Annotated in this window: 97 protein-coding genes and 2 pseudogenes (2 of these 99 cut by a window edge); 73 read left to right on the top strand and 26 right to left on the bottom strand. The window is 46.0% G+C overall.

Going from position 1 to position 115343, the window contains the following annotated elements; translation table 11 throughout:
• The 3 genes from D829_RS33925 to D829_RS0119880 all read left to right on the top strand — a co-directional run.
• Window positions 1-173, top strand: partial view of a hypothetical protein gene (locus D829_RS33925; RefSeq protein ID WP_017690683.1) — the 3' portion only. 55 nt of this gene lie to the left of the window's left edge; 173 of the gene's 228 nt are visible here — the last part of the coding sequence; its start codon lies beyond the left edge, outside the window; the stop codon is at window positions 171-173.
• A gap of 352 nt (window positions 174-525) precedes the next feature.
• Entirely contained in the window at window positions 526-1818 is a 1293-nt protein-coding gene (gene ilvA, locus D829_RS0119885; RefSeq protein ID WP_017690682.1) for a threonine ammonia-lyase IlvA, read from the top strand.
• 14 nt (window positions 1819-1832) lie between these two features.
• The gene (locus tag D829_RS0119880) at window positions 1833-2420 is read left to right on the top strand and encodes a GNAT family N-acetyltransferase (RefSeq protein WP_017690681.1); all 588 of its coding nucleotides are present in this window, start codon (window positions 1833-1835) and stop codon (window positions 2418-2420) included.
• Window positions 2421-2574: 154 nt separating this feature from the next.
• Here the strand turns inward: D829_RS0119880 and D829_RS32605 are convergent, their stop codons facing one another.
• Window positions 2575-3543 (bottom strand): hypothetical protein, encoded by a 969-nt coding sequence (locus D829_RS32605; RefSeq protein WP_017690680.1) that lies wholly within the window; start codon window positions 3541-3543, stop codon window positions 2575-2577.
• 316 nt (window positions 3544-3859) lie between these two features.
• Between D829_RS32605 and D829_RS31590 the strand changes: the two genes are divergently transcribed.
• The gene (locus tag D829_RS31590) at window positions 3860-7024 is read left to right on the top strand and encodes a copper amine oxidase N-terminal domain-containing protein (RefSeq protein ID WP_193748490.1); all 3165 of its coding nucleotides are present in this window, start codon (window positions 3860-3862) and stop codon (window positions 7022-7024) included.
• A gap of 287 nt (window positions 7025-7311) precedes the next feature.
• Window positions 7312-8217 carry an AraC family transcriptional regulator gene (locus D829_RS32600; protein WP_017690678.1) on the top strand — a complete coding sequence of 302 codons (906 nt, stop codon included), beginning with the start codon at window positions 7312-7314 and terminating at the stop codon, window positions 8215-8217.
• Between the two features lie 26 nt (window positions 8218-8243).
• Here D829_RS32600 and D829_RS32595 read toward each other — a convergent pair whose 3' ends face one another.
• The gene (locus D829_RS32595) at window positions 8244-9056 is read right to left on the bottom strand and encodes a DUF1129 family protein (RefSeq protein ID WP_017690677.1); all 813 of its coding nucleotides are present in this window, start codon (window positions 9054-9056) and stop codon (window positions 8244-8246) included.
• Between the two features lie 413 nt (window positions 9057-9469).
• On the opposite strand from D829_RS32595, the gene D829_RS31580 reads away from it, so the two are divergent.
• The 3 genes from D829_RS31580 to D829_RS0119845 all read left to right on the top strand — a co-directional run bounded on the left by D829_RS31580 (window position 9470) and on the right by D829_RS0119845 (window position 11677).
• The gene (locus D829_RS31580; RefSeq protein ID WP_017690676.1) at window positions 9470-9703 is read left to right on the top strand and encodes a hypothetical protein; all 234 of its coding nucleotides are present in this window, start codon (window positions 9470-9472) and stop codon (window positions 9701-9703) included.
• Between the two features lie 254 nt (window positions 9704-9957).
• The gene (locus D829_RS0119850; protein ID WP_017690675.1) at window positions 9958-10788 is read left to right on the top strand and encodes an alpha/beta fold hydrolase; all 831 of its coding nucleotides are present in this window, start codon (window positions 9958-9960) and stop codon (window positions 10786-10788) included.
• A gap of 103 nt (window positions 10789-10891) precedes the next feature.
• Window positions 10892-11677 (top strand): class III extradiol ring-cleavage dioxygenase, encoded by a 786-nt coding sequence (locus D829_RS0119845; RefSeq protein WP_017690674.1) that lies wholly within the window; start codon window positions 10892-10894, stop codon window positions 11675-11677.
• A 177-nt stretch (window positions 11678-11854) separates the two neighbouring features.
• Here the strand turns inward: D829_RS0119845 and D829_RS0119840 are convergent, their stop codons facing one another.
• Both D829_RS0119840 and D829_RS31575 read right to left on the bottom strand, forming a co-directional pair.
• Complete coding sequence (locus D829_RS0119840) at window positions 11855-12067, bottom strand: hypothetical protein (RefSeq protein ID WP_017690673.1); 213 nt, start codon at window positions 12065-12067, stop codon at window positions 11855-11857.
• Window positions 12068-12223: 156 nt separating this feature from the next.
• Window positions 12224-12766, bottom strand: coding sequence for a DoxX family protein (locus tag D829_RS31575; protein ID WP_017690672.1), 543 nt, complete (start codon window positions 12764-12766; stop codon window positions 12224-12226).
• Window positions 12767-13104: 338 nt separating this feature from the next.
• Between D829_RS31575 and D829_RS0119830 the strand changes: the two genes are divergently transcribed.
• The 4 genes from D829_RS0119830 to corA all read left to right on the top strand — a co-directional run bounded on the left by D829_RS0119830 (window position 13105) and on the right by corA (window position 17386).
• Window positions 13105-14178, top strand: coding sequence for a DUF3048 domain-containing protein (locus D829_RS0119830; protein ID WP_017690671.1), 1074 nt, complete (start codon window positions 13105-13107; stop codon window positions 14176-14178).
• Between the two features lie 317 nt (window positions 14179-14495).
• Entirely contained in the window at window positions 14496-15116 is a 621-nt protein-coding gene (locus tag D829_RS0119825) for a DUF47 family protein (RefSeq protein WP_017690670.1), read from the top strand.
• Window positions 15117-15130: 14 nt separating this feature from the next.
• Window positions 15131-16120 carry an inorganic phosphate transporter gene (locus D829_RS0119820; RefSeq protein ID WP_017690669.1) on the top strand — a complete coding sequence of 330 codons (990 nt, stop codon included), beginning with the start codon at window positions 15131-15133 and terminating at the stop codon, window positions 16118-16120.
• Between the two features lie 306 nt (window positions 16121-16426).
• On the top strand, window positions 16427-17386 hold the full coding sequence (gene corA, locus D829_RS0119815) for a magnesium/cobalt transporter CorA (RefSeq protein ID WP_017690668.1): 960 nt from the start codon (window positions 16427-16429) through the stop codon (window positions 17384-17386).
• 241 nt (window positions 17387-17627) lie between these two features.
• Here the strand turns inward: corA and D829_RS0119810 are convergent, their stop codons facing one another.
• A complete protein-coding gene (locus D829_RS0119810) occupies window positions 17628-18716 on the bottom strand; it encodes a DNA alkylation repair protein (RefSeq protein WP_017690667.1) in 1089 nt (362 codons plus the stop codon).
• 133 nt (window positions 18717-18849) lie between these two features.
• On the bottom strand, window positions 18850-19485 hold the full coding sequence (locus tag D829_RS0119805; protein WP_017690666.1) for a hypothetical protein: 636 nt from the start codon (window positions 19483-19485) through the stop codon (window positions 18850-18852).
• 454 nt (window positions 19486-19939) lie between these two features.
• Here D829_RS0119805 and D829_RS0119800 point away from each other — a divergent pair, with 454 nt between their 5' ends.
• Window positions 19940-20230, top strand: coding sequence for a YerC/YecD family TrpR-related protein (locus tag D829_RS0119800; RefSeq protein ID WP_017690665.1), 291 nt, complete (start codon window positions 19940-19942; stop codon window positions 20228-20230).
• A gap of 1 nt (window position 20231) precedes the next feature.
• A complete protein-coding gene (locus D829_RS0119795) occupies window positions 20232-21017 on the top strand; it encodes a CbiX/SirB N-terminal domain-containing protein (RefSeq protein WP_017690664.1) in 786 nt (261 codons plus the stop codon).
• A gap of 145 nt (window positions 21018-21162) precedes the next feature.
• Here the strand turns inward: D829_RS0119795 and D829_RS0119790 are convergent, their stop codons facing one another.
• The gene (locus tag D829_RS0119790) at window positions 21163-21732 is read right to left on the bottom strand and encodes a TetR/AcrR family transcriptional regulator (RefSeq protein WP_017690663.1); all 570 of its coding nucleotides are present in this window, start codon (window positions 21730-21732) and stop codon (window positions 21163-21165) included.
• Between the two features lie 168 nt (window positions 21733-21900).
• On the opposite strand from D829_RS0119790, the gene D829_RS0119785 reads away from it, so the two are divergent.
• A complete protein-coding gene (locus tag D829_RS0119785; protein ID WP_017690662.1) occupies window positions 21901-22827 on the top strand; it encodes a 2-dehydropantoate 2-reductase N-terminal domain-containing protein in 927 nt (308 codons plus the stop codon).
• Between the two features lie 71 nt (window positions 22828-22898).
• Window positions 22899-23315 carry a DUF4395 domain-containing protein gene (locus D829_RS0119780; RefSeq protein WP_017690661.1) on the top strand — a complete coding sequence of 139 codons (417 nt, stop codon included), beginning with the start codon at window positions 22899-22901 and terminating at the stop codon, window positions 23313-23315.
• A 94-nt stretch (window positions 23316-23409) separates the two neighbouring features.
• On the opposite strand, the gene D829_RS0119775 is transcribed toward D829_RS0119780, so the two are convergent.
• Window positions 23410-24126, bottom strand: a complete 717-nt coding sequence (locus D829_RS0119775) for an NPP1 family protein (RefSeq protein ID WP_017690660.1) — start codon at window positions 24124-24126, stop codon at window positions 23410-23412.
• Window positions 24127-24651: 525 nt separating this feature from the next.
• Here D829_RS0119775 and D829_RS0119770 point away from each other — a divergent pair.
• The 19 genes and pseudogenes from D829_RS0119770 to D829_RS33025 form a co-directional block, all read left to right on the top strand.
• A complete protein-coding gene (locus D829_RS0119770) occupies window positions 24652-25533 on the top strand; it encodes a diacylglycerol kinase (RefSeq protein WP_017690659.1) in 882 nt (293 codons plus the stop codon).
• Window positions 25534-26150: 617 nt separating this feature from the next.
• Entirely contained in the window at window positions 26151-27929 is a 1779-nt protein-coding gene (gene rlmD / locus D829_RS0119765) for a 23S rRNA (uracil(1939)-C(5))-methyltransferase RlmD (RefSeq protein ID WP_017690658.1), read from the top strand.
• 1394 nt (window positions 27930-29323) lie between these two features.
• Window positions 29324-29563, top strand: a complete 240-nt coding sequence (locus tag D829_RS0119755) for a phosphopantetheine-binding protein (protein WP_017690656.1) — start codon at window positions 29324-29326, stop codon at window positions 29561-29563.
• Window positions 29560-31053, top strand: a complete 1494-nt coding sequence (locus D829_RS0119750; RefSeq protein ID WP_081595052.1) for a class I adenylate-forming enzyme family protein — start codon at window positions 29560-29562, stop codon at window positions 31051-31053. The genes D829_RS0119755 and D829_RS0119750 overlap by 4 nt, the downstream gene beginning before the upstream one ends.
• A 49-nt stretch (window positions 31054-31102) precedes the next feature.
• A complete protein-coding gene (locus D829_RS0119745; RefSeq protein ID WP_017690654.1) occupies window positions 31103-32158 on the top strand; it encodes a hypothetical protein in 1056 nt (351 codons plus the stop codon).
• 377 nt (window positions 32159-32535) lie between these two features.
• Entirely contained in the window at window positions 32536-33477 is a 942-nt protein-coding gene (locus D829_RS0119740; RefSeq protein ID WP_206537065.1) for an NAD-dependent epimerase/dehydratase family protein, read from the top strand.
• A gap of 13 nt (window positions 33478-33490) precedes the next feature.
• Window positions 33491-33742 (top strand): acyl carrier protein, encoded by a 252-nt coding sequence (locus D829_RS0119735; RefSeq protein ID WP_017690652.1) that lies wholly within the window; start codon window positions 33491-33493, stop codon window positions 33740-33742.
• Window positions 33739-35097 carry a hypothetical protein gene (locus D829_RS0119730; RefSeq protein WP_017690651.1) on the top strand — a complete coding sequence of 453 codons (1359 nt, stop codon included), beginning with the start codon at window positions 33739-33741 and terminating at the stop codon, window positions 35095-35097. Before D829_RS0119735 ends, D829_RS0119730 begins: the two co-directional genes overlap by 4 nt.
• 44 nt (window positions 35098-35141) lie before the next feature.
• Window positions 35142-36257, top strand: a complete 1116-nt coding sequence (locus D829_RS0119725; protein ID WP_017690650.1) for a hypothetical protein — start codon at window positions 35142-35144, stop codon at window positions 36255-36257.
• A 27-nt stretch (window positions 36258-36284) separates the two neighbouring features.
• Window positions 36285-37379: a radical SAM protein gene (locus D829_RS0119720; protein WP_017690649.1), complete on the top strand. Its 1095-nt coding sequence runs from the start codon at window positions 36285-36287 to the stop codon at window positions 37377-37379.
• Between the two features lie 42 nt (window positions 37380-37421).
• Window positions 37422-38600, top strand: a complete 1179-nt coding sequence (locus tag D829_RS0119715) for a radical SAM protein (protein WP_017690648.1) — start codon at window positions 37422-37424, stop codon at window positions 38598-38600.
• A gap of 32 nt (window positions 38601-38632) precedes the next feature.
• Entirely contained in the window at window positions 38633-39637 is a 1005-nt protein-coding gene (locus D829_RS0119710) for an ATP-binding cassette domain-containing protein (RefSeq protein ID WP_017690647.1), read from the top strand.
• The gene (locus D829_RS0119705; protein ID WP_017690646.1) at window positions 39615-40424 is read left to right on the top strand and encodes an ABC-2 family transporter protein; all 810 of its coding nucleotides are present in this window, start codon (window positions 39615-39617) and stop codon (window positions 40422-40424) included. Before D829_RS0119710 ends, D829_RS0119705 begins: the two co-directional genes overlap by 23 nt.
• A gap of 4 nt (window positions 40425-40428) precedes the next feature.
• The gene (locus D829_RS0119700) at window positions 40429-41241 is read left to right on the top strand and encodes an ABC-2 family transporter protein (protein ID WP_017690645.1); all 813 of its coding nucleotides are present in this window, start codon (window positions 40429-40431) and stop codon (window positions 41239-41241) included.
• A 40-nt stretch (window positions 41242-41281) separates the two neighbouring features.
• Window positions 41282-42130, top strand: a complete 849-nt coding sequence (locus D829_RS0119695) for an FkbM family methyltransferase (RefSeq protein WP_017690644.1) — start codon at window positions 41282-41284, stop codon at window positions 42128-42130.
• 5 nt (window positions 42131-42135) lie between these two features.
• Window positions 42136-43089 (top strand): class I SAM-dependent methyltransferase, encoded by a 954-nt coding sequence (locus tag D829_RS32590; protein WP_017690643.1) that lies wholly within the window; start codon window positions 42136-42138, stop codon window positions 43087-43089.
• A 46-nt stretch (window positions 43090-43135) separates the two neighbouring features.
• Window positions 43136-44170, top strand: coding sequence for a hypothetical protein (locus D829_RS0119685; protein WP_017690642.1), 1035 nt, complete (start codon window positions 43136-43138; stop codon window positions 44168-44170).
• Window positions 44171-44604: 434 nt separating this feature from the next.
• Window positions 44605-45291 (top strand): annotated as a pseudogene (locus D829_RS33030) (AIPR family protein).
• Window positions 45218-45628, top strand: a pseudogene (locus tag D829_RS33025) (methyltransferase domain-containing protein); the annotation flags it as partial. The pseudogenes D829_RS33030 and D829_RS33025, both read left to right, overlap by 74 nt.
• Window positions 45629-45753: 125 nt before the next feature.
• Here the strand turns inward: D829_RS33025 and D829_RS0119665 are convergent.
• On the bottom strand, window positions 45754-46695 hold the full coding sequence (locus tag D829_RS0119665; protein WP_017690638.1) for a 2-dehydropantoate 2-reductase N-terminal domain-containing protein: 942 nt from the start codon (window positions 46693-46695) through the stop codon (window positions 45754-45756).
• A gap of 149 nt (window positions 46696-46844) precedes the next feature.
• Between D829_RS0119665 and D829_RS0119660 the strand changes: the two genes are divergently transcribed.
• Window positions 46845-47426: a TetR/AcrR family transcriptional regulator gene (locus tag D829_RS0119660; RefSeq protein ID WP_017690637.1), complete on the top strand. Its 582-nt coding sequence runs from the start codon at window positions 46845-46847 to the stop codon at window positions 47424-47426.
• Between the two features lie 75 nt (window positions 47427-47501).
• Here the strand turns inward: D829_RS0119660 and D829_RS0119655 are convergent, their stop codons facing one another.
• The 3 genes from D829_RS0119655 to D829_RS0119645 form a co-directional block, all read right to left on the bottom strand.
• Window positions 47502-49157: a leucine-rich repeat domain-containing protein gene (locus D829_RS0119655; RefSeq protein WP_241230798.1), complete on the bottom strand. Its 1656-nt coding sequence runs from the start codon at window positions 49155-49157 to the stop codon at window positions 47502-47504.
• Between the two features lie 395 nt (window positions 49158-49552).
• Window positions 49553-50434 carry a GNAT family N-acetyltransferase gene (locus D829_RS0119650; protein ID WP_017690635.1) on the bottom strand — a complete coding sequence of 294 codons (882 nt, stop codon included), beginning with the start codon at window positions 50432-50434 and terminating at the stop codon, window positions 49553-49555.
• Between the two features lie 284 nt (window positions 50435-50718).
• Complete coding sequence (locus D829_RS0119645) at window positions 50719-50925, bottom strand: DUF2536 family protein (RefSeq protein WP_017690634.1); 207 nt, start codon at window positions 50923-50925, stop codon at window positions 50719-50721.
• 384 nt (window positions 50926-51309) lie between these two features.
• On the opposite strand from D829_RS0119645, the gene D829_RS0119640 reads away from it, so the two are divergent.
• Window positions 51310-52284 (top strand): tRNA-dihydrouridine synthase, encoded by a 975-nt coding sequence (locus tag D829_RS0119640; protein ID WP_017690633.1) that lies wholly within the window; start codon window positions 51310-51312, stop codon window positions 52282-52284.
• A gap of 95 nt (window positions 52285-52379) precedes the next feature.
• On the opposite strand, the gene D829_RS0119635 is transcribed toward D829_RS0119640, so the two are convergent.
• Window positions 52380-53435, bottom strand: a complete 1056-nt coding sequence (locus D829_RS0119635; RefSeq protein ID WP_017690632.1) for an ankyrin repeat domain-containing protein — start codon at window positions 53433-53435, stop codon at window positions 52380-52382.
• A 253-nt stretch (window positions 53436-53688) separates the two neighbouring features.
• On the opposite strand from D829_RS0119635, the gene D829_RS0119630 reads away from it, so the two are divergent.
• Together D829_RS0119630 and D829_RS0119625 are read left to right on the top strand one after the other, a co-directional pair.
• The gene (locus tag D829_RS0119630; RefSeq protein WP_017690631.1) at window positions 53689-54258 is read left to right on the top strand and encodes a hypothetical protein; all 570 of its coding nucleotides are present in this window, start codon (window positions 53689-53691) and stop codon (window positions 54256-54258) included.
• 114 nt (window positions 54259-54372) lie between these two features.
• Window positions 54373-55539 (top strand): cobalamin-independent methionine synthase II family protein, encoded by a 1167-nt coding sequence (locus D829_RS0119625; protein ID WP_017690630.1) that lies wholly within the window; start codon window positions 54373-54375, stop codon window positions 55537-55539.
• Between the two features lie 188 nt (window positions 55540-55727).
• On the opposite strand, the gene D829_RS0119620 is transcribed toward D829_RS0119625, so the two are convergent.
• Both D829_RS0119620 and D829_RS0119615 read right to left on the bottom strand, forming a co-directional pair.
• Window positions 55728-56282, bottom strand: coding sequence for a GNAT family N-acetyltransferase (locus D829_RS0119620; RefSeq protein WP_017690629.1), 555 nt, complete (start codon window positions 56280-56282; stop codon window positions 55728-55730).
• Window positions 56283-56323: 41 nt separating this feature from the next.
• Entirely contained in the window at window positions 56324-57085 is a 762-nt protein-coding gene (locus tag D829_RS0119615; RefSeq protein WP_017690628.1) for a TVP38/TMEM64 family protein, read from the bottom strand.
• Between the two features lie 159 nt (window positions 57086-57244).
• Here D829_RS0119615 and D829_RS0119610 point away from each other — a divergent pair, with 159 nt between their 5' ends.
• Both D829_RS0119610 and D829_RS0119605 read left to right on the top strand, forming a co-directional pair.
• The gene (locus tag D829_RS0119610; protein ID WP_017690627.1) at window positions 57245-57937 is read left to right on the top strand and encodes a response regulator transcription factor; all 693 of its coding nucleotides are present in this window, start codon (window positions 57245-57247) and stop codon (window positions 57935-57937) included.
• Window positions 57930-59273, top strand: a complete 1344-nt coding sequence (locus tag D829_RS0119605) for a HAMP domain-containing sensor histidine kinase (protein WP_017690626.1) — start codon at window positions 57930-57932, stop codon at window positions 59271-59273. Before D829_RS0119610 ends, D829_RS0119605 begins: the two co-directional genes overlap by 8 nt.
• A gap of 129 nt (window positions 59274-59402) precedes the next feature.
• Here D829_RS0119605 and D829_RS0119600 read toward each other — a convergent pair whose 3' ends face one another.
• Window positions 59403-60938: a carboxylesterase family protein gene (locus tag D829_RS0119600; RefSeq protein ID WP_017690625.1), complete on the bottom strand. Its 1536-nt coding sequence runs from the start codon at window positions 60936-60938 to the stop codon at window positions 59403-59405.
• 81 nt (window positions 60939-61019) lie between these two features.
• Between D829_RS0119600 and D829_RS0119595 the strand changes: the two genes are divergently transcribed.
• Window positions 61020-61829, top strand: a complete 810-nt coding sequence (locus tag D829_RS0119595) for an AraC family transcriptional regulator (RefSeq protein ID WP_017690624.1) — start codon at window positions 61020-61022, stop codon at window positions 61827-61829.
• A gap of 2 nt (window positions 61830-61831) precedes the next feature.
• Here D829_RS0119595 and D829_RS33020 read toward each other — a convergent pair whose 3' ends face one another.
• Window positions 61832-62035: a hypothetical protein gene (locus tag D829_RS33020; protein ID WP_074093540.1), complete on the bottom strand. Its 204-nt coding sequence runs from the start codon at window positions 62033-62035 to the stop codon at window positions 61832-61834.
• Window positions 62036-63199 carry a glycoside hydrolase family 27 protein gene (locus D829_RS0119590; protein ID WP_017690623.1) on the bottom strand — a complete coding sequence of 388 codons (1164 nt, stop codon included), beginning with the start codon at window positions 63197-63199 and terminating at the stop codon, window positions 62036-62038. It abuts the gene before it with no gap.
• A gap of 383 nt (window positions 63200-63582) precedes the next feature.
• On the opposite strand from D829_RS0119590, the gene D829_RS0119585 reads away from it, so the two are divergent.
• Window positions 63583-64290, top strand: coding sequence for a DNA alkylation repair protein (locus D829_RS0119585; protein ID WP_017690622.1), 708 nt, complete (start codon window positions 63583-63585; stop codon window positions 64288-64290).
• Window positions 64291-64866: 576 nt separating this feature from the next.
• Here D829_RS0119585 and D829_RS0119575 read toward each other — a convergent pair.
• Window positions 64867-65442, bottom strand: a complete 576-nt coding sequence (locus D829_RS0119575) for a TetR/AcrR family transcriptional regulator (RefSeq protein ID WP_017690621.1) — start codon at window positions 65440-65442, stop codon at window positions 64867-64869.
• A 201-nt stretch (window positions 65443-65643) separates the two neighbouring features.
• Between D829_RS0119575 and lpdA the strand changes: the two genes are divergently transcribed.
• The 4 genes from lpdA (at window position 65644) to D829_RS0119555 (ending at window position 70312) form a co-directional block, all read left to right on the top strand.
• Entirely contained in the window at window positions 65644-67029 is a 1386-nt protein-coding gene (gene lpdA / locus D829_RS0119570; protein ID WP_017690620.1) for a dihydrolipoyl dehydrogenase, read from the top strand.
• A gap of 49 nt (window positions 67030-67078) precedes the next feature.
• The gene (locus D829_RS0119565) at window positions 67079-67711 is read left to right on the top strand and encodes an HlyD family efflux transporter periplasmic adaptor subunit (protein ID WP_017690619.1); all 633 of its coding nucleotides are present in this window, start codon (window positions 67079-67081) and stop codon (window positions 67709-67711) included.
• Complete coding sequence (locus tag D829_RS0119560; protein WP_017690618.1) at window positions 67695-68867, top strand: ABC transporter permease; 1173 nt, start codon at window positions 67695-67697, stop codon at window positions 68865-68867. The genes D829_RS0119565 and D829_RS0119560 overlap by 17 nt, the downstream gene beginning before the upstream one ends.
• Window positions 68868-69130: 263 nt before the next feature.
• Window positions 69131-70312 carry a DUF4317 domain-containing protein gene (locus D829_RS0119555; RefSeq protein ID WP_017690617.1) on the top strand — a complete coding sequence of 394 codons (1182 nt, stop codon included), beginning with the start codon at window positions 69131-69133 and terminating at the stop codon, window positions 70310-70312.
• A gap of 171 nt (window positions 70313-70483) precedes the next feature.
• Here D829_RS0119555 and D829_RS0119550 read toward each other — a convergent pair whose 3' ends face one another.
• The 3 genes from D829_RS0119550 to D829_RS0119540 form a co-directional block, all read right to left on the bottom strand.
• Window positions 70484-71602: a response regulator gene (locus D829_RS0119550; protein ID WP_017690616.1), complete on the bottom strand. Its 1119-nt coding sequence runs from the start codon at window positions 71600-71602 to the stop codon at window positions 70484-70486.
• Window positions 71599-74730, bottom strand: a complete 3132-nt coding sequence (locus D829_RS0119545) for an ATP-binding protein (protein ID WP_017690615.1) — start codon at window positions 74728-74730, stop codon at window positions 71599-71601. The genes D829_RS0119550 and D829_RS0119545 overlap by 4 nt, the downstream gene beginning before the upstream one ends.
• 120 nt (window positions 74731-74850) lie before the next feature.
• The gene (locus D829_RS0119540) at window positions 74851-75798 is read right to left on the bottom strand and encodes an AraC family transcriptional regulator (protein ID WP_017690614.1); all 948 of its coding nucleotides are present in this window, start codon (window positions 75796-75798) and stop codon (window positions 74851-74853) included.
• Between the two features lie 171 nt (window positions 75799-75969).
• Here D829_RS0119540 and D829_RS0119535 point away from each other — a divergent pair, with 171 nt between their 5' ends.
• The 9 genes from D829_RS0119535 to D829_RS0119495 all read left to right on the top strand — a co-directional run bounded on the left by D829_RS0119535 (window position 75970) and on the right by D829_RS0119495 (window position 89240).
• Window positions 75970-76989: a glycoside hydrolase family 88 protein gene (locus D829_RS0119535; RefSeq protein WP_017690613.1), complete on the top strand. Its 1020-nt coding sequence runs from the start codon at window positions 75970-75972 to the stop codon at window positions 76987-76989.
• A 12-nt stretch (window positions 76990-77001) separates the two neighbouring features.
• Entirely contained in the window at window positions 77002-79188 is a 2187-nt protein-coding gene (gnpA, locus tag D829_RS0119530; RefSeq protein WP_017690612.1) for a 1,3-beta-galactosyl-N-acetylhexosamine phosphorylase, read from the top strand.
• Between the two features lie 210 nt (window positions 79189-79398).
• On the top strand, window positions 79399-80247 hold the full coding sequence (locus D829_RS0119525; protein ID WP_017690611.1) for a GNAT family N-acetyltransferase: 849 nt from the start codon (window positions 79399-79401) through the stop codon (window positions 80245-80247).
• Window positions 80248-80400: 153 nt separating this feature from the next.
• The gene (locus D829_RS0119520) at window positions 80401-82203 is read left to right on the top strand and encodes a sensor histidine kinase (protein WP_017690610.1); all 1803 of its coding nucleotides are present in this window, start codon (window positions 80401-80403) and stop codon (window positions 82201-82203) included.
• Between the two features lie 11 nt (window positions 82204-82214).
• Window positions 82215-83789 carry a response regulator transcription factor gene (locus D829_RS0119515; RefSeq protein WP_017690609.1) on the top strand — a complete coding sequence of 525 codons (1575 nt, stop codon included), beginning with the start codon at window positions 82215-82217 and terminating at the stop codon, window positions 83787-83789.
• Window positions 83790-83963: 174 nt separating this feature from the next.
• Window positions 83964-85637: an extracellular solute-binding protein gene (locus tag D829_RS0119510; RefSeq protein ID WP_206537064.1), complete on the top strand. Its 1674-nt coding sequence runs from the start codon at window positions 83964-83966 to the stop codon at window positions 85635-85637.
• Window positions 85638-85773: 136 nt separating this feature from the next.
• Complete coding sequence (locus D829_RS0119505) at window positions 85774-86748, top strand: ABC transporter permease subunit (RefSeq protein WP_017690607.1); 975 nt, start codon at window positions 85774-85776, stop codon at window positions 86746-86748.
• A gap of 81 nt (window positions 86749-86829) precedes the next feature.
• The gene (locus tag D829_RS0119500) at window positions 86830-87663 is read left to right on the top strand and encodes a carbohydrate ABC transporter permease (protein WP_081745822.1); all 834 of its coding nucleotides are present in this window, start codon (window positions 86830-86832) and stop codon (window positions 87661-87663) included.
• The gene (locus tag D829_RS0119495; RefSeq protein ID WP_017690605.1) at window positions 87660-89240 is read left to right on the top strand and encodes a glycoside hydrolase family 43 protein; all 1581 of its coding nucleotides are present in this window, start codon (window positions 87660-87662) and stop codon (window positions 89238-89240) included. The genes D829_RS0119500 and D829_RS0119495 overlap by 4 nt, the downstream gene beginning before the upstream one ends.
• Window positions 89241-89322: 82 nt before the next feature.
• Here D829_RS0119495 and D829_RS31560 read toward each other — a convergent pair whose 3' ends face one another.
• Window positions 89323-90288 (bottom strand): alpha/beta hydrolase, encoded by a 966-nt coding sequence (locus D829_RS31560; RefSeq protein WP_017690604.1) that lies wholly within the window; start codon window positions 90286-90288, stop codon window positions 89323-89325.
• Window positions 90289-90482: 194 nt separating this feature from the next.
• On the opposite strand from D829_RS31560, the gene D829_RS0119485 reads away from it, so the two are divergent.
• The 3 genes from D829_RS0119485 to D829_RS0119475 all read left to right on the top strand — a co-directional run bounded on the left by D829_RS0119485 (window position 90483) and on the right by D829_RS0119475 (window position 93825).
• Window positions 90483-90812 carry a metalloregulator ArsR/SmtB family transcription factor gene (locus D829_RS0119485; protein WP_017690603.1) on the top strand — a complete coding sequence of 110 codons (330 nt, stop codon included), beginning with the start codon at window positions 90483-90485 and terminating at the stop codon, window positions 90810-90812.
• Window positions 90813-90978: 166 nt separating this feature from the next.
• A complete protein-coding gene (gene sulP, locus D829_RS0119480) occupies window positions 90979-92703 on the top strand; it encodes a sulfate permease (protein ID WP_017690602.1) in 1725 nt (574 codons plus the stop codon).
• Window positions 92704-92835: 132 nt separating this feature from the next.
• A complete protein-coding gene (locus D829_RS0119475; RefSeq protein WP_017690601.1) occupies window positions 92836-93825 on the top strand; it encodes a phosphotransferase in 990 nt (329 codons plus the stop codon).
• Between the two features lie 100 nt (window positions 93826-93925).
• Here the strand turns inward: D829_RS0119475 and D829_RS0119470 are convergent, their stop codons facing one another.
• Entirely contained in the window at window positions 93926-94645 is a 720-nt protein-coding gene (locus D829_RS0119470) for a response regulator transcription factor (RefSeq protein WP_017690600.1), read from the bottom strand.
• A gap of 257 nt (window positions 94646-94902) precedes the next feature.
• Between D829_RS0119470 and D829_RS31555 the strand changes: the two genes are divergently transcribed.
• The 14 genes from D829_RS31555 (at window position 94903) to D829_RS0119400 (ending at window position 114010) form a co-directional block, all read left to right on the top strand.
• On the top strand, window positions 94903-96123 hold the full coding sequence (locus tag D829_RS31555; RefSeq protein ID WP_017690599.1) for an ABC transporter substrate-binding protein: 1221 nt from the start codon (window positions 94903-94905) through the stop codon (window positions 96121-96123).
• Window positions 96116-97075 (top strand): NHLP bacteriocin system secretion protein, encoded by a 960-nt coding sequence (locus tag D829_RS0119460; RefSeq protein WP_017690598.1) that lies wholly within the window; start codon window positions 96116-96118, stop codon window positions 97073-97075. Before D829_RS31555 ends, D829_RS0119460 begins: the two co-directional genes overlap by 8 nt.
• A gap of 43 nt (window positions 97076-97118) precedes the next feature.
• Window positions 97119-99275, top strand: coding sequence for an NHLP family bacteriocin export ABC transporter peptidase/permease/ATPase subunit (locus tag D829_RS0119455; protein WP_017690597.1), 2157 nt, complete (start codon window positions 97119-97121; stop codon window positions 99273-99275).
• A 25-nt stretch (window positions 99276-99300) separates the two neighbouring features.
• On the top strand, window positions 99301-102219 hold the full coding sequence (locus tag D829_RS0119450; RefSeq protein WP_017690596.1) for an NHLP bacteriocin export ABC transporter permease/ATPase subunit: 2919 nt from the start codon (window positions 99301-99303) through the stop codon (window positions 102217-102219).
• A gap of 101 nt (window positions 102220-102320) precedes the next feature.
• Window positions 102321-102689 carry a hypothetical protein gene (locus tag D829_RS0119445; RefSeq protein ID WP_017690595.1) on the top strand — a complete coding sequence of 123 codons (369 nt, stop codon included), beginning with the start codon at window positions 102321-102323 and terminating at the stop codon, window positions 102687-102689.
• Between the two features lie 177 nt (window positions 102690-102866).
• Window positions 102867-104168 (top strand): cation:dicarboxylase symporter family transporter, encoded by a 1302-nt coding sequence (locus D829_RS0119440; protein WP_017690594.1) that lies wholly within the window; start codon window positions 102867-102869, stop codon window positions 104166-104168.
• The gene (locus D829_RS0119435) at window positions 104122-105012 is read left to right on the top strand and encodes a GNAT family N-acetyltransferase (protein ID WP_081595048.1); all 891 of its coding nucleotides are present in this window, start codon (window positions 104122-104124) and stop codon (window positions 105010-105012) included. Before D829_RS0119440 ends, D829_RS0119435 begins: the two co-directional genes overlap by 47 nt.
• A 16-nt stretch (window positions 105013-105028) precedes the next feature.
• Window positions 105029-107488: a beta-ketoacyl-[acyl-carrier-protein] synthase family protein gene (locus D829_RS0119430; protein WP_017690592.1), complete on the top strand. Its 2460-nt coding sequence runs from the start codon at window positions 105029-105031 to the stop codon at window positions 107486-107488.
• A 39-nt stretch (window positions 107489-107527) separates the two neighbouring features.
• On the top strand, window positions 107528-107833 hold the full coding sequence (locus D829_RS0119425) for a phosphopantetheine-binding protein (protein WP_017690591.1): 306 nt from the start codon (window positions 107528-107530) through the stop codon (window positions 107831-107833).
• Window positions 107830-108573: an SDR family oxidoreductase gene (locus tag D829_RS0119420; RefSeq protein ID WP_017690590.1), complete on the top strand. Its 744-nt coding sequence runs from the start codon at window positions 107830-107832 to the stop codon at window positions 108571-108573. The genes D829_RS0119425 and D829_RS0119420 overlap by 4 nt, the downstream gene beginning before the upstream one ends.
• Before the next feature lie 37 nt (window positions 108574-108610).
• Entirely contained in the window at window positions 108611-109342 is a 732-nt protein-coding gene (locus tag D829_RS0119415) for an SDR family oxidoreductase (protein ID WP_017690589.1), read from the top strand.
• A 48-nt stretch (window positions 109343-109390) separates the two neighbouring features.
• Entirely contained in the window at window positions 109391-109606 is a 216-nt protein-coding gene (locus tag D829_RS0119410) for a hypothetical protein (RefSeq protein ID WP_017690588.1), read from the top strand.
• 2 nt (window positions 109607-109608) lie between these two features.
• A complete protein-coding gene (locus tag D829_RS32575) occupies window positions 109609-110568 on the top strand; it encodes an ABC transporter substrate-binding protein (RefSeq protein ID WP_017690587.1) in 960 nt (319 codons plus the stop codon).
• Window positions 110569-110656: 88 nt separating this feature from the next.
• A complete protein-coding gene (locus D829_RS0119400) occupies window positions 110657-114010 on the top strand; it encodes an ATP-binding protein (protein WP_017690586.1) in 3354 nt (1117 codons plus the stop codon).
• 131 nt (window positions 114011-114141) lie between these two features.
• Here the strand turns inward: D829_RS0119400 and D829_RS0119395 are convergent, their stop codons facing one another.
• Entirely contained in the window at window positions 114142-115131 is a 990-nt protein-coding gene (locus D829_RS0119395; protein WP_017690585.1) for a DUF4003 family protein, read from the bottom strand.
• A gap of 72 nt (window positions 115132-115203) precedes the next feature.
• Window positions 115204-115343, bottom strand: partial view of a DUF6713 family protein gene (locus D829_RS34380; protein WP_017690584.1) — the 3' portion only. It continues 226 nt past the right edge of the window; the window shows 140 of its 366 coding nt (coding positions 227-366); its start codon lies off the right edge, out of view; its stop codon occupies window positions 115204-115206.

The raw sequence follows: 115343 nt of genomic DNA, 5'->3' as shown, positions 1-115343 counted from the left end.
GAGCAGATTTTTCCGAATTTTCGTTCCAGGCGATGAAATATATGCCGCTGCGTGCACTGGTTGCATTTAGCAGTGGGGCCGTGACGGAACAGTTACCCGATCCGATCATGGATCGGGTTTTCTTTTTGCATAAGGAAAAAGGAGCGGGAAAGGAACGGTGGTACGGAGGATGATCCTAGCAACGTGACAGAGGTGATAGGAGTGCTGTAACTTGCTGAAGCAACATGGTTGTCGTAAAGCATGGATTATTCTATAATGAAGTAATTGATAATCATTTTCAATTAGATTCGGTGACAGATGACTATGCTTGTAATCAGGAGGGGAACATGAATCCTAATCCTAGCTCACATACGTTTGGTTCAAGTGCGTTTGTTCAGACCCGCGAGGGTAGCGGTCATTATAGATGAAATTGTACGAATGATAAATGATGTGAGCTCAGGCGCAAGAATAGATCAAAAGTGATACAATACAAAGAAAAGCAGTGCGCGACATTGCTAGACCATAAAAGCGGAGTGTGGAGACAACATGAAACCAGTTGAACAAGAACCAACGGGAACCACAAGTCCCGGTCGTGCCAGTGTTGGCATGGAAGATATCGTACGCGCACATCATGTGCTGCGTGAGGTCATTGTAAGAACGCCGTTGCAGCGGGATGCTGTATTGTCGGCCAAATATAACTGTAATGTGTATCTGAAAAGGGAAGACCTTCAAGTGGTGCGTTCGTTCAAAATTCGAGGCGCCTATAATATGATTCGCAGTCTGACACCAGCCGAGATGGAGAAGGGTATTGTCTGTGCGAGTGCGGGCAACCATGCTCAGGGTGTCGCTTTTAGCTGTAATGCGCTCGGAATTAACGGCAAAATCTTCATGCCGAGTACAACACCGAACCAGAAGGTGAAGCAGGTCAGACGTTTTGGCGGCAGCAACGTTGAAGTGGTGCTCATCGGGGATACGTATGATGACGCTTATGCTGAAGCGATGCGTGCATGTGACGAACAAGGCATGACGTTTATCCATCCTTTTGATCAACCGAAGATTATTGCAGGTAATGGTACGGTAGCGATGGAGATCATGGAAAGTCTCGATGAGAATGCCGATTATGTGTTCGTTACGATTGGTGGCGGCGGGTTGGCAGCTGGCGTGGGAACCTACATGAAGACCGTGAGTCCAGAGACACGCATCATTGGAGTTGAGCCACTTGGGGCAGCTTCCATGAGTGAGGCGATGTTCCGCAAACAGGTTGTGACGCTGGATGATATTGATAAATTCGTGGATGGCGCAGCGGTGAAACGTGTTGGCGATCTCACCTTTGATATCTGCAATAGTATACTTGATGACATTGTGAAAGTGCCAGAAGGCAAAGCCTGCACAACTATTCTGGAGTTATATAATGAAAATGCGATTGTTGTCGAGCCTGCCGGTTCCTTGGCTGTTGCGGCACTTGAGCAGTATCGTGAGCAAATCGTGGGCAAGACGGTGGTCTGCGTAATTAGTGGCGGTAACAACGATATCGACCGGATGCAGGAGATCAAGGAACGTTCCCTGATCTATGAAGGTCTGAAGTATTATTTCATGGTTAATTTCCCGCAGCGTGCAGGAGCTTTACGTGAATTCCTCGAGGAAGTTCTAGGGAAAAATGATGATATCACGCGATTTGAATATACGAAAAAGCATGATAAGGAAAATGGCCCTGCCTTGGTGGGCATCGAGCTGATGTACAAGGAAGATTACCACCCGCTCATTGAACGCATGAACCGCAAAGGTATCGCCTATACCGAACTGAACAAAAATCTAAATCTGTTCAACATGTTAATCTGATGAATGATTCCAAGATGCAATTAGATCACCAAGAAAAATCTCCTCTGATCAGACCTGCGCGCATAGAAGATGCAGATCAGGTCATCCTGTTACTGTATCAGGCGATAGGAGACATTGCATACGCGCTTGCGGGTGAGGCGGATCATGAGAAGGCGATGCAGATTTTGCAGGAGTTTTATGTACAGGAAAACAATCGGATTAGCTACCGTCATGTGACAGTGATGGAGCAGGATGGGCTGATTGCGGGGATTCTGGTAGCCTATGATGGCGGAGAAGCAGATCGTCTGGACCAGCCGATTCTGGATCGACCTGAACGAAGCCAGGAAGAGAAGTATGCTTTGGTTAAAGAAACCCGTCCGGGGGAGTATTATCTGGATACTCTCTCGGTAAGTGAAGCATATCAGGGGCAGGGTATCGGCCGGGCACTGATGGCTGCTTTTGAGCAGCAGGGCAGAGATCTGGGTCACTCACAGGTATCCCTGATTGTAGAACGAGACAACGGCCGTGCGCTAATGCTGTACGAACGGCAGGGATATGTCAAAGACGATGTGATTGTCATCGCAGGACATGAGTATAATCATATGGTCAAACCGATTCAATAGCGCAGGGAATTGACGGTTTAAGTCAGTTTTGACTATAGAAGCAAGAAGAAACCGCCACAGGAGCGAATCCTGTGGCGGTTTTTGGTATGGTGATATGTTGGATGGAACTTAGCATGAACTTGAACCAGAATTTTAACCTTGGGAACAGATTAACTCAATAATTCGCATATTCGCTGACCGGCACATTCTGTTCCAGCCATTTCTCGACAGCAGCCGTTTTCTCGAATTTAGCTTCGGTTACGATGTCCATGAACTTTTCGAGTTTCGTCAGGAAGGCACTGTCTTCGGATGAGTTACGTTGTAAGACAGCTTTGTAACCTTTCTGGGCATTGGCAGTCATTTTGTTCGTTTCATAGTCAAATAAAGGCGTATTATTCAGGCCATAAAACGTATACAAGGTATAGTTATTCATCAGGTTCTTCACTTCTTGTACCCGATTGGACTTCGGATATTCGTTCAGAAATCGTTCCTGATTCAAAGCGCGATTGAGTATCTCCTGATAGCCAATGACCAGTGCACCATCATCGGCGGCAAGGTTGCTGGTTTCGACTGCCATGATATTAATGTATTGTTTGATGTCTGGTTTCACGTAAGAGATATATTTCTGAAAAGCCATATAATTCATGATCGGATAGAGGGAACCTTCCAGCATAACCAGGCGATAACCGCTATCCCGTGCCTGTTGAAGTAGTGCACGCAGACTGGTGTCGTTGGTGCGGGACATGAGTTTGGTGAAGCTATCATTCAACTTGTAAGTCTTGATCATCTTGTCTTGAACATTAGGCACCAGTAGACGGTCCGTCATGGCTGTTAACGCCTTGTTGCGGGCATTCTCCAGTTGTAAGACCATCAGAGTTGCATGATAAGTGGTGACTTGATTGATATGAGATTCGAGATAAGTATCCGCGGCAGGTAAGCCGTTCTTTTTGTAGAGCATGGACAGAAATGTTTTATATATCGTTGTTGAACTGGCAGTTGTGACTTTGGTATCTGTACTGGAAGATGCGGCAGCAGCGACTCCGGATAAGGGAGCGACAGCCGTTTGGAGCAGCATGAGGATGGCGGTGGCTGTAATGAAGGTGCGCATGCCTTTACGTTTGGCAGATTGGAACATTGATGTCATAGATATGAACCTCCCGTAGTTGAGAAAATGATAGGCGTTGTTCACTAGTCACTATACCTTAACCCAATTGGGGAAGGATGTGGTTGCGGAATAGTGACAAATTCTTCTGTTATTTTTAACTTTTGGAGGGTGGAAGATAGAGGGAGATTTCTGAGAAAATATTTTTTGTACAACTGGAAACCTTTGAGCTGATCTGAACGTCTTAGTTGTGCATAGGTAAATACAGGAATTAATGAAAAGAACAGCGAATCTATTTCGATGTTAACTAAATGCGAGAATGGGGATATGGGATATGAGGAAAGCGGGAGGAAAACAAGTGAAGAAGGTAATGTCAGCGCTGGCTGTATCGGCCATGCTGATGTCCGCACTTCCAACGTCGGTTATGGATGCAGCTGCGAGGATCAGTATATATATTAATGATGCAGAGTTATCATCTGCTCAGGCACCTGTCATGAAAGGTGGACGCGTACTGGTTCCGCTTCGGTCGATATTTGAAGGATTGGATGCGAAGGTCCAGTACACGAACAGAACCAAAACGATTGTTGCAACGCGCGACGATCAGGAAGTTACTTTGACACTCGGTTCCAAAACGGCATACATCAACGGGGAAGCGATCTCGCTGGATGTACCTGCAAACACGATTAAGGGCAACACGATGGTTCCGATTCGTTTTGTCAGTGAAGCTTTTGGAGAGAAAGTGTTCTGGAACTCACGTAATCAACGTGTAGATATCAAGACAACGGCAACACCTCCAGTGGATGAGACACAATATGCTGCATGGAACATCTACGGGTCGGTATCTGGAAGTAATGGAGATGGTCGTGACCTGACCGTGAGCTTCACACGTCCAACTTCAGAGAAGGCGGTATCTGCTTACCGGATTATGCTGGTAAAAACTCGCGATGTGAATAGCTTCACGGAGTCCTCAGCAACTGCCGTACCTTCTGCGAACTATACATCTGTTACACCAAATGGCAGCAACCCGAAACTGACACTTAACGCGCAGACACGTGACGTAAACGGGGATCTGCTTAACAGCAATGAAACGTATCGTCTGTATGTACTGACTGTTGGTAACAGCAGCAATAATTATAAAAATGCATTGAACTGGTCTTCCCAAGCATTGAAGCTCAATAATGTGAAATCCACAGTACAGGCGGTTACAAGTCTGCGTGCCGCAGATATTAGTGACTATGGCGATGGTCGGGATCTGGAGATTAACTTCACGCAGCCGAGCACGACATCGAACATTACGTATTATCGTGCTTTTGTTGTTAAAGCGAAGGACTCTTCTGCATTCAATCTGGCTGCAGCGAACAAAGTGTCCAGTGCAAACTCCACGATCATATACAAAGGAAACAATAACGCAGTGAAAAGCCAGTTGACTTCTTCGACACGGGATACGTCTGGCGAAATGATTAAAAGCGGCACAGCGTATGTGGTCTACATCTTGTCGGTAAGCACTAATACAACAACAGACAGCAAGCTGTCCACAGCATCATCTTCACTTACGTTGTCCGTGAACACAGCAACATCTCCGGTAATTACGCAAGTGAGAGATAACTCGGATTATGGAGATGGTCGTGACATTCAGGTGAGCTTCAACCGTTCATCGGATGAGTCCAAGGTGGCAAATTATCGCGTCTTTGTGGTGCGTAACTCGGTTGCCAGCAACTTCAACCTGACGACGGCAAGCAATCTGTCCTCCAGTCTGTACTATACGGTGAACAAAACAGGCAACAACATTACAACGACATTGCCATCATCCATGAAGGACACAAGTGGTTATAACGTAACGAATCTGCAAGATTATCGCATTTTTGTGATGGCGGTGGGCAATCAGCAAAATGGATACACCAATGCACTGTCAGCTTCCTCCACTGTGCTGAGACTGACAACGACCGGTAACGCGGGAGTCATTAGCAACCTGGCTGTTGCTGATATTAGTGACTACGGTGATGGGCGTGATCTGCGGGTTTCGTTCAATAAAGCTGCGGATGAGTCCAGAATCTCTGCCTACCGAGTATATGTAGTTCGTTCCGCTAATGTGGGCAGCTTCACACTAAGCGCAGCTAATGCGTCGAACAACTATACACAAGTGAACAAAACGGGTGGTAACCTGTCAGTTACGCTTCCAAACTATGCGGTAGATACCAATGGTTATACCATTACCAATAACGTTGCTTATCGGGTATTCGTGCTGTCAGTGAATAACAACGGAAACTCCAGTCAGAATGCTTTGTCTGGTTACTCTTCCCAAATTACGTTGGCACAGAATGCAGCTGTAACGGCTCCGAGCAATGTGGTTGCAACTGATATTGGGGATACTGGAGATGGACGTGATCTGCGTGTGACGTTCACTAAATCCGCAGATGAGACAAATGTGAATCATTATCGGGTGTTTGTAGTGAAAAATGCAAATGCAGGCAGCTTCAATCTGAACGTAGCCAACACGGTGAATAGCTCGAATTATACGTATGTAAGTAGAACGGGAAATAATCAGACGATTACTTTATCTAATGGTTCGAGAACAGTGGATGGTGACTCGATCCGTAACGATGTAGGCTATCGAGTTTATGTAATGGCTGTGAATAATAATACATCTTTGGCAAATGCATTATCGTCAGCCTCCAGTGTAATCACACTGACTTCAAATTCCGCTGTAGCAGTGGCGAGTAATGTGAATGCAACCGTTAAAGATCAAGGACAGTCTGGAACGCCTTCGGATGTAACAATAACCTTCAATAAGGCAACTAACGAGACCAATATCTCCAATTATCGTATCCTGATTGTGCCTGCTAACCAAGTGAGTGGATTCAATACAAGTTCTGCTCTTGGAATTAATTCTTTTATTGAAATCAACAAAAACAATGCAGGCAGTCCGGTAGTACTAAACGGTGGACATCGAGATATTAATGGTAGTGTCCTTGTAGCTGGACAGAAATACAGAGTGTTTGTCTTGTCTGTTTCGGACAGTACGTCACGTGTTTCCAATCTGTCTTCTGCTTCCAATGAGTTTAATATCTTTGCACAAGCAAATGTGGTTCAAACTGCCACTATAACAGGCCTTCAAAATACAAGTACTGTAACCGAAGCGAGTTATAAGCTTAGCTTTACTAAACCAACTTCTGAAACTGGGATTTCTGCATACCGACTCTTTATTGTTAAAGGAACAGATAATTTGGATATTACTACAGCAAACTCTAACACTAGCTACCCAATTGGAAATCCTGCAGCCGTTGAAGTTACTTTAACTACTACAACAGCTAAAGATTCAACTGGGGCCAATCTGGTGGAAGGAAGCGAGTACAAGGTGTATATTCTTTCAGTTGCTGCAAATACAACAACGAATAAACATACACTTTCAGGCCCATCGGATACATTCAAGCTTGAAAAAGCTCAGTCTACGCCAACACAGGAGCCGACGCCTTCTACCAATCCACCAGCCTCAAGTGAGGGGCAAACACCTCCACAGGGCTGAATGTAAAAATTTACACTGAAACAAACTCGAACACCCTTTCCATCCGGAAAGGGTGTTTTTTTTCTTGAACAACGATCGTATGGCGTGAATTTCAAACTTGCTTTTTGAAAATCTTGTCGTCAAAAAGGTTCCTAAGACCATTGTTACATCGGGAATAAATAATGGATAATAAAGGGAAGTTGGCTATATAGATTGAACTAAACATTCACATGAAACGGAGCGGCTAGAGTAAATATTTTTAGTTCACCTTATGTAGAAGAAGCCTATGAGCCGAAAGGAATGATGGAATGCTTGCATTTCGTTTGACGGGCCTGCCGGATTCCCGGTTGCCGCTGTACCTGTATTGTGTGGGCACGCAGGAAGAGAAAGTTCTGCATAGACCGGATGGATTTCCGGTGTATCAGTTGTTTTTGTCACACGGTGGTGAAGGGCAGTTCAAGATAACGGGAAAAGGGACATGGACGATGGGAGCAGGGCAGTTATTCATCGTGGAACCCGAGGTTGCGCATGAGTATGTGCCTCATTCCAAATCCAAAGAAGAACTGGGTTATATTGGTATTGGCGGTGCATCGGCTGGATCGGTACTACAATCCGCGGGTTTGCTTCAGAGCGAGCCGTACCATATCTCAGGTTTTGACATCATCTGGTCGCGGTTGACCAATCTCTGGCATGCGCTGGATCAAGAAGCAACGAAGATGTGGAACACATCAACCCTCATCTACCAGCTCATTTTGGATCTAGCACAATCGAAAATTCCATCTGATGTCGGCATAGGAGGTATTGGATCATCGATGGCACAGGACGGCACTACAACACGTTCTAATCGGGAGTCCGATCCGAGCAAGGATGCACTCATCCGAGCAGTAGCATTGATGCATACGCACTACCAGGATGACCTGTTATTGAAGCACATCGCTGACGCAGTTGGTTATTCGGTGCAGCATCTCAATCGATTATTTCACCAGCATTATGGCGTGACAGGACATCAATATATGCAACGATTACGTTTGCAGAAGGCTTCAGAATGGCTGGACAAGCATCCACGAGCAAGTGTACGAGAGGCGGCAGAGACCGTAGGCATGGAAGTGAACTATTTCATCCGGATGTTCAAGCGGGAGTTTGGAGAGACACCGGGCAAAGGAATCAAACATCGGAACCAGCTCCAAATGGAAAAAGACCTCACGAGTTCGTGAAGTCCCTTAATCAATTATATAACGTGTTATGCAGTTTTCTTTTGTCCAAAGAACGGACGTAACGTTGCAAGCCCTACAACTCCGATCACCGCACTCACCCACGGAGCCAGTGCAAATACCGGAAGTTTATCACGCAATGGATACCCTACAAACAGCACAAGGACCACGATGACGATGTAGATGATGATTCCCTTAAGGTTAACTCTAGGTACGGTATTCTTGTCCGCTCCTTCATCGTCCGGTCGCTCAGCAAGGCGGCGAAGCATCTCCACCAATGCAATACCGCCAACTGCCGCAACGATCAAGGAGAACAGACTGATGTGTTGGAACGGCTCCGTATCTCCACCAGTCCAACCCACGAACAATCCCACACATCCTTGAATCAACATGACAAAAGACAAAGCCGCCCAAGCGATCATGGCATACCACTTTGGTGTCCGTTTCACAGGTTCTGGATTCTCAGTTGGCTGGGGTTCTACAGCGTTAGCATTCTTTTTCGATGAAGCTGTTGGACTATTACCACGGGTTGGGCTGGATTTACCCACCTCAACGGCAGCCGTCTTCTCCGGTGCTGTATTTGTTATCCCGAGCTGTGCATGGATGTCTTGTTCCAGATCAGGTCCGTATAACTCGCGAGCGGGTTTGTTATCCCGCTGAGCCTGTACGATTGCTTTTCCTGCGGAGAGTATCCACTCTTCCTGTGTTCTCTCGTCCGCTGGCGCATGACGCGCAATTGTGCTGATCTCGTCATACAGTTTCACATGTTCAGGTGTCATTCGACTCATCTCAGTTATTTGCCGATTCTGTATTTCTTTAAGCTTCTTATAGGAAATCCCCAATGATTGCTCCCCCTGTCTACACACGTTCTGATCTTCCAATTGTCTGAAGACCCTGACGGTATTTTAGTATACGGGAAGGGCTCTCGTTTCGCAAAGTCATTCCTTATAAAAAAGCTGCTCATGGTTGGCCCATATCCATAAACAGGCCAGTATAACACAGGTGCATAACAGCACCAGTTTACCGTGATGTTGAATCCATTCCAGTAGATGTTCCATGAATTCATTCCTTTCGGCAGAAGGATTCCGAGGCATATGCTGCCTATGTTTGTTCGTTTATTTTCCCCTGTTCATGTGAAAAAATACCCTCACGCCTCACAGATCTAACGATTGTGTGAAGGATGCATAAAGAGCAGCCGATTCCATCACAATAGTAGCATTTCCAACAGAAATCCAAGATTGGAGTGTGCTTGTTTATGGATAAACAAACAGAATTGACGCGGAAGCTGCTACTGAACAGCAACTCCCGCGGAGTCGTGGACGAGGTTGTATCCTTTGAGGAGAACCTTGAGGATGCGGAGTATGCAGAAGAACTGACAGATGGCAATCTGAAGGGAAGAAGTTTCTGGGACAATAGTGATTCGGGTCATGAGCATGAGTGGAATGGACGGGTGGAGACCCACGAGATGTTCCGTAGAAGCTACGAATAACGATCCTGCAGCACTTGGTTTGAATTCCAAATGATATCCGGGCCAGCTGTCATCAGCGTGGCTCATTTTTTTGCGCTTATTATCCGATAAAATGTAGATTGGTAGTCGACGTAGAAAGGGTTCTTGCTTACGTTGACTTGCAGGGTACGGGATGATAATATATGAATAACATCTTAATACACACTAAACTTATAGGATTATATATATTTAATGAATGAAGCTCAACAGGCTACGCGTGGAAAGGGGAAATCGGTATGGAACGTCAGATCAGTATCCGTCATGGACAGGAAGAATTAACAGCCACGATTCATTATCCGGTTGTGAAAGATATCAAGGAGGAGAAGAGTCAGCAACGCGTACCTCTGGCAGTCATCTGCCACGGCTTCGTTGGTAGTCGGATCGGCGTGGATCGTTTGTTTGTAAAAACTGCACGGGAGCTGGCTGAAGACGGTTATCTGGTCCTGCGTTTCGATTATATCGGTTGCGGAGAGAGCAGCGGGGAGTACGGAGCGGAGGGACTGGAGTCTATGGTGCTGCAGACCCGTTCGGTGCTGGACTACGCGGTGAATTGCAGTGATGTAGATCCTACGCGTGTTACGCTGATTGGTCATAGTCTGGGTGGTGCCGTTGCATTGCTAACTGCTGTACGTGACAAACGTGTCAAGAACCTGGTCATGTGGTCCTCCGTGGGTTATCCATTCAATGATATCGTGAAGATTACGGGACGGGAAGTATACGACGAAGGGGTCAAACAGGGTGCGGCTGATTATCTCGGATACAAATTCACACCGACGTTCTTCGAGTCTCTTGCTGAACAACAGCCATTCCAGGAAGCAGTCAAGTTTAGCGGTGATGTTCTCGTCGTGCATGGCACGTCAGATGAGATTATTCCTGTAGACTACGCATTCCTGTATCAAAAGGTATTCTGGATGCGCCAAGAGGGCCGTTGTGACAAGGAGATCATCTTCCAGGGCGATCACACCTTCTCTTCTGGTAAAGAGCGGGAACAGCTCATTACGCGTACCAGAGAGTGGCTGGGCGAACGTCAGAAGATCGAGCAGGATTGGCAGCACTGGATGATATAAGTGGCAGGATTACAACTGTTTGGGGATGTCAGCTTGGAAAAGCGCCTTCTTAAGGGTAAAATAGAGGAGTAAGCATTCTATCCGTGTCTGGAGGTTGGCAGCAATGACATTACCCGCACTTTTCATTGCGCATGGTTCTCCCGCTCTGGCGGTGGAGAGCAATGACTACACTCACTTCTTGAACCAGCTTGGAGACAGGCTGCCGGCTCCGAAAGCCATTGTCGTATTTACGGCGCATTGGGATTGTCCTGAACCGTCCGTGACGATGGATGATACACATCAGACCTTGCATGATTTTTACGGATTTCCTTCTACGATGTATACGATGGAATACCCTGCATCTGGGCAACCGGATTTAGCAAACGAGATATGTGCTTTGTTCACCCGCAGCAATCTGGCACATCAGCCGATTCGAGGCCGAGGGCTGGATCATGGCGTATGGGTACCGTTGCTCCATATGTATCCCGAGGCTAATATCCCTGTGATCGCGGTATCTGTAGACTCGCTGCGTACGCCGCAGGAACAGTATGATATTGGCCGAATGCTGGAACAGCTACGTCATGATGATGTGTTAATCATTGGCAGCGGTGGAACGGTTCACAATTTGCGATTGCTGGGCAATACGGATGAACCGCAAGAGTGGGCGGTGGAATTTGATAACTGGATCGGGGAGCGCTTGCAGCAGTGGAACACAAGAGAACTGTTTCAATATGAGAAAAAAGCCCCTCATGCACGCACGGCAGTTCCGTCGTATGGTACAGAACACATTGCACCTTTGTTCTACGCCATGGGTACAGCGGACATGTCCCGATCAGCGAAGCGTCTATTCCAGTCTTACCCTTATGGAACGCTCAGTTTGAACTGCTGGCAGTTTGGAGACGGCGTGTAACTTGGAACAGACAACAGCCTGATTATGGTGCTTGAAGCCAGTTTCGTACGGATAACATAACGTGTATTAATGCATACAATTACAATATATAAACAAAACAAAAGAAGGTTACTGTACACCCTTGAAGGGCTACAGTAACCTTTTTTCAATACGAGGACTTATTCATGCAATAGATCTTTATTTGCGGATTTCGAACAATTCACAGTCTGTACGCGAATGATAAGCGAGCTCACTGACACTGGATTGTACCACTACGGTGTTGCTGTCAAAACGGATAATGATGCCACCGGAGTCAATCTGGTGATTATCTTTAAAAACTCGAACCTTATACTTCATATTCATGGCTTCCTGAAAATCCGCATCAGTCTCAAGACGTCGTTGGGTCGGCATATCGTGTACTCCTTTGAAATTCAACTTTATTTCATCATAATACGATTTTCTGTGGCTGAGCAAGTCAGGCAGAGTATCCAGGCTATTTTTGAAAAGTAAAAAGCCCTGCTCTCCAGGGGGATTGGGAGCAGGGCCGAGAATTCTATGAATGATTGCTTAAGCTGTTTTTTGAGTTGGGCTAATCGTTGGTGTGTCTTTAGGAAGATTGCCTTTGTTGTTACGAGTGAACAATCCGCGAAGGTAAGGCAGTACCCAGTGATCCAGCCCAATTTTACCTGCATTTGCACCAGCAACGACAAGGAAGATTTCCATTACAACCAGTTGAGCATTCGTGCTTACTGTTCCCGAGAAGAGGAACGCGAAGTTCATGACCATAGCCATCAGTGCTGCTAATGTAGTGAAGCAACCGAGGATGAGACCCAAACCTACAAGGAATTCACCCAATGGGATAACGAAGTCGAACAGTCCTGCGTTTGGTACTGCGAATTTCTCGAGGAACGTTCCCCACCATGCTTGAACTGCTGGATGATCACCCGTTGTTTTTTCCAATGCCCCTGCAAGGAACCCGCCAGCTTCGAATCCGCCAGTCAATTTGCTCCATCCGTGAGTCATCCAATCATAACCGATATACACCCGAAGTACTGTCAAAATCCACATTGCTACTTTGTTTTCTCTAAGCCATTGGTTTGTGCTGAACATATGAACCACTCCTTCATGGAATCTAGTGTGTGTTGTTTTTGTTTTTTCTAAGTGATCACCTTTGATGTCTTTATTGTATAGTTCAAAAGTCGTTTTGTTTGTGATTAAAATCACAATCTAGTTCAAATTTTAAGTAAGGTTTGAGAAGTTCACATTTAGGACATATTTTTCTGGCTATATGCTGTTTCAAATGTAAATTTCACGCTGTATCAAGGCCTTCTGGGCGCAGACAAATCGGATAGGGTGTGATTAAATGGAAAGAAATACGTGAAATGGTTGCCCACATGAGACATATATCACAACTTAGAACCAGGCCATATCGTTCAGGAGGTCCTATATTGAAGCTTTTTAATTGGAACAAAGCAGCTTCGGCTGCATCGCTGTTTATTCTCTCATTAAGTCTTGTTGCCTGCCAAAACCAGGAGGTGGCGCAGATGCCAGTTCAGCCAGAACCGACACCTGCACCTGTACAAGAAGAATACGTGGAGGAGTCCAACACGTCTCTCTATACAGCACCTCTTACAGGTCTGCCTGTAGATGAAGCGATTACACGTCGACCACTCGCCGTAATGATTAATAATGCACCCGCAGCTCGGCCCCAATCGGGTCTAAGTTCAGCCGATATCATTCTTGAAGTTCTCGCTGAGGGAGGCATTACCCGTTTCATAGCCATCTTCCAAAGTGAAGGCGGTGCGGAGACGGTCGGACCCGTGCGCAGTATACGTCCGTATCTGATTGAGCTGGGCGAGAGTTATGATGGGGTCCTTGTTCACGCCGGAGGCAGTCCGGAGGCGTATTCCATTTTGCAAAGGCAGCAGAAACAGCATATGGATGAAATCTCGAATGGTGGACCTTACTTCTGGCGTTCCTCTGATCGTAAAGCTCCACATAATCTGTATACTTCAGCGGACAAGCTGAGAGAAGGGGCAGATATCAAGGGCTATAGCCATGACTTCAAGTCCCCGGTATACATCTATAATGAAGAAGGCGCGACATCTGCAGGAGAGACAGTGAAGCAATTCGATATCCATTATTTATTGGATAGTTATCGGGTAACGTATGATTATGATGAAGTTAGCGGACGATATATGAGAATGGTGAATGGTAAGGCAGATCAGGATCTGGATAACGGGAACCCGCTTGGCGCAGCGAACATCATTGTGGCAGGTGCAGATCACAAGGTGCTCGATAGTGTAGGTCGGTTGTCCGTTAATTTGGAACAGGGCGGGGAAGCCATGTTGTTTCAGAAGGGCAAGATGATTCGTGGGCAGTGGGTGAAGAAACAGGGGGATATTATACGGTTTGTTCAGGGTGGCAGTGAAGTTGCTCTTGTGCCGGGTAAAACCTTTATCAGCATTGTTCCCAATCAACCTGAATTTTCCAGTCATGTGAAGCTGGCTGAGCAGCAATAAAAGGATGTAATGAAAGAAAACAATGAAACATGTATTCATTTTGTCGTCGAAAAGGCATTATAATTGTCCTTAGCGTGAAAAGTAGAATCGTGTCGATTTTGAAATTTGATGTCGAATTGTAAACGCAGTGTAAAATCTTGACTTGAATTTACCATTATTCCAAATAATTAAGATTCATTTCAGATTCATGTGATAAGAATATAAAAAAGGATCACACCTTTTGTACAAACCATGAAACAAATATGATAAGATATCAAAGGTTGTCATTTCATGTTTCATCGGTTATCAGCAATTTTTCTCGTAAAGGGGATAGAGCTATGAAGCTTAAGAAGAAGAAGGATATATTTTTTGAGACACTGGAGAACATGGCAGATACGGTTGTTCAAGCGGCAGATTATTTCTCCCAGCATGTTTCCAACCTTCAGGATGTGACTCTTTTCGCTAATGAAATGAAGAAGTACGAGTCGAAATGTGATGATTACGTGCACACGATTATTACAGAACTCAACAAAACATTTATCACGCCGATCGAACGCGATGATATCATGGAGCTGACAACAACACTTGATGACGTATTGGACGGACTTGAAGCAACAGCTTCCCGTTTCTACATGTACCAACTGACAGATCCAGATGATGAGTTCGTCATACAGTTTGCTGAAATTTTGCGTCAATCTGCTTACGAAATTCAGAAGGCGATCCATTTACTGTCCCAGAAAAAATTGCTCGCGATCCGTGAGTACACCATTCGTTTGAATGATCTGGAAAACCAAGGCGACGAAGTGCTGCGTATGTGTATCAAACATCTCTTCGCTACCGTGTCTGATCCGATTGAACTGATCAAGCGTAAGGAAATTTACGAACGTCTTGAGACAACAACGGATGCTTGTGAAGACGTAGCGAACGTGCTTGAATCTATCATTATGCGTAATTCTTAAGGAGCCAGAGAATAATGGAAACAACGATTTGGGTATTGGGTATAGTCGTCTTCCTTGCACTGGCGTTTGACTTCATCAACGGATTTCACGACACGGCCAATGCCATTGCGACTTCGGTCTCAACCCGAGCGCTGACGCCACGTCGAGCTATTCTTATGGCAGCGGTGATGAACTTTGTCGGTGCGATGATGTTCACAGGCGTTGCGAAGACGATTGGGGGGAGTGTGACCGACCCCACCACGCTGGATAACGGGATAGAGGTCGTCATAGTCACTTTGATCGCAGCGATTATCTGGAACCTGGTTACATGGTGGTTTGGTATTCCGTCTTCTTCATCACATGCTCTTATCGGAGCCCTTGCAGGTGCCGTGCTTGTTGGCGCAGGTGCTGACAAAGTGAAGTGGAGCGGATTCACTGATATCGTCATAGGTTTGCTATTATCACCTCTGATCGCATTTGCCATCGGTTATGTGGTCATGACGATTCTCAAATACATCTTTGCCAAACGCAGTCCGCATAACGTGAACAAAGGTTTCCGTACGGTACAGATTTTCACAGCAGCACTGCAAGCATTCACACATGGTACGAATGATGCACAGAAAGCAATGGGTATTATTACTTTTGCTCTGGTTGCAGCAGGTGTGCAGGATAATCTGGATGTTCCGCTGTGGGTTAAAATTTCAGCGGCAACAGCGATGGCTCTGGGTACATCCATCGGTGGTTGGAAAATCATCAAAACGATGGGTACCAAAATCTTTAAAATTGAACCGATCAACGGATTTGCCGCAGATATTTCAGCCGCTTCCGTTATTTTCACAGCAACGTTGCTTCATCTCCCGGTTAGTACAACGCACGCGATCACATCGGCTATTCTGGGTGTGGGTTCCGCAAAACGTTTCTCTGCTGTGAAATGGGGACTTGCTGGACGTATCATTATTACGTGGTTCATTACGATTCCGATTTCTGCGGGACTGGCAGGATTGTTGTACTGGATTATTTTCTAAAGAGAGAAGTTATCCTGAACGATTCGGGGTTACCAGACCATCTGTTTATAACGTTGTGAATATCGGGATATGTGGACAATTATACAACCAAAATCAAGAGACGCCTGTGCATGAACGTGTGGACAGGCTGGATATGTGGATAGCCATCCGTGGAATGATAAACCAAAAGAAGATATTCCTGTGGATACAGGAAACTGTGGATAGGGAAATGAGAGAAGCCAACAGGGTTGGCTTTTTTTGTTGTCGAGATTGAAGGTAACTGTGTACAATAACGTAAAGATACAAGACAAGGACGTGGTATAATTTATGATTCGTACACTCGCCATCACTCGGGATCATCAAGTCACCGTTAACGTACCACTTACACAGCTGGATCTGAACGATTACGCCTGGGTATGGGCCGATTTTAACCAGCCAACGGAAGAGGAAAGCCGTTTGCTGGATACATATTTTCATTTTCACCCATTAGCTATTGAGGACTGTCTGCATGTGTTGCAGCGGCCCAAGCTTGATTATTATGATAATCTGCAGTTTCTCGTGTTGCATGCATTGAACCCGTCCACACTGGAAGCCGAGGAGGTTGACTTGTTTCTCGGATCAAACTTCCTGGTGTCCTTTCATCATGGTGTATTGGAGGAAGTGGATGAAGCTTGGGAACGGTTATTGCACCATGCACATGAACGTACCATCTGGGCGCGAGGTCCGGTGGCAGCAGCCTATACGGTGATGGACAAGCTGGTCGATCACTATTTTCCGTCTTTATTTGCCATTGAGGATGAACTGGCTGAACTGGAGAACCGGGGTGGACAAGAGTCGGTTGAAGACTTGATGAACCAGGTGTTTGACTTGCGTACGCGATTGCTGAAGCTCAGAAGAACGGTTGTACCGATGCGGGATCTGCTCTATCGGGTGGTCAACTCCCAGCATGTGCAGCGAACAGGGGAACATACGGCTTATTTTACCGATATCTATGACCATTTATTGAAGCTGACGGACATGATTGAAGCCGATCGGGAGATGACCGCTGACCTGCGTGACAGTTATATTTCCCTGAACTCCAACCGGATGAATCAGATTATGAAGACACTCACGGTGATTACGACTGTATTTATGCCGCTCACGCTGATTGCGGGTATTTATGGCATGAACTTTGCCTATATGCCTGAGCTTCAATGGAAGTTTGGGTATGGGGCGGTGCTGCTGTTAATGTTTGTGCTTGGCGGTAGTATGGTGGCCTGGTTTGTGAAGCGGGGATGGTTTAAGTGAATAATGGGTACACCTTACGAATTTGAATGTAGCATTCTTTTAGAAAGCTTTAGGGCAAATGCTTCGCTCCTTCATGAAAAAAGGCCACTGGACAAGGATCTCGGGCAGGGATAACTGTCGGGAGATAAAATTGTCCAGGTGGCGTTTCTGATTCTTCTGTAGATGTGCTAGAAATAATCTATCCACATGTGAATAACTTATCTGCCGGAATAAGCTGTGTATAATTTACGATGACTTTCTTTTACTCCATTTCAAGAACAAAAGAAGTCGTTGCTGCCTCTTTACCATTAACTACAATCGTTAGCGTATGGAGGCCGGCGTAATATGTTCTCGTTGTAATGATTTTGAACGATTGTTTAGTGGCTACCTTGGTTCTGCCTATCGGGTACATTTTATCGGAGCATTTGAACCGTTTGGGGGCCTGCTTGCCGTTTGCCTTCATATAACCCATCTCATACTCAATTCGCAGCATCTGTGACTCGCCGCTCTCATTAACGACATCAAACGAAAAATGAAGATCCTCGCCAATGCTAATCGTATCCTGGACAAGCTGAAGCTGCTCAATGTGAATCGAATCCTGCTCGTTATAACCAAAAAGACTGAGTGCTTTGCGATGTCCTTTCTTCAGTAATGACCTGCTGGCATGCCGGACAATCCAGTCTGTGTGTACATGTTGTCCATACCAGGTCGTGGCTAGATCCATCACCAGTTCAGGGTGGTCCTTGGAGATGTCATTCAGATGATTGGCGACACTCTTGCGAACATAGAGGGACTCGTCCTGTTTCAATGCATGCAGAATCGGAAGTACGGGTGTTGGATCAGTGATAAAGTTCTGGAGTTTGGTACCCCATGGTAAACGTGGCCGGCTGCCTTCACTGGCAAGTCTGCGGATATGCTCTTTGTTGCTCTCTGCCCACGCCATCATATGTTTCATCGTTTGGATTGGATACTGTTCAATAAACGGGCGTACCGCGAACTCAGAGCTGGAATAAGGTGTGAAGAGGGTCAGATACTTCATGGATAACTCGTAATCCTCCGGGTCAAGTCCGTTCACTTCGATAAAATCCGGTACAAACAGATATTCAACACCTCTCATCGTTGGTGCGGCTTGTTCGATAATATGTAATGCTTCCTCATAATTGTCCGGCAGTACTGCAGTCAAGGCCAGTGTGATTCGGCGAATACGCGCTTTGAATTCCAACTGTTCCCAGCCCTCAGCGAAAACCAATTCATGAAATTGCTGTGTATTCAGCTTTGGGTAGAATTGACGCAACTGTTCGCCGGTCCGATCGATTAATGCGGGAGTGTATTTGTCTTTGAAAAGTTCCATGGTCCGCCTCCTTTAGTTACTATCAAGTATACCTCAAATTACAGAAATAAGAACGTAAGTTCCTGAAATTTATTCGTATACGGATGAACGGTGTTAAGGCACCCGCCTTCTGTAAGGGGATGCCTGGATTTTTTTAACCTTTGCGACTTTTGGGACGGCGCTTCGTGGTATTGGATTTGCGGCGGACTGGAGTTGTATTGCGGCGACGTGGAACATTCGTTGTTTTGTTCCGACGTTTGTTTTTGCGTCTCCGGGACGGCTTATATTCTTCATAGTCTGCATCGGCCGCGCTGCTATCCGTTTTTCCTTTTCCAAAAGGCAGTATGCCCATAACGAGCTTCATCATCGGAGCCATCTGCTGGATACCACCGACGACCTTCTGCATTTTGCCTATTCCACTCATGATTCCATCAATACCGCCGAAGCGGTCGATCATTCCTTTTAACTCACCGATGTTGGCTAATGAAAAGCCGGAACTGCCAGTAGCAGGCGCCTGTAGCGGAACAGGGGCAACAACCTGAGCTGCACCTCCATATAAGTTCCCGCCAGCTATACCTTGCCCATAGGGTACGATTGCAGATGCTTCGACTTCACCAAAGCCCGGGTAATGGGGCTCTACTCCAGGGTACATCGGTTGAATCTGAGTTTCATTCAAAGACCGCGGAACCACACCGGGCGGCATATAGGCAGAAGTATGTGCCTGCCGATGAGCATGAGAAGACGGACGGTGCCCTTGTGCTGGCTGGCGGTGATAATAATGCTGTGGCATGAACGATCACGTTCCTTCTATGTTGGATTTCGGAATTGCGTTCCATGAGTTGCATGACAGATGTACATCATAGACCCTTGTGGAACTCCCTTTTGTTATACTGTATGTCATTCGCGGAGAGACGGCGTAGGCGGGTATCCCGGAAAACGGGATATTTGCGGATTTGGGCGCATGTATGATGGCAGGTTCCCGAAGAGTAAAATGCAGTTTGGACACAAAATTGTAACATTTAGGAGGATTGAAATCCAACATATGTAATCGGATATATACAGGTGAAAACTGGGAAATAGCACGGTAAATTCGCCCGATGTACGCGAGGGGAGGACAATAGTACCATTTGTAAGCGATAACATGTATTTTTATTCTGTAGTGCGTGAAATCGGTAACGCTTGAAATACCAACTCAGGGTGAGTACAATGTAGGTACACAGTAACCGCTAGGGGATGATGATGAAATGCAGCTGAAAAAGCTAAATGATAAAAGCATTGAACAACTATTCGAGGCTATTTTGACGCTAAAAGATATTGAAGAGTGTTATGTTTTCTTTGATGACCTCTGCACCGTAAACGAGATCCAATCCATGTCCCAGCGGCTGGAAGTGGCTCGTATGTTGGGTAAAGGCAATACGTATAACCAGATTGAAGCAGAGACAGGTGCGAGTACAGCTACAATTTCACGTGTGAAACGCTGCCTGAATTACGGCAATGATGGTTATAAAATGACGCTGGAACGCCTGGGACGCTAACATGAAGAAGCCGGGTGTACTCATCATCAGTCACGGTTCACAGGAGCAGACCTGGGTGGAATCCGTCGATGACGCGATCTCCCGGTTGAATCTGCCTATTCCATTACCGGTTGAAGCCGGTTTTCTTGAACTTGTGGAAGGACGCCTGATCCAGGACGGTATCGACCGACTGGAAGCACAAGGCGTAACCGATATTCTGGTCGTGCCTCTATTTGTTTCGTCCGGGAGTACACATGTGGATGAAATTGAATATGCCATTGGTGCAAAGGAAACACCTGATCGCGAAACGGATCTGGAACCGTTCGATGTGAAGGCTCGGGTTCACTTCGGTTATCCGGTGGATAACGATCCGGATATTGCCGTGATGGTGTGGGACAAAGTCCGATTGTTGTCTCAGCAACCAGAGAAGGAAACGATTCTGCTGGTAGGCCATGGGAGTATTCATGATGGTTTTCGCGAGCGTTGGGAAGCCGGAATTTCTTCCCTTGCAGAGCGTGTGCAGGAAGTTAGTGGTGTAGCCCATACGGATTATGCATTGCTGAATCCAGAGAGTGTGTACGACAAAGTGAAGTACTGGAGCGAAGAGCGGGGGAACCGAGTCATTGTGGCGCCGCTGTTTTTGAGTGCCGGTTATTTCACGAGGAAGGTGATTCCGGATCGGCTACAGGAACTGAACTATGTGTACAGCGGTGAGACACTGTTGCCACATCCATTGCTTGGGCAGTGGTTGGAGCATCAGATCCAGATTTTGCTGGAGAGATGTAATGAAGTTAAAGCTTCTTCTTGAAGTGATCGCTTTGGCATAGGTGTGTGATCACATCGCTCGCAGTGATGTCGCATCAATTGATTTGAACTCCATAGCTTCATAAACAATCAAACCACGTCGAAGGACGTGGTTTTGTTTGTTGTAGATCACTTGAACGAGGATTAGTTTATCCATTAATGGGTGCGTGCAATTGCAGATGTAGCTCCAGTAAACCTATTAATTGGTCAACGATCTCCTCGGCCGGATAAGGCATGGAATTCATAATCCACCACTCCAGGAGGCCCACAGCAGCGGAAGCAAGAAACTGTATGGTGATCTCTTTTTTCATACCCTCCTGGATGCCACAGGCATCCATCTGTTCCTCCACTCCCTGGACCAACAATCCCATCAACTTACTACGGAATGCCGGAATACCTTTTTTGGTTAGAAGTGTGGTATAGGTTGTGGCATGTTGTTCCAGATAGCAGAAGGTTCGGAGCAACGCATCCTTGGCCGTAACGGGTGTTGTAGTAGAGCTTTCGATCATACAGGCATCCAACAACTGCTGCAAATAGGTCTCAATGCATTGATCCAACAGGTCGAACTTGTCAGCGTAATGCAAATAGATGGTTCCTCGGTTTACATTAGCCCGATCAGCAATATCGTTTATCGTAATTTGCTCGAAATTCTGTTCCTCCAGTAACCCCACAAAAGCTTCAATTATCGCCTTTCGTGTCTTGAGTACTCGTCTGTCCATGGCCCCTCCTATGATGGTTTTCAACAATAAGGAATCATTCGTTGATTATTCAACAAAAACGGATATTTTAACGATTGAAGCACAGTAGGTGCTTTGATACTCTTATTTTATCAACAAATGTTCATAAAGCAACGAATATTGATAAAATATGAAATTGAGGGATAACCAATGAAGATATTAGTGTATGGTGCGGGGATTTTGGGCAGTCAACTGGCGCATGTTCTGGTGCGCGGCGGCAATGAAGTCACCATTCTGGCTAGAGGGAAGCGGGCAGAGGAGCTGGAGAAGGATGGAATCGTCATCCGGCATGTTTTTCAATTCAAAACGACAGTTGATCCGGTTCGGGTAGCCAGAACGTTGGAAGTGGATGACCAATATGATCTGATTTTTGTTGTCATGAAATATAATGATTTTCCTTCTGTGTTACCTATTCTGGCAGACAATCAGAGCAGCAATATTGTGATTGTGGGAAACAACGCAGATGCACGAAGCATGCAGAACTTTTTGGAGGAAAACAGCAGGGTAGCAAAACAGGTCGCGTTTGGATTTCATGTGAGTGCAGGGAAGCGGGAAAAGGACCGCATGTTATCGGTCGGTGGAGGCAGCGGACAAATGGTGATCGGTAGTCTGGACGGTGAAATAGGCTTTAAACCTTTGCTGGGTCAAGCTTTCCAACATGTGAAATACAAGTTAAATGTTCTGAGCGATATTGATGCCTGGCTGAAAAGCCATATCATCCCCATTCTGATGCTTAATGCGGTGAGCTTTAATGAGGAGCGTGAGTTGATCAAGTTGGACGGGAACAGAAAGCAAATCCAACATATGATTGGGGCGATGGATGAAGGCTTTAGCGTTCTTGAAGCTATGGGCATAACGATTATACCGGAGATTCAGGGCAGATTGATTCGCAAGCATCAACGGATGTTGTACCTTCTGTTGAAGATCTATAGCATGCTTCCGGTTCATAAGCTGGTCGCGGGTTCTTTTGGAGAGATTGAGGCGTTAAATAATGCATTTAACGATTGGAAAAAGATAACAGGCACCCCGACTCCCCATTGGGATGTGCTGAAAAGAGATTTTACTCCCCTAAAATGAAGTGTTGCTCATTAACCCAATACCGACTACAATAAAACCAACTAATAAAATGGGGATAAGGAGATATACAGATGCGGGAAGTGCCCATGCGTTATGTGAAAGCAAATCAGGTCGGTATTGTATTATTTGTTTTACTCTCGTTTGTGTTCAATCCAATTGTAGTTCTGGGAGCGCTGTGGGTCATTCAGGTGGTTGGTCTGGCTTCCAGTGGCAAGCTTAATCTGTTTGTGCAGATTGGGAAAGCTGTGTTGACTGGTAAAGGTACAGAGACGCAGGCGGTGGAGCTACAGCGATTCAACAATATTCTGGCCGTGCTCTTCCTGTCTCTGGCACTCATCTCGTTCTCGCTTGGCTGGGTAGCCGCAGGTTATGTATTCTCCGTCATGCTTCTCGCGGCTGCAAGCGCGGCGCTGCTGGGTTATTGTGTAGGCTGCACCGTCTATTTCTGGTACAAACAGCTGCGTGCAGGCAGAAAAATCGGATTTTGAGGTTGGCTGAAGAAGTGATACAGGTATCCGGGATACTACGATAACTTCATAACGAAATCCCCCTCAAGTGAGCTGCCACTTGAAGGGGATTTTTTTATCTGAACCAGGCCTTATTTAAATTGTTGGTAAAATTGTTATCGTTGAAAGGCACGTTGGCGCTACCGAAGTTTGTCGTGTTGAGTGCATTTCGTGCCGCAGAAGTCAGATCGTCCCATCCGATTAAAGGCTGAGTTCCGCCAACAGCATTAGTAACGCCAAGCTCATGGTTCAGCGGCCAGGTACTATTATAGGAAATCAACGGATGGTTACCTTGTGTATTGGTATTGCTCGGTGTGACGTTGGTGAACTGGCCGTGACCGGAATACGCAATGGAGAGAATTTGGGGATTGGCTGCTGCCGGATTATCTACCCACACGACGATTCCTTCCCAGTCATGACGATGGCCGAGTCCGGAAGAAGGAGAGTCTTTGGGGAAATACCACGAATACATGATGGCCCACACCCCATTGTGCCAGGCGGAACGGGAGTAGATCTGTCCTGTACTTGAGCTACAGTTTCCATTCGATGACCCGGATGTATTCAAGCCAGCACTGGTATTGCCCTGTTGATCCACTGCGGGAAAAGGCACACAACCATGATAGACCTTCAAAAATGGCTGAAAACGTTTGGCTGCTTGTTGCATTACGGTGACTGGTGAGACTTCCTGGAATCCGACAACCTGATCATGATTGATTTCTGCCGCTTCAACAACGGTGACCCAAGGAATACATGCCATAAGAAAGACCAGGAGCATTAACACGATTTTTTTCATTTACACTTCTCCTTCAAGGGTATGATGTGGTGCTAAGTTGAGGGTTCACTAAAACTATATTGGAAAAAGGTTTATGTTATTTATCTTTTCATCTTAAGATTTGTAAATTTGTAGCATATCTATGTCATAATCAGATGAAGATCATCGAAATTGAAGACTAATTCCTGTCCAAGCGGGCAGAATGGTTGATTAATGAGACTATTTTACATAAAAGGTAGTGGGGAAGATTCAGGAGCGGTGCGTGAGGTTTATTGGGTAATAGGCAGATTAGTGGGCACGGTTATGTTAAAATATACTTATACATTACAGGCTAGGACATCTTTACATTTGATGATATGATAGGAGTTAAAGGCTTTGGCATGAGACGGAATTCCTGATGCATAGATATAGGTAAGACGAAAGATTAGAGCAACATTAACGCAAGTTCATTATTGTGTAAAAAATATTCCCTTTTGTGGACTGATGCAACGTAAGAATATGAGGTCGTTTAGACTCATGGATAATGTGGAATAGGTGGCGTATGAGATGAAAAAAGCTCGCTTAATATATAATCCGACCTCAGGCCGGGAAGAAATGAAGAAACGTCTGGCTGATATTTTGCAGCGTTTGGATCAAGGTGGTATTGAAGCTTCATGTCACGCAACAACGGGTGAAGGAGACGCAACCCGGGAAGCTGAACTTGCGATTGAGCGCGGATATGACATGATTATTGCTGCTGGTGGCGATGGCACGTTGTACGAGGTTATTAACGGTATGGCTGAGCGGGAGAACCGTCCTCCGCTGGGTGTGTTTCCTTTGGGAACAACGAATGATTTTGCACGTGCACTCGGCATTCCGAGACAGTGGGAAGATTACGTGGATCTGGTCATTAACCAGCAGCTTCGTCCGCTCGATCTGGGCAAAGCGAATGATAAATATTTTATCAACATCGCCGGCGGCGGCTCATTAACTGAATTGACCTATGAAGTGCCGAGTCGTCTGAAAACGATGATTGGGCAACTGGCCTATTATATGAAGGGTATTGAGAAAATGGCGAGCCTGTCTCCTCAGGAGCTGATTATTCGTGCCGACGGTCAGGAAGAGATCCATGATGAATTCATGTTATTCCTCATCGCCAATACCAATTCGGTCGGTGGTTTCGAGAAGCTGGCTCCAGGTGCAACCATTGATGATGGTCTGTTCGATGTGATCGGTGTCCGCAAATGTAATCTGGCTGATATGATCCGCCTCGTAACGCTCGCGCTGCGTGGGGAGCATCTGAACGACAAAAAAGTGGTTCATTTCCAGACGAGTCATATGGAAGTTACGTCGCCAGGTTATGTGCAACTGAACCTCGATGGAGAGTTGGGCGGCACATTGCCAGCTACATTTACGAATCTGCGTCATCATCTGATGTTGTATCGTTAAACTTGGCGGAGAATGTGGTCGCTTGCGTTAAAGTTAACGATGCCTAAGTAGTGGTTGCACAGCATCGCACAAGTGGTGAGGAGAGTTGGATCCAGCTCTGCCGTAAGGCGTGATGGAAGTGTATTTTCCAGTTGCTGTGTACGGTGGGATCGCGTATAATCTCATGTGGTCACCATGCGTTGAGCTGATACAGGGCACATTGTGGTGATTGAGTGAACGTGAACAGCGAACAGTGAAGTATTGAACAGTGAAAGTTAAAAGTGTTGGTCTAGTTCGATGGCACTGCGATGTGGTACATCTTGCTGAATGTAACAGTTTGGTCGAGTGCCGGCTGGCGGCTAACGAACTCAGAAAGCCTTAATGTGGCGAAATCGCCGAAGTTGCGAATCTAACGAATCTCAGTATCGTTATTTTGGAGAAAATGACCGAAAAAGGTCGGGAAACACCATCCGAACTTGATATAACGTTTCTGAAGTTCATTAGAAATTCGGAACGTTATTTTTGATGTGAATAAGGTGTGCCAGGTTCGTTAGAATCGGGAACAAAATGAAAAATAGAGATTTCTCCCTCGCCTGCATAGGCAGGGTACTATATAAGAAGAAAGAAGTGAATGTACGTTGTCTAATACGAACCGCAGCGGTCGTGGAAAAAACCGCCGGAATTCGGCTGCCTCTCAGGGGCAAGGGAACGCTTCAGCGTCCCGTCAGCCAAGTCAATCATCTCGTCCATCTACACGTCAGCAGGGAAAAGAGGTGCGGCCACAAGGCGCATCTCTTTCTGCCGTTCGTCCAAAGGGGAGAGCGCGTGAATCTGCACCAATCGAAGGTCTGCCCGTTAGCAAAAATGAAGAGACCGTCATCGACATCATTGGCATGAATCATGACGGTGAGGGTGTAGGTCGTGCGAATGGATACACGCTCTTTGTGCAGGGTGCGCTTCCAGGTGAAACAGTACGTGTACGCGTGATGAAAACCAAGAAGCAGTATGGCTACGCCAAACTGCTGGAGATCGTGAAAGCAAGCCCGGATCGTGTGTCCGCGCCATGCCCGATCTACGATCAGTGCGGCGGTTGCCAGATCCAGCATATGAGCTATGCCGGGCAGCTTGCGTGGAAACGCCAGTTGGTCGTAGATAATTTGCAGCGGATTGGCAAGTTGAATGTGATGGTGGAGGATGCGGAGACGTTGGCATCCAATGCGCAGGATGATAAAGAGGGCGCCGAACAGCGCGTGCAGGATGACGCTTCAGTTGGTGATGCGAATCAGACGACTGAACTGGCTCCATCTGAAGTACAAATGAATGGCAGCAATCGTATTCGACTTCGTCTCGAAGGTGTCATGAACGAAGAGGATACGGAGAAGAGCATTCGTGTACTCCCTACGATGGGTATGGACGAGCCGTGGCGATATCGGAACAAGGCACAGGTGCCGATTGGAGCTACTGAGGGTGGTCTGGTAGGTGGTTTTTACGCTAAAGGAAGCCATCGCATCATCGATATGGAGAGCTGCCTCATTCAGCATGAACACAATGACGAAGTGGTCGCGAAGGTTAAGGAGATCGGCAGTCATTTTGGAATTAGCGCATATAACGAAGAGACAGGTCGTGGCTTGCTGCGTCACGTTGTCGTCAAGAAGGCATTCCGTACAGGCGAGATGATGCTTGTTCTGGTCACCAATGGTCGAGACATTCCGTACAAAGACGAATGGATTGGCAGTATCCGTGAAGCGATTCCGCATGTGGCAAGCATCTGCCAGAACGTGAACAAGAAACAGACCAACGTCATCTTTGGCGATGAGACCCGCGTCCTGTGGGGCCGTGATGTAATTTATGATTATATCGGTGATGTGCAGTTTGCGATCTCGGCGCGTTCGTTCTATCAGGTGAATCCAGTGCAGACGGAAGTGCTGTATGGGAAGACCGTAGAGTACGCAGGACTGAGCGGTAAAGAGACGGTAATTGATGCCTATTGCGGCATCGGAACGATCTCTCTTTTCCTGGCACAGCATGCAGATCAGGTGTACGGGGTAGAGATTGTGCCCGAAGCGATTGAGGATGCGCGTAGCAATGCTCTATTGAACGAGATGCGCAACGTCAAGTTCGAAGTTGGTGCCTCTGAGGACGTCATCCCGCGCTGGAAAGAACAAGGCATCGAAGCTGACGTCATCGTTGTCGACCCACCACGAAAAGGCTGCGACCCGCGTTTGCTCGATACCATCCTGGAGATGAAGCCGGAACGCGTGGTTTACGTGAGTTGTAATCCGAGTACGCTGGCACGTGATCTTCGTGTGTTGGAAGATGGCGGCTATCGCACCGTGGAGGTAACGCCGGTGGATATGTTCCCGCATACGGTGCATGTGGAATCGGTGGCGATGTTAAAATGGAAGGGGCAGGATTAATTCCTACGCCTCTCGTTGTTCCAACTTCCTTATGGATTGAGGACGGGAAATATGTAATGTATGGCTTTGATTGAACCGTCTTTAATAACTTCATTTTTTTGAATAAGTCTTTGAAGTGCCTGCTTAAAGACTTGTTGACCTTCAATTTGAAGTTCGGTGAAGCGGGATAATTGCTTTATATAGGCACGGAGTTGTTCTTCCGTGTCTTTTTTTGTACCTGTAATAATGAAGTAATTACTGATTTTGTACACACCCTAATCCTAATACAGATAGAGGTGAAATTTCTTGAACTATAGGGGCATAGATCTCATCAAGTAGAAGCTTCTTATCATCACGCTTGTAGCCAAATGTGGGTAGAGAAGCCTTGTAGGGCGGTTCGTGAAAATATCATCTTCATGTGGCTCGCCGCTGGCCAACAGCCAGACTTTCGTACCAGTAACCTCTTTCTTTCCGAACGGATGAAAGAGGTTACTGGAAACCGTGTTTACCCATGTGCTAGAGTTATAACTGATTTCGATTGGACGTCAAAGCGAGGCAAACTTCATTAACTCAGCTTTGGACGCTGATACACGTGATTCTGTATCGTGTTCATGAGCGATTCCAGTTTGAAGTCGAGCCGTTCTCCTTAAATGATTGACGTTCGTTCTTGACAGCCCCACAGCATGCGTTAAATATCTCCTTATCAATATCTCCGCTCGTCTGTTTCCTCGTAAGCTTAACAGTCCCTAGACGAAAACACTTCGACATTGTGGTTATGAAGCATTCTGACAATGTTTATTGTATTGGGCGTATTCTCCATACACATTTTGAAACAATCGCAAATGAGAGAAACAACCAGATGACGAATGGAATTCCAGAGGGCATCAACGGGCTTTTTCAAAACTGTTGACAATTGGTATATTTGTAATTATATTAAATATATCGAGCGCTTGGTGCTGTAAATCTACTGGTGTAAACGCTACCAAGCAAAACTTTACGCAATATAGTTCAATCCCGTCGAGGAAGAAAATGGAGAGTTGATGGTGTACTTAGTCCCGGTTTTGTACACGCACTGTCCATTTACGAGTGACATTCATCGTAGTTTTGTAGAGCATTTTCAGCAACGCTTCATTGCTTGGGAAAATGCTTTTTTCTTTAGGCTTTGCGATGTTGACGAGGGAACCCTCAAGTATTTCCGTCGTTGTACTCTTCGCGTCAAGCTTTTTATGTCCTGAACCGTGTCATAATCCACCTCCAGCATGAATTGCAGCATCTCTGCAAACAACTCTTTCAGTGCAAATTCACCTTGTCCATCGTTATGAACTTATTCTTCTTCAAAATCACTTTCACTTGCTCATCACGTATACTATCCTCTTTAATCAGCCTTTCTAAAGATTATCTAACGGGGGAATATGATGTCTAAATCAATAGAATCTATCTTGAGAGATGAAATTTTTGCTGAGCTGGACATCGAGTATCCGGAAGGCCACGATACCCGTTTGTTGGACCAAGGGATCGATTCAGTAGGCTTCATCAAGCTTATTGTTTTAATGGAATCGAAGTTTAACATCTCGATCCCTGATGAAGATCTGTTATTTGAGAAGTTCTCCACGGCTGGATTAATCCTTAATTATTTGACTGTGAAAACGCTATGATGACTATCATTCAGCGTCTATTTCTGGAGGCCTCTGATCGCCAAGATCATATTATCCTTGAAGATCTAAAGCAGCAATGGACTTACGCAGAAGTGATGACAGAAGCTTACTTGATTTCTTTATATATCCACAAGAATTTTGAACTTGAGTCCGGAAGTCATCTTGCATTATACACAAATAATGAGCCCTTGTTCATTATTGCGGCGCTTGGCATTCAATTCTGCGGTTATGTGTTAGTACCGGTTCCTTATTCGGCATCCAATACTGAAATTGAAAATATTTTAAATGCCAGTGACGCCAAATTGGTTATCAGCAAATATGCACAGCCTGCGCATTTAAATTGCGACATTCCTTGGGTTACCGCTCAGGATTTATCGCAAGAACCAATGCCTTCGTTCGAATCGATCTCGTTAACAAATCAGTCCGATCCCAATCAATGTGCGATTCTCCTTCCTACATCGGGCACAACCGGAAAATCTAAAATCGTTATGTTATCCCATTGGAATGTATTAACGAATGCGTTGGCACATGGCGGAAAGGTGGGGTATACGGATCAAGATTCGTTTCTTGTAACGATGCCCGTTCATTTCAGTTCTACGATTGTCACGCAATTGATTTCTTGCATGCTATATGGAACCCGAATTAAACTTATCAGCTTGCCCTTGCTGCCGCGCACAGCGTTTAAACTGTTTCAGAATAAGGCGGTCACGGCATTCTCAGCGGTGCCTACGCAATTGATGCACTTTGTTTCCGATTTCCATCAGACAAAGAACTGGAGTGCCTTTGATTCAATTGAATTTATTGTAATTAGCGGTGCGGCGATTCCCGCGAAATTAGTAGACCATCTTCAGACTGTATTTCCTCACGCGGACATTATTCAAACCTATGGATTGACTGAAGCTTCTCCGCGAGTGAGCATGATGGAACGGGGAGAGCGCTGCTTATCCTGTGGATCACCCATAAATGACGTTTCTATTCGTCTTGTTGACGAAGAAGAGAATGAGGTTGAAGGAGCAGCTATCGGAGAAATTTGGGTCAAGGGCCCGAATGTGATGCTCGGTTATTACAAAAACCCGGAGTTAACGAACGCTACCATTGTTGAGGGTTGGTTAAAGACAGGAGATTTGGGATATTGGAATGAATCAGGGTGTCTTATACTCACAGGTCGAAAGAAGAATATCATTATATCCGGCGGTATCAATATCTATCCGGAAGAAATCGAGGAATTTTTGTACGGCTTGAAAGAAGTTGAGGAGGTCATGGTTATTGGTGTACACGATGATCTGTTAGGCGAAGTTCCCATCGCATTTCTGAAAGTTTTTAATGAATGCCTTGTTGATATAGATGCACTGACACGACATTGCAACTTGCATTTGTCATCGTATAAAGTGCCTAGACAATGGAGGATTATAGATAACATTCCAAAAACAAAAACAGGAAAACTGGACAGGGCAAGTACGAAGCGCTTATTGCTAAATGAGATATACTGATTCGGAATCCTTAAGCCATTTAACCAAATAACTAGGGGTGAACGAAAGGTTGAAGAATTCAACTCAAACGTTAGGCAGAAAAATATTGCCGGTCAGTTATCCGATGATTACAACCTATACGCAACATGCTCATCTCTTGTCCATACTTACCCATTACGAGTGCGCACACCCATGGATATTTAGCAATTATATCCAATTGTTTATTAACAAAGATTATAAACATCATTGGGGAGATTTTTATTTTCCTGTGACTTATGAGCTACGGCCTTCGGATGCGTGCAAATGGATTACTACTCAAAAGATACATAGAGATACTGTAACAACTAAATGGGACTCTGTTATTCATTTTATTATAGAAAATATTAATGCTAATAACTATGTCCACACCATGATCAATTATTTCTACGTGCCCCTAAGCGATCGCTACAATAAACTTCAATTGCATCATGACATATTTGTTTACGGCTATGATTTGGATAGAGAGATGTTGTATGTTTCCGATTTCTTTAAGAACGGCGTGTATAGTCAGGCTGAGATATCATTTACTGATTTCAATCTTGCGTTCGACACGAATCATCTAACAACCAATCATGATTATCTTAGAGAAATGGTTTATCTGTATAGATTCAATGATCAATATCAGGATAAATTCAGTTCAGATACCCTAGTGAATTCTATAAGAAATTATTTCACTAAGCAAACGCCGGAGTATTGGCAGATGTTCAACTATGGGGGCGACAGGGATAATCTTGACTTCGGCATGCAAATATACACAACTCTATTAAATTATGCGAAAGAGACATTGGAACATAAGGTTATGCTTGATATAAGACCCTTTCATTTACTTTATGATCATAAGAAGATAATGACGCTAAGACTCAAGTACTTGTACGATAATCGGAATTTAATTAAATTAAATCAAGAGCATATAGATGAATTCACAGCCATTGAACTTAAGGCAAAGATCCTTGTGAATCTAGCGATTAAATATAATTTGACAAAGGATACGAGTATTTCCGAAAGCTTACAAACGCTGATAACGAATATAGAAAATGAAGAATCCATATTCCTTGAACGATGGCTGAAGAAGGTAGGCATTCAGTAATGTTGAGGGAGCAGATGATGTCAGTTGTGGATATCTCTTCTTGTACCCGAATAGAATCCTTAACCCGAAGCCGGTGGTGATCAGGGCATATTTATGGAGGGAGTGATGCCGGGATTATAATCGTTGCGATACAGCGTATTGAGTAAGCCAAACCGTTGCTCTTGTTTTAAAGATTCCGTTTGCTGACAGCCTATTGCCTTCTTGTCTTTCAACGATCCGCATTGCTTCAAGCGCTTTTTTCCGGCACAACCACAGCGAATCCACTCACCTCAAGAATCTCTCCTAGAATTTGACCCGACATCTTGTGATTCATGCATAGAACCATATCTGTTCGATTGAATTAATAGTGGTTTCACAAACCTTAAGCAAGGGGGGGGATCATAATATTCATTGTATTAACAGGAGTCGCAGGTTTCATCGGTTCCAACCTTGCCGAGAGGCTGCTGCGGGAAGGCCATACCGTTATCGGCGTCGATAATTTTCTGACCGGGTCTACTGTCAACATAGACAATCTCTTACGGTCGCCAAATTTCAAGTTTATCGAGCATGACGTCATTTATCCGCTCGCAATTGAAGGCCCTGTCGATTGGGTGATGCATTTTGCAAGTCCTGCCAGTCCGCCCAAATATTTGTCCTATCCGATCGAAACGATGAGGGTCAACAGCGAAGGGACGATGCATCTGCTGTATCTGGCCAAAGAAAAGCAGGCTGCTTTCTTCTTGGCTTCAACAAGCGAGATCTACGGTAACCCAACTGTTCACCCTCAGCCGGAGAGCTACTATGGCAACGTGAATTCGGTTGGAGCAAGAAGCTGCTACAACGAAGCGAAGCGGTATGCAGAGGCGATCACCTACTGGATGAACAGGAAATACGGTGTACCGGTAAGGGTCATTCGGATCTTCAATACATTCGGCCCGAAGATGGATTTAAATGACGGACGCGTCATTACCAATTTCATTAATGAAATCATGTCCAAGCAAAACCTTACGATTTATGGCGACGGCAGACAGACGAGAAGCTTTCAGTATATCGACGATTTGCTGGAAGGGATTGTGAGACTGCTGAGCACCACGTATGAACAGCCAGTCAATTTGGGGAATCCGGAGGAAGTCACCATACTTGAAGTCGCCCAAATATTGAAGGAGCTAATGAAGTCCAACGCGCAGTTAGAGTTTCTCCCGCTGCCGGAAGACGATCCAAGGAGAAGGAAGCCGGATATTACCATTTCAAGGACGATTATGGACTGGGAACCGGCGATCAGTTTGCATGATGCACTCGCTAGAACGATCCATTATTACCAGGGTCAATATATCCATTAAACGGGAGGTACCTATGCAAGAACAGATCATAGCGTTGATATGCGAAATCAAGGAAGACGCCCAACTGGCAAACAGTTTGAACGAGCATTCGAACATCATGGAAGACGGGGGATTGGACTCTTTACAGCTAATTACTTTTGTACTACAGGTGGAAGAGCGTTTCGGTATTGAAATCGATTTTGAACAATTCGACTTCAATCTTATGGAGTCGGTAACGACCTTCTGCAATTATATCTCGGAGCTGCAGAAAACAGCGCCTGTATGAACGATAGACGCAAGTTCGAGCTCATTATGGGGACATTTGATGCGGAACGCTTCTGGCGCGACCCTAATCTAGCCAAACTGCCGTCGTTTCACGATCCTGAAATGGAGAATATCGTGATGGCCATGGATGAGCTGCTCTTCCCATTTTGCGAGGCGCAGGATAAGCTCATTACTCGCTATCGAATGAACGTTTGCCATAAAGAGTATTTGCATGAGATCGGATTTAAATTTCTTTCCAATTCAACCGATCTCGAGAGTCCTGATGTAGGAAGCGTAGGCAGAACCGCCAATATATTCGACCTGCTCACATCAGCCGATCGAATGGGTGACATGGATCTCTACTTGCTGGACGGCGCCCGGTTGTCGCCCTTTGCCGTCATTCCGGGGGCGGATCGTACTGCAACGCGTTACGGGCTGGAACAGGATTTTCCAGCTATCGAAACGGTTCAGACTGTCAATTCGAAGCTGTATTCAACCGAATTGAACCGTCGCCTTGATCTTCGGTGTGACAGCCAGACGGTCTATTCTCCCGAAGAGCTGCTGGCAAGCGGCTTGACTTTGCTGAATCAAGGACCCTTCCTGATCAAAGATGAGTTTGGGGTATCCGGGAAAGGGAATTTGCTGATCGAGTCGGAAGCGATTTTGCAGCGAGTCACATCTTATGTCGCCGATCAGTGCAGCAAGGGAAAAACGGTTCGGTTTATTATTGAGCCGTTCCTCCGCAAGGAATTGGATTTTTCTTGCCAATTCCACATCGATTCGGACGGTACTTACCGACATATCTCAGTGCAGCAGTTGGTTAATCACAATTTCGCTTACCAAGGCTCCTATACAGCAGACGATAGGTTGCTTCATATGCTGCAGGAAGCGAAGTATTTTGATGTAATGAAACGGGCGGCTCGCGAGCTTTATCGGTCGGGTTATCACGGCGACGTATGCGTCGATTCTATGCTGTTGACAGACGGCCGCATCGTTCCGATTGTTGAGGTGAATGCAAGAAGATCGATGAGTCTGATCAAGCATTACGTTGACCGCTACCTGAAGAAGCACGACACGGCCGGGAGCATGACGCATGCGACTTTACAGTTTGCATGCGATGTATCATTCGATCAATTGCTTGAATCGCTGGACCGCGAGGGTGTTCTATATAAGCCTGATCGAGGATTCGGTATTTTACCGTTAAGCGCGAATACGCTCCTTATTAACAAAGTTGTCAGCGAGTGCAAGGGGATCCGGAATAAGCAGGTGAAAGGCAGATTATATTATTCGTTGATCCAGGGGGAATGGGATAACGAACGATTGACCGCTAAGGTTAAGGAGGTGCTGTCGTCGTTATCCTTCAAGATCGTTGGCTGATTCAGTCCGAAGCGCTTGAAGCCATGAATGGAGGAAGAAATTTTATGGGTAAGCGGATAGTGACGATTCTATGCTCGGGTTTCGGTCTGGGTTTCTATATTCCCGGTCTGTTAGCTGCAAGTGATTTCGAGAATAGGGATATCGCGACGGAAGTGCTCGTGTTCGAAAGCTATTTGGAGCAAGACAAGATGGATCATATTGTAGACAGCAGAAAGGCTTACCACAATAATTTCGCACTTGCCAATTTATCGGCCCGAATGCCGATGGATATACGCAACAGCATTGATTATGCCCAGGTCGAGCTATTGCTGGAGGCGTGGAAAGCGGAAGACCGGTACGAATTCATATCGTTATCCGGACACTGGATCTATATTCTGGATTTGTATAGGGAGAAGATGCTGCCGAATCAAATTCATGTAGACCTGCTCTACGTCGATTCAGATCTGGCCCCGTCTTGGAAGAGCTTGAAGAAGTTTCATTCTAGCTATGACGAGTATTATTACAATGCTTGTCTCTATGACACTGACAAGATGGAGATTCGATGCGAAATCCCAGTTCTTCATCGTACTGCACTGCCCTTCGACTCAAGGAAGCGGCGGCTTGTTGTTCATGGCGGCGGCTGGGGGATGGGCACTTATCAAAGTACAATTCCAGAGCTTGCCGGCCATAACTATGGGCTTGATATCGTAGCTTACGATTGGAAGGAAGCGAAGCCCGACCCCGATCACCGATATTGGATGAATGATCCGGAATGGTGTGCATGGGTGAAGAGTGCGAACGGCCTGCACGAGTTTCCGCCATACATCGAAATAACGGGAGAAGACACGAAGTCATACGCCGCTGAGGTTGATCATCATTGGTTATTCGATATCGCTTCGGAGGCGATGGCTATCGTGGCCAAGCCGGGAGCGGGCACATTAATCGACTCGCTTGCATCCGAAACCCCTCTTATTCTGCTGGAGCCGTTCGGAAGTCACGAGCTTAGCAATTTGGAATTGTGGGAATCACTGGGGTTCGGAATACGCTACGAGAAGTGGCGGGAGATGGATTTTTCCGTAGAGGTCCTTAGGGAGATGCATCAAGCGATCATGAACAGACCCGGAGAACGGACGAATTATGTGGATCATTATTGTGCGAGAGTCGCGTTAACGAAGGGGTAAGATTTCAATGGCAGAAGGGGTTATGCGATGAGTGTAAACAAATTGAGTGTCGTCCAAGATAAGACAAAGACAAGCTATCCGAGATGGATCGTCATGCAGCTGTTGGAGGAGTGTAATTTACGATGCAAGATGTGCTATGAGTGGGGACTCGAAGGGCCCTACAAAAGCAAAAAAACGTTAGCGCATCTGGATCCGGATCTCATTAAAAAGATCATCGTCGAGTGCAGCCCGGGCAAGCCGTATTACGATTTCTTCGGCGGCGAGCCGCTGATGTACCCTTGGCTGAGCGACATTCTCGCCATGATCAATCACTATGGAAGTAAAGCGGACTTCCCCACGAACGGCACATTGCTTGAGCAGCATGCCGAGATGCTTGTCGAGACTGCTCCAAATAAGATCTGGATGTCGCTCGACGGCCCTGAGGAAATCAACGATAAGCAGAGAGGCAAAGGCGTATTCAAGAAAGTAATCAAGGGGATCGAGAAGCTTTATGAGCTTCGGGAAAGCAAGGGCAAGCAATTTCCGAAAATGGGTGTATCCTTTATCATTACGCCCTTGAACTATATGTACGTTGAGGAATTTTTCTTTAAGCATATCGACTTGTCAATGTTGGACCATATCAGCATGGAAGTGCAACTCTATGCAACGGAAGAGCAGTATGCCCAATATGTGGAGGTTCTTAGTGACAAATTCGACGTTCATGAAGCTCCTTATGCCAAGGGGATGGTGTGGCGGGACACCAGTTCGTTCAGCCAGATCGATATTCCGGAATTGACGAGACAGCTCAATAATGTTAAAGCGTATTGCTTGAAAAACAGCATCCATGTGATCACCTATCCGAAGACGATAGATGAACAAAATTTGAGTAACTATTTCTCGGGGCAATTCCATCAGATGGCTGATAAACGAAATCGGTGCTCCCTTCCATGGGTTTATGCGGAGATTACGGCAAGGGGTGACGTTTCGCCCTGCCATGCCTTCTATGATTTGACCTTCGGCAACGTGAACGAAGAGAGTTTGCTGGATATCTGGAGTAGTGACAAGTACAAAGATTATCGCGCGTATATGAAAAAAAATATGCTTCCGATTTGTACGGCTTGTTCAAGGTATTATATCTATTGATTCATGTGAATGACCTAATAAGTTTAAGAAGGGTGTGTTGATATGAATCCAAAATCAGAGATTAAACATTCCCCAAAGGATTTGCAAATATTGAAACGTACTATCAAGAATACGGTGGAAACAAAGCGGAACATGGAGAAAATAGCGGGTTACGCGACACCGTTGCCAGAGTCGGTCGGGATTAAACTGACGAACCAATGCAACTTGCGCTGCAAGCATTGCTATCAATGGAACGACACCGGCTACCATCACTTTATGACACCGGAGCAGCAGCGGGAACAGCTCGACTACGGGCTGCTGGAGAAGCTGATCCTTGAGACGGAACCAGCCAAGTCGAGACTCTATATCTGGGGCGGCGAGCCGCTCGTATACAGCCATTTCGACCGTTTGGCCGATTTGCTTGAAGCCCATCCTCGCGAGACGACGATCTGCACGAACGCGATGCTGATCGAGCGAAAGCTGGACGCCTTGCTGAGAATCTCCGACAATCTGGAGCTGCTCATTGCACTTGATGGATTCGAAGAAGAGAATGATGCGCTTCGCGGCAAAGGGGTATTCAACAAGGCGATAGATGCTATTCGGATGCTAGTCGAGCTGCGCAAGGAAAACCGATTCAGGGGCAAAATTACGATCCATACCGTCGTTAACGATGCTATGACCGACAAGCTTTACGATCTGCTGGACTTTCTGGAGGACGTCGGTGTAGATATGGTCATGGTCTGCTTCCCGTGGTACATCTCGGACGAATGCACGCAGGGAATGGACGATTACTTTGACCAGAAGTTCGACTTCCTTCCGGCGAGCGAGCACAAGGGCGAACGAAGCTGGCACGCCTTTAACTACAAGCTCGATCCGGAGCGTATCCCTGCTTTGATGAGCGAGTTGGACCGGGTGAATAATCGGGTCTGGAAAATGCGTTTACGCTACCAGCCGAATCTGGATTATGACCAGATCGAAGATTTCGTGCTCGGCAAAGAGGTGAGGAGTAAAGGCACGATGAACAAGAAGTGCCTGGCTCTCTCGAACCGGATGGATATTACGCCCGATGGAACGATTGTTGCATGCAAATTTTTTAAGGAGTTCGAGATCGGCAAATTAAATGAAGCGTCCGTACAGGAATTATGGCACGGCATGACCTACAGAAGGATAAGGGAAATGATGGATGAACGACTGACACCGGCATGTTCCAAGTGCAGTGTCTTGCATTTGCACGGTGTTTAACTATTCTACATGAGCATAAATGAGGTGAACCAGTGAGCATTATCCAAGTGGAACGCTTATCCAAAAGCTTCAATTACTACGAAAAAGAATTGGGTTTCAAAAAATCGCTAAAAAATTTAGTGAAGCGGAAATCACTGATCAAAGAAGCGGTTAGCGAGATATCACTTGTAATCGAGCAAGGCGAGATGGTCGGGTTCTTAGGCCCGAACGGTTCCGGCAAAACAACTACGCTTAAGATGCTGTCCGGCATCTTGTATCCGACAAGCGGGCAAGCTACGGTATTAGGCTATGTCCCTTGGGAGCGAAAAAAAGAATTCAAGATGCAGTTCTCGATCGTGATGGGGCAGAAATCGCAGTTGTGGTGGGATTTACCGGCGAACGAATCGTTGTACCTGAACAAATGCATTTATGAGGTCGAGGATAAGCCCTACAACCTTGTCCTGGATGAGCTTACGGAGATACTTGATGTTAAAGATCTGCTCAATATTCAGGTACGTAGGCTTTCGCTGGGGGAACGGATGAAGATGGAGTTAATTGCGTCGCTCATCCACCGGCCTAAGGTGATTTTTCTGGATGAGCCTACAATCGGACTCGATCTGATTTCGCAGAAGCGCATTCGGGAGTTCCTGAAGTATTATAACCAGCAGACGAAAGCAACGGTCATTCTGACAAGCCACTATATGGCGGATATTGAGGATTTATGCAAACGAACAATCATCATCAATCAAGGGAAGATCGTATACGACGGCGATCTTCGGCGTGTGAACGAGCTGTTTCATGCAAAAAAGATCATCAAGCTGCAATTTACGGACGAAGTGCCGAGGCAAGCGCTAAGCGACTATGGCGCTATCATGCAACATGACGGCATGAATGCCGTCATGGAGATCGATAAGCATGACCTCCAGCGGCTTTCCAAGATGATGCTGGACCGGTTCCCGATCCTTGATTTCACAGTTGAAGATATACCTGTCGAGCGGGGCATCGAAAGCTTGTATCAGAAAGATGGGGTCAGACATGAAAGCCTTACAGAAGTATAAAAGGACGTACATCCTTGCGCTTCAGAATGCGATGGAGTATCGGACCGATTTCTTTATGAGTATCATCAGCGGCGGCTTCATCATTCTTGTCCAATGCTTCCTCTGGACGGCCGTGTTTCGCAGTTCGCCGCAAGAGATTATTAATGGCTATACTTATTCACAGATCATCATTTATTCCGTGTTGTCCGGCGTCGTCTCCAAGCTGGTTTCTGCCGGCTTCGAAGGGGAAATCGCGAATGATATCAAGACGGGTGGACTGAGCAAATTTATCGCTCAGCCCATTCATTATTTCAGCTATCGGATATGCAATTTTTTCGGTGGGAAAACGGTTCAGATCGGGGTCGTCCTTGTCTTATTCGTCATACTGATGATCGTTTTTACTCAGATTTGGGGGTTTCAGCTTAGAGGGGTGCAGATCGTTATGTTCCTGGTCAGCATTCTGTTCGGACTGCTCATCAACTTCCTGCTTTTTTATTCGATTAGTGCTCTCGCGTTCATCATTACCGAGGTTTGGGGCGTTTATATCGCGTTCAATCAAGGCGTCTATCTGCTAAGTGGTGCCATCTTTCCGCTTAATATTTTCGGAGATACGTTTGCCAGAATCTCCAGCTATTTACCGTTTCAATATGTCGTATTCTTCCCGGTTAACATCATCAATGGGAGCATGGCGATTCATGAAATCGTGCGCGGACTCCTCTTACAAGCGGTCTGGGTAATTGTGCTTATGATGATTTCGAAGTTGTCGTGGGATTCCGGGATGAGGAAATATGTAGCCGTTGGAGGTTAGATCTGTGAGTATCAGCTTGACGGAGTTTCGGAAGCATGTACGTATGTTCTTTATTTTCGCAAAGAACAGCTTGGTCGGTTACATGGAATACAAAGCGAATTTCTACTCCGGTTTGATCATGGAGACCGTATTTCTGTTTTCCAAGCTGATCTATATCTTGTTCGTTTTCCAGCTCGGGATCGAAATCAATGGCATTTCTCCTGACCAGATGTTGATCTTCACGGGGACCTATACGATTATGATCGCAATCTATACAGGACTGTTTATGGATAACTTTTATAGATTCGCCGGCCATATCCGCAACGGGACGCTGGACTTGTATATGACGAAGCCGCTTTCGCTGCAGTTCATGATTTCATTCCGGCACGTTAACTTCGCGTTTCCGATCCCGAACCTGATCGCCGGGATCACGATGATCGTACTGGCTTGGCGGCGTCTTGACATCGAGCCAAGCTTGATCCACGTGGCCGGATATATCGGCGTGATCTTGAGTAGCACGATCGTGACCTATTCGGTGCTTCTACTTCCGCAAATCCTTGCCTTCTGGACGGTGAAATCCGGTTCGATCTTCGAAATACTCGACAAATGTTGGGATTTGAACAATATGCCGATGTACATATACCCCAAATGGCTGCGGAGAATAGGGCTGTATGTTGTGCCGATCTTGTTCATCACCAACATGCCGTCGGTTTATTTGATCGATCGATTGGACTTGTTCCTTGGGATATGGATTTTTGTAGCTCCCGTTATATCGCTTCTAGTGGTCAGGCTGTTCTGGAAGCTGGCCGTCAAACGCTATGAAAGCGCCAGCAGTTAGAGAAATGCCCTACAAACAAATTGTTGAGAAGGTGAATTGAATGAGCAAGACGGAGCATGAGCGTCATCCATTGCAGACAGAGGCCATTACAAAGAAACGGCTGCACAACGGGATTGAAATCTATCAAAACAACGAAGGAGAGACCGAGTTTCTCTACAACGAGATTTTCCAAAAGGAGATGTATTTCAAGCACGGGATTACGCTTCCGGATCATGGCACGGTCCTGGACGTCGGGGCTAATATCGGCATGTTCAGCCTATATGTCAGCAGCAAGAGTGACTGCAGGGTGTATGCCTTTGAGCCACTGCCTCCGACGTTTAAACTCTTGAAGATGAATACGAGCTCGCTTCCTCGCGTAACGACGGTTAACGTCGGGCTTTCCAATGAGATCAAGGAAGCGGAGTTTGCCTATTTTCCTACGATGTCCACGGACTCTGTCCAGATCAAATACAGGGAGAACCACGATCAAGATCTCCGATACGGGTTAATCAACCATTACGAAGATAATTTCGCTGACCCGCGAATGCTAAACCGCTTTGTCGATCATCTTATGTCGCCGAAGCTTCTGAATGAACAAATCTATCGTTGCAAGCTAACTACGATCTCCGAAATGATCCGTTTTTATGATCTGAACCAAATTGATCTTCTCAAAATCGACGTGGAAAAAAGTGAGTTCGAGGTGCTGGAAGGAATCAAACCGGAAGATTGGGGCAAAATCAGGCAAATTGTAATGGAGGTACACGGACTGGACGGAGAGCAGATCAGCAGGCTCGAGAACATCTTCCAAACCAACGGCTTCTATGCCGTGATCGATTACTACGAAGATTTGAATATCCCAAATTACTATAATGTGTACGCGTTGAATCAAATGCATACGTCGGCTGGGTGATAGTCATGCTACAACATCTACATGCAAGGTTGGTATGCTCCAGCTGCAAGGGCGTGCTGGTCCAGTCGGAGGCATTGCTGCAATGCTGCAGCTGCGATGCGGTATATACGAACGATGACCGTTATGTATCGATGCTCGACCGGCGTGAGCAGTATGTCCACCCTTCCGAATGGAACCGGAAAGAGGCTGAAATTCGGGATTATAGCGAGATTTCGCACTCTCTTGCGCTGTCCGGTATAGGCCGATTCGCCACCTTCTTAAATTATGGTTACGTCCCGCACGGGAATGAGCAACATGCGGTGATCGAGCCCGACGATGCATGGAATAGAAACTCGGTCAAGCTGCTGCTTGAGACAGTGGGCAGGACGGCGATTCGGGAGCGGCAGGTGATCGACATCGGATGTGGCAGGGGAGGGAACATAGCAGCTCTGTCTAAATATTTCAAGCCGCTGTCTATTGTCGGTCTCGACATCTGCCCGGCGAATATTGCCTATTGCAATGCCAAATCCCGAGGGGGTGAATCTTTGTATCTCGTCGGCGATGCGGAGAATATACCGTTTGCAGACGAGAGCTTCGATGTGGTGTTAAATATAGAATCCGCACATGCCTATCCGAACCGATCACGATTCTATGAAGAGGTGTACCGGATAATGAGAGTTGGCGGCGTATTTCTGTATACGGAGCTGATGCTGGGAGATCAGGTAGCGCAGAACATCAGGCTGTTAGAGGAAGCAGGCCTGTCTGTAATCCGCAATCAGGATGTGACTTCGAATGTTCTTCTATCATGTGATGAGAGTGCGAAGCAGCGTACTGGCACACAAGGGATTGCGAGCAACGCCAAAGCGAGCACAAATATTGGAGATATCAATGAATTCATCGCATTGCCCGGCTCGAAGAAATATGAAGAGATGAAGGCTGGAACGCGGCAATACCGTATGATGAACCTTGTTAAGAGGTAATATAGCCGTAATATCAACAATAATTTTAGTATAGGAGAAATATTTTATGGAAGAAATTATTTCCCTGGACACCTTTCAGCCCTTCGACGGCATGACAAAAATGTATCCTCATCATAATTTTCCTTATTTTAATTGCGGCTACAATTTGTTGTTAACGCTTGCCAGATATTTTGAAAAAGATGAGTTGCCGATTTTGAATAATGTTATTAGTATTTATAGATTTGATAAACAAAAAATACAAACAAGAGGATATTTCAAGTTAGAGGTGTTGGATCTTGAGGAGGGAGATCAGATCCTTGAGGAAATGGGGATCTCTATTCGTAAAAAATCCCCTGAACTAGATACGTTACAAGATGAGATCATAAACTCTATTTCAAGTGGTCATCCGATTTCCATATTTATTGATTTATTTTATCAACGCGGGAGAGACTTTTACTATAACAAAAAACATGGACTGCACCCTGTTTTTGTCTATGGCTTCAATCTTACGAACGAGGAAATATATACGGTTGATGATATTACAGAATACAGACAATATTCTCTGCCATTTTCAGAATTTAAATGGTCATGTATGACTTCGGAACACGTAAAGATGCCAGACTACTTTTGGGAATATGCGCTAGTGCCCCCCGGTAATCATGAGATCTTGAACAATAAGAATTTAGCACACACAACCATCAATACATTCGTAGAAAATATGTGCAGGTATCAAAATGAAATAACGGAAAGTTTGAATAATATACTGTTGTTGGCAGAAAATTACGAGCTCATTATAAAAAATGAAACGATTATAGAAACACTGAGCAGTACTATTTATAGAAAATGTTCTGAGAAATACAGGTTAAATACTCTCTATAAGTACAACATTGATCATATCAATGCAAAACATACGCTTGACCCGTTATTGGACCAAATTATTCATGACTGGAAGACAGTAAGGATCTATTCGAATAAAGCCATCATGTCCCAAAAGTTCACTGGGGAAATCATAGACAAGTGCATTGGTTTATTTACAAAAATATATACGAATGAAGTACATTTTAATAATCAATTATTCTTAATGTTAAAGGCTTTCAGGTAAAATCACATCTAATATTGCTAGAAATGAGCCGCTTCAACAGGCATACTGTGCATGTGTCTTTTCATCGTATGAAAACCGCCGCGAACAGAGAAGCCGCCGCCGCTGTCTGCATCAACACTTTAAACACAAACGGCAGAGATGCCGTGTTTTTTTTGATTTTGTTACAGCACACTAGTCATGTGGAGTGTTACTCACTGTTGGTCAGGAAAGACTAATAGTTGAGATGTATTGGCGGAAATAGCAAAGAGGGGCAATTAACCCCTCTTTTTCTTTTTCCCTCTGAACTACCGTGTCCCGTTAGTTCAACGAGGCCGTCTTATCTTTCATTTATGACAGGTGATGATCTTGTAAAGATCTATGATTAATTCGGACAGAGGCTTTTTGAGCAAAATGTAAGGACTTTTCTTCAATTTAAAGGTGGTGTTAACAAAGGAATTCGAAATTCGATCGAATACTATGCTGAATTGTTCTTTGCTTACAACAACGGAATCACAGCTACAGCTATTGAAGTAGAGTTTGATGAGCAGGGAAACATTAGTAAAATCATAGATTTTCAAATTGTAAATGGTGCTCAAACTACATCATCAATTTATGCAGCTAAGAAAAATTCTAAATTAGATGTATCAAAAGTCTCAGTTCAAATGAAATTATCAGTAGTTAAAGAAAAAGAGAAGCAATATAATTTTGTATCAAAGGTCTCGGAATATGCTAATACTTAAAATAAAGTAAATAGGTCTGACTTTTCTCCAAATAATCCATATCATAAAGAAATGAAAAGCAATTCACAGCGTGTGTGGGCTCCAAATATAGGAGGGTCACAACGCAGAACACATTGGTTTTATGAAAGAGTAAGTGGAGAATATCTCATCGAACAGGCATATCTGACAAAAACAGAAAAAACTAAATTTCAGCTCGAAAATCCGAAAACTCAACTCATTGAAAAAACCTCTCTATCTAAGAGTGAAAATTCTTGGCTTAAAAAGCCAGATGTTGTATCCAAGGGGGCGCAGTATAGCTTTGCTTCTTTCGCAGATTACATCACAGAGTGGAACGAACTCTCTTTTCCTGGCGCAACATGCGGATCAGGTATACGGGGTGGAGATCGTGCCCGAAGCGATTGAAGATGCTCGCAGCAATGCGTTCTTGAACGAGATGCGTAACGTGAAGTTCGAAGTTGGTGCTTCCGAGGACGGTATTCCATGCTAGAAAGAACAAGGTATTGAAGCTGATGTGATCGTAGTTGATCCACCGCGCAAGGGCTGTGATCCACGTTTGCTGGAAACGATCCTGGAGATGAAGCCGGAGCGAGTGGTGTATGTGAGTTGTAATCCGAGTACGTTGGCACGTGATCTTCTTGTGCTGGAGGATGGTGGCTATCGCACAGTTGAGGTAACGCCGGTGGATATGTTCCCACATACAGAGCATGTGGAGAGTGTAGCGATGTGGGTTAGGGTGTAGTGTTTTGAAGCTACATTTACCTGTTTTAATAAATTACTTTGCCCGAAGCTTCTAAAGCTCGGGCTATAGTTGTTATAACCATTAGTAGAGTTGATGTTGGTCTGAACAATATCAAGTTTTCCAGTTTATCCTTTTTCAATAGCTTTGTGTTGTTGCTCAGTGTTTGCAAATGCCGCAGTAAGACGTGGTGAAGGTATACCTAACTTTTTTGCTTCTCTCACAACTTCAAGTACTGCAAAACCGGCTTTACTATTGTTGTATTCAATGAAAAGTCGCGGTAAGTTGCCCTTTGCAAAAATAACCTTGTTAAACAGCGTGCCGAGAAGTGCTGATGGAATTTTGGTCAACAGTAGAGTAATCGCGTCCATCTTTGCGCCTCTTGCTTTAAGTACAGGTGCCATTTCCCGCATATTCTTACCAACATTTGCGAATGAGTCACGATGATTCATAAGTGCTGGAAAACTTCCCCGTTTTAACACCTCGGCCTCCATCGCCGCATTCATGGCAAAGTGATTCCATAGCCAGCTTTGCATATCCTTTATCCAATTGATTTTAAAATGGGCGCTTTCAAATAGTTCTTTGACCTTGTTGTTTATCTGTTCCGTGCCTACACGTGGTTTTTCCAGAAATATCGTTTTTAAGAAGCCGCCCCTAAGCTTATTGTCCTCAATGCCGCCTCCTGCTCCTGGGAAACCAAAGACAACATTGTTCATAGACAAGGGCAAGATCGATGATTTTAAATCCTGCCAAATATTATTGAATATAAGGATCGGGGTGTTACCCGCGGTAGTCGATAGTAATTGTGCTGCTTCGGGAAGTTGTTTCGTGTTGACACTCGCAATAATAAGATCGTAATTTGGGCTTATCTCCTCATGCAGCTTGACTTTCCAGTTTTCCTTGATTAACCGTTTCGCTCTTCGTGCGTCCCACATTTCAAGCGCTATATGACTTCCGAAGGTTTCTTTTCTCCCTTTTCTAACGTAAAACTCAATGGTGTGGCCTGCCTTTTCGAAAGCCCACGCGTATTGGGTCGATATTACACCTCTACCGAAAAATAAAATTCTCATCTTAGCCTCCTAATAATCAATATTCATCCTTGTTGATGATCCAACAACGTGTTGTATAATATTATTGTATTGATTCACTATACGGTCATCAACCATCAGATTTTTAATATCTGTCGGATAATTGATCGAACAGCAAACGGAGGCAAATAATGAAAAAGCAACCTGAAATTACGGACAAAACAAGGCAGACATTCATAAATGTATTCTGCGATTTATATAGCCAAAAACCCATCGAAAAAATATCTATTCAAGAGATTGCTAACCAATCAGGATATAATCGGAGTACATTTTATCAATACTTTACAGATATCTATGAGTTGTTGGACTGCGTTGAAGAGCGTATTTTGAAATCCATTAAGGAGGAAATGGCAGGCAGAGAGTTTTCTACACATACTATTCAAGATGCACTTCAATGCTTAGAAAATGCAGAGGAGATTTCAGTTCTTAAAGCTATATTGGGCGACTATGGTTCTGTTCATTTTGTGGAACGCTTGAAAAGAGAAATTCCCTTTGAGCGATTGATTGTGGATTTTCCAACAGATGATGTCTTGGCACCATATATCATTGAGTTTTACATTTCGACATTAATATCTATGTTTCGTCTTTGGATACGCAACGACAAAGATCTATCGTCGGAGGAATTGATCAAACTGATCGATAGTCTATTTTCAAAGGGGATAACACCGTATCATATCTTTGGCACGGTCAATCCGCAGCGTTCTGGAGTGTAGCGATGATGGTTAGAAAGCTAAACATAAACATAAGGGGTTCGAGAATTTATACATAATTCTCGAACCCCTTCTTGTCTAATACACATGCACACTCGCGCCAACCACAGATTTGTTTTGTACGGAATTACCGGATAGATATACCTTTTGCAGATTAGGCAGCTGGCTTAGGGTCTCGATATTGGAAATGGCGTTGTTCTCGAGATGAAGCTCTTCTATGGCCTTCCATTTACTCATAAATTCGAGAGAAGCCAAATTGCTGTCTTGCAGAGTGAAGGAACGCAGAGCGGACATTTTGGCAAAGTAAGGCATCATTTGATCAATTTCAGTAACAGAGGTATTGTTCATGCTAAAATATGACTGGTTTAAGGTCAAATGTTCAAGTACGCTGTTCTCCGCGGCCGCCTTTTGTTCAAAGTTCAGCCTACACTCGGAGCAAACCAAAGATTTCACCTGCTTCAAACGAAATAAGGCATCGCTTTCTTTGAACAGTGACGAGTCGTAAATGTTTAAGGTCTCTAGGCGGGACAAGCCGTCCAAGGCGGCAAGACGGGTTATTTCATCGATCTCCCAGAGCGAGAGTTGCTCCAGTTTCGGGAATTTCCCCAGCGCAGCCAAGTTCAATTCCCCACTTCCGCCACGGAGCGTCAGACTGGTTGTAGCCGGGGCCTTTAGCCCGGGGAGAAAGGAGCTTGGAATTTCCACTCGCTCTACTTTAGGCAGTGTCAGCGCTTCTGCATTCTTGTAGTAACCGGACAACATTAATTCCCGCAGAGAGGGCAGACTGTTTATGGCCTTTACCGAGCCAAGCTCACTTAGAGAAGCCAGGCGCAGCGTAGTAATGGAGTTTTTACCGGTCAAGTGCTCCAGACTGGAGAAGTTTACATTTTCGATATCTAGTGTTTGTAGAGCAGGCATATTTTGCACAAAGTCGATGGACTTTACGTTCGTTAAGTAGGACAACTGAAGCTCCTGAAGCTGGGTCAAGGCATACAGCGGCTGCAGGTCTGTGGTTTCACTGTACTGTATAGACAAGGATGATAGCCCGGTCATGGACGACAACCATCCGAGTTCATCGACAAAGGTGAGCGACAGGGACTTGATTGGCAATTGGTTTAACAAGTGAAAATCTGTTACGGACTCATCCACATAGGTAATGGATAAAGAGTTCAGATTGGGGAATTCCAGCAACATGGCCAATTCCTGATTGCTGCGAAGCTGAGTGGTAAGCTCCGTAATTTTAGACTTGTCGCCAAAGTAGCCCGAAAATGTACTAAAGGATTCGTTAAAAGCGCCACCATAACTTTTTAATCCGGGCATATGGGCCAAAGTGGTTTGGTCCGTCTGGGATATTTCATAGGTATTCGTCAGGTCCAATGCCGTCAGTCCCTTAAAAGCTTCAAAATCTCGCTGATCAATCCGCTGGCTATTCAGTTTCTTGTCCTGAGTAATATAAGTGATCTTCTCGGCTTGTTCATCGCTGAAGGGATCGGAGAGGCTATATGTAAACTTCCACTGATCATTCTCCGAATGCTCTACGGTTAAATAGCGAATACGAGCCAATTCCTCCTCTGTTGGCAAGGCGGACCCTTTATCAAAGATATCTCGCAAAAATGAGAGCAGAACCTCGCTTTCAGGCATCTTTCGTACAGGCAGATTGGCTTCTGTTTTTGGATAGGTGGAGCTGTTGCTATAATAAAAATATGTACCGATCGCGCCAGTTAGGACTAACATCAGTATCAGCATTACCTTTACGGAGGCAGTCTGCTTCGGTGGTACTTTAGGGGGCGTTCCATGGTAATGATTAATAGTCTGGTCTACGTAATAGACATGATTTTGCTTCAATAAAAGCTCTGTTTCACAATAGGGACACTTTAAAACCTCATCCTTCTTGTATTCGATTTTTCCGTTGCAATTGGGGCAGTTTAGCGGGATAAACGCCACGAATGTCCCCTCCTTCATTATGATGGTCATAAGATCATGCTGAACGGTCATCTGATTTCATTATACCTTGTGAATTTACGTTTGATGAGAGAAAGAAGTTTCACATAACGAAGGAGCAGGGAAATCCTGCTCCTTTTTGATCTTTTTTAAGTATGGTCTGGTGGTAGGTCTTATTAAATAAATCATCAAGCAATAGATGTAATCGGATGTTTAACGTGCAGAGGGTAGAGATGTTCACCATGGGTTCTTACAAATAAACCTTCATTGGTGATCGAACTTTTTAGAACGATATCATCTGTTGCATCTGGAGTGAAATGAAAGGTTACTTTCTCTGTATCTTCATCTGCAATCTTATCCAATATATCTTTCATATTCATTTCGTTTAAGCTAACAACGTCGAAGAGCTCAATATGATTGTCTTCTTTCTGATAAATAACAATGACGTTTTCGTTTTCCAAGTAATAAATATCATCACTAAAGACATTCAGGCAATAAAACATGAGTATTCCTTGAGCATGATGGGTTGCGAAATGCTGAGAAACAGGCAATCTTTCCGATGCCAATTTTTGAATAAGACGTAAATCCTCCGCGTTAGTTACATTTAGTTTTCGGATGTTCGCAGGCTCGGGTGATTTTTTTGCCGTATAATTCATTGAAAAAAGATGTTCTTCCACAGGATTAAATCCAAACTTGGGATAAAAATCAAGCACCGATTCATTGGCAAAAAGGTACATGTAATCGTACTTGTTCTCGTATTCCTCTAAAACTTTATTCATTAAACGTGTGGAGAGTCCTTTTCCCCGATAATCAGGATGTGTCATCACCGTGCCGATTTGAATCGCTTTTTTCTTCTCACCGTGAATGATGAGCTCAAGGATGTTAACAGAAACGTTGGCAATAACCTGGTCTCCATCGACATATGAATAAGGGATGTAACGCTCGCCCCAGTATCCTTGTTGATACCAATCTTCAAAATTGATCTCAAACGTGTCGACAGCAAGCTCGAAAAAACTTTTGCGCAGTACTTCATTGTTTTTATAATTCTTCATAAATATTAATTCTTGCATGGTATTACCCCCTTAATCCTCAAAAATGACTGTTTGTATAGTGGTACGATCCCGTATTTAACTATGTAAAATATGATTACAGGTGACAAAAATCCTCTTTTAACACCGCGTTTTAAACAAACTTGGCGATGTTATTTAAGCAGGAGTTTTAATAAGAGAAAATGGAGTTTGATATGGAAAGAGACGCGAGCGAATTCGCGTCTTCTTTTTTGCATGCTTTATAGGATATGCTTAAATGCAATTGCGTCAGTGAATTGTTTTTCACTATTGAAAATCTTGGTCCATTAATCTACGGCAAAATGCACAACTGCACTATATAACATTTTGGTACGTATAGGGTCAAATGTTACTTGATGTTGAACTTGCTTCACTCGCAGCATTAGCGCTTTGTTGATTTCAATTCGTTCTTCAATCGCTCGCGCCAGTTCATGAAAGTCATAAGCCTGCAAGCATTCGACTTTGTCTTTGATCATATCCAGTGAAATTTCCATATATAATTCAGGCCTCCTTAAAATCTCGATTTGCAGGTTAAAAGCCTGTCGAGCTTCATTTTAGAGGAGCTTTTCCAGTTCGGCAAGAGCAATCGGGCTGAAAATCTAATAAAGACGTGATAAAATCGGGAAAGGGCAATTTAGAGATCATCGAACGTTCAATAATCTGAAGTTCTAATGGAAGTAATAACAGATACTGCTGTTTGAAGGAAGTTCATTTGCATGATATAAGTGAAGAAGCAAGGACAGCATAATGTGAATTGCAACGAAACTGCGAATGATCATGTAAATGATAGGCCAGCAGTTGCATGAGTTACGAGTTTTACTATTTTAACTATTAATGAGGACAAAGACTGTCCTGGAATGTATAGAGGAGCTTTTGAGATGACAAAGGAAAACTTTTGGCGTGAATTGCCACGACCATTTTTTATACTCGCACCCATGGAAGATGTGACGGATGTTGTGTTTCGGCATGTCGTAGGTGAAGCGGGCAGACCGGATGTGTTTTTTACGGAGTTTGCGAACACAGAGAGTTATTGTCACCCGGAGGGGCACCATAGTGTGCGCGGGCGTCTAACTTTTACAGCGGACGAACAGCCGATTGTAGCTCATATCTGGGGAGATAAACCGGAATTCTTTCGTGAGATGAGTATCGGTATGGCGAAAGAAGGATTTAAAGGCATCGATATCAATATGGGTTGTCCGGTAGCGAATGTAGCCGAGAATGGAAAAGGAAGCGGCTTGATCTGCCGGCCAGCCCTTGCGGCGGAGATTATTCAGGCGGCGAAAGCCGGGGGGCTGCCGGTCAGTGTAAAAACGCGTCTCGGATTTACTGAGGTCGATGAATGGCGTGACTGGTTAACCCATATCTTGCAACAGGACATTGTGAATCTGTCCATTCACCTGCGGACGAGAGAAGAAATGAGCAAAGTAGACGCTCACTGGGAACTGATTCCGGAGATTAAAAAACTTCGTGACGAGATAGCTCCTAATACACTGCTGACGATTAATGGGGATATTCCTGACCGTGAGACAGGCCTGAGACTCGCGGAGCAATATGGTGTGGATGGCATTATGATTGGACGCGGTATTTTCCAGAATCCGTTTGCTTTTGAGAAGGAGCCGAAGGAACACAGCAGCACGGAATTGCTTGATTTGCTACGGCTGCATCTGGATCTCCATGATCAATATTCCGAGCTTGAACCACGTTCGTTCAGCCCGCTGGCCCGTTTTTTCAAAATCTATGTTCGTGGCTTCCGCGGTGCTAGTGAGCTGAGAAACAGCTTGATGAACGCCAAAACCACTTCTAAAGTACGCGAATTGCTCAATCAGTTTGAAAGTAATGAACAGGTGGAGTAGAGTAAGACGTAATCATGGATAGGAGTATGATTCAGGTAGATTTAATAGCAAAAAAAGAAGCGGTAACTTTTCCGCTTCTTTTTTTGCTTTGCTGTTTAACGCGTATACTCTGGCTTCTCTATAGCGACTGGCTGAGGATTGGCAAGCACCCATAACACAGCCAACTCGGATAATCTGGCAGGCGCATCAAAGTCGTATCCATTGCGCAGTCTGCTGACCAAGTCTGCTGCCTCTTGGAGCAGTGCCGGGGCGAGTGGCGTACCAGAGCCCAAGTGACGAATCAGAGAATTCAGCATCTTGCGATACTCTGCATCCCAGTTTCCACCGCCATTATCCAATACTTCATGGGATACACGTCCTGTGATGCGAATGACCTCTCCCTGCACCGTTTGAGCGTGGCCTTGGGCCGGAATGAGATATTCCCACAGCTCTTGGTGCTGTTTGGTCCAAGTGGTTGCCTTTACCTGAATGGGGGTAGTCCCATCGTGCATGATCCGATTCGCTACCGGCTCAACATCAAATAACGGGTACAGTTTGATCAGCGCGTCTGAAACTTCATCGACCTTGTCCTTATTGAACTTCTCACGGACGAATTCAAAATCCTTACCGATCCGTCTCACCGATTCTTTCATATCCGGGGTGACCGATGCTCCGGCATCCAGCAGAATTGCGGCAATCTCTGTCAGATTGACTATATCGCTATTGCTGCAATTGACTAGCCCCTTAGCTAAAGGCGTATTTCCCTGTTTATTTTCTACGTTAATAGTAGCGCCTTGGTTTACCAACTCTTGAACCACTTTGGTTCTATACCCATTGACCGATGCATGTAACGGTGTTTCATTTTGGTAATCCACAGCGTCCAGATCCGCACCTAATTCAAGGAACAGGGGCACATTTCCTGACCAGTGTGAGGCATGGGCATGTAAAGGCGTGCGTTGATATTTGTCACCTGCATTAATGTTTGCCCCTTGCTCTACCAGCCAGCGAACCAATTCATCCGAAATATGCCGAAAGCTGAGGGCCGTACCTTTGCTGTAGCCCCCGCGGGCATCCCATTCGCATTGCTCGAAAATTTCTTTTACGGTTGCGATATCATTATCTTTAACGAGTTTTTCCATATGAGCAGGTAAGGTTGCTTTCTTCGTAGCCATTACACTCGTCCTCTCCTTTGTGAATAACAACGTATGTTCCAATGGTAGGCTATGACGATTTAATAAGTAAGCAGATAATTTTCTGCAATTTTATCACATAGGGAATTTTAAAACCAATAACTGGGTTTCTTCCATCGTCAATTTGTTTTGCTATGTTATAATTTAGGCGAATGTTGATACTGGAGACGGATTGAAAAATATTTGAAATGATCGCCGCAATTTATGCGGTAGGCTTTTGATAATAGGAGGATTTATGTCCTGGAGCAAATTGAAGCAACAACTGGAGAGTTTTCTTAGTCCTGCGTTAGTTGGAAGGGTGGAGTACCGTGCTACCAGCTATCGCTATTCACCTGATAAATCAGGCAATTGTTATATTACTGTAGATAAAAAGAATGTACTCAACATGAGTGATACAACAACCCCAATCCGATGGTATCAGACAGAGCAGGAGATCAAGAGCGATCCGGAGATCATGATTCCTGTGAGCGATGAAGAGATTGAAGCTATTCGAAAAGATTCCAAAGGACCCATTCCCGAGGATCGTCTTCAAGTCATGGCAAGAAGTAGAAAAATCTCCGTACATGCCAAAGAGCTTTTGTTGGCTCAGACCGCACTTAGTAAATCGAATTTTACCGTTGCAGCTACGACGTATTTATCCACTTCTATAGAGGATAATCTGGAGAGCAAGGATATCTTGTTTAATATTCTGGCTTTAATGGACAGACGAGTTGGCAAAAAGAGAATTCTAAATATGTCGGAGCAGGTCAAATTAAAGCATCCAGCCGTTCAGTATTTTTATGAACTGCGTCGTCGTACGGTGTGAAATTGAATAACTTTTGATATAGCTTTTAACTATAACCAGTTATGGTTTTTTAGTATCCCTTCTAACTGCTCTCAGCGTGATATGATCATTGTATACAACGAGGGGGTTTTTTACATGACTGATAAGTTCCAGATCGTAGGAAGTTTATTGCGGCCGGATGAGCTGCTGAAATATAAAACACAAATTGAACATAATGATGATATCCAATATCCGTTCTATGAAAACTACGAAGGATATGAGAAGTGTGAGACAGAGGCAATCAAACAAGTTGTCGCTAAGGAAATCGAACATAACTTGTCCGTGGTTACCGATGGCGAATTCTCAAAATCGATGTGGCATCTGGACTTTGTATGGGGATTTGGCGGAGTGAAGCGTTACATCGCGGATCACGGCTATTTTTTCAGAGATGTGGACGGAACTTCGAAGTATGAAACACGCAAAGATATTGGACTGCGCATCACTGATAAATTGAGTGGAAAGAACCATCATTTCATTCAACTGTTTCAACAACTGCAAGACACGGCTGGCGAGCAACAAACGAAACTTTGCGTACCGTCTCCTTCCCATATTTTCGGTGAGCTTTCCTGGTCAGATAACATTGGAGGTACGGATTCTGTATATCAAAACATACAGGAGCTCAAAGAGGGTCTTGTGATCGCGTATAAGGAATTCGTGGAGGAATTCGCTGCAGTGGGCGGTAAAATTCTGCAATTCGATGATTGCTTGTGGGAACTGTTTGCAGACGACAACCCGAACTCTCCGTTTACAGGGGAAAATATTAATCAAGATGAAGTAAAGGGTCTCGCTACCGAATTCATTGATATTAATAATACCGTGATTGACTTTGGTCATAGCCTTGGCTTGAAAATGTGGACACATAACTGCCGCGGCAATTATGATTCCCGCAACATGGGTGGTGGATCGTATGCCAAAATTGCGAATCTGTTCCTGAAGCAATTGAAGTATGATCGTTTCTTCCTGGAGTGGGATGATGATCGTGCGGGTTCGCTTGAAGCGTTGGAAGTGTTCAAGGACAGACCTGAAACAGAAGTGGTATTAGGTTTGCTTTCCTCTAAAACAAGTACACTTGATGATGAAGCACGTGTTGTCCGTTTGCTGGACGAAGCATCCAAAATTATCGATAAGGATCGGCTGTTGCTGTCTCACCAATGCGGCTTTGCATCCTGTGATGGCGGTAACGAATTAAGCGAAGCTCAGCAATGGGCGAAGATTGATCAGGGGCAGAAGATTGCGAAGCAATATTGGGGCAGCACTGTCTAGGTTCAAGCTGAGTGTATTATGGCATATAAACGATTACCCGTTCAATGGTGTTTGGTATGATAAAAATACGGCGACTTTTCCTCTGGAATCTATCCAGGGAGAAGCCGCCGTATTTGTTGTGGAACATACATATGTGTACGTTCTCATTTCTATAACTTTTTTAAACGAATGATGAGGCTTGTTATTCTTTATTTCTGTAATTCAAGCTGTGCCAGCCATTCCTTTTTCAACAAAGCATATTGATACGTATTCTCGTATTTCGGTGTGCCGTCCTCATTTTTGACAAATGAAATGAACTCCAAAAAAAGACCTTCCCGGCACATGCCCAGTTTCTCACACAGTTTCTGGGAACGGAAGTTATCATCCTCAACATAGGCGTACAGTCTTCTTATTCCCTGTTCCATAAAGAGATGCTCGATGAAAGCATTGGCGCTCTCACTGGCGTACCCTTTTCCTTCAAATCTGCCATTAAAATTCCAACCAATACGATACGTATCTGAATCCCGATCTTCCCTCATACCAAACAGCTCACCGATCAGCTCGTTACTGTCTTTCAGGCAGACCGCGATGTGGGAATCGTCACTGCTTCTTTTTGCGACCTCTGCCGCCGCGTCTTCCAACGTCGAAATTCGTTGATCCATAAAACAATTCACTCTGGGATTTGCTGTGTATTCCAACAGTCCGGCTGCGTCCGTTACGGTGAAATTTCGCAGGATTAATCGATTGCTTTCCAGGGTTTGCATGAGATATACCTCCGGTACTCATATCAATAGATGGGCTTTGTTCATGTTGTATCTCTTTTTATTTTACGAGACTCCCTATTCTTACTATAACTGGGTATAGCTTTGGGTTTGGCTTTGGTACTATCTGACCGGGAGAACAATCCCACCAATTTCTCCCTATAGATATAACCGAGTACAAACCCGATTACAGCGATAACAGAAATAATAATGGCGATTGTGTATTGTTGCATATGAATTGTGGACCCTACAACGGTAGATGCGATGATCCACGGCAGACGACCGACGATAAGGATCGTGAAGAATCTAAACGAACTAATTGATGTAAGAGCGGCAAGAAATATAAGCATGTCTTTGGGCAAGCCGGGAATCACGAAAAAGATAAATAAAAAAGCGGAGAACTTCTTCTCATCATGAATAAACGACATCCACTTATCATTTTTCTTTTGCAGCAGTCGTGAAATATAAGCGCGACCGATAAAACGAGTGAAATAAAAAGCAATCGCTGAGCCTATAATCAAACCTATTGTAGTATACAAGGACCCAAGTGTAACCCCATAGATATAACCGCCTGCAATCTGTACCACTTCTCCTGGAATAGGTGCAACCACGATCTGAAGAATCTGGAATAAAATAAACATGACCGGACCCCAATGGCCTGTTGAGTGAATATACGCTCTGAAGTTGTCCATGGAAGACATGATTTTAATAAGGGCAGGAGAATAATACACCAGTAGACCAATGGACAACATGATGAACAGACCCAACAATATGTTAATCATTACTTTTTTCGAAGTTTGTGGCATTCCTGACGACCCCTTTGTGTAATAACTTCTACATATTTACAGTATAAGACGAAATTATTAAGAGATACCTACATAACTTCTGAAGAATTCTTAAGTCGATTGTATTTGCTGGTAGTCGCTAATAGCGCATATTATACTGAAATTAGACGGAGGGATCAGATGAGCAAGAAAATTCTAATTGCTGATGATAACAGTGAAATTCGTGAAATTGTAAGGATTTTATTAGAGAGTGAGAATTATGAAGTGATTGAAGCGATAGATGGTCAAGATGCGATTGATAAAGTGAACGAAGAGACGGATCTCATTATTTTGGATATGATGATGCCGAATAAATCGGGGCTGAAGGCGTGTCTGGAGATTCGTGAAAAAACAAGTGCACCGATCCTGTTTCTTACAGCGAAAACGCAGGATTCTGACAAACAATTGGCCTTTTCCTCAGGCAGTGATGACTTTTTGTCCAAACCCTTTTCCTATACAGAACTCGTTTCGAGGGTGAAGGCTTTACTGCGGAGGTATTATGTTTATCGGGGCAAGGAGAAGACCGAAGAACAGGACCAAATTATCGTTAAGGATCTTACCGTCCATCAGGATTCAAAAGCCGTGTTTGTCGGGGAGAAGGAAATTGCTCTGACTGAAATTGAATACCAGATTTTGCTGCTGTTGGCTAAGAAACGACGAAAGGTGTTCTCGGCAGAAAACATATATGAGAGTGTTTGGGGTCAACCCTACTTTTATACGTGTAATAACACGGTCATGGTTCATATCCGTAATTTGAGAGGCAAACTGGAGGATGACCCGCAGAACCCTAAATATGTGAAGACCGTTTGGGGGAAGGGGTACAAAATTGAATAGATTACTAATCGGAAAAAAGCTGAAGATTAAACTGGTTCTGGCGGTTGTCATTTCTTTGGTCATTTCCATAAGTGCACTCGTTATTTTACAAGTTGTTGGCGAGACTGTATTGGATAGTTATTTAAGCAAATCCACTTTTGTAGAGAACAGGCAGCAAGATGCGCTTGATCGATTTGAAGCATTTGTGGATAACCAGAACGTGTCAACCCGAGATCATGAGCAATTGTCTGCTTGGATAAGACATGAGCGCTACTTAAATCTGTATATTTTTGCAAAAGACAAATTGATATTTTCCTCCAACACGGAGATTGATCCTGCCATTAATGAAGAACTGTTAACTCAATTCGTGCCATCAAAAATACCCATCACCACCATCCATTTTGCGGATCAGGATGCCCAGATATACTTGGTTAGCTTTTATGAGTATCAATATTACAACCTCATTCTGATTATTGGTGTTTTCATAGCGGCCATTGTGTTCATTGTTTCCTTTCTACTGATGATTAATAAGAAAACATCTTATATTGGCGTGCTTGAACAAGAGATCAAAATACTCGAAGGTGGGAATTTGGATTATTCGATTACGATATCGGGAAAGGATGAATTGTCATCTCTGGCCCAGAGTATTGATGAGATGAGGAAATCATTTGTGGAGCGGCTGGACAGCGAGGAGAGGGTCAGGATGGCCAACCGTGAATTGATTACGGCGATTTCCCATGATTTGCGAACGCCACTCACGATTCTATTAGGATATATGGATATCATAGAGCTCAACAAATATAAGACACATGAGGATCTGTTGCAGTATATTCATAATAGCCGGGAGAAGGCCTATCAGATCAAAGTGCTGTCGGACAAACTATTCGAATATTTTACGGTATCCGCCGCCGCTGAAGAAGAGGAAGTAGAATTTGAAATGTATGAGGGCAGAGCGCTTATCGATCAACTCATAGATGAGCAATTAGTGGTTCTGGACGATATAGACGTGCAGGTTCAGACAGATGCACATCATGAGGAGTTTTTGCTGGAAATCAATCTGGTCGCTATGCGTCGCGTAATGGATAACCTATTTTCAAATATTCGAAAATACGCCGATCCAGGGCATCCCGTTCATATCCAGATTTCTTTGAGGCAACAATGGGTCATTCTTGAGGTGGAGAATAAGATTAAACATGTTGGCAAAAAGAAAGATAGCAACGAAATTGGGCTCGTTAGTTGTCAGAAAATGATCCAGCAGCACAACGGGACGTTGACAGTATCGGAGGAAGAAGATATCTTCTCACTACAGATTAAGCTACCTGTCATCTTCAATAAACCAACACAGACTCATATATAACGGATCTCTTGAAATGATGCGCTAAATAGGCATAGGCGAAAGAACATCGTTCTACCATTCACACTATACAAAAAGAGCCATGCGACAGCATGGCTCTTACATATATTGCGAGAGGGCAAGCCTCATGTTTTAAACAACAGGTGCATTCTGTTTCTTGAAATATTGTTCAATTAGAAACGCGAGCATCGGTCCGGGCTCAGCCTTCTGTAATTGAGCCTGATCGCCAAATTCCATGAGATACGGCTGTTCCGTAGTACAAGGAGTCCAATGAGGCATCAGCTTTCCGGTGGAGTCCGGACCGTTTGGGTCACCTGTAGCAATAAAGTTGGATAAATAATTGCACATCTGGCGGGCCAGATCATAATGCTTACCTGTGAAAGGCCGCCAGCATTTGGCGAGTGTTTCGAAGAAGAACCACAGATCGACGGAGTGAAAAGTGCCTGGCTGGTCCCAGCCCGGAATCTCGGCGTCGAAGTTATAATAGTAGAGAGGCGTTTCAGACGGATGACCGCTGTTCGCGCGGATGGCGAGCAGAATGGCATGTTGGATCATGCGGACCGATGCTTGTTGCAGAGCATGTTCGATTTGGCCGGTATCAGCCTCACATAGCTGCAAAAAGACAGGAGCATCCTCGCCAAACAGCTCCACAGCCATCTGCTTCAGTTCTTCCAGATTGGCTGCGGCGGGACGGGTCCAAAATTCGGAAGACGTATGCCCCAACATTACGGGGATCGCCTCGCGCTCCTGCTGAACAAAACGAGTAAACGGATCGCCTGCGCAGAATTGTTCGTCGATGACGGTTCCCCAGAAGCTTTTGTATTCGAGTGCTTTGTTACGGAGATGTTCAGCATCCAGTTGTCTCGCCTCAGCCAGGGAAGATACGCCCAGGAAGCCGAAAAATTCAACCCCTGCTTGCTCTGCATCCCTTAGTGTGGAACGGACAGAAGGCACGCGGACCTTCGGGTACAACTCGGTAGCTATACCGCTCATGATGACTGCTCGCTGGAACAAGCCTTTATTTTGCGGAGAGGTCATCTGGCTGAGTACACTTCCTCCGCCTGCCGACTGTCCGCCGATGGTGATCTGGTCTGGATCACCGCCAAAGGCGGCAATGTTGCGTTTGACCCACTGGGTACCTGCCTGCTGATCGAGATGACCGAAGTTGGCGGGTGCATGGGGGGATTCGGCACTAATCTCAGGATGGCACAGGAAGCCGAAGGCATTCAGCCGATAATTAATCGTCACAACGACAATACCTCTACGAGCGATTCGCTCGCCATCAAATTCCATTTCGGCCGTATGGCCGACTTGCAGGCCCCCGCCAAAATACCAGACAAAAACAGGTAGCTTCTCATCCGTGCGTTTGGCTGGTGTCCAGACATTCAGATACAGACAATCCTCGTCCATGGGCAGGTCGGGATCAACGGCCCATTCGCGGGTATAGATATTGTTATCATCGATGACTGTTGGGGCTTGCATCGAGATGGGGGCAAAATCAAAAGCTTGCAGTACACCATCCCAGTTCGACTGCGGTTGCGGAGCGCGCCAGCGGTTCTCACCTACAGGAGGTGCGGCAAAAGGAATTCCCTTGAAGCTGGTAATCCGCGGGTCCGCCGCGGGCAGTCCTTGCACTTGTCCATGTTCTACCGTCACCATTCTAAGCATATAACATTCTCCTCTCTGGATTTAGCGTGTAAGCGTTACCGAACATCTGATCAACGTGGCATTAGAAAGGGGGAATCAAGGTTGAATCCGATTTGGCATGAGAGCAGTAGAGCCAGTAATTTGTATTTTATCAGCGGTGGTCACAAGCCAGCTAACCCTCACCAATGGGGGCCAGGCGTGCGTGACGTTTACGCACTGCACTATATTATCCGCGGCCAAGGGACGCTGGAGACGGGCGGCCGCGTTTTTCGGCTCGTTACGGGGGAAAGCTTTATCATATTTCCGCAAAAAGAGATTTACTATTATCCAGACCCGCAAGATCCATGGGAGTACGTCTGGGTGGAGTTTAGCGGTGAGGATGCCGGGCGGTTGCTGGGGCTGACACAGCTCTCAGAGGTACAACCCGTGGTGACGGTCTCGCCGGAGACATTGCAGCCTTTTTTCCACCTTGCCTGGAACGCGGGTGCATCATCTTATGAATTACTGCGGGCGGATGCACGTTTGCGTCTGCTACTCTCCTACTATATGGAGCATTATCCGAAAGAGCCGCAGGTGGACGCCAAGGACTATGTCTGGCTGGCAAGAAAGTACATCGAGCAGAACTACTGGAAGCCAACATTGACCGTCACCGAGATCGTAAAGGCAGTTAATCTGGAGCGCAGTTATTTGTTTCGTCTGTTTAAGGCAGCAACCGGCAAGTCTGTTTTGGAGTATATTACATCCTGCCGAATCGAGCGCGCCTGTGAACTGCTGAAGACGTCGGGCCTGCCGATTCAATCGGTAGCTTATTCTGTCGGCTACAATGATCCGTTATATTTTTCCAAAGTATTCAAGAAAGCAACTTCACACACGCCAACATCGTACATGATGCTGCACGGGACCAAGGCATAACGTTAACGGAACAGGGCGCAGTTCCCGGACTCTCGGAAATAACGGATCAGCTTCTCAATAGGCTCACGTCCACAGTTCAGCTTCACTCCTATACAATCGATGCACAGAAATTGCTGGGCAGAGCGCGAGATCAATTTGAGGTAGATGCCCACATCGTCTGAAGAGAGCGGAACCTGACAGGAGGTGCACAGGCGATGTTGAGCCATCTATTTCACCAGTTTGGCACGCACAATTAAACAATCATGTGCTGCGACAACGGGAGCGAAGCGTTCACGGAATACGCCAAGCTCTTGATGTTCCCAGCAGTCATACAGGGACAGGGCATAACCGGCAGCGTAAGGCAGACCCATATCCCAAAATTGCAAAGACAATTCCCGCTGGCTGTCGCTCAGGTTGAAGAAACCAATAGCTAGATCACCATCTGTGAGTACCTTCACCAGCATAAATACATCGTCTGTGTGAAACCATTGCGGCTCTGGTTTGATGCGGTAAGCTCCGCGCGCTTCTACATCCTGATTGATGGCAAGCAGGTCAGGATTCAGGAGAATATCCTTTGTAATCTGGTTAGCCTTGCGCACGTCACATCCGATCATTAATGGGGAACCCATGATGGACCAGAGTGAGAAGTGGGTTTTATATTCGATGTCGTTGCATCCGCCGATGCTGCCAATATAATCATTGTTGCTTCCACCGTACATACCAACAATCAGCATATCCATGTCATTATGGCAGAAGGAGCCGGTGTAGCTTTGTTTCCCGAGTTGAGACAGGGCAAGTTCCTTCACTGAATCCCAATTGTCGCGGATATCGCCGGTAGAGCGGTACATATGAGCGCCCGATTCCCGAATCCAATCGTATACGTCGTCGGCTCCCCAGTTGCAGGCGGAGAACAGGATATCGCGTCCGCAGTTTTTGAGCGCAAGGCTCCTCCGTTTGTACAGCAGCTCTCCTGAGATATGGCGCGGCTTGAAGCAGTAATCATACTTCAAATAATCAACGCCCCATTCGGCAAAAAGGGCAGCATCCTGGAATTCATGCTCGAAGCTGCCTGGATACCCGGCACATGTATGTGTACCCACGCATGAATACATGCCGAACTTTAGTCCTTTGCTATGGATATAATCGGAAAGCGCTCTCATTCCACTCGGGAATTTCTCCGGGTCAGCCACCAGATTGCCGCTCGCATCACGTTCCTTCAGGCTCCAACAATCATCAATGACAATATACTCGTAACCAGCGGCCAGATAACCTTCCGATACAAACACATCAGCGACGTCCCGAATTAATTGTTCGTTAATATCCCATGTAAAGGTATTCCACGAATTCCAGCCCAGGGCAGGGGCAAAGCCTAACACTTGATTGTTGCTCATGCTCACGCATCCTTCCTCATCTCGGTTTCGATACAATACTAAACTGAACATAAACGATGAGCGACGTATCGTGCCATAGCTTAACGTTGCTTGGACATGGACATATGTTGCTCTGCTTGTTCTGGGGGAATTCCCTCTTCCAATCAGGTTCTCGGCAGGTATTCAGAAGTTGCCGGTAGAAGCATAAGAAAGGAAAAATGTCCGTCTGGGAAGAAGTTATATCTATCTTTTCAGGGATCTGTCCGAAACAAGGGTATAGATGTTATGATCGGTGATAATGCTTGAACAGGATAATGAGCAATTTCCCATCGGTTTTTCGTTAAACATAAGTGTCTGTATGATATGATCAGATATAAAATTTATAGGATGGGGAGTGTCACGAAATGAATCTAGATGAAGTGATGCAGGAGCTTGAAGCGCTGGGCAAAGAACGAACGAAAAAAATCTATATCTCCAACGGTGCGCATGAACCGCTATTTGGCGTGGCAACCGGGGCGATGAAACCAATGGCGAAGCGGATCAAAAAGGATCAACCTTTGGCAGAGCAACTATATGCGACGGGTAATTATGATGCGATGTACTTTGCAGGCGTTATAGCCGATCCTCAAGCGATGACAGAAGCTGATTTTGACCGTTGGATTGACGCTGCTTATTTTTACATGATCTCTGACTTCATCGTTGCCGTCACGTTGGCAGAGACGGATATTGCTCAAGAAGTTTCGGATAAGTGGATCGCCAGCGGAGATGAGCTGAAAATGTCAGCAGGATGGAGCTGTTACTGTTGGTTGCTCGGCAGTCGAAAGGATGCTGAATTTTCGGAGAATAAACTAATGGAGATGCTTGAACAGGTCAAAAAGACGATTCACGAATCTCCGGAACGAACGAAATATTCGATGAACAACTTCCTGTATACCGTTGCAACATCCTATCAACCGTTGCACGATCAGGCAGTGGAGATAGCCAAGGCTGTGGGACCTGTCGAAGTGGACAAGGACAAGCCCAAGAGCAAGCTGCTGAATGCCTCTGAGAATATCCAAAAGGCCGTGGATAAAGGGCGGACGGGATTCAAGCGTAAATATGTAAGATGTTGAAACTTTCGCCGTATCGTCAGTTTTAACATACGGAACATATAGTTATCGTGGGATTGAAATTCACAAGCTCCATGTTATAATGAGGACAGAAACAGCTTATAATGCAAAGAGAGCCGTGCGCTAACACGACTCTCTGACGCAATAGCCGCTTTTAAGGGCGGTGGGCTTAACAAGCAGGGTACCGACTAAATAGACCGCATCCCTTAGCCAGAGGGCGGTCTATTTGTCTTTATTGGACAGCAGCGCTATAATCAGCAAACCGAAGGTAAGCATTAGCATAATTGCTTCAAATACTGTCACAAGGCATCACCTCCCTTCCGGGAGATTAGCCGACCGCCCATATAAGCCTTTCCATTGCTCTGTGAGTATACCATATTTTTCTTAGAGCTAATAGATGAACAATAATTCGTTTTATAAAAGTTTGGGAATGTTAATGACCTCGTACTTTGAATACGAGAAGAGCGTTACAGTGGCTAGTATGGAATTTATTTAGTTGCAAACAGATAAGAAAAACACGCCATTTATAGGCGTGTTTTTTGTTGACAGCTAGATAATCAGCGTATAGCAACATCAAGGCTACATATCGTTCCTTTTAACCATTTCTTTGGCCTGCTGTCTGCCCGCCGAGAGAAAGTTGTCGCTAAGCTCAGGATCACTAACAGAGCGTGCAAGTACAAGCGAGCCAACCATTGTACTGAACAGTGCACGACCGCTGGACACATTGATCTCAGCCAGATTGGAGATAAAAGCGATCATCCGCTCCAATTCATGGGTAAATACCTCCCGAACCTCTTCGGACGAACGGGATATTTCGCTGGAAAGGGCGGGGAAAATACAGCTCATTTCCGTTTGGTCGCGGTGATACGGACTCAAATAATAATCGATTACTTTATTGATTTTGGGATTTTGCTCTTCCTGATCAGCCACGTTCTGTAGAAGTGCAATGGTATCACTGATGGCATATTCGCAGGCTTCGGCAACTAATTGTTCCTTGTTGTCAAAGTGTGAATAGAACCCTCCGTGAGTTAATCCAGCTCCCTTCATAATAAACGGGACACTCACCTCCTGGATACCATTGGTGCGAAAAGCTCGAGCCGCACTCTCAACAATCTTACCTCGTACTTTTATTTTATGTCCTTTGGGATAGGGCATGATCATTCACTCCATAGTTTCATCATTCTGCTTTTCTAAAATATTATAGTCATCATAATAAAGCCTGTCAATTTGGCGACCGAATATCTATTGCTTTACAAAAGGATAAAATACGGTTGTTGACGATCTTAAAATATGATGATTATAATATATTATGGTCATCATATTTTAAAACGACTTCAAATCGGGAGGTATCAGAATATGAGCAAGCTTGAGTCTGTGGATACGTTAGTTATTGGATCAGGTCCAGGTGGATATGTGGCGGCGCTTCGTTCTTCGCAGTTGGGGATGAAAACGGCGATTGTTGAACGTAAACAGCTCGGCGGGGTCTGTACACATGTGGGTTGCATACCATCCAAAGCCTTAATTGCGGAATCGCATCGCTATGATTGGTTCAGACAGTTCAATCAAGCTGACGCGGCATCAACATTTAAGATTGCTCAGCATTTTAAGCAGGGGGTTGTGAATAAACAGGCAGGTGGCGTCCACTATTTGTTAAAGACTGCGGGTGTGAACATTCTGGAAGGAGAGGCCAGTCTGGTGGATGAGCACACAGCCATGATCCAGCAAACTGGACAGGAGCAAAGCATTTCTTTTAAAAATCTCATATTGGCAACGGGGTCTCGTCCAATTGAGTTGCCAGCATTTCCAGTTGGAGGTCGCATCTTATCTTCCACAGAAGCACTGTCTTTGGGGGAGGTTCCGAGTAGTCTGGTTGTGATCGGCGGAGGGTATATTGGAGTGGAGCTTGGACAGATGTATGCCAAATTCGGAACCAAGGTAACGATTCTGGAGGGAGGCGCACAAGTATTGCCTGGATTCGAGGCGGAACTTGTAGCCCCTGTAGTCAAACAACTGAAGGCGGACGGCATCCAGATCGTAACCGGAGCGATTGCCGAAAAGGTGGAGCACAATGCGGATTCCATTACACTGCATTATTCAAAAAATCAGGAGCAGCAACAAGTTACAGCAGAATATGTACTGGTTACGATCGGCAGGAAACCCAATACAGACGGCCAGTTAGGACTGGAACGCATAGGTGTGACCGTAACGAACAAAGGACTGGTTGAGACGGATGAACAGTGCAGAACGGTTAGCCCTCACATTTATGCTATTGGAGATATTACAGTCGGTCCGGCACTTGCTCACAAGGCATCCTATGAAGCTAAAGTAGCTGCAGAGGCCATTGCGGGTCTCACCTCCAAAGTCGATTACAAGGTGATTCCGCTTGTTGTCTTTTCTAATCCGGAGCTATCCAGTGTTGGAGTAAGTGAGACGGAAGCCACAGCACAGGCCATTCCGGTGGTTATTGGAAAATCTTCTTTTGGGATCAACGGAAGAGCATTGGCGTTAAGGGAAACCGAAGGTTTTGTGAAAATAGTGGCTGACCCGACTTCAGGAATTGTCATTGGCGCGCAAATCGTCGGCGTGGAGGCATCTACACTGATATCGGAGCTCGCACTTGCGATCGAGATGGGTGCAACCGTGGAAGATCTGGCCATGACGATTCACCCTCATCCCACTTTGGGAGAAGTGATCATGGAGGCAGCCGAGAACGCAGTCACCAAAATGAAAAAGCAAAAATAGTCAGCAAATTTAACCATACACGAGGATTGGGAATGGGAGAGATATAAGAATGAAGATAAAAGCAGGTTTGTATATCGGAATTGCGATGGTGTTTATTATTGGAGGTTCACTTCTTGCGGTTAAAGGGAAGGATGCTGTAAGTCAGGCCGAGAGCCAGAAACAAGGCATACTTGAGGCAGAGCAAACGACTTTATATTATCAGAATAGTCCCGGGACGATTGCAGAGGTGGGTGCATCTACGGGGGACTCTGTGAAAGAGGGAGAGGTTCTTTTCAAAGTGAAATCAGCGGGGGAGGGAGATGTGGATGTACTCGCACCGTATGACGGGTTGGTTGACCGAGTTGCTGTAAAGCAGGGGGATCAAGTCCAAGCAGGAGTTCCGCTAGCAGTTGTGCAAAAGAATACGTATTACACCGACCTTTACATACAGGAAAGTGAAATTCAACAGCTTGCAGTGAATCAAAGCATTGATGTTCATTTTCCGTATTTGGATCAGCCAACGCAGGTGAAGGGGAGCGTCACTTCCATTTCAACTGCTCCTCAGTTCGCAACCTTACGGATGTCTCGGGAAAAAGGTCAAGCCGATTTGAGTATGTTTTTGGTCCGAATATCGATGGATTCGAATTCTGAATTGCTTCCGGGGATGACGGCAGAGGTGAAACTTGATGAAATCACTGATTGACGAGTGGAAGTACGTTGTAGGCAGTAAGTATATACGGCTAATTTTTATTGGGCCAATGATTGCAGCCTTATTTTTCGGCTTAATGTTCTCGCAGAATCAACTCAGTAAATCACCAGTTGTGGTCATTGATGAGGATCATAGCGAATATTCACGGCAATTGATCTCCAAAATAAATGCGTCTCAATACATGAGCGTCAAAAGCGTATATGCAAGCCGAATGAGTCCTGAAACATTGCTTGCCAACGAGCAGGCTGTAGCGGTCATTATGCTTCCCAATCAGTTGGGATTGCGTCAACAAGAAGGGAAATCGACGAATATCGGTATAATGATGGATAACACGATGCCCTCGGGGCTGACCGGTATTCGCACTGCGATTCAGGAGATCATCCAGACGGAAAATATGACCCTTTCCATGACACGTCTGATCCAAAAAGGGATGGCTACCGAAACAGCTAAAGGAATCGTGTCACCGTTATCCCTTCAGCAGCGGATGCTGTTTAATCCAACCTCCAGTTATGTTGGTTTTATGGTGCTTGGATTTGTGAATATCGTAGTATTAATGATTACGACAAGCGCAGCGGGATCGATTGTACCTCGGCTTCGTCAGGAAGGGAAACTGTTTGCCAACGGAAAGTCACCTTTTCAACTATGGGTTCGGAGTGTACCTTACGCTGTGTTGAGTTCACTTTCGCTGCTTCTATCCTATGGATTATTAAAGCAGGTGGGGGGAATGCGGTTTGAAGCAGAGGCTTATCTTTTTATCATTCCGTTAGTTGTTTATGCTTTTGCCTTGTCACTCATGGGTATGCTGATTGGATACACTGCCAAAGATATGTCGAAAGTAAGCCTACGAACCAGTTTTGTATTGTATCCCTCCTTTCTGGCTACGGGAATTCAACTAACGCCACTGGCGTTCCCAGAACCGTTCCAAATGTTCGCATGGGCACTACCCATGAACTGGCTTAACCGCCTGATTCGTGGAATGGCGTTTCGGGACGGTGCGCTGACAGCCTACAGTCAGGAGTTGGGGGCATTGCTGATTATTATTGGCGGAGTGTCCTTGTTTATGGGATTACTGTTTCTGCGGGAAACAAGGAAAGTTTCTTCCAGCAGAGCACCCCTGTTGAATACGGATATATTGCCGAGCAGTAGTTAATTATTTAAGAATCGTTAAACAACGAAAAAAGGCGCACGGGAGTCATTCCTGTTGCGTCTTTCTTTTTTTATTACTGCAGATGACATATAACGATAAAGATCCTTTTATATAAGTTCAATTAAACATTTACAAGCTGCATCGGAAGGTTGTTCTGTCACCGGAGTACCAGTGGAAATATTCTTTAGTTGAACTTATATAGCGAAGGTTTTTTATATAGTTTATACTTGTAAAGCCAATTTACTTGAGGAGTTGTCTAACGAATCATGAATAAAAAAGAAGTCGCGCATATACGCAAGCAGTTTAAACTCGATCACGATCTACTGAATATTTACGATATTCTCAATGTGTATATTACGAAGGAAACCAATGAGGTCTATCACTGGGAGCGTCACCCGTTCGAACTGGTGGATAGAGAGAAACAGGAGCTGTACATGGGCAATTTTAAAAAATTGCTGACAGGTGATTTGGATCAGAAGTTGTTTGAATTGAAGTTCCAAGAAGCGGCGGAGGACCCGGCACAGGTATTGCTTCACCAGGCGCTGGTAACAGGTGATCCGGATGAATGGCAGGATCTGATGTTACTGCTCGTGGATCGAATGTTGGTGGATGCGAAGTTTGAGCGGGATATGGTAGCTACGTTTGTGCGTGGACAGTATTATCTGCCGACCAAGGCTAGAAACGAAGCTACGGAAGAGAGTGAGAAGAATGAGGTGTTCGCCCATCCGTTCATTCTGTGCAGCGTGAATTCTACGGAGAAACAGCGGAAGACACTCTTGTTTGATTACGTGGAGAGAGAATTCAAATACAACATCATTGTAGATCCGATTATCAAATTAAGCACGCCAGAGCAAGGATTCCTGTACCCTAGCGTAACGGACAACTACTCCGATGTGAATCGTGTTCTATATTGTACAGGGAAATCCAATTTCCCGGATCCGCATTTTGTTGAAAATGTACTGAATGGAGAAAGATCCGTAACCGCACTGGAAGAACGGGCGATCTTCGAAGATATCGTTAAGGAAGTGGTCGGGGAACAACTCGATTCAGCCACCATTGCACATGTATATGAGGAGATCAACCGAGTCATTGAGATTAACGAAGAGTCCCATGAGGAAGAACCTCCGAAGCTGGATTATAAAGATCTGGAACGTGTACTGACCGCAAGCGGTATAGAGGATCTGACAACGGAGAAAGTAGAACGTGCCTTCGAAACGATCGTAGACAACAAGAACTATGAGATGAAGGCAACTAGTGTTATGCCGAAGTTTACGTCCAAGTCCATTAAGATTGAAACCAAGGTTGCTACGATTTCGGTTAGCCCGCAAGACCTGAGATATGTGAAGCAGGTGAATTATCAAGGCAGACGTTGCATCATGATTGAAGTGGACGAAGATGTCGTGATTGAAGGGTTTACGCTTAATACAGAAAAACTTATAAATGAGTAATTGATTCTAGACAATGATGATGTAAAATCATCCGTCCAGAACGAACGTCCATCTATGTTGAAAAAAAGCCCAAGCCTAAAGCAACACTGAACTGCTCCCTGTCATAGTAGACCGTAGAAGACTACGATGGGAGCAGTTCATTATCGCCAAGGCATGGGCTTTTTTGCTGTTTCATGATTGTCGCAACAGTTGTTTGATATCTGCTGCCGGACTGGAGCCAAGCTCCTCTTTGAGCAATTCCTCCAGCACCAGATACTGTCGCTGCGCTTCAGTTCTTCGTCCAAGCGACAGATACAACAGGATGATCTCGCGATGAATATCTTCCCGAATCGAATCAATCTGGAGGATACGTTCAAAATAATACAGCGACCGTAACGGCTCCCCTGCCTTCGCATGATAGTGGGCCGCAGTTTCCATCGTCATGATGAAATCTAGCTCCAGCTGTCTGGACCACGCGAAAGCCCACTCATAATGCCTTCCTTTCAGAAGTTCACCCGTATACAACGTATCCATCCGCTCGAAGAGCTCGGGGCGATGTGCCGATGCCTGACGCATCTGCCGGAACAAAGCCTCGAACTCGTACAGATCACAGTTAATCGCTTCCCGGTCGATACGGATACCGTTTCTGTCCTTAAGAATGATCGGCACGTCACTGTTATCACCGATGGCACGTCGCACGTAGTACAGTGTGGAATTGATGTTGGTCCAGGCTTTCTGCGGACTGAGGTCCTTCCACAACGTATCGGCCAAGGCATCGCGTGTGGTTGATTTGGCATACAGCAAGAATGCCAGCAATTCTTCCGTCTTGGGCGTTCTAAGCTTGATGGGACTGTCTGCTCCGGCACCGCCAAACACAGTGAATTCACCGAACAGACGAACGTTCAGTTTGGGTCCAGGTACCGCTAGTTCAGGTGTTGTCACGGACTTGTGAAGCTTTTCCTGCAATCGCTTGATGCTGCGGTTCAGGCGCTCAGCCGTGACTGGCTTGATGACGTAATCGATCACCTCTTTGTCGAAAGCCTGCACCGCATATTCCTCATATCCGGTCACCAGCACAATGGGGAGCGAAGGGTGATGTTTACGCAATTCACCAATGAGTTGCATACCCGAGATGCGAGGCATCGTAATGTCCAGAAATGCCGCATCGAAGCTATTCTCTGCCGCATATTCACAGGCTTCCTCCGGGTCATGAAACGCACGACATACCTCAACTTCTCCGCTTTCTGTCAAAATGCGATTCAGTCGCTTGAGCGACAAATCCTCATCATCTACGATGATGACTTTCATCATGTTTCAAAACCCCCATTCCCATCTGTGCTTATACGTTGATTTGGAAGATCAAATGTAATCCGCGTTCCCTCGCCGTCCAGACTTTCCATCTGAAGGTGTCTGCCATACAGCAGGTTCAACCGGCTGGAAATATTCCATAGTCCAACGCCGTTACTGCCGTCCGTGGATTGGCGAATTTCGTCCATCCGTTCCTTAGTTATGCCGATTCCGTTGTCCTCGATGGTGAAACGTGTTTCCGTATCATTCAGATTACGAATGGACAACATGACGCGACCACCGCGAATGCTGGACATGAGGCCGTGCCGAATCGCGTTTTCAATCAGGGGTTGTAACGTGAGCGGTGGAATGTCCATGTTCCGGTTCACGTCGGCATCCACATCGATAATGACCTCCAACCTTGAGCCAAAGCGTGCTTGCTCAATCGCTACGTATGCCTCGATCATCTCCAGTTCGTTCATCAGGCTAGTTTTTGAGTCCAGATGTTTAAAGTGCACACTCCGCCGTAAGTAACTCGATAATTGCAAAATCAATTGTTCTGCCCGATTCGGCGCATCCACACACAATTCGGCAATGGCATTCAGGGCGTTATACAGAAAGTGCGGGTTCATCTGTGAACGCAAAAAGGATATCTCGGCATCTCGCGCGGCCTGAACTGACGTTTTCATCCGGGTCAAACCGCCGATCCGTGCCAGCAATTCCTCCGATTCGAACGGCTTGGATACGAAATCATTGGCGCCTTTCTCCAAGGCCAGCTTCAATTGATTAGCTTTATTACTCGCCGTCAGCATGAGTACAGGCAATTCGGAAGGAGAGAAGCGCTCCCTGATCCGTTCCAGCAATTCGTAACCCGACATGTCGGGCATCATGATATCAGCAATGATGAGATGCACGGCAGGTAGCTTGTCCAGCAGCTCCAGTACGGAAGGGGAGCGTGAAGTGACTGCGTAACTGTATCCTTCCAGCTTCAAGAGATTCACTATTGTCTGCAAATTAGCTGAGTCGTCATCCACAACGATGATCCATTCGTCTTTATTCCCTTGTACAATCGTTGGTTCTTCGAACCGGAGTAGCTGATTACCAGGACCTGTAGGAGCGATGGTAAGCGGCATGACGTTGGAACGTTTCTCACCTTTGCCATCTGCCAGCGGAAAGGTCAGGATGAACGTAGCACCCATGCCGGGTGCTGATTCCGCATAAATGGTTCCGCCGTGCATCTCAACCAGCTTGCGCGTAATGCTCAGTCCTAGACCGGTGCCTCCAGCAACGACTGGCCCCGTATCTGCTTCCTGCTCGAACGGCAGGAAGATATGTTCCAGCTTGTCCGTACCGATACCACGGCCGGTGTCCACAATGCGTATTTCCGCTTTGCTTTGCACAACCGCAGCTTTGATGCTTACCGTGCCACGTTCCGTGAACTTAACTGCATTGCCGATCAGATTATGCAAAATCTGAATCAGTCGATTGCCGTCTGCATAGATCGGCGGGAAATGCGCCGGGATGCGGTTGATTAGCTCCACCTTTTTCGCGCCAAGCAGGAAGGAGTGCATACGCATGACCGATTCGACAAACGAGTACAGATCGGTCGAAGACCGGTGGAGCGGGATGTCGCCATGTTTCATTTTCGAATAATCCAGTAATTCATCGACCAGATAGGTTAATCGTCTGCCACTTCCCGTCACGATCGCCAGATTGTGCGCTTGCTCATCGGTAAGGGGACCTTCTGCGCCTTTAAGCAGGCTTTCACTGATGTTAACAATCGCGTTCAGCGGTGTTTTGAGCTCATGCGAAGTATTGGACAGGAAGTCGTCCTTCACCTTGTCCAGCAAGAGCAACTGATCTTTGAGGGTGCGGACCGTACGATAGGCCTCGAAGAACCGAAGCACCGCTAGAAACAGCATCAGGATGCTGAACAGGACAATGGAAGCCTGCCCGATGTTCATGTTTTCCTTGAGCGAGATCGAGAAGAGATTAATGTCCAGACAATACAGCACGATGCTTAAGAGAGCCGCATACCACAAGAAAGTAGAGAGCCGTTCGCCCTTCTCACTGGTTAGGAACTGTTTTGCACATTGATACAGCAACCAGAGCAGCATCAACGTGTACATAACGACGACGTAAGGCGCAGCAAGCCCGTAGACAGAGATAGGCAGGAGCGCGACCATGCATAAGTAAGCTCCAAAGATAATCAGGATCACCGCCGTGAGCATACCGGACAGGATGCCTGTTTTGAATCGGTAGAAGTAAAAGGTCAGTAGACCCAGACATGCCACAGAGCAGAAATCTTTTAATTTATAGAGCGTGCTAAAGGAAATTTCCGTGCCCGCCATGGATAACACACGTTCGCTGATCATGCCGTTATAGAGTGCATATAACAGACAGATTAGACCAATCAGCAGCAGGGAATCGTCCCTGTTTCGGTAGAGTGCAGACCCCAGGTAACTGATGAGGAATATGATCGAAATGGTACCCAGTACAGCAAGCGTGCCAAATTCGATAGCTGTGTTAAATTGATGTTTTTTCAGCATGGCTGCTTGTTCGCCGAAAAAGAGTGGACCTGGAATGCCAGAGTCCGTGTAATCGTAATTAGCCACCCGGATCAAAATCTCAATGTCACCGCCATGATAGGGAAAAAAAACAATCTGGGGGGAGTTGCCAGGTCGGTAACCTGCAGATTTTGCCACGGCATGCCCGTCTTCCAGCAGCTTGTTGCCATTGATGTAGATTTCGCTGGCAAAACGGATGTTCATTTTTTTGATCGCCAGCGTTCCCCGGGCAGGTGCATTACGCAGCACTAGTCGATACGTGGCGAAGCCATGGGTTGGCAGTCGTTCGCCATGCACTTTAAGTCGATTCCAGGAGCCGGGAACGGTTGCATAGGTATCGGGTGCTTTCGTTGGACCAGCCTGATTCGGAGTTGTAGATTCGTCAGGAAGCAATCGCTCCCAGTAAAATTCCCACTCCCCGTCCAGTTTGATCCGCTCGTCTTGTTCTGGGTCCCAGGCCGAGAGGTCCAGAACACCCTGACGGGCATGAAGCGCAGCAGATTGTGGTTCTCTGATCGTTGACAGCAGCAGTACGGTAATAGCGAGTACAACAGTCAGGACAACGCCTGAAATTTTTAATAACACGAAATGCTGCTCCTTTAGAGATTGTTCAATCCTTTGGTAGCTTCGGACAAAATCTCTTGTATTCTATCGGCATTGTAGCGAATATCTCTGGGGGGTGCAATCACATTTCGACAAATTCCTTCATACCCACCCCGTGAATTCCAATATCGACGCTTTTGCAGACTGTGCTTCTGTATGAGCCCCTTTGCGCCAGGCTTTGGGTGATTCTCCCATCAGTTTGGCGAAGCAGCGGTTAAAGCTGGAGATGGATCGGAAGCCGACCTGCTCGGAGATGGATAGAATGGAGGCCTCGGTGCTTTTTAATCGTTTGCATGCCTCTTCAATCCGGGTACTATTCAGAAAATCAAGTGGTGTGGTTCCCATAATTTCATGGAACTTGCGGCGAAAATGCGTTGTACTCAGATGACACAGTTCAGCGAGGTAATCGATGGTCACAGGCATCATATAGTTTTTGGTGATAAACTCCAGCACGGGTGAGATGACCAAGTCCCCTTGGAGGTCTCGTTCCCGTTCCTGATCCTGAGATGACAAGCGTTCGCTGCTCGCATGAATGCGAAGCAGTTCGATATATAGAGACATCAACAAGCCGTACGCGCTCTCCCGATAATAGGGTGACTGCTGCTTTATCTCTTCTACCACTGATGTTGCGAGTGTGTGGATTTTGGGATACTGTTCCTTATTCAGAATGCAATCGGTTCCCTGAATGGCCCATAAATTCGGTTCAATGTGAGTTTGGGATGTTTTGAGTGAATGGCGGAAGAGTTCTTCCGGTGAAAAGAAAATATAAGCCCACAGGCTGGCGTTATTAGGTGAACTGTATGTGGTATGCGGAAGATAACGGGGAATGAACGTGACGTCACCTGCCCGAAAAGGCACAGACTCCCCCTTAATCTCCATGATGCCTCCATCTGAATAACAGATGCCAATCTCCATGTGGTTATGGAAATGAAGATGCTCACTCTTGATATCGGATATTCTCCAGCGGTCTCCACTGAGTAGCAGGACTGGGAAATCAATGGGCAGGCTATAGTGACGATATTCAATGACCGGTTTCTTCGGTTTGGGCATTTTCGAGGACTCCTATGTATAAATGATTGAAATTGCGCAGTTTTGTTATGAATATGCTTAGATGGAGACTATTTTACTGCGTACAATGGAATAAGTAAAGCGTTTACAAAAATGGACGGACACCTCTCAGGGCGCACTTGGGGGCGTGTGCGCAGGGAGAGGGGAATAACAATGCTTCAAGTGAAATATGACAGGGAACAGATTCTACACGTAATCGAGAACGTTACCAAGAAAACACTGGATATGGATCTGACATGGGATTGGCCCGGTGGAGTGGCTTATTATGGTGTATCCAGAGCCTATCAAACGACAGGCAACCAAGAGATTCTGGACAGGCTGGTGAAATGGGCAGACGAATATATCGAGCTGGGTCTGCCAAGTTGGACGGTTAATACATGTGCCATGGGCCATGTGCTCATCACTTTATATGAAGAAACCGGGGATCAGAAATATTGGGACATTGTCCTCAGCAAGGTTGATTATCTCCAGAATCATGCACTTCGCTTTGGAGACAATGTGCTTCAGCATACGGTATCGGTTTCCAATGATTTTCCGGAACAGGCTTGGGCGGATACCTTGTTTATGGCGGCATTTTTCCTGCTTCGCGTAGGTAGCAAATTAAAAGATGAAGCCATGATCCAGGATGCGCTGAATCAGTATTACTGGCATATCAAATACCTGCAAGATCCGACCAGCAGTCTGTGGTATCACGGTTATAACAATATCAACAAGGACCACATGTCCGGATTTTACTGGGGAAGAGCGAACGCTTGGGGAGCCTATACGATGTCTCAAGTGAAACCGCAATTGAACGACTGGTATTTGTACCCGCAGTGTATGGATGTAGAATGTGCCCTTCGCGATCAATTGGCGGCTCTCAAACTGGTGCAGACCGAGAACGGCTTGTGGCGTACGGTTTTGGATGACGAAGAATCGTATGAAGAGGTGTCAGCTTCCGCGGGTATTGCAGCAGCCATGATCAATAATGGCAATCCACTACATACCAAATACGTGCAAAAGGCACTGGAAGGTATCCTGAACAACATTAGCGAAGATGGGCGCGTGCTTGGTGTATCTGGCGGAACGGCGGTAATGAAGGATCGGGATGGCTATTGTAATATTCCAAAAGACTGGATTCAGGGCTGGGGCCAGGGCCTGGCACTTGCTTTTCTGTCCGATATGTTGAGATAGGAGGGAACCCAATTGTCCAAACCAACCAAAGGCTCCTTTACACTACCAGGAGAATCCGGTTATGAGGCACTGACGCTGGAACTTGCCGATCGCTGGGGTGCCGATGTGATCCGTGACAGTGACGGTACGAAATTGTCCGATGAGATTATCAATGCCGGATATGGCATCTATTCAACCATTTGCATTATCCGGGATCATAATGAGTGGGCATCCCGTAATCTGGATAAGCTGCAGCAATGTTTTCTCATGACGAATCCAAAGGTCGCTGTACAAGATTATGTATCCATCTATCTGATGGAGGATTTTTTTGCAGAACAATTTAAGGTGAATGATTCCAAAGAAGCGTTTAAATATTGGCAAGTTTATGATCGAACGACTGGGGAAGAAGTTTCTAGAGGACAGTGGAATTATGAAAGGGAATCTGGCAATGTTGTGATTACCGGCGTTGCTCCTTGGCATAAATATACGGTGAGTTTCATGGTCTATCGGATATGGGAAGAGATCTCCATGTACAATCATACAACGAATAATTGGGACAAAGAGCATCTGATGCAGATTGACCCAATCTATACGGACACACAGACCTATTTGCTGGATTGGATGGAAAAGTGGTGCCAAGACCACCCGGAAACAACAGTTGTACGTTTTACGTCCCTATTTTATAACTTCGCCTGGATCTGGGGCAGTGATGAGCGGAATCGCCATCTGTTCTCGGATTGGGGTTCATACGATTTCACGGTAAGTTCGAGAGCGCTGGATCTGTTTGCTCAAAAATATGGGTATTCACTCTCCGCCGAAGACTTTGTAAATGGCGGTAAATATCAGGTCACTCATATGCCTGCGGATCAGCGCAAACTGGAATGGATGGCATTTATCAATGATTTTGTCATTGAATTCGGTAAGAAATTAATTGATATTGTCCACAAACATAACAAGCTGGCGTATGTCTTCTATGATGACAGCTGGGTGGGCATGGAGCCGTACAATGATCGATTTCAGGAGTTTGGATTCGACGGCATGATCAAATGTGTGTTCTCCGGTTATGAGGCAAGAATGTGCTCAGGCGTTAAGGCTGATACCCATGAGATTCGCTTGCATCCCTACTTGTTCCCAGTTGGCTTAGGTGGGCTTCCTACCTTCAAGGAGGGCGGAGACCCTACCCTGGATGCGAAGAAATATTGGATTAATATCCGGCGTGCGCTGCTGCGTGAGTCGATTGACCGGATTGGACTGGGTGGATATTTGCATCTGGTTGAGCCTTACCCGGACTTTGTGGATTATATCGAGAAGATTGCCCATGAATTCAGGGAAATGAAAGAGCTGCATCAAGAGGGAAAACCGTATCAGATCAAGACCAAGGTAGCCATTCTGCATAGCTGGGGCAAATTAAGATCGTGGACCTTGTCTGGTCATTTTCATGAAACACATATGCATGATCTGATTCATGTGAATGAGGCCTTATCCGGGTTGCCGGTTGACGTGCAGTTTATTGATTTTGAGGATATTCGTCAGGGCGTATTGAAGGATGTGGATGTCGTCATTAATGCCGGTTCCGCTGGTTCTGCCTGGAGTGGTGGAGTGCACTGGAAAGACCACCAATGTGTAGATATCCTAACCCAGTGGGTGTACGAAGGCGGTACCTTTATGGGTATCAACCAGCCTTCAGCGGCCCACGGGTACGACAGCTTTTTCAGAATGGCGCATGTGCTTGGGGTAGATGAGGATACAGGTGCAAGAGTTGTTCATGGAAGATGGACGTATGAGGTTAGTGATGAGTATGGTTTGGTGCCGGAAGCTGCAAATATCACGTCAAAAGGTAAAGGCAGTATTTATCTAACAGATGGGACAGCTAAGGTATTGCATGAGACAGATGGCAACATCGCGTTGTCCACACATGCTTTCGGAAAAGGTCAAGGAATCTACTTGTCTTCGTTCGAATTTAACTGGGAAAATACAAGATTACTGCAAAATTTGATTCGTTTTGCCGGGAATGAAGTGGTTAACGCGATGTACATCACGGATAACTTGTATACCGAGTGCGCATATTATCCGGAAAGCAACATATTGGTCGTGATCAATAATAGTGAGCAAGCTCAAAAAACGACGATCAATACAGAGCATGGAAAACAGACCATGGAATTGGACCCGTATGATACGGTGATCACCAAAATTGGTTTAACAAAATCGGTATCGCCATAGAATGATGACTCGATAGACCGTATTCCTTAACCAGGGAGCGGTCTATTTTAGTTATTAGGGCGTGTCTGAAAACTCTGAAGGAAGCAGATTTTATCGTACGGATTTTACTGTATAGTGTTAACACTATACAGTAGAATATTTATATCAGGATAAGAATCATGAGCCCTAATATATTATTATTTTCATCTTTTCAAAGGAGAGAGTACCCTAATGTACAGTTATAAAATGTTGGACAAGATAAGCATGGAAACACTTCACCAAGCGTTTGTGGATGCGTTCTCCGACTACCAGGTTAAAATGGATTTGCCTTTTTGGAAATTTCAACAAATGCTCCAACGAAGGGGGTATCACCCCGAAATCTCTATGGGAGCCTTTAAGGATGAGAGAATGGTCGGATTTGTTATCAATGGACTTCGAAGTTGGAATGGAAAGGCAACTGCATATGACCTTGGGACAGGCGTCGTAAAAGATTGCAGACGGCAGGGCATAACAAGCGAGCTGCTCTTGAATATTCAAAAGCTGTTAAAAGAAAAAAATGTAGAGCAATATTTGCTGGAAGTCATCCAATTCAACGAATCTGCAGTTCAGCTGTACAGTAAACAAAATTTCAAAATTCAAAGGAAATTTTCATGTTTCCAGTTGCAAAAAGATAAATTCATACCGCAAACGACCTGCACGGTGGAATGTGTGGAGAGAATCGATGTGGAGCAGTTTAAGGAATTTTGGGATGTGGAGCCCTCCTGGCAAAATTCAATTGATTCCATCTACGCTGTACCGGAGGCTTTTATCTATGTGGTTGCACGTCAGGATCACAGCATTGTTGGCTATGGCATTATAGATCAAAAAACAGGTGATATTCCACAGCTTGCAGTGAACCCAAATTACCGGGGCAAAGGTATTGCAAGCAGCATCCTGACAGAGATGGTCCAACGTACAGAATCTCCTAGAATCAGTGTCCTCAATGTGGAGTCTCATCTGAAACCGATGCAAGATTTCCTCCTGGTCAAATCAGGCTTTGCATATCATGTGGGCCAGTACGAAATGCTCTTGAAATTATAACGTGATCGCCGTTTCGACGTAGGATCAGATCGGGTTCATACGAAAGTTGAATGAAAGGCTTCCCGGAAATCCTGGATTGCAGTATCCAACCCTTCCTGTACTCGTTATAATAATGTTGATATATGACATGGTTAGAGGAGACAACGATAAGACATGAGCCGCAAGACATATTGTAAGCGTATTCAGTTTCTGGATGATTGGAGTCTCAAAACCAAGTTGTATATATTGTTCATTTTTTGTGTGCTGGTCCCGGTCCTGGTCACAAATACCGTGTTTTACCTAAGCATCAAAGGTAACATTGAAGAGAAGGAGCATAGCCGATTCAATGAAATGCAGCAAAGGATCAAGTTCAACCTGCGGAACAGTATAGACAATAGCTTGTATGTGTCCAATTTTCTCTATACCGATGGAACGCTGAACCGGTTCATGGAGTCCAAGTATCGCGATCAGGAGGACTATTACTCTGCCTACTATGATATGCTTAGCAACAACAATCTGGTCAGGTACTATTACAGCTATCAGCAGGTGAATCAAATTACGTTTTATGTTGGCAATGATACCTTCGTCAATGGAGGAAACTTCATTAAGCTGGATGATGAGGTGAAGAAAAGTGATTGGTATCAAGCGCTGATGAACACGAGCGACCATATCATGATCTATTCGTATTTTGACAAACAGCAGGCGGAGATGTCGCAAAGTCAGGGAGGACGCAAAGTAAGCATTATTCGTAAGCTGGATTACTTTGGGGAGCAGCAGGTTGAAAAGGTGTTAAAGGTTGATCTGGACTACGCTTTCATCAACAAATCGCTTAAGAATGAGGGAGCAAATGGGAAGGTGTATGTCGTTTCGGATGGCAGGGTCATTTTCTCAAACGATTCAAAAATGAACCAGACTCGCCAGCCATTTAATCTGATCGCGAACAGCCCGATTGACCCTGTTCAATCCGCACAAACGATTCCCGTCGTATCCGAGGATTGGCAGATTATCGTCAGCACAGAGAAAATGGACATTCTGTCAGAGATTATTAATTCCAAGCTTAATGTGACCTTGCTGATTATTCTCAATCTGTTGGTGCCGACGCTGCTGATCTGGTTGATATCGAGATCTCTGGTCATCAGGGTTGATCGGATATCGAAGCATCTGGATCAAGTGAAGCATGAGAAATTTGAGGTGATATCGGGACTAGCGGGCAAGGACGAGATCGGCAGCCTGACCCATAGCTACAACATGATGGTCATCAAGATCAAGAACCTGATTGAGATTGTGTTTAAGGGTCAGGTGGAGCGGCAAGCACTTGAGCTCTCCAAGAAGCAGGCGGAGCTGAAAGCCCTTCAGAGTCAGGTGAATCCCCATTTCATGTTCAACACGCTTGAAACGATCCGTATGCGGAGCTTGATCAAGGACGAGCTTGAAACCTCCGATGTCATTCATAAACTGGCACTGCTGTTACGTCAGACGATCAATTGGGGCGACGATCTGATTACAATTGCAGAGGAAATCAATTTTGTGGAGAGTTATCTGAGTATCCAGCAGTATCGCTTTGGCGAAAAGCTGCAATTTGCAATCCGGATCACAGACGAATCCATTGCTGCCATGATGATACCCAAGCTAACCGTTCTCACCTTTGTGGAGAATGCTTGTATCCATGGCATTGAGGGGACGTCGAATGATGGGGTCGTGGAGGTATTATTCGAAATTCGAAGTAATGAACTGTACATTTCCATTCGAGATACCGGAGTCGGTATGGATCAGGACAAGCTGGCCTCGCTCCGCAAAATGATGCAAGATCCGAGCATGGATCGAATGAGTGAGCTTAACAGCATTGGTATGATGAATGCATATATTCGGCTGCGGATGTATTTTGATGATTTCGTTCAGGTGCACATATCCAGTGAAAAGGGGAAGGGAACAACGATTGGCATTCAAATTCCTCTTATGCAGGCATCTCAAGAATAAGGAGCGAGGATATGATCAACGTGCTGATTGTGGACGATGAGCCATTTATTCGCCAAGGACTTCTATTGTTAATTGATTGGGAGTCTTACGGTTTCCAGATTTGCGGCCAGGCTTCCAATGGCATGCAGGCATTGGAGTGCATACGCGATATGCAGCCCGATCTGGTGATTTCCGACATTAAGATGCCGGAAATGGACGGAATGCAGCTTGCCAAAACCTTGTATGAGCAATATAGCGGTGACATCAAGCTGATTCTTCTGAGTGGATTCTATGAGTTCGGATATGCCAAGCAGGCAATTAAATATCAAGTGGATGATTATATTCTCAAGCCTATTGTGAAGACGGAACTGGTTCAGGTGCTTGAGGAGTTCAGGGATGCATTCAATGCGCGAATGGAAGAGAAGCGACATCAGCAAAAAAAGGATCGAATGATTATGGCCCAGCATATGCAGTCGATCTTGCTTGGGCTGGCTGAGGAGGATGCTGTTACGAGTCTGCAGCCCCACTATCAAGATGCCGGCATACTGCGTTGCATCCTGATTGAGGCGGAAGCCGGTCCAGAACAGGGAACGGATTGGTGTGCTCGGGTTGAGGCATGGGTGGGCAAGCCCTTTCCAGGACAAATTTTGAAACCGTTCACAGGTGATAAAAATGCGGTTCTACTCATGGTTACGGACCTGATGGTGAACCGTGAGGCAGTGACCTTGGAGCAATATTTAACCCGATTACATGCTGATCTGAGCCATGGTCAAGAGGCGGCTATTGCTTGTTATGTCGGGAAGGAAGTACATGAGTTGGATGCGCTGCACGAGTCTTATCAATCTTGCGGCATAATGAAAAGTTTACGTTTCTTCACCACTTGCTGGCCCATTTATTACTTCGAACTTATGGATACGACTTTATTTGTTAATCGGCCGGGACAGTTCGAAAAACAATTGTTTGATGGGCTAGTCAAGTCTATTGAAGAACAGCAGACGGATGAGCTATACAGTCATGCAAAGGCCATTTTTCAATTTTTTCTGGATGAGCGAATCGAGCCTGGTATTGTCCGCATTCACTTGCATTATTTGGCATACACTTTGCTGGATCTCGTGAATAACGATACGGTTACGCCAGATTCCGGGCTGATGGAATCGACTTTTCTGAAGGTGAACTACGCGATGTTATCCATGGAGGAAAACATTGAACATTTATGCGAATTCTCGCTCATGTGCGCAGAAAAACTGAAGGAGCAGCAAAAGTCGAATGCGATGGGCGTATTAGCCAAAATTGAGGCCTTCATTCACGAGCATTACAGAGAAAATATCAGCCTGAAGTTGCTCGGGGAGCAGTTTTACATGAATAGTGCATATCTGGGTCAGATTTTCAAAAAGCATTTCTCGATCAGCTTCAGTGATTATTTGAATCAATTGCGTATTGAGGAAGCCGCCCGGCTGTTGCGCAGAACAGATCAAAGAGTATACGAAATCGCAACAATGGTGGGATATCGGGATTCCGATTACTTTATTAGCCGGTTCGAGAAACTCATGGGGGAGACTCCTGCACAATATCGTAAAAGTGCCCATGCTGCGTACTCTCTTGATTAACATCCTGCACTCCTTGACGGAGCGGCGGGATATTTTTTTCGCAGGTACTGGAATTAGTGGGATTCCATCTATAGTTTATCCCGTTGAGAGGGGCATGGAAGCATGATAATTTTAAGTCAGCCTTTGGAAAGCGCTTTCCAAAAAGCTTCTGTCAATATAATCGATGGAGGGGTCATGATGAAAAAGGATGTTAGAAAAAGAATCAAGTATAGTGCTTTGCTAGCTTTAATACTGGTCATCGCACTCACTGGATGTACACCGGGATCGTCCTCGAAAGGGGAAAAGACAGCAGATGGAAGGGAATTGAAACAATTTTCCGCATTTTTTGCCGTACCGGGAAAAATTGCGCCTGACGATAATCGGGTGTTAAAGGCTATTGAGGAGAAAACAGGCGTCAGAGTCACGATGGACTGGCTTACGGGCCAAACAGCCAAAGAGCGGATTGGTGTACTCATTGCAGGCGGCGAATATCCCGATTTTATCGATGGGAGTGATGGTACTCAGCAACTGGTAGCAGCAGGAGCGTTAGTACCACTTGAGGATTACATCGATAAATATCCCAACATCAAAAATTACCTGGGCGAAGACTGGAAGAAGATGAAAAATACGACGGATGGACATATTTACTTCATTCCTCAATTCGGCAATATACAAGAGAAGTCGATGAAAGTATCCCATGACGGAGAAGCGTTCTGGATTCAGAAGGCCGTACTGGAGTGGGATAATTATCCGACAATCAAAACACTTGACCAATACTTCGACTTGATTGAACGGTATAAAGCAGCTCACCCGACCGTTGATGGTCAGCCAACAATTGGATTTGAAATTATCTCCTATGACTGGCGTTATTTCGCACTGGAGAACCCTCCGCTCTTCATGGCTGGTTATCCTAACGAAGGCGCAGCCATCGTTGATAAAGAAACGCTGACGGCCAAAAACTATAATACCATTCCGGAAGCGAAAGCATATTTCAAGAAGATCAATGAGGTATATCATCAAGGCCTCGTCGATAACGAAACCTTTACAGCAAACTATGATCAATATATCTCCAAAATTTCAACCGGACGTGTGCTGGGCATGGTGGATCAAGGATGGCAGTTCCTTGACGCCGAGGCATCACTCGTGAAGCAAAAATTGTATGACAAAACCTATGTACCGTTGTCCATTACACTCTCCGAGGATGTTAAAGGGCGCTATCAGAACAATCCAATCCTTAACGTGAATGGTGGCTTGGCCATTACAAAGAGCTGCGAGGATATCGAGGGAGCACTTCAATATATTAATGATTTGCTGGACCCTGAGATGGAGGTATTGAGAACCTGGGGACAGGAAGGCGTGGATTACCAAGTCGATGACAAAGGCGTGTTCTCCAGGAATGAAGAGCAACGTGCGAATTCCAAAGATCCGGACTGGGTGCTGGCGAATACGGGAAGCCCGTTGGTCTATTTCCCGCATCATGAAGGCATGACCGCTGACGGGAAGAATGCCCTTGACCCTAAGGAGCAGCCGGAGGAGTACCTTGCCACATTGAATGACATCGACAAAAAAGTGCTGAAGGCTTATGGATATACGAAGTTTACCGACTTCCTTGAGCCTGCGGAGGAAAATGAACCGTGGTTCCCAATCTATACCTATAATTTTGAACCAAATAAACCGGAGACCATCGCCAGACAGAAAATGGACGATGTAAAACGCAAATGGCTGCCAAAAGTGATTATGACCTCACCAGCCGAATTTGATAAGGCTTGGGAAGAATATCAAGCCACGCTCAAGGAAAGTGCAGATATTAAAGCGTATGAAGATGCGCTGACGGAAGAAGTCCGCAGACGCATGGAACTGTGGGGATAAAGGCCTGTCACACAGAAAGGCTATGGGGAACCCCGTAGCCTTTCTTACACGCTAGATTGGGAGATTGGATAGGAATGGAATCGATTCACCCAGACTGGGTGATATAGATAAACTCGTAAGCAAGGAGAGAAAAAACATGGCCAAAAAGGAGTTGCAGCCTTCGTTAAAAACCAGCCATATCCCAGCGGGAACAAGCTGGATCGGGTACAACCTGTCCAGAATGAAAAGTCAGCGACAATTAATGTGGATGTCATTTCCGTTTATTGCGTTTATCGCTATTTTTGCGTATGGACCATTATGGGGCTGGTTGATGGCGTTTCAGAATTATAGACCGGGCATTGGTTTTATGGAGCAGGATTGGGTTGGGGTGGATCATTTTCGAACGTTATTCACAGACCCTACATTTGTACGTGTCATTCGCAATACGCTGGCGATGAGTCTGATCAGTCTGTTTCTGGGATTTGTCGGCTCGATTGGTCTGGCGCTGTTATTAAATGAACTGCGAATGGTATTGTTCAAACGTGTGGTACAGACGGTTTCCTACCTTCCACATTTTCTGTCGTGGATCATCGTAACAGGTATCGTTGCGAATGTATTGTCAACGGAAACAGGAATTGTGAATGTGCTGCTGACCAAATTGGGTCTGATTGATGCACCGATCAATTTTTTTGCCGAACCCAAATACTTCTGGGGGATTGTGGGTCTGTCCAGCATGTGGAAGGAAATCGGCTGGGGCACGATTATTTATCTGGCGGCCATGGCGTCGATTAATCCGAGCTTGTACGAGGCAGCTTCCATCGACGGAGCCGGACGGTTTCGTAAAATGTTCAATGTCACGCTTCCAAGCATCAAACCAACGATTATTATCCTGCTCATCATCAACGTTGGTAACGTACTGAACGCAGGTTTTGAGATTCAATACTTGCTGGGGAACGGACTTGTGCAGGATGTATCCGAGACGATCGACATTTTTGTTTTGAAATACGGGATTAATCTCGGCAACTACTCACTTGCCACCGCAGCAGGCATTTTCAAAAGTGTGGTCAGTCTGGTGCTCATATTTATCGCCAACGGGATTGCCAAGTCTCTTGGTGAAGAGCGATTGATATGATAAGGGGGCAGAGCTGTGAAACGATTTAGTAGAAAACGAAGCTTGGGAGACTCTATTTTTTCCATCACCAATGGCATATTTATGTTGCTTGTCATGGTTGTTACGTTATATCCTTTTTTAAACACCATTGCCGTATCTTTCAATAACGGATTGGATACGATCCGTGGAGGAATCTATCTCTGGCCGAGGGAATGGACGCTGCAAAATTACGTCTCCGTATTCCAAAACCCGAATCTGACACAAGCCGCATTTGTTTCGGTCGCCAGAACGGTGGTGGGAACGGTTGTACAGCTGTTCTGTACAGCCATGCTGGCCTATGTGCTGAGCCGCAAGGAGTATATGTTTAACAAGTTGGTCACGACGCTGTTTGTCATGACGATGTATTTCAGCGGCGGCTTAATTCCGGGATACATGCTGATCAAACAAGTGGGGCTGCTGAACAGCTTCTGGGTATACATTATTCCCGGGTTGATCGGGGTGTTCAACATGATCGTCATTCGTACCTACATTCAGGGACTGTCGGAGGGATTGATTGAATCCGCGAAGATGGATGGAGCCGGAGATTTTCGGATTTTCATGCGTATCGTGCTTCCCCTATCCAAGCCGGTTCTGGCTACGGTTGCACTGTTTATTGCTGTAGGTCAGTGGAACTCCTGGTTTGACTCCATGTTGTACACGGCGGGAAATCGTAATTTGACCACCTTGCAGTATGAGCTGATGAAATTGTTATCCTCTGCGACCTCACAGGGGGGAACCGTCAACGTGGATTCATTCAAAAATGTAACCAACATGGTGACGCCTGTATCCATTCGGGCAGCAATCACGGTTGTGACGGCAATGCCGATTGTTTTACTGTATCCGTTCTTGCAAAAATACTTTGTGACTGGACTAACCATTGGAGGGGTAAAAGAATGAAAAATGCAAATCAAAGCGAACAATGCACGTTTAACAATCCGATTATGCCCGGGTTTTATCCAGATCCGTCCGTATGCCGGGTGGGTGAAGATTTTTATCTGGTGACATCAACATTTGCCTATTTTCCTGGCGTTCCGATCTTTCAGAGCCGTGATCTAGTGAATTGGAAACAGATTGGCAATGTGCTGGACCGCCCTTCACAGTTAAATCTTCAGGGAGCAGGCCATTCACAAGGGATATTCGCTCCAACACTTCGGTATCATGAAGGCACCTTCTATATGATTACAACCAATGTATCACATGGCGGCAATTTTGTTGTAACCGCTACCGACCCGGCTGGGCCATGGTCTGATCCTTATTTTATTGAAGGCGCAGAAGGCATCGACCCTACGATTTTCTTCGATGATGGAAAAGCGTATTACCTTGGTACACGTCCTTGCTCTGAGGGAGTTCGTTATAATGGCAATTGGGAAGTTTGGCTGAGGGAACTTGATCTGAGCAGTATGAAGCTGGTGGGAGACAGTTACGTTCTGTGGCGCGGGGCGATGGTGGATGTCATCTGGCCGGAAGGCCCGCATCTGTATAAGATCGATGAATATTACTATTTATTGATTGCAGAGGGAGGCACAGGGCCAAACCATGCCGTGACCATTGCTCGTAGCAAAAGTTTGACCGAAGGATACGTCGGGAATCCGAATAATCCAATCATTACACATCGCCATTTGGGTAAGCGTTACCCTGTTGTTAATGTAGGACATGCCGACTTGGTGCAGGCTGCGAACGGTCAATGGTTTATGGTCATGCTTGCTTCGCGTCCATATGGGGGGAGCTATAGCAACCTGGGGCGGGAGACGTTCCTTGCTTCTGTCGTTTGGGAGGACGGATGGCCCGTTGTCAATGAGGGCCGCGGAATCCTGGAGGAGCAGGGCACGTTGGATTTGAAGCCTGTTCCGGTAGAGCCGCAACTGCGTTTTGACCATTTTGACAGTGATAAACTGGGCTTGCAATGGATGTTTTTGCGCAATCCTCAGGAGGATCTTTATTCATTAACCGAACGAAAAGGATACTTGCGGCTGAAGCTGAAACCGCAAACATTGAAGGAAAAAGAAAATTCCAGCTTTGTATGTCTGCGTCAAAGGCATATGGATTATGTCGCAGCTACAGCGATGGAATTTGTGCCCGGGAATGCCAACGAAACGGCTGGTCTTGTCGTCATTCAGAACGATCTGTATCACGTACGTATTGAGCGTGCTCTGGCCGAGAAACAGCAGGTGCTGCGTGTGCTGAACTGTATAGATGGTCAGGATACCCACATTGCGCAAATCGCGCTGGAGGGTGATGTATCGCGAGTGTATATCAAACTGGCGGCGACAGGTCAGCAACTAAACTTCTATTACAGCACAGATGGAAGTCAGTATCATCTGGTGGCGGAACAGGTGGATACAAGCAGCTTGAGCACCGAAGTAGCCGGCGGCTTTGTTGGCTGCTGTATCGGAATGTTCAGCAGCAGCAACGGGACTTCATCTGATCAGGTAGCCGATTTTGACTGGTTTGAATATGGTTCATATCATATTTAGATGACAGAATAACAGCAAGAAAGCTCAATCCAGTGGCGGTAGTCCAGGGATTGAGCTTTTTTTCGTTCCTTTTGCCAAAGGGCTATGGGAGAGGTGTTACAGCTTGTTGTCGAGTTTCATATGCTGAGCTATTAATGATATTAACAATTTTACGCTGAGCATCTCTGGCTTCCGGAATCGGATAGAGGACGAAGACATGGTTCATTTTGGGGTAAACGTACGTTTGATGATCGATTCTTTGATCCGTAAGCAGCTTGTCGAGCTTCATATTATCAGGAAACAAACCTTCGTGAGTCCCGATAAAGATGCTGATTTTGCCCAGACCGGCGAAATCTCCGTAGATTGGACTGATTAACGGATCGTTCAACGGTTTATCAGCTGCCCAGATCCGCCGGATGACGTCATACCCTTCCACAGCGAGCATAGGGTCGCGGGTCTCGTAATCAAATATGACCGGATTATCCAGCACCATATCCACACAAGGTGATAATAAGATGATATCTTTGGGCTGCGGGAGATTATGCATCTTCAGATAATGGGCCAAGGCAAGGGATATGTTCCCGCCTGCGGAATCCCCCATAATGGTGAGTTGTGCCAGGTCGTCCACGGAGGCAAGGAGATCCCGGTATAGATTGAGCAGTTTCGGATACGTGTGCTGATAATTAAAATGAGGAACCTTTGGATAGATGGGAGCAACAACTTTGGCATTCAGAGCCTGAGCCATGCGGTCCATGAATTTCCAGTGTAAAGACAGAGGCTGGTGTGTATGCGCCCCGCCATGAATGTAGAGAATGACCCTCTGTTCACGGGAATGCTGATCGTTTAAGGTGAATACCTGCATATCTTCATGGGAGCGCTCTTTGATGGAAGATGACAGTTTCGTTTTACCCAAGGTATAAGGTTTAATGTTTTCCAAGCCCATATGATCCAGGTGTTTGCGGGTAAGCTCGCGTGTTGAAAAAATTTTCTTGGTATCCAACGTTCCGATATATTTCTCGAATAGAAAGCTCGTCAACGAGCGTTTGTGATTATGGATATACATGTTCATTGAGGAATCACCCTTCCTGATGGAGTTCAGATATACGATCTGTGGAGACTATAGGTAAAGTATAAAGGTTGAAGTGTACTTCAAGGTCAATCTTCATTTTTCCATCAAACCGTTTACGGTTAGAGTAAAGCATGGTACCCGTTCTATGTTATGATATTTGCATCTTCAAAAGTTCGATTGAAGGGGCATAGCGTATGAATCAGAGCATACAACAGTTTAAAGCGGATTTTTTCAAAGCGTTGGCGCACCCGATGCGGATTCAGATTCTGGAGCTGCTGAGTGAAGGAGCCAAGAACGTGAATGAACTGCAAAGCATTCTGGGATCGGAAGGCTCTGCCGTTTCACAGCAACTGGCTGTATTGCGCAGCAAAAACGTTGTCCACGGAATCAAAGAAGGGACAACCGTCACATATTCGCTGCGTGATCCGCTGATTAAGGACCTGCTGGCAGTCACCAAACAGATTTTTGACAATCATCTGGTTGATGCCATTTCCATGCTGGAAGATATTCGTAAAGAGTCCTGACACAATAAACAAGAGCAACTGGGTGTAATCACCGGAGGTTCTTGTTTTTTGTGTTAGGTTCCTTGCTGGAATTGTGCGTAATCCGATTGACAGGACGTATGCAGGGGAGTAGTCTTTTAAATATATTCAAATATTCAAATATATGAAGAAAAGAAGGTTTTTGTACATGAGATGGATGGGGAGATATGCAGGGTATAATGCTGCCGCTTTTCGCAAGGATCTGTTATCGGGACTGATTGTAGGTATCATTGCGATTCCACTCGGTATGGCCTTTGCCATCGCTTCCGGGGTCAAACCGGAGTATGGATTGTATACCACAGTAATCGCAGGGATTCTCATTTCCTTGCTGGGTGGGTCCAAGTTCCAGATTGGCGGGCCAACAGGGGCATTCATTCCGATCCTCTTCGCCATTGTGATGCAGTATGGATATGAAAATCTGCTGATCGCCGGAATCATGGCCGGTTTGATGCTTGTACTTATGGGCGTATTCAAGCTTGGGGCGTTAATCAAGTTTATTCCAAGGCCGGTGACTATCGGTTTTACGGCGGGGATCGCCGTCATTATTTTTAGCGGACAAATTACGAACTTTCTGGGACTTCGAGGTATAGAGAAGCACGAGGATTTCTGGTCCAATATGAAAGAAATCGGGATGCATATCTCGACGATTAATATATACAGTGTGATTACAGCTGGAATCTGTCTGACTGTTCTTCTGCTTGTGCCCAAGTTTGCACCAAAGGTGCCTGCATCACTGGTGGGGCTGGTTCTTTCGACCGTAGTCGCAGCGTTCTTTTTTGAAGGGCAGGTGGCTACGATCGGTTCGTCCTTTGGCGCCATACCTAACTCCTTGCCTCAGTTTCATGTGCCTGAGATCACTTGGGAGCGTATCGTGAACTTGCTGCAACCCGCTTTTGTCATCGCCATGCTGGGTGGAATTGAATCGCTGCTATCCGCAGTTGTTGCCGATGGCATGACTGGAAATCGGCATAACAGCAATCGAGAGTTGATTGGGCAGGGGATTGCTAATATAGTGACGCCGTTATTTGGTGGTATTCCTGCAACAGGAGCGATTGCACGTACAGCAACGAATATCAAATCCGGCGCAGTATCGCCATGGTCTGGTGTGATTCACAGTGTAGTGGTTTTGCTGGTACTTGTTCTCTTTGCGCCATATGCATCCCACATTCCTCTTGCCAGTATGGCTCCCGTTCTCATGCTGGTTGCCTGGAATATGAGTGAACGGAGATCCTTCATGCATGTCATGAAAACCAAAACGAGCGATTCACTCGTTCTGCTCATTACCTTTTTGCTGACCGTATTTACAAGTTTAACAACGGCTGTAGAGGTTGGGTTGATTTTGGCTGTTCTTCTATTTGTTAAACGCATGAGTGAGATGTTGAAGGTAGCCAAAGTGTTGCCTGATCCCGATCATAAACATGAGAAAGTCATGGCCCACATGGTTCGGGAAGGACATGACTGTCCGCAAATAAGCCTGTATACAATTGAAGGGCCACTTTTTTTCGGCGCAGCGGATATGTTCGAGAAGTCGGTTATGGATTCGATTCATCGGCGACCAGGCACTCTGCTGTTGCGCATGGGCAAGGTGCCTTTTATGGATACAACAGGTGAATCCAATCTGGCCCGTGTTGTCAAACATATGGAGAGATCCGGGGGCAGGGTTTTACTTTCAGGCATTCAGGCGCAACCGTTGGAGATGCTGAAGAGAACAGGCTTGATTGAACGGATTGGTCCTGATCATATGTTTGAGCACACGGGTGAAGCGATCAATTATGCATTAGTGCATCTGGATGTTAAAAAATGCAGGGGGTGCAAACATTTTGCCTTTCGTGAATGTACTGCATTGTCGAGAGATGGAGCTGCAGGAGTCTAAAGAGTATTTGCTCATCAAAATATATATTCTGGAAAATAAATGAAAAATATACTATGTTATAGGTTGATAGGTGAAAGGATTACATCGTTCATCAGATGAGAAATAATCATATTAAACCGAAGGAGCATACATATGTCCATTCAACCGTCTGCTTTACGTTCAGTGCTTAACCCCAGGTACCTGGAGTCTGCATTGAGTAATCAATATGATATTGGAACATGGGAAGAATGTTTGTTTTGGCTTAGAGGATTGAATGATACCTACCGGGTTCGCACGTCCAGTGGCATGTATATTCTCCGTATCTACCGCACTGAAATCACGGAGGCAGATGTTCAGTATGAGCTTTCGTTATTGTCTCAACTGAAGAACGTTCTAGGATCTGCGGAACATACCGATATTGGAGAATACATCGAGAAGAAAGATCATACGGGATATACGGTGTTGGAGGCTGCGGAAGGCAAGCGGGTTGCTGTGATGTTTCGGTATATTGAGGGTACGGAGAACAACCTGGAGGATGAGGAGTCTTGTTACGCCTTTGGTCAATCTGCCGCTGAATTGCATGAGGCTATGGATCAGGTGAACATGGAGCTGCCACGATATGAGCTGGATCTGAAGTTACTTATTGACGAACCCCTTGAGCGAATTATCCACTATATCGGTGAGAACAATGAAGCAGCAGCATTTCTCCATACGTTTGCCACAACGTTAAAAGAACGCATCGTTACCACTTCCAGACAAGACCTGGACTTTGGTCTGTGCCATGGCGATATGCATGGAAATAACAATGTGTTTCAACAGGAACATCAGTTCATCCATTATGACTTCGAGTGGGCAGCCAAAGGCTGGCGTGCCTATGATTTAGCTCAAGTGAAAGTTCGAAAAAGACAGTCTGATGAGCGAAAAGCAGCATTATGGGATGCGCTAATGGCAGGATATCGTTCAGTCAGAAGCTTCTCTGCCGAAGATGAGCAGGCGGTTGATCTCTTTATTGTTGCTCGCCGATTCTGGGTGATGGGACTAGATGTTGCTTTTATTGAGAGTGATACGGGTGCGCTGGACTATGGTTCGGATTGGCTGGATAGTTTCGTGGAAGAGTTCCGGGAAGCAGATATCGTTAGTTAATCATTCAATGAAAAAGAGAATATAGTTACCATCATCATGCCGCCATTCTGGCGGCTTTTTTAGTTTGAATGAACGTACATGCCTGTGTGCTGTAATACGTTTACTCTGCGAATTCAACAGGCTTGTCATTGAATTTGTACCCGACACCCCGAATTGTACGGATATAGTGTGGCTTGGCTGGATTTTGTTCCAGCTTCTTCCGCAGATTATAGATATGTACCATAACTGTATGCGTATCGCCCATATGCACATCATCCCAGAGCAGCGAGAAAAGCTGTTCATTTTTGTATACGCGATTCGGGTTCTTCGCCAGATGGAACAGTAATTTGAATTCCTTGGCCGACAAAGCAATGGGTTTGTCACCGACGAGCACACGGTGGGTGGCTGGGTCGATGAGTAGTTGATCAAATACCAGCGTTTCATCCACCTGTTCCTCTTGTTTCTGTGGCATGTTGTTTCTCCGAATATGAGCCTTGACTCGTGCAATCAGCTCAATTGGACTAAATGGTTTGGAGATAAAGTCGTCCCCTCCCAGCCCAAGTCCGATGACTTTGTCTGTGGCTTCATCCTTACAACTTACGAACAAAATAGGCACATTACTCGTTTTACGAATCTCGCTACAGATCTGAAAACCATCCATCCCAGGCAACAGCACATCTAGGAGTACAAGATCAGGTGAATGCTCCTGTGCAGCTCGAAGTGCCTCCACGCCATTGTATGCAGATACGGTCTGAAAACCTTCCCGTTTCAAAGACATCGTTAACAATTCATTGATTTCATGATCATCATCGACAATCAAAATCGTGTTTTTCAAAGACATACGGCGTTCATTCTCCTTATGTATATCGCTTTGGTCAAAGTCCGTATCCTTCCAAGCGTTCGTCGAAAGTCCTCGATGTATTCTGTTTCAAGTATCGCATGTGGACCGGAATAAGTCGATTGGATACATAAAATTTGATATGAAATTGAGGTTAACTTGAATTTCAATTTATGGTCTTCAGGATTCGGCTGCTTCTATAATTAATGATATTAAAACTTGGGCGTTCCAAGGTTGAGCTCTGGAGGGAGATAGGTCTAGTGAATGGTAGTGGGGGGAATCGCCTGAAATGGGTGTTGTGGAGTGTGGCACTGCTTGGTGCACTGGTAATCAGTGGGTGTTCATCTGACACTGCGCCAGACCAGATCAGAGAAAAGACGCTTGGAAGCTCATCGAATGAAGTCATCGTGGGAGCTGTATGGCCTTTTGAGAAGCAGAATGAACAATTCCGTGAAGGGCTGCAGTTGGCGCTGGAGCAGATTAACAAAGAGGGTGTTCTGGGAGGGAAAAGAATTAAATTGCTGGAGATGGACGATGGCGCTTCCACGACAAAGGGCATGGCCATCGCGCAGCAATTCGCCGATAATCCCTCCGTCAGTGCGGTCATTGGGCATCGGGGTTCTTCCGTAACCGTACCGGCTTCACGCATATATGCCAATGCGGGCATTGTACTGTTGTCTCCGGCATCGACCTCGCCCAAACTGACCGATGTGAGCAGTCCTTATATTTTTAGAAATATACCGAATGATAATCAGATCGGGCAATCCCTTGCCCTGTATGCTGCGGGCACGAAGCATGAGAATATCGCAATCTACTATACCGATGACGAGTATGGTAGAGGGCTCGCGAATGCATTTGAACGTCAGGTTACCTTATCCGGACAGAATGTGGTTGACCGCGTATCAGGTTATAAGGACGGAGCCGACATGATGCGGATTGCGAATAAATGGGAGACACTGGACACAGATCTGATTATGATCGCGACAAGAGCGGACGAAGGAATTACATTTGTCAAAGCAATCCGTGCGGCGGGTATGGATACCCCTATCATTGGGGGAGATGCACTTGATTCGGTTGAGTTTGCACAAGGCGGCGGGTCCGTAGAAGGCACAATCGTAGCTTCCGTATACGATGATCAGGGACAATCGACCGTCAATCAAGATTTTCGATCAACCTACATTAAACACTATGGTAAGGCACCGGATAAATGGGCGGCACAGGCATATGATTCACTGAAATTACTCGCTGCGGGTATAGAAGAAGCAGGTTCACGAAGTCCGAAAGCGATAGCAGAAGCTTTGTCCGACCTTACATCTTGGGAGGGGGTTACGGGTGAACACTTTTTTGATACCCAGGGTGATGTTCAGGGAATGAGCATTGTAATGAAGAAGTTACAGCAAGGCAAATTTCAGGCCCTGAATGAGACGCCCGTTTCAGATTCATCACGAGATTCGGCGAAAGGGGGAGGTCAGGATGAATAAACAGGTTTTTCGAAAAGTAGCCCTTGAGCGGCTGTCTTCTCCTGAACAGCTGGATAATCTGGTACGTGTCACCTCTCCCCGCGGCTGGTTGATGCTCATCGGGGCAGGTTTAATTCTGGCAGCTGCGCTGTATTGGGGAATCTTTGGCACCATGACCACGAGGGCAGAAGGACAGGGTGTATTGATTCGGCCGGGCGGCCTAAAAACGGTACACACCTCTTCAGAAGGCGCAATCTCCGATATTGCAGTGGTGGAGAATGATACGGTTCAGCAAGGAGAGGTGATTGGTCGGATTGAGCAACCGGCATTGCTTGACCAGATCAGGCAAACGAAGCTTGCTATCACCAATCTGCAAAGTGCCTCATCTCAAGGCAAGTCAGGGCGTGTTGCGGAGCTGGGCAAGTTAAAACAGCAGCAGGAGCAGCAGTTACTGAACTATGAGTACCAGACTCAAGTGGTCAGTCCTTACACAGGAAAGGTCACCGAGGTGTTAGTTAAGAATGGAATGTATGTGGGTGAAGGAACGGAGATGTTCCGGATGGAGACCTACGGGTCTCAGACGGATGAATTAATAGGGGTTATGTATGTGCCCGTAAATCAAGGCAAGCAGTTACTTCCGGGCATGGAAGTCCGTGTCTCGCCAAGTACCGTCAATCGTGAAGAATATGGCTCCATGATCGGGCAGGTCGTTTCGGTATCTGAATTCCCCGTAACGGTACAGGAGTTACAGTCTACATTGGGTAACGAGGGTCTTGTGGAGCAGATGGCCTCGCAAGGTCTCTCGCTGGAAGTGCGCGTGAATCTCTCGCCTAACTCGGAGTTGTCGAGTGGATATAACTGGACAACGAAACAAGGTCCGCCTGTGCGTCTGAATAGTGGAATGACGGTGGATGGAACCATTACGGTTCATTCGCAGCGACCGATTGCAACCGTCATTCCCTATTTCAAATGAGGAGTCAATATAGTCGAACAGGCATAGGGAGGATGATGGAGTAGTGGCCCCAAGAAGAGTGAAAACGCCGACGGTATTACAAATGGAAGCTGTAGAATGCGGAGCTGCCTCACTGTCGATTGTACTTTCCTATTACAAAAGTTTCATTCCACTGGAGGAGCTTCGGATATCCTGTGGCGTGTCCCGTGATGGCAGTAAAGCGAACAATATTCTCAAGGCAGCAAGGCAATATGGAATGGAAGCCAAAGGGTACCGTAAAAATCCCGAGGATCTGAGAAACATGCCATGGCCGGTCATCATCCACTGGAACTTCAATCACTTTCTGGTATTGGAGGGCATTCAGAAGGATCGGGTGTTCCTCAATGATCCGGTTACGGGTCCGCGGGAGATTACCTTTGAGGAATTGGATCAGTCGTTCACGGGTGTTGTACTGACGATGAAGCCTGCAGAGGGTTATGTCCCACAAGGCAAAACGTCAAGTCTGCTTAGCTCTCTCTCCAGTCGAATCAAAGGTTCGGAGAAGGCACTGGTCTATGCGATTATAGCAGGATTGTTTCTGGTTCTGCCCGGTCTGGTCATTCCGGTGTTCAGCAAAATCTTTATTGATCAGGTGTTGCTGGGACATCTGAACAATTGGTTATTCCCGCTTCTGGTTGGTATGGGAATAACGACGCTGCTGCGTGCATTGCTGATTTGGCTGCAGCGCTACTACTTGCTCAGACTGGAGATGAAACTGGCTTTAAGCTCATCCAGTCGTTTTTTCTGGCATGTACTCCGGTTGCCGATTGAATTTTTTTCCCAACGGCATAGCGGAGACATCGCATCAAGGGTGGCCATCAATGATCGGGTCGCGCAGCTGTTGTCTGGACAGCTGGCAGTCGCTGCACTGAATTGTGTCATGATCCTGTTTTATCTGCTCCTGATGTTGCAGTACAGTGTATTGCTAACTGTGGTTACGGTAGGGGTGTCCCTGCTTAATGTTATATTCATGCAATTCATCACGCGTAAGCGCAACGATCAGAATCTGCGCCTGTTGCAGGAAAGCGGCAAGATGCAGGGTGTCTCCATGAATGGACTTCAAGTTATTGAGACGTTGAAGTCCAATAGCTCTGAGTCTGATTTTTTCGTCAAATGGTCAGGTTATCAGGCAAAACTGTTGCAATCCAATCAGCAATTTGGCGTATCAAATCAGTTTCTAATGTCTGTTCCCACACTGTTGACCAGTCTGGGGGCTGTTGCCGTGTTATTTTTTGGCGGTTTTCAAGTCATGAACGGGGCGTTGACCATTGGTTCGTTGGTTGCTTTTCAAAGTCTTGCGGCAAGCTTCAGTCAGCCTGTGAATGAGATGGTCATGCTGGCAGGAACGATTCAGGAAGCAGGAGGAAGCATGAAACGTTTGGATGACGTGTTGCAATATCCGGTGGATCGTCAGATTCAATCGGATCTGGATGAAGCAGACGAACAGAAGGACAGTGCCAAGTTATCCGGTCAGGTACAGATCAGTAATCTGACATACGGATACAGCAAGCTGGAGGCACCGTTAATTGACCAGTTTAATCTGTCTATTCAGCCAGGCATGAAGGTGGCTTTGGTTGGCGGTTCGGGCAGCGGAAAATCCACGATTGCAAAGCTGATTGCCGGAATATATGAACCGTGGGAAGGTGAGATTCGATTTGATGATCTGCGTCGGGATGAGATCTCCAGGCATCGGATGGGCAATTCCCTGGCCGTTGTGGATCAGGAGATTGTGCTGCTTGAAGGCACGATCAAGGAAAATATTACATTCTGGGATGCAACGATTCCAGAGACGGATGTCGTTCGTGCAGCCAAAGATGCCGTCATTCATGACCATATCGCAGAACGTAGCGGTGGGTATGACCACATGATTTCGGAGAATGGCGGTAACTTCAGCGGAGGACAGCGGCAGCGGCTGGAAATAGCCAGAGCCCTTTCAGGCAATCCGTCGATTTTGATCCTGGATGAGGCGACGAGCGCACTTGATCCGGCAACAGAGAAATTGGTCGATGACAGTCTTCGGCGCAGAGGTCTGACCTGTATTACGGTGGCTCACCGTTTGAGTACCATCCGGGATGCCGATGAGATCATTGTACTGGAACGCGGGAAGATAATTGAACGGGGAACGCATACGTTTTTGATGGAGCAAAACGGATATTACACCCGTCTTATTCAGAGTCAGTAACAGGGGTGCAGAAGGGGGTGAAAGCGTGACAGAGCCGATCAGGCCGAAAATGGAGTCATTTTTTACAAAGGTTGGAACGATTCATGATGTGGAAGGAAATAACCCTATTCTGATCACGGATGAGAACAGTGTATGGTACGTGGCTTCCGGTTACGTGGATGTATTCGCTGTAGTCATGGAAGGAGAGAACGCCGGAACAAGACATAAACGCCGTTATATGTTCAGTCTGGATGAGGGAGCGCTCTTATTCGGCTTTGACAATGGTCAGATGGTGGAGCGAATGGGCTTGTTGTTAACAGCGTCTGTCGGTACCAAAGTATTCCGGATGGAAAAGGAGTTACTCCTGAACCGAAGAGTAAACGACCAGTGGGATAACGAGTGGCTGGCATCCAAGGTAGATCAGTGGGTTGGTAGCTGGTCGGCAGCACTGAATGTACGGAATTCACCACTTGAATTTACACTGTTGGAACCTGGGGAAGATCAGAATCTGATACCTGATCAGACCTGGAGGCCGATGCGTACCGTATGGATTAAAGTACAGGATGGCATGGTACTCTGGGGGAAAGAACATCCCGTTACTACAGAAGATGCTAGTTACATACCCGTAACGTCCTCGTGCTGGCTGGAAACGCAACAAGCGGCTGTGGTCGATGTAAAAGTAACGCAGTCCTGGTTACCCAGAGATCCGTCACTTCACGGGTTATATGCATTCCATCAATTAATCGCCAGCAGGCTTGCGGTTGTGGTTGCCAAGGAACGCTTGCAGGAACAGGAACGCTTGCAACAGCGTACGGAGCATGATGATTCCTTAATGGACCATGCGCTCAAAAAACTGATTGCCGTTACCGGGCCGGATGAGCAGCAAGTTGTCTCCTTTTATTCTACTGATCCGCTTTACCCCGTAGGTAAGATCGTTGGGGACTATGCTGGTATCGTGATGAAGCCTGTTACACGAAAATTAAAAAGCCAATCGAAGCGTTCGCCTGTCCAGGAGATGGCGGAAGCTTCCGGTGTGCGTTCCCGCCAGGTCGCACTTAAAGGGGAATGGTGGGAAGCGGACAATGGACCGCTTGTTGGATACCTGGAGACATCGGGCGAGCCAATTGCATTAATCCCAGCAGGGGCCAATTCTTATCGCTGGGAGAATCCATTGCACGGGGAAAATGGGTTCGTTAATGATGAAATGGCGGCTACCATACAGCCGATGGCGTACATGTTTTACCGGCCTTTTCCTGCCCGTGAGCTTGGTATCAAAGACCTGCTTCAGTATGGTGCTCACCACTCGGTTCGTCGGGATCTCGTGATGGTGATTCTGATGGGGGCACTGGCTGGATTACTGGGCATTATGGTCCCGCTCGCCAGCGGTATTCTGGTGGATACCATTATACCGGAGTCTTATCGAGGGCCGTTGGTACAGATGGCCTTTATCCTCATCGCGGTCGTGTTATCGATTGCCTTGTTCCGACTCGCAGGTTCACTTGCCGCGCTGCGTATGGAAGGACGCGTGGAGAATGCGGTTCAGGCTGCCATCTGGGATCGATTGCTGAATCTGCCGGTTTCGTTCTTCCGAAACTATTCAGCCGGGGATTTGGCTTCCAGAGCGGGAAGCATCAATGCGATTCGGCAGCTGTTATCCGGTGCAGTAATCAGTTCGCTGCTAACAGGTGTGTTCTCCATTTTTCAATTTGCATTATTGTTCCGGTATAGTCCTGTTCTTGCCTTGGTGGCGGGTGGTCTTGTCCTCATCTCCATGTCATTTACCTTTGCGATTGGCCTGCTACAGGTACGTTACCAGCGCCGATTGTTGGAGCTTCAGGGACAGATTGCCGGAACAGTACTTCAACTATTGAACGGAATGAGCAAATTTCGGATGGCAGCAGCCGAGAACCGGGCTTTCTTCTTGTGGGCCAGGGCATTTGCGGAGCAGAAAAAGTGGTCCTATAAAGTTCGGATGCTGGATAGCTTCTCCAGTGTATTTCAAGCCTTTTTCCCATTGCTGACATCAATGGTGTTGTTCTACCTGGTGGTATCTACCCGTTCAGAAATGTCGGCAGGACAGTTTATCGCATTTTTCGCTGCATTTACCAGCTTCCTTATGGCCATGCTCGGTATGGCTACAGCACTGTTATCCGTGGTGAACATTGTTCCATTATATGAACGAGCCAAACCCATTCTCAAAACGTTACCTGAAATCCATGATCAGTTGGAAGATCCGGGTGAGGTGAGTGGAGCGATCGAGATTCGCCATATCCAGTTCCGGTATGAAGAGGATCAGGCACTTGTGTTGAACGACCTGTCGATGGATATCAAATCAGGACAATATGTAGCCTTTGTCGGGGCATCAGGCTGTGGAAAGTCTACGTTGATGCGACTGTTACTGGGTTTCGAACAACCTCAGAGCGGCTCTATTTATTTCGATGGTCAGGATCTGCGTTCGCTTGATATCAGCTTGCTTCGGAGTCAGTTCGGCGTGGTGTTGCAAAATAGCAAACTGATGTCCGGTGATATCTTCACGAATATCACAGGAACGTCGGATCTGACGATTCAGGATGCTTGGGAGGCCGCAGCCATGGCTGGATTCGATGATGACATCCGCAGCATGCCCATGGGAATGCATACGGTCATTTCTGAAGGTGGAGGTACACTATCCGGTGGGCAACGGCAGCGTTTGATGATTGCCAGAGCCATTGCCAAACGGCCGAAGATTCTCTTTTTTGACGAGGCAACAAGTGCATTGGACAACCGGACACAGCGTATTGTCAGCCAAAGCCTCAGCAAGCTTCAGGTGACAAGGATTGTGATTGCACACCGGCTCAGTACGATTACGCAGGCGGATCATATCTATGTATTTGATAAAGGCAGAATCATTCAGTCTGGCACCTATCAGGAGCTGATGGAGCAGAACGGGCTCTTCGCGGAACTGGCCAGCCGTCAACTGGCCTAAGATTTGAACTAAACTTGAAGTAACCTTGAGTGTTGCTTGAAACTGGGCTGTTATGCTGAATAAGGTAAGAAACCAAATCGATCTATTGGAGGAATTATTACATGAGTTGGACAGAAGAGCAGATTCAAGAAACGGTAAACGCAGTTATGGCTAAGGCAAGTTCGGATGCAGCATTCCGCGCATTGGCTGTAAGCGACATCTACGCAGCAATTCAGCAAGAAACAGGTCAAGAAGTACCACGTGAGTTCAAAATCAATGTAGTGGATGGAACAGGTTACCACGCGACGATTGTATTGCCAGAAGCACGCGGCGAGGCGGATGAGTTGACAGAAACCGAGCTGGAATCTGTGGCTGGTGGTAGCAAAGACGGCGCAACTGATTTCTTCAATGGCGTGGGTAGTATTGCCGAGGATGCAGCAAGAGCGGCCATCCGTGTTGGAGAAAATTACGGTAACGCACAAGCTAAATAGTCTTCCTTGTATACTTCATACTTATATTAAAAAGCATGGAATGAATTGGAGTGCGATCCGCCTAACTAGGTAGGGGCGCACTCCAAATTGCTTAACACGAGCCCGGAAGTCCGCTGTCTGATCAGGAATTCAGTGCAGCAGTCACCATGGCTACAATGACGAACAAGAGGTGCCTGCGTGTCAAGGAAGACAGCTTTCTCATTGAAGTGGATCAAATCGTTCTGGATGATTGTACTCGGTATGGTATCCGGAATTGCGGCAGGTATATATGTACCGGAATTAGCTCATGCGATATCACGGTTTGGAGATCTGTACTTGTCCTTTCTGAAGATGTGTGTCATTCCCATTATGATGACCGCCATTATCTCCAGTATTGGCAGTCTGTTTATCCAGAGCGGAGCGATGAAGATGATCGTTCGTATGGGCATGGTATATACCTTGGCGTTGATATTCTGCGGTCTGCTAGGTCTCGGTCTTGGTGGAATCGGCCGTCCAGGCGCAGGGTTGGCAGAAGAATCCAAGCATGTACTTGGGGCGATTGTCTACGATCTGAGCGCCGATACTCGTTCCTTGTCCGATGAGAATCCACAGGGGGTATTTACGTTTTTGCTTAACATGATTCCATCCAATATATTCACAGCGCTGACGGAAAATAATACGCTGCAAATCTTGTTTTTTTCCGTGATCGTTGGGGTGGCAGTCGGCATGATGCGGACACCGCAGGGAGATGATGTGCTGAAGATTGCTGATGTATTGTTTGGAGCGTTTCAAAAGGTGATCTCCTGGTCCATGTACGCATTGCCTTTTGCACTCTTCTGTATGATGGCAGGGCAGTTCGCGACACTAAATTTGGATATTTTACCCGCCATGATGAAGTTGATCATGATGTTTTACATTTCCAGCGTGATTCTGATTGTGCTATCTATTGTGATCATGGCTGTAACATTGCGGAAGCCTGTCCGGGTCATCCTGTCTGCATTGAAGGATGCGTTAATTCTGGCATTCGGTACACGGAATAGTATCGCCACCGTTCCGACCTGTATGGAGGCACTGAGTATGAAGCTTCAGCAAGATCCGCGTATCGTTCAATTGGTCGTACCCCTGGGCATGATCATGTGCCGTTACAGTATGGTGCTTGTGTATACGCTTGGCATCACCTTTACCGTGCAATTGTATGATTTTGACTTTACGTTGTCGCAGTGGATCGTGGTGCTTGCAGGGGCTGTGGTGATATCCATTGCTGGTGCAGGCTCCCCGGGTGTTGTCTCTATTGGCATGATCGCGGTTATTGCGGAGATGCTCGCTCTGCCTTCCGAGGTCACCATCATTCTGCTTTTGGCTATGAATCCAGTTATTGATCCTATCATTACGGCTGCGAATGTATCCATACAATGTCTAACCACTTCACTATTGTCAGCCAGAAAGGAACATTATGATCACTATCAAACGGTTAACGCTCCAGGACAGGATGAAGTATAAATCGTTCATGTTTCAGTGGTTATACAAACAGGTGGAGCTGAGCTTGAATGACCCAATGGAATCTGAACGGTTCATGTTAATCGGAGCAGAATCGCAAGGTGTCCCCGTGGGCCTGCTTGTGCTTGAGCAGCGGGGTGGATACGGGCATGCAGTCTTACAGTGTATCTTCGTATCGAAGCCATGGCGCAGGCAAAAAATCGCTACATCGTTGCTCCGGGATGCACGAAGCTTGTGTGTGGAGAAACAACTGGCTACGATTTCCCTGAGCTATTACTCCGACAAGTCTTCAACCGATACGATCGAAGCATTATTGCATAAGGAAGGTTGGACACAGCCGCAATGTGAATCTGTCGTTTTCCATATTCATCTTGGAAGCGGGATTGCTCAGGCGGCTTGGCTAAGGGAACGCGCTATACCCCAGGGGCTGGAGTTATTTCTCTGGGCAGATCGGGAGGAGGGGCAACTTAGACAATCCATTGAAGCAGGAGAGCTTGATTTCCCTTCATTTCTGTCTCCGTTCAAAACCTTTGCTTCCCTGGAACCGAGCAACAGCTTCGGTATTCAATCCACCCAAGGAATTCAGGGATGGTCGATGACGTATCGACTGGACGAAGACACGATTTTGTATGATGCACTATATATTGCGCCGGAGTATCAACAGTTCGGTCTGGCTTTTCAGATGCTGGGCAGATCCATCCGCGTTCAAACGGAGGCAGGTATCCCTCAAGCGATGTTCACGGTTAACCAGAGTACACCGGTCATGATGAAGCTTGCCCGGCAGTGGCTTGCACCGTATTCATGGAAGAAGAGTGAGAAACGAAGCTGTTACAGCCGATTGCAATAAGGAGAGGAGGACGAATATGAGAGACAGAGAGAACACCAACACGAAGGATCGTATCGTGATTACAGGAATGGGCGTATTATGCGCACTCGGCGATCATCCGCAGATGGTATATGAGCGTATGTTGGCTGCTGAGACCGGAATTCGGGAAGTAACCCGCTTCGACACGGATAAGTTACAGAGTTCACTTGCAGGTCAGTTGGAGGATTCCATCCGTGAAGGAGTACTTGCAGGCACAGCGGAGCTATCCATGGACTTATGTGCACGGTATGCCATCGCTGCTGCGAGGAAAGCGTTAATCGATAGTGGCCTTTCAATAGCACATGCGGATAACATGACGCATCACGACAGGACAAAAGGAACAGGCGGAAAGCCATCCGTTCTTCCTGCGCGGATCGGACTTACGCTGGGTACGTGTAACGGTGGAGTTCTATCTTTGGAAGAACAGTGGAACCTGTCTGAGTTGGACGTCGATCATACGTCCCGGTATCCATTTTATCAGCAGGGCGATGATGCAGCGCGAGTTCTGGGTGTGGCAGGTCCGGTCACAACGTTAAATACGGCATGTGCTGCGAGTGGCAATGCCATAGGCTATGCAAGTGATCTCATTCGCTGGGGGTATGCCGATGTAATGCTCGCTGGTGGATCTGACCCATTGTCGCATAGTGTATATGCCGGATTTAATGTACTCCGTGCACTTAATTCCCGTCCCTCTTCACCCTTCAGCACCCAATACGGATTGAATCTGGGAGAAGGTGCAGCCTTTGTTGTATTGGAGAGACTGGACGCCGCACTTGAACGTGGTGCTACGATCTATGCTGAATTATGTGCCTATGGATTGAGCAACGATGCCCATCATATGACGGCTTCTCACCCGGAAGGTGCAGGCATACAACGTGCAGTGGAGATGGCGATCAGCCTTGCCGGATTATCCAAAACGGATATTGAATACGTAAACGCACACGGGACTGGAACACAGGCGAATGATCGTGCTGAAATTAGTGGTCTGCAGGGTAGTTTCGGGCCTAATCTGTCGATTCCTATCAGCTCAAGCAAAGCCTATTTTGGTCATACATTAGGTACTTCGGCTGCATTGGAGCTGGTTACCTCGCTCTACGCTATCAGGCAAGGATACGTTCCCGCTACGCTTCATTTTGAGGAGCCCCGTGAAGGCTGCGAGGAAGTGGATATCATTAAACATTCGATGCGTCCGATGCGTCCGGCATATATGATCTGCAACAATTCGGGGTTCGGAGGACACAATGTTTCGCTTGTGCTGCGTACAAATGGAATCGAAGAAGAGTGGTATTCGAGCGTGCAGAATGCTGAACGTGAGAATTCACTTGCAGAGCATCCGGGCGAGGCAGTCCCCAGACGACGTGTTGTCATTACTGGAGTGGGTGCCGTCAGCAAAGGGGATATCCGTAAGGGGAATGTACTCGGGGCTTTCGGTAAGGACACCGAACAGGTAACGGAAACAGCCTTCTTCTCCTTAAAAGATTACGATAAGAGCAAATATGAGCGCAGAATGAACCAGCTCACACAGAATACGATTGGTGCAGTTCTTGCAGCGATGGAGGATGCAGCGCTGGGCGAGTCTCAGCGGGAACATACGGGTTTTATCTACGGTACGGCACGAGGAAGCACGAGCAGTATTTCGAACTTTCTGGAATCTGTATTTGTCAAAGGCCCGGAGTATGCAAGTACGATCTATTTCCCGCATACGGTCATTAATTCCATTGCTGGTCAGACGGCTGAGAAATTGCAATTTAAGGGATTCAATAGCTCCTTCAGCACAGGAGGCAATGAGGGATTGACTGCCGCATTGTATGCAACGGGCAAGATCCGAGAGGGAGCCCTGACGTCTTGTCTGATTGGTGCTGGAGATGAACGATCCCAGCTTGCGGAGGATATCGACCGGGCCAAAGGATTGCAGGACAGCCGTTACGAGATGACGGAAGGCAGTGTCTGTATGGTTCTCAGTGACCTGGAAGAAGCTGATCAGACGCGATCCGGGATCTATGCGGAATTGAGTGGACTCGGTGTTGCTTCTGGCGCAGCACAGGACGCTTCGAGACAGAGCGAGGCGTTGATCCGGGCAGTTACCGATGCACTCCATGAAGCTGAAACCAGCATGGGGCAAATGGATCTGATTTTGCTCAACTCAGTAGGACGTCCTGGTGAACTGGAGATGGAGCAGGTCGCTGTATCCTCGATCGGGGAAGCTGTGGCCGTACCATCCGTGCCGATCATTAACCTTAATGCATGGGCTGGCTATGGAGAATCGTACAGTTCGATGTTACATCTCGCGGCGGCTGCAGAGCTTGTAAGCCCGGGAGCCATGCACGAACTTGCCAAAGGTACCTACGCCCATCTGGGCCTGCCTGAGTGCTCTTCTGCATACCGCCATATTTTGACCATCAGTTCTACCGTTAATGGCAGTTATTCTGCGGCAATCGTCAGTAGCGTCGCTGAGTGAACCGTGTTAATTGAAAAAAATTATAGGAGGCTTACACATATGACAGTGAATTACGAGGTAGAGATGGATGAGATCAAACAGACAATCAAACAAACGTTGTTAATTGATCGGCTCAAACTGGAGGACATCACCGCAGAGGAAATTACGGATGACATGATTTTATTCGGTGAAGAACTGGGACTCGATTCTGTGGAGGCGTTCGAGGTTATGGTTGGTATGGAAGAAGTGTACGGCGTGATGGTGGAGGACCTTCCCGCAACAGAGCTACAGATTCATCTGAGAAATGTGCAGTCCATTGCGGAACTGATTATGGCCAGAAAGACCAAAGGGACGCGAGGCCAATGACCTTTCGTGATCACGTCGTTGTGGTTACAGGGGTATCACGGGGCATAGGGCGGGCCATAGCGCTGAGATTCATTGCAGAGGGAGCCATTGTGGCAGGCATCTATGTCAAGGATGACGCCGCGGCGGACCGGCTAACAGAAGCGGTGAGTGCAGCAGGCGGACGGATGCGGTTGTTCAAGGGCTCTGTTGCGGACCATGCTTTTGTAGCGGATGTGATGAAAGAGGTATTTAATACATTTGGCCGTGTGGATGTCCTGATCAATAATGCCGGAAGAGCGAGCGACCAGATGGCACTGCGGATGGAAGAGCAACAGTGGAATGAGGTGCTGGACACCAATTATGTTGGTGCCTGTTATTGCTCACAGGAAGCGGTCAGCTACATGGTTCTTCAGGACAGTGGAAGCATTATCAACCTGGTGTCGGTGAGCGGTATATATGGGCGGGAAGGTCAAAGCAATTATGCAGCTTCCAAAGGGGCTTTGATAGGGCTGACGAAGTTATATGCCCGCCTGTATGCATCAAACAACATTCAGGTCAGTGCCATCGCACCAGGTATGATTGATACCGAGATGACGGGGGAGGTGCCGGAAGAGAAACTGAATGATTTTCTGCGCCACACCCTGATCGGAAGGCAAGGATATGCGGAAGAGGTAGCTGAGGCGGTAATATACCTCGCAGGATCTGCGGCACGTTATCATACCGGACAGACATTAAAACTGGATGGCGGCTTTTTGCGTTAAGGGCAAACTTGAATTGGAATCAGAGGGAGGGAAGCTAATGAAAACGGCGTATGTGCATCATGCAGAGAGTACAGCTATGCAGATGATGGTTGTATATTTGTTACATCGTGGCTTGCAGATTACAGCAAGCTTCGCTACATCAGAACAAGCAGAGCAGTTTCATTCCGATCTGTCTGTGCACGACCAGAAGAACTGCCGGATTATCGTTGCGCCGGACCTGGGAATGAAGGGAATTGAATCCGTACTGTCAGCATCTGCCGAGCATATGCAGGGGCTCGACTTCTATATTCATGGCAGTAGCTGGGTGGATGAACTGTCTGAGCTCCAAAGTGATCCGGCGGCTTTTGCTCTAACCAGCCATCGTCAGTTAAGTGAACTCTTTCTATATACCCGTGCAGCAGGTAATTTTATGGCGCGTAAACAGAGTGGACAGATGATCGTACCCATACTGGCAGATATGATGCACTATAGTGGATTTCCTTCTTCTCCGGTGTATAACCAGGGTGCCCAGGCATATGTCAAAAGCTTCGCCAAAGAGATGACGCCTTTTCGAGTCTCGGTCAATACGTTAACGTTTGGTTACTACCGTATGGAGAACCACATAAATGCCGGACGAAGTCGCAGGAAGATCTATGATATGTTCACCTTAAAACCTTCTGTGCCTGAATTGGAAGAGCTTGTACAAGGTCTAGGCCTGTTGCTTGATTATGGTCAGGGCATGAGTGGTCAAAATATAACGTGGGGTTACGGTATTCCGTCTGTTCTCTGATATGATCTGAGACAATACGGCTTCAGTAATCTTCGAAAGAGGCAGAAGATGGGATATCAACAGAATGGAAACGATGCGGAGCAGGAGAACCGCCAGTCCGATGAACTGCTGGAAGAAGAACTGGAAGAGGTTGTCGGTGGGCTGGCAACTGTTTCAATTGCGCGTTGCAAAGTCTGCCACATTCGAATTGCGGTGTACGAGATGAGCGTATGTGCAGCTTGTTTTCGCAAAACGCAGCTTCCACTTGCAGGAGAAGGGGGCTAACCATGATCAGAAGTTACGGCCGGCTGTGCATCTTGCTGTTGTTCATGTTAACCATAGGACTTATCCTCTCATCCTGTACAAGCGTATCCCGAGACGCTGTATCAACCATAGCAAGTCCGCAGACTGAAACGGCTCAGTCTCGGGCAGCAGAAACGGACATCACAGCAGCTAAGGCAGCTAAGGGAAGGGAGCCAAGAGTTTATACTGCGGAAGAATTGGAAGGATATCCGGAGGATATTCGGGATATTTTGAGCAGCGGCAAGCTGCGGATTGGATTGAAGGTGGAGGACAGCTATCCGTTCTTTTACACCGATGAAGAAGGGTTACTGCGCGGGAGCGATGTTGAGCTTGCCAACGACATCGCTCTTAAACTCGGGGTGAAACCGGAATATATCCGAACAGCCACTTCTTTTGATGAGGTGATTGATCAAGTGTCTTCCGGGGAGGTAGACGTCGGTATTTCCAAATTGAGTATCACTCTGGAGCGGGCGAAGCGAGTGCTGTTCTCGGATGCCTATCTGCATTTCAAACAAGCACTGCTCATTAACCGTCTTCAACTTGCGGAACTCGGACAAAAAGGCGAATATCCGGATGTGCTAACGCTGCTTCAGCAACGTGGAACACAGATCGGCATTGTGCAAGGCACGTCTTACGTAGGCTTTACACACGAGCTTTTTCCTACGCAAGAACAGACTGCCTACAAGAATACTTCCGAATTATTTGATCATGTGCGGCAAGGCGAAGTGATCGCTGCTGTCTATGATGCTTTTGAAATCTCACGTTATTTGAATCAGAATCCTGCCTACTCCCTTGACCTTCAATATGTGCAGCTGGAGGATCAGGATGACGATATTGCCATCGCCGTTGATCCGCGCCGCATGCATCTCCACCAGTGGATTAACACGTATCTTCACATGCAGGAAAAGAACATTCAGCGCTGGCTTGAAAACTATGGCATCTGAACAATAGGGTTGTGCTATGATACATGCATGAACCCGATGGTTCGGTTTTTTATTCAGTTAAAAGAGGGGACACATTGGTGGGAATCTCATGAATAAACGTACTTCTTTCCTGTATTACATCATCCCTGTTATGTTATTTTTTCTGATTTTCACGGTACTGATCTTGTTCGAATTACCTTCTAATCAGATGAATGCTGAAGTTCAGGATGGGCGTTTAACGATTACCAATGAAGCTCTGTCCTCTGGAGAAGGAAGTCGGTTAGATGGCGAGTGGGCATTCTATTGGAAACAATTGCTGGAGCCCAAGGATTTTGCCAGTGAACGAACGGGTCCGGTAAGTTACGTTAATGTTCCAGAATCTTGGGGGAATTATGAAATCAGTGGGCATAAGCTGGATAATACGGGATTCGCCACGTATCGTCTGGTGGTGGATTTACCAGAGCAAGATATAGAGCTGGGGTTACTAACCTCAGGGATAACTTCCGCACACCGATTGTGGATTAATGGCAAACTTGTATCGGAAAGTGGGATTGTGGGACGAACGTTAAAGGAATCTTCTTCATATAAGGTGCCTGCTCTGATCCGAATGGAGGCAGGGCAGACCCAAGCTGATATTATCATTCAAGTTTCGAACTATACACATCGAAAAGCGGGTCTGTTTAGCTCTCTAACGATCGGTGAATATAATCAACTGAATCAATCCATGAAATACAAACTGGTATCCGAGAGTATGATTATGGGCTGCATGTTGATTATGGGGCTTTATCATATCCTGTTGTATACACTGCTGCGCAAAAATCGGGAGTCTCTGTATTTTGGTCTGATCTGTATTCTGCTGGCCATGAAGAACAGCTCTGATTCCCAGTACATTTTATCAGAGCTTATTCCGGGCATGAGTGGTGATACATTCCTTAAAATTGAGTATTTAGGCTTCTTGGGCAGCTCTCCACTTGCGCTACTTTTTTGTTACTCCATTTTCCCCAACGAGATGTCCAAACGATTACGTGATATATTTTGGATTCCAGGGTTGCTGTTCACTTTATTTATCCTGTTCACACCTACTCAGGTATACACGAAGTTTGCGTTGTTCATGCAGGCATACGCGATTCTGATCGGGATTGTGATCATTCAAAATGTGGTCCGAGCTGCTATGAAAAATGTTGCTGGTGCGCGTTGGATGTTGGCAGGTACCGTCGTATTCTTCATTACTGTAGTGAATGATATCTTAATGAATAACGGTATGATTCGAACAGGAATCTACTTCTCGTACGGTCTTCTCTTTCTCATTCTCTGTCTGTCGATTGTTGTATCAACCCGATTTTCCAATGCCATGAAAACCAATGAACGCTTGTCTTCGCGTCTGCTTGATTTGGATCGGGTTAAAGATGAGTTTCTCGCTAATACCTCTCATGAGCTTCGTACACCGCTCAACGGAATTATCGGGCTTACGCAGTCGTTGCTATACAGCATGAATGACCGATTGGAAGATAGCCAGCGAATGCACCTGAACATGATCGTTTCAAGTGGCCAGCGTATGTCTTTTCTGATTAACGATATTCTGGATTATGCACTTCTTAAGAATAACGATATGCGTCTGCATCGAACCAAAATAAATCTGCACCAATTGGTCCAGGTAGTCCTTACCGTGGTTAAGCCGCTCATTACAGGCAGGGATCTCATATTATACAATCGAATTGATCCTCATTTTCCACCGATTGAAGCAGATGAGAATCGAATGCAGCAAATTTTATTTAATCTGATCGGCAATGCGATCAAGTACACGCCATCAGGTCATATTGTGATTCGTGCACAGGTTGTGCAGGGTGATGTGGAAATTCAGGTAGAGGATACGGGGATTGGCATACCGGAGGATAAATTTGCAATTATTTTCAATCCATTCGAGAAGCTTGAATCCATTGATAACACGGGTACCGGACTTGGACTAAAAATCACCAAGCAACTTGTCGAGCTGCATGGAGGAGAGATTAAGGTACAGTCAAAAGTGAATCAGGGCTCCCTTTTCTCGTTCACGATCGGGCAGCATAAGAAGAAGAATGCTTCATCTGCGCTACCGGATAAGCAAAACAATGAATTTATTCAGAACGGTGTAAACAACTTTAGTTCTGTTACAGAAGTTAAGATAGCCGGTTCACATCATCTTAATGTCGAAGTCAGTTCCGAGAAAGAATCAGAGTTACAACCTTATCACGTGTTGATTGTGGATGATGAACCCGTTAACCTGCAAGTGGTGATTCAGCAGCTTGCACCACTGGCATGTGTGTTTGAAATTGCGAACAGTGGTACTGAAGCACTCGCGCGTTTGAATGAATTGCAGGATATCGATCTGGTGATCACGGATATGATGATGGTCGGCATGTCGGGATATGAACTATGCGGATTGATCAGGGAGCGTTACAGCCTGATTGAGTTACCTATTCTGATTATGACAGCGAGCAATCGAGATGACACGATTACAGCTTGTTTTGCTGCTGGAGCCAATGATTATATTTCAAAACCGATTGGACGCAATGAACTCATAAGCCGTGTACGTACACTGTTGTTATTAAAAAGGTCTGCTCAAGAGTTAAGTCTGAATGCACAGCAACTTGCAGAGCTGAATCAGCAGTTATCCGAGTTGAATATCAACCTGGAGCATCGTATTCAGGATCGTACGGTAGAGCTGGAGCACAAAAATAAGGATCTGGGCCGTCTGGAATTGTCACGCAGACGATTGCTGAGCGATATATCACATGAACTCCGCACACCGATGACAGCGATTCAGGGTTATGTGGAGGCGATTGTATCCGGGTTGGTGGATAACGAAGAGGACCAAAAAGTATATCTGCAAATGGTCTTAGTGAAGGCTCTGGGGTTAAATCGTCTGATTCACGACCTATTCGAGCTGTCCCGTCTGGAATCTGGCAAGTCTGAAATGATCTTAATCATGATGAGCTTACAGGAATTAATAGATACCATTCAGGACAAATTCAGGTTGGACATCGCACGTGCTGACATGAGCTACGAGTTTCAGATGAACATTACGACTGCTCAGCGAAGTGATTATCAAGTCGTGATTGATATGGATCGGATTACTCAGGTGTTGACCAATCTGGTGTTTAACGCGATTCAGCATACAGGTGCAGGTGGGATGATTCGTCTTCATTGTTCCATTGAGGAATGGGAAAATGACGGTGATTCTCCAGGACGACTTACCATCCGTGTGGAGGACAATGGAGCGGGTATTATGGAAGAGTCGCTGCCATTTGTATTTGACCGCTTTTTCCGTGAGAAACATGATCGGCATGTGGTTCAGGGCAGTGGTATTGGACTTGCGATTGCGAAGGAAATTATTCAGTATCATGATGGAAACATACACGTAGAAAGTGAAGTCGGAAAAGGGAGTTCTTTTTATTTCACGCTGCCTCTGTATGTTTTGGATTAGGGGAATGACAAGGATTTACAGTAATTAAGCCATTAATGAGTGGCGTTCAACAGGAAAAACGAGTACTCAGGGTTCACCCGGGTACTCGTTTTTTGTTTTGCACGGAGCATCTTAAGAGTCGAATTAATTTGCTAGTTTGATGATGAAGAAGCGGCAGCAGCCGATGCTGCGGCAGTTGCGGCCATGGCGGCCTGCTGGGCGATGATAATATTTGTGATACTGGTTGAGATTGCTGTCGTAAGCACACCGTTGCGCAGATCCTCTACATGTTGAATGGCTACCAGAGCAGACGAGAACAGGAGCAACTCCTGTTTGTCGATTGACCAGGCACCGAAGCCTTTTTGAGTCCGTAACCAGTCATTTGTTTCTGCGACTTCATCCACTAATGACTCTCTGTTTGAAGGCAGTAGAGAAAGTATCCCGAGAGAGGGTAACGTATACGTTTTATCCATTCGGAGATTCCTTTTGCGAAAAGCTTCATTTAAGGCAATCACACGAGCACCTGCATCCGGGGGATCATCTCCAAGAACCAGGACCTGTGTTAACGCCTGCACACTGTTTCTGGAAGAGAACTCTGGTTTTAATTCCCCATAGAGTTGTTCCATACGTGCCACACCAGTATCCACCTCGAGATCGGAAAGGGCTAACATGGCAGCGAAAATGTAGTCATCCTGTCCAGTGAGGAAACGATGCACTGCTTTCATGCCATCATAAAATGATTTGGCTCGCTCCACCGTAGGTTGAAACTGGTCAGGTAATGTCTGAGTAGCGATCTGATAGGCGGCAATAACCAGATAATCGGAGTTGCGAAATTTGATCTCTTTCATCAAGTCATAGACATGCAAGGTGTCTGCCAGCTTCGTCTCTGCATCCGTTGTAAGGGAGAGCATGGCAGCAACGCTAATGGCCGAATTACCTCTGAATGCAGAGAAGAGTTTTGTGTTTTGCTTAATCAACTCATGGCTTTGACGAATAGCTTCTCCATCCGCTGTTTTATTCTCCGCTGCATAGAGCAGGGCAACCAGACGTTGCATCATCGCATGTTGCCATTTGAACGACTTCTTGATGATCGGGGTATTGGAAACAAATAATTCAACTCGTTCTGCATGATGCTGCTGCATAGGCACACCTCCATATTCACTGTTATTCAACAATACCCTTCCAGCTTCCTTCATTCCGTCGGTGTAAACAGATTAGATGATTAGGAATATCAAATGAATTAAAGCGATTATTCCCATAGGGTAGATCAATGATCTGGAGAACCCGTTTTTAAATTCATTTCGAGGATGTTTTTCGAAAAAGAAGTGTAATACGGTATGTATGATGAAAAAGA

It is taken from the genome of Paenibacillus sp. PAMC 26794, assembly GCF_000316035.1.
In the GTDB taxonomy this organism is placed as follows: domain Bacteria; phylum Bacillota; class Bacilli; order Paenibacillales; family Paenibacillaceae; genus Paenibacillus.
This window is presented reverse-complemented; position numbering and strand designations above follow the sequence as displayed.

Excerpts from the sequence above, each read along its gene's own strand:
- D829_RS0119500 (WP_081745822.1), top strand. The coding sequence starts at position 86,830 with ATGTTGCTTGTCATGGTTGTTACGTTATATCCTTTTTTAAACACCATT.
- D829_RS0119720 (WP_017690649.1), top strand. The coding sequence starts at position 36,285 with ATGAGTGTAAACAAATTGAGTGTCGTCCAAGATAAGACAAAGACAAGC.
- D829_RS0119410 (WP_017690588.1), top strand. The coding sequence starts at position 109,391 with ATGGGATATCAACAGAATGGAAACGATGCGGAGCAGGAGAACCGCCAG.
- D829_RS0119610 (WP_017690627.1), top strand. The coding sequence starts at position 57,245 with ATGAGCAAGAAAATTCTAATTGCTGATGATAACAGTGAAATTCGTGAA.
- D829_RS0119550 (WP_017690616.1), bottom strand. The coding sequence starts at position 71,602 with ATGATGAAAGTCATCATCGTAGATGATGAGGATTTGTCGCTCAAGCGA.
- D829_RS0119880 (WP_017690681.1), top strand. The coding sequence starts at position 1,833 with ATGCAATTAGATCACCAAGAAAAATCTCCTCTGATCAGACCTGCGCGC.
- lpdA (WP_017690620.1), top strand. The coding sequence starts at position 65,644 with ATGAGCAAGCTTGAGTCTGTGGATACGTTAGTTATTGGATCAGGTCCA.
- D829_RS0119630 (WP_017690631.1), top strand. The coding sequence starts at position 53,689 with ATGTCCTGGAGCAAATTGAAGCAACAACTGGAGAGTTTTCTTAGTCCT.
- D829_RS0119705 (WP_017690646.1), top strand. The coding sequence starts at position 39,615 with ATGAAAGCCTTACAGAAGTATAAAAGGACGTACATCCTTGCGCTTCAG.
- D829_RS0119620 (WP_017690629.1), bottom strand. The coding sequence starts at position 56,282 with ATGCAAACCCTGGAAAGCAATCGATTAATCCTGCGAAATTTCACCGTA.
- D829_RS0119790 (WP_017690663.1), bottom strand. The coding sequence starts at position 21,732 with ATGGACAGACGAGTACTCAAGACACGAAAGGCGATAATTGAAGCTTTT.
- D829_RS0119510 (WP_206537064.1), top strand. The coding sequence starts at position 83,964 with ATGATGAAAAAGGATGTTAGAAAAAGAATCAAGTATAGTGCTTTGCTA.
- D829_RS0119555 (WP_017690617.1), top strand. The coding sequence starts at position 69,131 with ATGAATAAAAAAGAAGTCGCGCATATACGCAAGCAGTTTAAACTCGAT.
- D829_RS0119485 (WP_017690603.1), top strand. The coding sequence starts at position 90,483 with ATGAATCAGAGCATACAACAGTTTAAAGCGGATTTTTTCAAAGCGTTG.
- D829_RS0119695 (WP_017690644.1), top strand. The coding sequence starts at position 41,282 with ATGAGCAAGACGGAGCATGAGCGTCATCCATTGCAGACAGAGGCCATT.
- D829_RS0119785 (WP_017690662.1), top strand. The coding sequence starts at position 21,901 with ATGAAGATATTAGTGTATGGTGCGGGGATTTTGGGCAGTCAACTGGCG.
- D829_RS0119655 (WP_241230798.1), bottom strand. The coding sequence starts at position 49,157 with ATGTTAGTCCTAACTGGCGCGATCGGTACATATTTTTATTATAGCAAC.
- D829_RS0119640 (WP_017690633.1), top strand. The coding sequence starts at position 51,310 with ATGACAAAGGAAAACTTTTGGCGTGAATTGCCACGACCATTTTTTATA.
- D829_RS0119470 (WP_017690600.1), bottom strand. The coding sequence starts at position 94,645 with ATGTCTTTGAAAAACACGATTTTGATTGTCGATGATGATCATGAAATC.
- D829_RS0119685 (WP_017690642.1), top strand. The coding sequence starts at position 43,136 with ATGGAAGAAATTATTTCCCTGGACACCTTTCAGCCCTTCGACGGCATG.
- D829_RS0119615 (WP_017690628.1), bottom strand. The coding sequence starts at position 57,085 with ATGCCACAAACTTCGAAAAAAGTAATGATTAACATATTGTTGGGTCTG.
- D829_RS0119645 (WP_017690634.1), bottom strand. The coding sequence starts at position 50,925 with ATGGAAATTTCACTGGATATGATCAAAGACAAAGTCGAATGCTTGCAG.
- D829_RS32590 (WP_017690643.1), top strand. The coding sequence starts at position 42,136 with ATGCTACAACATCTACATGCAAGGTTGGTATGCTCCAGCTGCAAGGGC.
- sulP (WP_017690602.1), top strand. The coding sequence starts at position 90,979 with ATGAGATGGATGGGGAGATATGCAGGGTATAATGCTGCCGCTTTTCGC.
- D829_RS0119665 (WP_017690638.1), bottom strand. The coding sequence starts at position 46,695 with ATGAGAATTTTATTTTTCGGTAGAGGTGTAATATCGACCCAATACGCG.
- D829_RS0119735 (WP_017690652.1), top strand. The coding sequence starts at position 33,491 with ATGCAAGAACAGATCATAGCGTTGATATGCGAAATCAAGGAAGACGCC.
- D829_RS0119515 (WP_017690609.1), top strand. The coding sequence starts at position 82,215 with ATGATCAACGTGCTGATTGTGGACGATGAGCCATTTATTCGCCAAGGA.
- D829_RS0119495 (WP_017690605.1), top strand. The coding sequence starts at position 87,660 with ATGAAAAATGCAAATCAAAGCGAACAATGCACGTTTAACAATCCGATT.
- D829_RS0119780 (WP_017690661.1), top strand. The coding sequence starts at position 22,899 with ATGCGGGAAGTGCCCATGCGTTATGTGAAAGCAAATCAGGTCGGTATT.
- D829_RS0119845 (WP_017690674.1), top strand. The coding sequence starts at position 10,892 with ATGACATTACCCGCACTTTTCATTGCGCATGGTTCTCCCGCTCTGGCG.
- D829_RS0119755 (WP_017690656.1), top strand. The coding sequence starts at position 29,324 with ATGTCTAAATCAATAGAATCTATCTTGAGAGATGAAATTTTTGCTGAG.
- D829_RS0119445 (WP_017690595.1), top strand. The coding sequence starts at position 102,321 with ATGAGTTGGACAGAAGAGCAGATTCAAGAAACGGTAAACGCAGTTATG.
- D829_RS0119770 (WP_017690659.1), top strand. The coding sequence starts at position 24,652 with ATGAAAAAAGCTCGCTTAATATATAATCCGACCTCAGGCCGGGAAGAA.
- D829_RS0119795 (WP_017690664.1), top strand. The coding sequence starts at position 20,232 with ATGAAGAAGCCGGGTGTACTCATCATCAGTCACGGTTCACAGGAGCAG.
- D829_RS31575 (WP_017690672.1), bottom strand. The coding sequence starts at position 12,766 with ATGTTCAGCACAAACCAATGGCTTAGAGAAAACAAAGTAGCAATGTGG.
- D829_RS0119820 (WP_017690669.1), top strand. The coding sequence starts at position 15,131 with ATGGAAACAACGATTTGGGTATTGGGTATAGTCGTCTTCCTTGCACTG.
- D829_RS0119395 (WP_017690585.1), bottom strand. The coding sequence starts at position 115,131 with ATGCAGCAGCATCATGCAGAACGAGTTGAATTATTTGTTTCCAATACC.
- D829_RS0119525 (WP_017690611.1), top strand. The coding sequence starts at position 79,399 with ATGTACAGTTATAAAATGTTGGACAAGATAAGCATGGAAACACTTCAC.
- D829_RS0119840 (WP_017690673.1), bottom strand. The coding sequence starts at position 12,067 with ATGCCGACCCAACGACGTCTTGAGACTGATGCGGATTTTCAGGAAGCC.
- corA (WP_017690668.1), top strand. The coding sequence starts at position 16,427 with ATGATTCGTACACTCGCCATCACTCGGGATCATCAAGTCACCGTTAAC.
- D829_RS0119650 (WP_017690635.1), bottom strand. The coding sequence starts at position 50,434 with ATGCAAGAATTAATATTTATGAAGAATTATAAAAACAATGAAGTACTG.
- D829_RS0119540 (WP_017690614.1), bottom strand. The coding sequence starts at position 75,798 with ATGCCCAAACCGAAGAAACCGGTCATTGAATATCGTCACTATAGCCTG.
- D829_RS0119775 (WP_017690660.1), bottom strand. The coding sequence starts at position 24,126 with ATGAAAAAAATCGTGTTAATGCTCCTGGTCTTTCTTATGGCATGTATT.
- D829_RS0119730 (WP_017690651.1), top strand. The coding sequence starts at position 33,739 with ATGAACGATAGACGCAAGTTCGAGCTCATTATGGGGACATTTGATGCG.
- D829_RS0119635 (WP_017690632.1), bottom strand. The coding sequence starts at position 53,435 with ATGGCTACGAAGAAAGCAACCTTACCTGCTCATATGGAAAAACTCGTT.
- D829_RS31560 (WP_017690604.1), bottom strand. The coding sequence starts at position 90,288 with ATGAACATGTATATCCATAATCACAAACGCTCGTTGACGAGCTTTCTA.
- D829_RS0119660 (WP_017690637.1), top strand. The coding sequence starts at position 46,845 with ATGAAAAAGCAACCTGAAATTACGGACAAAACAAGGCAGACATTCATA.
- D829_RS0119420 (WP_017690590.1), top strand. The coding sequence starts at position 107,830 with ATGACCTTTCGTGATCACGTCGTTGTGGTTACAGGGGTATCACGGGGC.
- D829_RS0119505 (WP_017690607.1), top strand. The coding sequence starts at position 85,774 with ATGGCCAAAAAGGAGTTGCAGCCTTCGTTAAAAACCAGCCATATCCCA.
- D829_RS0119520 (WP_017690610.1), top strand. The coding sequence starts at position 80,401 with ATGAGCCGCAAGACATATTGTAAGCGTATTCAGTTTCTGGATGATTGG.
- D829_RS0119850 (WP_017690675.1), top strand. The coding sequence starts at position 9,958 with ATGGAACGTCAGATCAGTATCCGTCATGGACAGGAAGAATTAACAGCC.
- D829_RS0119430 (WP_017690592.1), top strand. The coding sequence starts at position 105,029 with ATGAGAGACAGAGAGAACACCAACACGAAGGATCGTATCGTGATTACA.
- D829_RS0119535 (WP_017690613.1), top strand. The coding sequence starts at position 75,970 with ATGCTTCAAGTGAAATATGACAGGGAACAGATTCTACACGTAATCGAG.
- D829_RS0119825 (WP_017690670.1), top strand. The coding sequence starts at position 14,496 with ATGAAGCTTAAGAAGAAGAAGGATATATTTTTTGAGACACTGGAGAAC.
- D829_RS33020 (WP_074093540.1), bottom strand. The coding sequence starts at position 62,035 with ATGGCTCAACATCGCCTGTGCACCTCCTGTCAGGTTCCGCTCTCTTCA.
- D829_RS0119725 (WP_017690650.1), top strand. The coding sequence starts at position 35,142 with ATGGGTAAGCGGATAGTGACGATTCTATGCTCGGGTTTCGGTCTGGGT.
- D829_RS0119805 (WP_017690666.1), bottom strand. The coding sequence starts at position 19,485 with ATGCCACAGCATTATTATCACCGCCAGCCAGCACAAGGGCACCGTCCG.
- D829_RS0119585 (WP_017690622.1), top strand. The coding sequence starts at position 63,583 with ATGAATCTAGATGAAGTGATGCAGGAGCTTGAAGCGCTGGGCAAAGAA.
- D829_RS32600 (WP_017690678.1), top strand. The coding sequence starts at position 7,312 with ATGCTTGCATTTCGTTTGACGGGCCTGCCGGATTCCCGGTTGCCGCTG.
- D829_RS0119575 (WP_017690621.1), bottom strand. The coding sequence starts at position 65,442 with ATGCCCTATCCCAAAGGACATAAAATAAAAGTACGAGGTAAGATTGTT.
- D829_RS32575 (WP_017690587.1), top strand. The coding sequence starts at position 109,609 with ATGATCAGAAGTTACGGCCGGCTGTGCATCTTGCTGTTGTTCATGTTA.
- D829_RS31580 (WP_017690676.1), top strand. The coding sequence starts at position 9,470 with ATGGATAAACAAACAGAATTGACGCGGAAGCTGCTACTGAACAGCAAC.
- D829_RS0119800 (WP_017690665.1), top strand. The coding sequence starts at position 19,940 with ATGCAGCTGAAAAAGCTAAATGATAAAAGCATTGAACAACTATTCGAG.
- D829_RS0119400 (WP_017690586.1), top strand. The coding sequence starts at position 110,657 with ATGAATAAACGTACTTCTTTCCTGTATTACATCATCCCTGTTATGTTA.
- D829_RS0119425 (WP_017690591.1), top strand. The coding sequence starts at position 107,528 with ATGACAGTGAATTACGAGGTAGAGATGGATGAGATCAAACAGACAATC.
- ilvA (WP_017690682.1), top strand. The coding sequence starts at position 526 with ATGAAACCAGTTGAACAAGAACCAACGGGAACCACAAGTCCCGGTCGT.
- D829_RS0119715 (WP_017690648.1), top strand. The coding sequence starts at position 37,422 with ATGAATCCAAAATCAGAGATTAAACATTCCCCAAAGGATTTGCAAATA.
- D829_RS0119565 (WP_017690619.1), top strand. The coding sequence starts at position 67,079 with ATGAAGATAAAAGCAGGTTTGTATATCGGAATTGCGATGGTGTTTATT.
- D829_RS0119435 (WP_081595048.1), top strand. The coding sequence starts at position 104,122 with ATGATCACTATCAAACGGTTAACGCTCCAGGACAGGATGAAGTATAAA.
- D829_RS0119625 (WP_017690630.1), top strand. The coding sequence starts at position 54,373 with ATGACTGATAAGTTCCAGATCGTAGGAAGTTTATTGCGGCCGGATGAG.
- D829_RS0119600 (WP_017690625.1), bottom strand. The coding sequence starts at position 60,938 with ATGCTTAGAATGGTGACGGTAGAACATGGACAAGTGCAAGGACTGCCC.
- D829_RS0119460 (WP_017690598.1), top strand. The coding sequence starts at position 96,116 with ATGAATAAACAGGTTTTTCGAAAAGTAGCCCTTGAGCGGCTGTCTTCT.
- D829_RS0119810 (WP_017690667.1), bottom strand. The coding sequence starts at position 18,716 with ATGGAACTTTTCAAAGACAAATACACTCCCGCATTAATCGATCGGACC.
- D829_RS0119590 (WP_017690623.1), bottom strand. The coding sequence starts at position 63,199 with ATGAGCAACAATCAAGTGTTAGGCTTTGCCCCTGCCCTGGGCTGGAAT.
- D829_RS0119415 (WP_017690589.1), top strand. The coding sequence starts at position 108,611 with ATGAAAACGGCGTATGTGCATCATGCAGAGAGTACAGCTATGCAGATG.
- D829_RS0119750 (WP_081595052.1), top strand. The coding sequence starts at position 29,560 with ATGATGACTATCATTCAGCGTCTATTTCTGGAGGCCTCTGATCGCCAA.
- D829_RS0119475 (WP_017690601.1), top strand. The coding sequence starts at position 92,836 with ATGTCCATTCAACCGTCTGCTTTACGTTCAGTGCTTAACCCCAGGTAC.
- D829_RS0119560 (WP_017690618.1), top strand. The coding sequence starts at position 67,695 with ATGAAATCACTGATTGACGAGTGGAAGTACGTTGTAGGCAGTAAGTAT.
- D829_RS32605 (WP_017690680.1), bottom strand. The coding sequence starts at position 3,543 with ATGACATCAATGTTCCAATCTGCCAAACGTAAAGGCATGCGCACCTTC.